General features: G+C 37.6%; 76 protein-coding genes and 1 pseudogene (1 of these 77 running past the window's edge). 40 read left to right on the forward strand and 37 right to left on the reverse strand.

Annotated features, from left to right (window positions below; translation table 11 throughout):
• From PSH54_RS14880 to PSH54_RS14960, 17 genes are all read right to left on the reverse strand, one after another.
• The coding region (locus PSH54_RS14880) for a GMC family oxidoreductase N-terminal domain-containing protein (protein ID WP_273606444.1) at window positions 1-1,436 on the reverse strand (1,436 nt) is incomplete at its 3' end.
• A gap of 18 nt (window positions 1,437-1,454) precedes the next feature.
• Window positions 1,455-2,072, reverse strand: a complete 618-nt coding sequence (locus tag PSH54_RS14885) for a 3-keto-disaccharide hydrolase (protein WP_273606445.1) — start codon at window positions 2,070-2,072, stop codon at window positions 1,455-1,457.
• Between the two features lie 213 nt (window positions 2,073-2,285).
• Window positions 2,286-5,453 (reverse strand): BNR-4 repeat-containing protein, encoded by a 3,168-nt coding sequence (locus PSH54_RS14890; RefSeq protein WP_273606446.1) that lies wholly within the window; start codon window positions 5,451-5,453, stop codon window positions 2,286-2,288.
• A gap of 341 nt (window positions 5,454-5,794) precedes the next feature.
• Window positions 5,795-7,894: a multiheme c-type cytochrome gene (locus PSH54_RS14895; protein ID WP_273606447.1), complete on the reverse strand. Its 2,100-nt coding sequence runs from the start codon at window positions 7,892-7,894 to the stop codon at window positions 5,795-5,797.
• 20 nt (window positions 7,895-7,914) lie between these two features.
• Window positions 7,915-9,675 carry a sulfatase-like hydrolase/transferase gene (locus PSH54_RS14900; RefSeq protein WP_273606448.1) on the reverse strand — a complete coding sequence of 587 codons (1,761 nt, stop codon included), beginning with the start codon at window positions 9,673-9,675 and terminating at the stop codon, window positions 7,915-7,917.
• A 44-nt stretch (window positions 9,676-9,719) separates the two neighbouring features.
• Window positions 9,720-10,898: a hypothetical protein gene (locus tag PSH54_RS14905; protein WP_273606449.1), complete on the reverse strand. Its 1,179-nt coding sequence runs from the start codon at window positions 10,896-10,898 to the stop codon at window positions 9,720-9,722.
• Between the two features lie 18 nt (window positions 10,899-10,916).
• On the reverse strand, window positions 10,917-11,846 hold the full coding sequence (locus PSH54_RS14910) for a hypothetical protein (RefSeq protein WP_273606450.1): 930 nt from the start codon (window positions 11,844-11,846) through the stop codon (window positions 10,917-10,919).
• A gap of 436 nt (window positions 11,847-12,282) precedes the next feature.
• Window positions 12,283-12,921 carry an RpiB/LacA/LacB family sugar-phosphate isomerase gene (locus PSH54_RS14915; protein WP_273606451.1) on the reverse strand — a complete coding sequence of 213 codons (639 nt, stop codon included), beginning with the start codon at window positions 12,919-12,921 and terminating at the stop codon, window positions 12,283-12,285.
• A gap of 327 nt (window positions 12,922-13,248) precedes the next feature.
• Window positions 13,249-14,739 (reverse strand): sulfatase family protein, encoded by a 1,491-nt coding sequence (locus PSH54_RS14920; protein WP_273606452.1) that lies wholly within the window; start codon window positions 14,737-14,739, stop codon window positions 13,249-13,251.
• A 102-nt stretch (window positions 14,740-14,841) separates the two neighbouring features.
• A complete protein-coding gene (locus PSH54_RS14925; protein ID WP_273606453.1) occupies window positions 14,842-16,305 on the reverse strand; it encodes a sulfatase in 1,464 nt (487 codons plus the stop codon).
• 100 nt (window positions 16,306-16,405) lie between these two features.
• Window positions 16,406-18,100: a hypothetical protein gene (locus PSH54_RS14930; RefSeq protein ID WP_273606454.1), complete on the reverse strand. Its 1,695-nt coding sequence runs from the start codon at window positions 18,098-18,100 to the stop codon at window positions 16,406-16,408.
• A gap of 133 nt (window positions 18,101-18,233) precedes the next feature.
• A complete protein-coding gene (locus PSH54_RS14935) occupies window positions 18,234-20,798 on the reverse strand; it encodes a heparinase II/III domain-containing protein (RefSeq protein WP_273606455.1) in 2,565 nt (854 codons plus the stop codon).
• A 53-nt stretch (window positions 20,799-20,851) separates the two neighbouring features.
• Window positions 20,852-22,066, reverse strand: coding sequence for a glycoside hydrolase family 88 protein (locus tag PSH54_RS14940; protein WP_273606456.1), 1,215 nt, complete (start codon window positions 22,064-22,066; stop codon window positions 20,852-20,854).
• Window positions 22,067-22,315: 249 nt separating this feature from the next.
• On the reverse strand, window positions 22,316-25,201 hold the full coding sequence (locus PSH54_RS14945; RefSeq protein ID WP_273606457.1) for an alpha-L-rhamnosidase: 2,886 nt from the start codon (window positions 25,199-25,201) through the stop codon (window positions 22,316-22,318).
• A gap of 121 nt (window positions 25,202-25,322) precedes the next feature.
• A complete protein-coding gene (locus tag PSH54_RS14950; protein ID WP_273606458.1) occupies window positions 25,323-28,145 on the reverse strand; it encodes an alpha-L-rhamnosidase in 2,823 nt (940 codons plus the stop codon).
• A 144-nt stretch (window positions 28,146-28,289) separates the two neighbouring features.
• Window positions 28,290-29,522 (reverse strand): glycoside hydrolase family 88/105 protein, encoded by a 1,233-nt coding sequence (locus PSH54_RS14955; protein ID WP_273606459.1) that lies wholly within the window; start codon window positions 29,520-29,522, stop codon window positions 28,290-28,292.
• A 317-nt stretch (window positions 29,523-29,839) separates the two neighbouring features.
• The gene (locus PSH54_RS14960) at window positions 29,840-31,246 is read right to left on the reverse strand and encodes a sulfatase-like hydrolase/transferase (RefSeq protein WP_273606460.1); all 1,407 of its coding nucleotides are present in this window, start codon (window positions 31,244-31,246) and stop codon (window positions 29,840-29,842) included.
• A gap of 582 nt (window positions 31,247-31,828) precedes the next feature.
• Here PSH54_RS14960 and PSH54_RS14965 point away from each other — a divergent pair.
• The 4 genes from PSH54_RS14965 to PSH54_RS14980 all read left to right on the forward strand — a co-directional run bounded on the left by PSH54_RS14965 (window position 31,829) and on the right by PSH54_RS14980 (window position 38,523).
• Window positions 31,829-33,619: a glycoside hydrolase family 43 protein gene (locus PSH54_RS14965; RefSeq protein WP_273606461.1), complete on the forward strand. Its 1,791-nt coding sequence runs from the start codon at window positions 31,829-31,831 to the stop codon at window positions 33,617-33,619.
• A 454-nt stretch (window positions 33,620-34,073) separates the two neighbouring features.
• Window positions 34,074-34,595, forward strand: coding sequence for an RNA polymerase sigma factor (locus PSH54_RS14970; RefSeq protein WP_273606462.1), 522 nt, complete (start codon window positions 34,074-34,076; stop codon window positions 34,593-34,595).
• A gap of 64 nt (window positions 34,596-34,659) precedes the next feature.
• Window positions 34,660-35,640 carry a FecR family protein gene (locus PSH54_RS14975; RefSeq protein WP_273606463.1) on the forward strand — a complete coding sequence of 327 codons (981 nt, stop codon included), beginning with the start codon at window positions 34,660-34,662 and terminating at the stop codon, window positions 35,638-35,640.
• The gene (locus PSH54_RS14980) at window positions 35,641-38,523 is read left to right on the forward strand and encodes a TonB-dependent receptor (RefSeq protein WP_273606464.1); all 2,883 of its coding nucleotides are present in this window, start codon (window positions 35,641-35,643) and stop codon (window positions 38,521-38,523) included.
• Here PSH54_RS14980 and PSH54_RS14985 read toward each other — a convergent pair.
• Complete coding sequence (locus PSH54_RS14985; protein ID WP_273606465.1) at window positions 38,520-40,310, reverse strand: metallophosphoesterase family protein; 1,791 nt, start codon at window positions 40,308-40,310, stop codon at window positions 38,520-38,522. The genes PSH54_RS14980 and PSH54_RS14985 overlap by 4 nt on opposite strands.
• A gap of 175 nt (window positions 40,311-40,485) precedes the next feature.
• Here PSH54_RS14985 and PSH54_RS14990 point away from each other — a divergent pair, with 175 nt between their 5' ends.
• Together PSH54_RS14990 and PSH54_RS14995 are read left to right on the forward strand one after the other, a co-directional pair.
• On the forward strand, window positions 40,486-41,547 hold the full coding sequence (locus tag PSH54_RS14990; RefSeq protein WP_273606466.1) for a Ca2+-dependent phosphoinositide-specific phospholipase C: 1,062 nt from the start codon (window positions 40,486-40,488) through the stop codon (window positions 41,545-41,547).
• Window positions 41,548-41,568: 21 nt separating this feature from the next.
• Window positions 41,569-44,292, forward strand: a complete 2,724-nt coding sequence (locus PSH54_RS14995) for a TonB-dependent receptor (protein ID WP_273606467.1) — start codon at window positions 41,569-41,571, stop codon at window positions 44,290-44,292.
• 206 nt (window positions 44,293-44,498) lie between these two features.
• Here the strand turns inward: PSH54_RS14995 and PSH54_RS15000 are convergent, their stop codons facing one another.
• The 4 genes from PSH54_RS15000 to PSH54_RS15015 form a co-directional block, all read right to left on the reverse strand.
• Window positions 44,499-45,641: a replication protein A gene (locus PSH54_RS15000; protein ID WP_273606468.1), complete on the reverse strand. Its 1,143-nt coding sequence runs from the start codon at window positions 45,639-45,641 to the stop codon at window positions 44,499-44,501.
• 4,184 nt (window positions 45,642-49,825) lie between these two features.
• Window positions 49,826-50,821, reverse strand: coding sequence for a hypothetical protein (locus PSH54_RS15005; RefSeq protein ID WP_273606469.1), 996 nt, complete (start codon window positions 50,819-50,821; stop codon window positions 49,826-49,828).
• 6 nt (window positions 50,822-50,827) lie between these two features.
• Window positions 50,828-52,024 (reverse strand): AAA family ATPase, encoded by a 1,197-nt coding sequence (locus PSH54_RS15010; RefSeq protein ID WP_273606470.1) that lies wholly within the window; start codon window positions 52,022-52,024, stop codon window positions 50,828-50,830.
• 359 nt (window positions 52,025-52,383) lie between these two features.
• Complete coding sequence (locus PSH54_RS15015; RefSeq protein WP_273606471.1) at window positions 52,384-53,448, reverse strand: replication initiation protein; 1,065 nt, start codon at window positions 53,446-53,448, stop codon at window positions 52,384-52,386.
• 926 nt (window positions 53,449-54,374) lie between these two features.
• On the opposite strand from PSH54_RS15015, the gene PSH54_RS15020 reads away from it, so the two are divergent.
• From PSH54_RS15020 to PSH54_RS15045, 6 genes are all read left to right on the forward strand, one after another.
• A complete protein-coding gene (locus tag PSH54_RS15020) occupies window positions 54,375-55,538 on the forward strand; it encodes a hypothetical protein (RefSeq protein ID WP_273606472.1) in 1,164 nt (387 codons plus the stop codon).
• A 336-nt stretch (window positions 55,539-55,874) separates the two neighbouring features.
• A complete protein-coding gene (locus tag PSH54_RS15025; RefSeq protein ID WP_273606473.1) occupies window positions 55,875-56,249 on the forward strand; it encodes a hypothetical protein in 375 nt (124 codons plus the stop codon).
• 711 nt (window positions 56,250-56,960) lie between these two features.
• On the forward strand, window positions 56,961-57,353 hold the full coding sequence (locus tag PSH54_RS15030; protein ID WP_273606474.1) for a hypothetical protein: 393 nt from the start codon (window positions 56,961-56,963) through the stop codon (window positions 57,351-57,353).
• 168 nt (window positions 57,354-57,521) lie between these two features.
• Complete coding sequence (locus tag PSH54_RS15035; RefSeq protein WP_273606475.1) at window positions 57,522-57,989, forward strand: hypothetical protein; 468 nt, start codon at window positions 57,522-57,524, stop codon at window positions 57,987-57,989.
• Between the two features lie 597 nt (window positions 57,990-58,586).
• Complete coding sequence (locus tag PSH54_RS15040) at window positions 58,587-59,528, forward strand: replication initiation protein (RefSeq protein ID WP_273606476.1); 942 nt, start codon at window positions 58,587-58,589, stop codon at window positions 59,526-59,528.
• Window positions 59,529-59,593: 65 nt separating this feature from the next.
• Window positions 59,594-59,815 (forward strand): hypothetical protein, encoded by a 222-nt coding sequence (locus tag PSH54_RS15045; protein ID WP_273606477.1) that lies wholly within the window; start codon window positions 59,594-59,596, stop codon window positions 59,813-59,815.
• A gap of 39 nt (window positions 59,816-59,854) precedes the next feature.
• On the opposite strand, the gene PSH54_RS15050 is transcribed toward PSH54_RS15045, so the two are convergent.
• Entirely contained in the window at window positions 59,855-60,733 is an 879-nt protein-coding gene (locus tag PSH54_RS15050; RefSeq protein ID WP_273606478.1) for a hypothetical protein, read from the reverse strand.
• 807 nt (window positions 60,734-61,540) lie between these two features.
• Here PSH54_RS15050 and PSH54_RS15055 point away from each other — a divergent pair.
• The 6 genes and pseudogenes from PSH54_RS15055 (at window position 61,541) to fbaA (ending at window position 70,810) form a co-directional block, all read left to right on the forward strand.
• Complete coding sequence (locus PSH54_RS15055) at window positions 61,541-61,750, forward strand: hypothetical protein (RefSeq protein WP_273606479.1); 210 nt, start codon at window positions 61,541-61,543, stop codon at window positions 61,748-61,750.
• Between the two features lie 439 nt (window positions 61,751-62,189).
• A pseudogene (locus tag PSH54_RS15060) lies at window positions 62,190-63,410 on the forward strand (type I restriction enzyme endonuclease domain-containing protein); the annotation flags it as partial.
• Between the two features lie 777 nt (window positions 63,411-64,187).
• On the forward strand, window positions 64,188-66,380 hold the full coding sequence (locus PSH54_RS15065) for a bifunctional rhamnulose-1-phosphate aldolase/short-chain dehydrogenase (RefSeq protein ID WP_273606480.1): 2,193 nt from the start codon (window positions 64,188-64,190) through the stop codon (window positions 66,378-66,380).
• An 81-nt stretch (window positions 66,381-66,461) separates the two neighbouring features.
• On the forward strand, window positions 66,462-67,754 hold the full coding sequence (gene rhaI, locus PSH54_RS15070; protein WP_273606481.1) for an L-rhamnose catabolism isomerase: 1,293 nt from the start codon (window positions 66,462-66,464) through the stop codon (window positions 67,752-67,754).
• A 143-nt stretch (window positions 67,755-67,897) separates the two neighbouring features.
• Window positions 67,898-69,616, forward strand: a complete 1,719-nt coding sequence (locus PSH54_RS15075) for a nucleoside transporter (protein WP_273606482.1) — start codon at window positions 67,898-67,900, stop codon at window positions 69,614-69,616.
• A gap of 117 nt (window positions 69,617-69,733) precedes the next feature.
• The gene (fbaA, locus tag PSH54_RS15080; RefSeq protein WP_273606483.1) at window positions 69,734-70,810 is read left to right on the forward strand and encodes a class II fructose-bisphosphate aldolase; all 1,077 of its coding nucleotides are present in this window, start codon (window positions 69,734-69,736) and stop codon (window positions 70,808-70,810) included.
• An 88-nt stretch (window positions 70,811-70,898) separates the two neighbouring features.
• On the opposite strand, the gene PSH54_RS15085 is transcribed toward fbaA, so the two are convergent.
• Both PSH54_RS15085 and PSH54_RS15090 read right to left on the reverse strand, forming a co-directional pair.
• Complete coding sequence (locus PSH54_RS15085) at window positions 70,899-72,266, reverse strand: TrkH family potassium uptake protein (RefSeq protein ID WP_273606484.1); 1,368 nt, start codon at window positions 72,264-72,266, stop codon at window positions 70,899-70,901.
• Window positions 72,263-72,922, reverse strand: coding sequence for a potassium channel family protein (locus tag PSH54_RS15090; RefSeq protein WP_273606485.1), 660 nt, complete (start codon window positions 72,920-72,922; stop codon window positions 72,263-72,265). Before PSH54_RS15090 ends, PSH54_RS15085 begins: the two co-directional genes overlap by 4 nt.
• A gap of 211 nt (window positions 72,923-73,133) precedes the next feature.
• Here PSH54_RS15090 and PSH54_RS15095 point away from each other — a divergent pair, with 211 nt between their 5' ends.
• The 5 genes from PSH54_RS15095 to PSH54_RS15115 all read left to right on the forward strand — a co-directional run bounded on the left by PSH54_RS15095 (window position 73,134) and on the right by PSH54_RS15115 (window position 79,099).
• Window positions 73,134-74,405: a DUF4118 domain-containing protein gene (locus PSH54_RS15095; protein ID WP_273606486.1), complete on the forward strand. Its 1,272-nt coding sequence runs from the start codon at window positions 73,134-73,136 to the stop codon at window positions 74,403-74,405.
• Between the two features lie 2 nt (window positions 74,406-74,407).
• Window positions 74,408-75,076: a winged helix-turn-helix domain-containing protein gene (locus PSH54_RS15100; RefSeq protein WP_273606487.1), complete on the forward strand. Its 669-nt coding sequence runs from the start codon at window positions 74,408-74,410 to the stop codon at window positions 75,074-75,076.
• A 165-nt stretch (window positions 75,077-75,241) separates the two neighbouring features.
• Window positions 75,242-76,378, forward strand: a complete 1,137-nt coding sequence (gene lldD / locus PSH54_RS15105; protein WP_273606488.1) for an FMN-dependent L-lactate dehydrogenase LldD — start codon at window positions 75,242-75,244, stop codon at window positions 76,376-76,378.
• A 539-nt stretch (window positions 76,379-76,917) separates the two neighbouring features.
• Window positions 76,918-78,126: a right-handed parallel beta-helix repeat-containing protein gene (locus PSH54_RS15110; protein WP_273606489.1), complete on the forward strand. Its 1,209-nt coding sequence runs from the start codon at window positions 76,918-76,920 to the stop codon at window positions 78,124-78,126.
• A 97-nt stretch (window positions 78,127-78,223) separates the two neighbouring features.
• Entirely contained in the window at window positions 78,224-79,099 is an 876-nt protein-coding gene (locus PSH54_RS15115; RefSeq protein ID WP_273606490.1) for a hypothetical protein, read from the forward strand.
• Window positions 79,100-79,444: 345 nt separating this feature from the next.
• Here the strand turns inward: PSH54_RS15115 and PSH54_RS15120 are convergent, their stop codons facing one another.
• From PSH54_RS15120 to PSH54_RS15135, 4 genes are read right to left on the reverse strand one after another with little or no spacing between them, the layout of a single operon-like run.
• Window positions 79,445-80,359, reverse strand: a complete 915-nt coding sequence (locus PSH54_RS15120; protein ID WP_273606491.1) for a heparin lyase I family protein — start codon at window positions 80,357-80,359, stop codon at window positions 79,445-79,447.
• Window positions 80,360-80,390: 31 nt separating this feature from the next.
• Window positions 80,391-82,094: a GH39 family glycosyl hydrolase gene (locus PSH54_RS15125; protein ID WP_273606492.1), complete on the reverse strand. Its 1,704-nt coding sequence runs from the start codon at window positions 82,092-82,094 to the stop codon at window positions 80,391-80,393.
• A 9-nt stretch (window positions 82,095-82,103) separates the two neighbouring features.
• On the reverse strand, window positions 82,104-83,555 hold the full coding sequence (locus PSH54_RS15130) for a sulfatase (protein WP_273606493.1): 1,452 nt from the start codon (window positions 83,553-83,555) through the stop codon (window positions 82,104-82,106).
• Window positions 83,542-86,322 (reverse strand): alpha-L-rhamnosidase, encoded by a 2,781-nt coding sequence (locus tag PSH54_RS15135; RefSeq protein WP_273606494.1) that lies wholly within the window; start codon window positions 86,320-86,322, stop codon window positions 83,542-83,544. The genes PSH54_RS15130 and PSH54_RS15135 overlap by 14 nt, the downstream gene beginning before the upstream one ends.
• A 127-nt stretch (window positions 86,323-86,449) precedes the next feature.
• On the opposite strand from PSH54_RS15135, the gene PSH54_RS15140 reads away from it, so the two are divergent.
• Entirely contained in the window at window positions 86,450-87,904 is a 1,455-nt protein-coding gene (locus PSH54_RS15140; RefSeq protein ID WP_273606495.1) for a sulfatase-like hydrolase/transferase, read from the forward strand.
• Between the two features lie 66 nt (window positions 87,905-87,970).
• Here PSH54_RS15140 and PSH54_RS15145 read toward each other — a convergent pair whose 3' ends face one another.
• A complete protein-coding gene (locus tag PSH54_RS15145; protein WP_273606496.1) occupies window positions 87,971-88,876 on the reverse strand; it encodes a LysR family transcriptional regulator in 906 nt (301 codons plus the stop codon).
• 341 nt (window positions 88,877-89,217) lie between these two features.
• On the opposite strand from PSH54_RS15145, the gene PSH54_RS15150 reads away from it, so the two are divergent.
• The gene (locus PSH54_RS15150; RefSeq protein ID WP_273606497.1) at window positions 89,218-90,180 is read left to right on the forward strand and encodes a class 1 fructose-bisphosphatase; all 963 of its coding nucleotides are present in this window, start codon (window positions 89,218-89,220) and stop codon (window positions 90,178-90,180) included.
• Window positions 90,181-90,383: 203 nt separating this feature from the next.
• Window positions 90,384-91,055: a hypothetical protein gene (locus tag PSH54_RS15155; protein ID WP_273606498.1), complete on the forward strand. Its 672-nt coding sequence runs from the start codon at window positions 90,384-90,386 to the stop codon at window positions 91,053-91,055.
• Between the two features lie 45 nt (window positions 91,056-91,100).
• Here the strand turns inward: PSH54_RS15155 and PSH54_RS15160 are convergent, their stop codons facing one another.
• The gene (locus tag PSH54_RS15160) at window positions 91,101-91,934 is read right to left on the reverse strand and encodes a DeoR/GlpR family DNA-binding transcription regulator (protein WP_443197777.1); all 834 of its coding nucleotides are present in this window, start codon (window positions 91,932-91,934) and stop codon (window positions 91,101-91,103) included.
• Between the two features lie 338 nt (window positions 91,935-92,272).
• On the opposite strand from PSH54_RS15160, the gene PSH54_RS15165 reads away from it, so the two are divergent.
• The 9 genes from PSH54_RS15165 (at window position 92,273) to PSH54_RS15205 (ending at window position 100,681) form a co-directional block, all read left to right on the forward strand.
• Window positions 92,273-93,184 (forward strand): sugar kinase, encoded by a 912-nt coding sequence (locus tag PSH54_RS15165; protein ID WP_273606499.1) that lies wholly within the window; start codon window positions 92,273-92,275, stop codon window positions 93,182-93,184.
• Entirely contained in the window at window positions 93,181-94,167 is a 987-nt protein-coding gene (locus tag PSH54_RS15170) for a TRAP transporter substrate-binding protein (protein ID WP_273606500.1), read from the forward strand. Before PSH54_RS15165 ends, PSH54_RS15170 begins: the two co-directional genes overlap by 4 nt.
• Window positions 94,164-94,667 carry a TRAP transporter small permease gene (locus PSH54_RS15175; RefSeq protein WP_273606501.1) on the forward strand — a complete coding sequence of 168 codons (504 nt, stop codon included), beginning with the start codon at window positions 94,164-94,166 and terminating at the stop codon, window positions 94,665-94,667. The genes PSH54_RS15170 and PSH54_RS15175 overlap by 4 nt, the downstream gene beginning before the upstream one ends.
• A complete protein-coding gene (locus PSH54_RS15180) occupies window positions 94,664-95,956 on the forward strand; it encodes a TRAP transporter large permease (RefSeq protein ID WP_273606502.1) in 1,293 nt (430 codons plus the stop codon). Before PSH54_RS15175 ends, PSH54_RS15180 begins: the two co-directional genes overlap by 4 nt.
• 39 nt (window positions 95,957-95,995) lie before the next feature.
• Window positions 95,996-96,769 (forward strand): glucose 1-dehydrogenase, encoded by a 774-nt coding sequence (locus tag PSH54_RS15185; protein WP_273606503.1) that lies wholly within the window; start codon window positions 95,996-95,998, stop codon window positions 96,767-96,769.
• A 53-nt stretch (window positions 96,770-96,822) separates the two neighbouring features.
• On the forward strand, window positions 96,823-97,653 hold the full coding sequence (gene kduI, locus PSH54_RS15190) for a 5-dehydro-4-deoxy-D-glucuronate isomerase (RefSeq protein ID WP_273606504.1): 831 nt from the start codon (window positions 96,823-96,825) through the stop codon (window positions 97,651-97,653).
• 209 nt (window positions 97,654-97,862) lie between these two features.
• Window positions 97,863-99,029, forward strand: coding sequence for an NAD(P) transhydrogenase subunit alpha (locus PSH54_RS15195; RefSeq protein ID WP_273606505.1), 1,167 nt, complete (start codon window positions 97,863-97,865; stop codon window positions 99,027-99,029).
• Complete coding sequence (locus PSH54_RS15200; RefSeq protein WP_273606506.1) at window positions 99,026-99,301, forward strand: NAD(P) transhydrogenase subunit alpha; 276 nt, start codon at window positions 99,026-99,028, stop codon at window positions 99,299-99,301. The genes PSH54_RS15195 and PSH54_RS15200 overlap by 4 nt, the downstream gene beginning before the upstream one ends.
• Before the next feature lie 9 nt (window positions 99,302-99,310).
• Window positions 99,311-100,681, forward strand: coding sequence for an NAD(P)(+) transhydrogenase (Re/Si-specific) subunit beta (locus PSH54_RS15205; protein ID WP_273606507.1), 1,371 nt, complete (start codon window positions 99,311-99,313; stop codon window positions 100,679-100,681).
• 98 nt (window positions 100,682-100,779) lie between these two features.
• Here the strand turns inward: PSH54_RS15205 and PSH54_RS15210 are convergent, their stop codons facing one another.
• Window positions 100,780-101,559, reverse strand: a complete 780-nt coding sequence (locus PSH54_RS15210) for a DeoR/GlpR family DNA-binding transcription regulator (protein WP_273606508.1) — start codon at window positions 101,557-101,559, stop codon at window positions 100,780-100,782.
• A gap of 376 nt (window positions 101,560-101,935) precedes the next feature.
• On the opposite strand from PSH54_RS15210, the gene PSH54_RS15215 reads away from it, so the two are divergent.
• From PSH54_RS15215 to PSH54_RS15230, 4 genes are all read left to right on the forward strand, one after another.
• The gene (locus PSH54_RS15215; RefSeq protein ID WP_273606509.1) at window positions 101,936-103,348 is read left to right on the forward strand and encodes an FGGY-family carbohydrate kinase; all 1,413 of its coding nucleotides are present in this window, start codon (window positions 101,936-101,938) and stop codon (window positions 103,346-103,348) included.
• 574 nt (window positions 103,349-103,922) lie between these two features.
• The gene (locus PSH54_RS15220) at window positions 103,923-104,951 is read left to right on the forward strand and encodes a tyrosine-type recombinase/integrase (RefSeq protein WP_273606510.1); all 1,029 of its coding nucleotides are present in this window, start codon (window positions 103,923-103,925) and stop codon (window positions 104,949-104,951) included.
• A 77-nt stretch (window positions 104,952-105,028) separates the two neighbouring features.
• Entirely contained in the window at window positions 105,029-106,372 is a 1,344-nt protein-coding gene (locus tag PSH54_RS15225) for an ATP-binding protein (RefSeq protein WP_273606511.1), read from the forward strand.
• Window positions 106,373-106,556: 184 nt separating this feature from the next.
• Window positions 106,557-107,426, forward strand: coding sequence for a DNA replication terminus site-binding protein (locus PSH54_RS15230; RefSeq protein WP_273606512.1), 870 nt, complete (start codon window positions 106,557-106,559; stop codon window positions 107,424-107,426).
• Between the two features lie 105 nt (window positions 107,427-107,531).
• Here the strand turns inward: PSH54_RS15230 and PSH54_RS15235 are convergent, their stop codons facing one another.
• The 5 genes from PSH54_RS15235 to PSH54_RS15255 form a co-directional block, all read right to left on the reverse strand.
• Window positions 107,532-108,944, reverse strand: coding sequence for a BNR-4 repeat-containing protein (locus tag PSH54_RS15235; protein WP_273606513.1), 1,413 nt, complete (start codon window positions 108,942-108,944; stop codon window positions 107,532-107,534).
• 178 nt (window positions 108,945-109,122) lie between these two features.
• On the reverse strand, window positions 109,123-110,514 hold the full coding sequence (locus PSH54_RS15240; protein WP_273606514.1) for a BNR repeat-containing protein: 1,392 nt from the start codon (window positions 110,512-110,514) through the stop codon (window positions 109,123-109,125).
• Window positions 110,515-110,675: 161 nt separating this feature from the next.
• Window positions 110,676-112,148: a sulfatase gene (locus PSH54_RS15245; RefSeq protein WP_273606515.1), complete on the reverse strand. Its 1,473-nt coding sequence runs from the start codon at window positions 112,146-112,148 to the stop codon at window positions 110,676-110,678.
• Between the two features lie 99 nt (window positions 112,149-112,247).
• Window positions 112,248-113,657 carry a sugar porter family MFS transporter gene (locus PSH54_RS15250; protein WP_273606529.1) on the reverse strand — a complete coding sequence of 470 codons (1,410 nt, stop codon included), beginning with the start codon at window positions 113,655-113,657 and terminating at the stop codon, window positions 112,248-112,250.
• 49 nt (window positions 113,658-113,706) lie between these two features.
• Entirely contained in the window at window positions 113,707-114,738 is a 1,032-nt protein-coding gene (locus tag PSH54_RS15255; protein WP_273606516.1) for a LacI family DNA-binding transcriptional regulator, read from the reverse strand.
• 301 nt (window positions 114,739-115,039) lie between these two features.
• Between PSH54_RS15255 and xylB the strand changes: the two genes are divergently transcribed.
• A protein-coding gene (gene xylB / locus PSH54_RS15260) for a xylulokinase (protein WP_273606517.1) crosses the window boundary here: on the forward strand, window positions 115,040-115,343 show its start. 1,154 nt of this gene lie beyond the right edge of the window; the window shows 304 of its 1,458 coding nt (coding positions 1-304); it begins with the start codon at window positions 115,040-115,042; its stop codon lies off the right edge, out of view.

Raw genomic sequence — 115,343 nt, forward strand, 5'->3', positions numbered from 1 at the left:
CACCCCCCAGCCGTCAGTATTTCTTTTATATCTATTGCAGCTTGCTTAATCATCTTGCGTTCGTTTTCTCTTATTCGAGCATCAATATGCAATATAGGAATACCCCATTGGTCTTTTTCTGTAGGGTGCAACCGCGCATGATTTTCAAACTTTGGAAGCATCTCACCGTACATTATTGCTCTAAAGCGCCAAGGACCTGGTTGGTTACTATTCGTTTTAACCTCAGCGCCAATACCTACCTTTTTTGCAGTTGTACCAGTATTGCTGCGGTGTTGGGCTGTACCTTGAAAACCAAACCCCCTAATAAAATCGGCATCTTCTTTTTGTTCGTGTCGATAATTTGGGATATAGGTAGCAATAGGTCTGCGTCCAACTGAATATTTGTCATCAAAACCTGGTACTTTTGCATCCGCTATAACACCAGAAAAATGATCCATAATATAATGCCCAACAGCACCACTCGAATTTGCAATACCATTTGGGAACGTTTTAGACTTAGAATTCAGAAGGATTTGCACAGAACCTAATGCTGAGGCGCATAAGAAAATAACCTTTGAGCGATATTGACGTTTTCCTTTAGTATGGGCATCAATAACTGTAACACCCGTCGCTTTACCTGACTTATCATCGTAATCAACTGTTTCTACTATTGCATCTGTTAATACTGTTAAGTTTCCAGTTTTTTTGGCTGCAGGTAAAGTGGCTGAAAGTGAGCTGAAATATCCACCAAATGTACAGCCTCTATTACAGTATGAGCGAGCCTGACACTTTCCGCGGCCTAGTTCGGTTTGCTCTTTAGTAGGCTCTGTAATATTAGCCGAACGTCCTATAATTAAATGTCTGTCTGAATAAGCTTTCTTTAAGTTCTCAGCTATAAACTTTTCAGCACAACTCATCTCCCACGGCTTTTGAAATACGCCATCGGGTAGCGTATCTAAACCATCCTTATTCGCAGATACACCAATAAAAGACTCTACATAATCATACCAGGGCGCCAAATCATCGTAGCCTATAGGCCAAGGGATACCATTTCCATCTTTTGCATTAGCTTGAAAATCTCTTACTCCCCATCGAAGGGATTGCCTTCCCCACGTTAACGATCTGCCACCTAATTGATAACCTCTTATCCATTTAAATGGGCTTTCTTTTGGATAAGAAATAGGGTGCTCTTTGTCATCAATAAAAAACTGTTTAGTGGCATTTTTGAAATAACCTTTGCGCTCAACCATAGAGTACCGTCCCTCCTCACTGAGAATTTCAGGGACCTTGTTTCTGTTCTCAATTTGCCAAGGCATTTGCATATCAGTATATTCTGGGCCTTGATGCTGAATATTACGTCCACGCTCTATTACAAGGGTTTTGAATCCTTTTTCGCAGAATTCTTTTGCAGCCCAACCACCTGTAATACCTGAGCCAACTACAATTACATCATACATAGAGGGTGCTCCATTTTTTTATTTTAGTTCTTGGATGAATATATTTTTAAATCTAACTACATTATCTCTGAGGCCAGACCTTTTATATGATTTACTGCCGTGATGCTGAAAACCTATTACACCTTCATCGTCTTTAATGTCTTCTACATGGGTAGTTAGTACATCATTGAGAAAGATTTTTATCGACGAGCCGTCACAAACAATTCGCAACGAATTCCATTCGCCCGGTTTATAAACCTCAGCTTGCAGCTCTGACCAAGAGGGTAAGTGACTTTTTATAAAGTCATTATCTTTGTGTGATCTTTTAGGGTGTTCGGGATACAGCCATTTTCGTCGGCCTTGATCAAATAGACCCCCGCTCCAACGACGTGGGCTCGGATCTATTTCAGCTTGATAGCCAACAACGCGTTTACCGCCTTCATCTTGCTCAATTTGGCCTCTAAAAATAATGCCCGAATTACTATACTCATCAACATTCGGCATTTTTATATCGGCAGTCAAAATAAAATTGCTGTAACGCTGCTTTGTAGTTAGAAACCAATTGCTAGATGAAATTAAATGCAACTCACCATCTATGAAGCGTGCTTGCCCAAACGAGTAAACATTATCAAAACGGCTAAGCTGAGGGTCTAGCAAATTAACTCTTTGCGTTGTTGTACATGCTGTAACCGAAAAAACAAAAAATATAGCTAAATATGATTTAATACCAGTCAACCTATTCTCCTTACTAACACTTTGTCGCGATATACTTAAAAGCAGATATAAATAACCTACATTAAAAATACTCTTTGGAAAATCACTCTGCACTAAAGTCCTATCGTGTAGTGAAAAGCGATATTTAACGTGATGTTAGTTTTCAAACAGTACATTAAATTCAGTAATGTCAGGCCAGTTACCAATTGCTTTTAACTTAATAAATCGCCCTTTTATGTAAAAAGAAGTTGTACTAGGCTCGTTGGTCTTGTTCCTACCCTTATGCTTTGCTGCTTTTTTATATCGACCATCAATCGTTTCTGATACATAAATTTGATACTTGATTACTTCGTCGTTCGCAGTCCAAAGCTGGGTCCCTGTAATAGATTTTAACTCTCCTAAATCAATAACTATTGATTGAGTTCCATTTTTGTCGGCACGCCAACTTGAGCTATCAGAAAGGTCACCGTCTAATACATTAGAAGCAGGGTGTTGCTCCATCTCAGACGATACAAAAACGAGAGCGGGATTTACTAGTAAGCGCTTTTCTGCGCTTGAAGACTTTCCGTTACTGTCAGTCGTTACCGCTTTAAGTGTGTACTCCCCCGCAGCTAAACCAATTAGCTCAGTTGAATACTCTTCGTTACCCCAAGTAAAAGGAGGCTGCCAAATATCACGGACTAACGTGCCGTTTAGATAAAGCTCTACCCGCTCTATATCAATGCTACTTAAAGCAGACTCACTATGAACCGATACACTTAGAGACTCATACCCTACTGGCACTTCTATCTCGGGTTCTAAAAAGTAAACATTTGGAGCCGGTATTTCTTCTACGATAAGTGTAATACTCGCTTGCCCTTCTAAACCTTGGGTGTCTCGTGCAATTGCAGTGATAGTATGGCTTCCTACCCCTAAAGGTGACGGATTTGGCTCGTGCCTTTCTAACCAACCCATTGCACCTAGTTCATAAGGTGCATATGAATGGCCAAAATTCCAGACAGGCTTGGTGTCGGTACGCACAAACTCACCATTAACATATAAAGTTACAGATTGAATATCGCGATCGTCAGGTGATACAGCATCTATTGTCACACCTAACTTTTCGTATCCTTCAAAAACAGTAATGGTTTCATTAGGGAAAGAAACCACTGGCGGTTTAGGCTCACCTTCAACGTTAAGAGTCATTGTCGCAGTGCTGTAAGCACCTTCACTATCCAAGGCAACTGCTTTGAAAGTGTATATACCTGCACCGAGTGGTGACGGATTTTCGGTATGGGATTCTAACCACCCCATAGCACCTGTTTCGTGCGGTTTAAACTTATGACCAAAGTTAAAAGGAGCTTTGTTATCTGTACGTATTAAATTATCGTTAATATATAAAGTGACAGATTCAATTGTTCTATCAGCAACAGGACTTGATGCTTGCAACGTAAATGTCAGCTGCTCAAAGCCCTCTTTTACAGTTAGCTCGTTATCAGGAAAACTAATGGCAGGAGAGTTAGATTGAACTATTAATTGCATTGTTGATGAGCCAGTATCACCCTCGCTATCAGTCGCAACTGCTTTAAAGGTATGATTTCCAGCCGTTAGCCCTAATAACTCTAGTGGCTTGTTTTTGTGTCCCCATACAAAAGGGTCTGCGTTATCTGAGCGAATAAGCGTATCGTTAACAAATAAATCAACTTTGCTGATTGTTCGTTCAGCTATTGGGCTTACTGCAGCCACCTTAAATGATAATTCACTATAACCCTCTTCTACAGTAATGCTTGCCTTCGGAAACGTTACGCTAGGAGAACTAGCTTCACCTCCTATGTCTAAATCTATTACCTGTAAATACAGTGGTAATGCACTCCCCGACCCACGTTCCATTAGGTAGTAGTAAACTTTGCCATCTTTGATGTAAATAGTGCCGTGATCAAATACCGGCCCATCAGTTGCTTCGTATACGCGCGTAAAGTTATTTGTGCCACCTTGCGCTTTTTCAACGTAAGGTCGTCCATTATTTAAACCAATAATATAGACGCTGTCACCAGCCGTATAAATCTCACTTGCGCCAACAAAATTTGTTGACGTAATAAACTCTGTTGCGCCAGCTGGCTTATAGGAGTGTAAATAAACTTCTTGATAATCAGGACGGTTTCTATCGGTTGAACGTACCTTACTTATAAAGTGCACATCTCCCTTTTTAGTCACTGTCCAGTCAAAGCTACCTACAATATAAACAGAGTTAGCTTCTTGATGATCTATGTAGTCACCCGGTTCTAATACTTTTATTTCATCTGAATTTACCAGTGGCCATGTCATTGGCTCACCTTGATGGTTTTTCCATTCACCTATACCATCTGGGTGGTCTGAATAGGCGTAAAAAACACCATTTTGATATTTATATCTATCATTATTATCGTTGCTTCGCTGCTGATAGCCTACTCGAAGTTTGCCATTAACATACTTCATATTGCCATAGAGGCCCCAGTTATAAGCATTACCGTAACTTTTTTGGTTATTGTGATTAAATTTAGTGAAGCTTGACCACTTTTTTGTTTGAGCGTCATAGCGATTAAATACATAGGCACCGTTATTGTTGCCACCCAAGCGCATATAAAGCAGCAATGTACCATCTGTATTTGTAAAAAACTTGGGATAAGTTAAACGCGCAAAATTTGCTTTATCTGCTAAATTGCCTGTCATTGTTAAATGCTTATAGTCATCAGCCCCTTGACTGACACTACTGGTATCTTTAACAAACTTATTAAGAGTAAACTGCTCATCGGGTAAGTCAGCAACCCCTGTTTCGCTAAAAGAATAACGGAAAAAGTCATCTTTGAATTTACCGCCATGATTGTTATCGTCGTAGGCGTGCATATCGTACACCATATGAATAGTGCCATCGATAGGACTCACTGCTAAACCAATTGTATTATGAGATTCCCCAACTAAAGGGTCTCCTCTGAAACCGGTATGGCGATGTGGAAATTCTATAGTTGCCAGGGTTCCCGTTAATGTATTGTAGCGGCTCAACATAACATTGCGCTCTTGCTTGCCGCCTTTATACCAAGTCATAAATACATAATGTTTATATACTTTAACAGCATCACCATGTGCCGAGATGTTTCGACCAAAAAAGAAGTCGTATTCGGCACCTGTGTCTGGGTTAGATACATTACTAAAATCTAGGTCTTGCCCATCAAAATGTAGACCCGAGTCTGAAATCTTAACTTGTTGCTTTAATTCAACCTCTGCGTGCCCTGAGGCAATATAAAATGCAGAAGCAAACAAAAGCAGAGATGAAAGCGTGCGTTTCGCTTTTATTGTGTGATTTTTCATAGTTATCTCTGTGTATTATTGTTGTCATAATGAATCGTGTGAATTCAAGTGTGTAAACTACTTTTTAACTCTGAGATTTCGCGTGTAAAACGACCTTTATTGTTTTATTTATGTTAACAAAACTACATTAAAAACCAAACTCAATCAATAGAAATCACTTTCAATCAAAATGAAAAAGGGAAACCTCACTCTAATATAAGATTGTCTAAATGAAGGGAAGCGGTTGAGGTGTAGTAGAATTCACTAGGGGAATGTTTATATTACAAGCAAATAAAGCCTTATTAAAATTCAATAGCGCTTGCTCAGCAGCATTTATTTTATAAGGCTAGCAACAAGGCGAGTTACCTTAATTTACTTTCAAAACTATGTGCAAGCTCCATAAGTTGGCGGGGGTTATTGTAATTTTTTAGATTAGACTTCAACTCATCGAGGGCCTTCGCAGTAAAACCGGCATTGTCTAATGCTAAGTAGTATAAATATGCATACTCTTCGTTACTGCCTTCAAGTTCCATTGCTTTTTTAAAGTAATTTACAGCTTCAACTTTTTTACTACTTCTTATTTGTGCCATTCCATTTGCATAATTTAACGCCGCAGAATTTGGAAGCGCAGCCAACCCTTGATTAAGCACATCCTGCATCTTTTCTTTATTGCCTTGGCGAAAATAAATATCAGATAAATTTACATAGTTAGGGTCAAAGTATGGGTCTACATCAATACCTTGCTTTAAATAACGAATAGCCGATGTAACATCTCGCTTATTTAATGCGAGCATACTTTGATTAATATGACCTTCTCCACGCCAAGAGTTAACTTTATTGGACTGTGCAAGCTCAACAATAGCCTCACTGAGCTCGCCCGACGGATTATTTTGATAACTCAGATTTTGTGCGGCGGCAACCCTAACCGCCTTAAATTTATCTGTTAATAACTTACTGTAACTTTTAAATCGTTCACTTTCAGGGAGCATATAGCCTATTTTAGCAATCGCTAATCGTATAAGTGGCAGTGGCGAGTTTACCCACCTAGATATAATTGCATCATCTAATGCTGAACCAGTGCTCGCCAAATAAGTAATTGCACTTGCTCTATCAATTTCACTCAATGAAGTATCATTAATCAAACCAAAGTGAATTTTTAATGGCACACTATTGGCCGATCGAAGTGCTAACATAGCATGTTCTTTGTTAGACAAAGGAGGTGCTTTACCATGCCAACTTTCAAGCGCGGTGTTAGCCCATTCATCTGTTTTGTCATCATGGCACTGAGTACACGCATTAGGCGTATCGTAAATAATAGAAATATCAGGGCGAGGGACTTTAAAGCTATGATCTCTCCTGTCATCTACCCCCATGTAACGATTAGTTGGCATATGACAATTAACACATTGACTGCCTTGTGATGCTTGCTTATGCCGATGATGCTTTGGCACATCATATTCACTACTTTTATGGCATTGAAGGCAAAGAGCATTTGTTTGCGATTTTATTTTCATCGTGTGTTTATCGTGACAATCAAGACAATTTACACCCGCGTCATACATTTTACTTTGCTTAAATGAACCAAATACATATACCTCTTCTTTAATTTGGCCATCAGCATGATACAAATTTGGCTCTAAAAAAGAGGGACTGAATTGATCTAAAAAGTGTTTATCACTACTAAAACCATCAGTTAACGGGCTTCGCAATGAATGACAGGCATAACAGGTTTCCATAAAGCTGTTATCACGCTTTTCACCATGCCAAGTAGCAATGTTGTTATTATCCGTTATTTTCCAACCAGACATATTGGTCGGTTTCACCTTATTTGTTTTTGGCAACGGGTTAGTTTTGTGATCTTTTGATAGATCAGCATGACAAGAAGCACATCCCACATTTATATTTGAAAAGTGCGTATCAAACACATTTTTTTCTACATCATAATTACGCTTTAGATTATCAGAATGGCAATCTGCACACATCCCATTCCAATTTTGTAAAGGTTGTAACCAATGCAGACGATCATTTGGTTTTACATCTTCATTTTCATAATTTGCATACCAGCGCTGCCCGCCTTCTTTAGCCGCTCGACTATCCCATGCGAAAGGAAAAACTTGGTATTTCCCTTTTTCCACTTCAATGAGGTATTGCTGCAGTGGTTTATAACCAAAAACATAATTTACTTTATAAGTGACCTTTGTTTTACTTTCAGTTAAATCAATTAAAAATTCATCATCTTTGGTGTAAAAAAACGCTTTTTGAGAAAAGTGTTCAACTGTTACGTTGTTAAAATCACCTAGTACTTTGTCTGTTGTTGCTTTGGCCATTGCATTGGCATGATGAGACTGCTGCCAATCAGACACCTCATTACTATGACAAGAAACACACTCATCGTTAGCAATCGAAAAAAAGCTACACGTCAAAAGTGTTACAACAAATATAATTTTGAAAATTTTTATCATTTATTTTCTACTTCAAAACACTAATAATGTGAGTTAATAATTGAGTCATAGTCGTAAATAGCACTCTCGCTTTCGCTAAAACCTATTCTATGAGCAACGGCTTTCACAGAGGTTGCTCGCTCTAATTTAAAAGGTCCTTTGTATAATTGCCACAGCTCAGGTGTATTGGTGTTGTTTAATTGATAAGAAATCACCGCACCAGGCGTTGGACTACTTATGTGCATTATGCCATCACTAATTTTAAATTGTGGCTTTGCGGTTGCTGGCTGTAACTCACTTCCTGCCCAGAGTTTTTGAATAAGTTGGGCTTCAGGAAGGCTTGGATCATCGTTTATTTCATTTAACCAACGGTCCATTTCATCACTAAGCTCAGCAACCACTTCTTTATAGCTAGGATCGGTAATAATATTATTTAACTCATGGGGGTCATTGTTTAAGTCAAATAACTCTTCAGGGTCTTTTTTATCTCTAAACCATAAAGACTGCTCTGCTGTTAATTTATTTTCACCTTTCAAGCGCAGTAACTCTTGCATGGTTGGAATTTTTTCACGATACGCCACAGGTAAATAATACCCCTGCTCTGGTCTATAGTTTCGTATGTATTTAAATCGCTTATTTCTTACGGCTCTAATAACATCAGTAAAACCGTCAAACCTATCTGCAGCTGCATGAATATATTTACGCTCTTCAGTTTGCTGCGCCCCTAAAAAGTCTCGTCCTTGCATATGAGCTGGTATATCAATACCAGCCAAGCTTAATAATGTTGGTGCAAAATCAACAAAGCTAACAAGTTGATCCTCTTTCTCGCCTGCATTTTCAGCGTTAGGATATCTGATAATAAACGGTACCTGCAGGCCACTGTCGTACACCAAACGCTTTTGGCGTGGTAAAGGGCCACCGTGATCTGAATAAAACATAATAATAGTATTATCGTATAAGCCATCGTCTTTTAATTGTTGTAATACCGCTGCAATCTGTTTATCAGTTTCAGCGAGATTATTGTACATTTTCCAAAGATCGCGCCTAACTAATGGCGTATCAGGTAAATATGGCGGAATTGGGAAATCAAGATCTTTAGGCACATGAACAAGTGTATTGGCCTCAGATGATTTTTCAGCATGATGTTGCGGTAGTTTTGCGATTTTCTTTCTATTGTCAGAAAAGTAATGCCGAGATTCTATTTTTCTAAACCCATAAGGTTCAAATAACCCAGATTCGTGTGTGGTGGTAAAGTTAACAACGGCATAAAAGGGCTGCCCAGGTTTTCTATTGCGCCAATGAGCGAAAGGCCCACTTTCATCCCATGCCGCTTTGGGTGCTTTAAATTGGTAATCAGTTTTTAAGTTATTTGTTGTGTAATAGCCTTCCTCACGAAGGTATTGACTAAGCATTTTCGCACTTTTAGGTGGTACAGCCTCATATTTTGGCAAACCTGTTTGCTCTGTATTAGAGGTTGTCCGCATATTATTTGCGCCAAATGAAGAGGGGTACATCCCTATCGCTATAGCAGCTCTGCTTGGGGAACACACACCTGATGTTGAATATACATTTGTATAAGTAACCCCTTCATTTGCTAGTTGAGTAATAGAGGGTGTTTTTATTGTGTTATCACCATAGGGCTCAATAATAGGGCTCATATCCTCAACTACTAACCATAAAATATTGGGTTTGTTAGACACATTATGTTTTACAATCCCGCCTGCCACTGCATGTGAACCACAAACGTAACATAACAATATCCACATCCAAACTTGCTTGTAACTAAAGCTCATACAACTCATTTGCCACCTCTTTGCATTTTTTATAAGGTCAGAATATCTATTGATTAATCATTTCTGCTAAACACCAGCGCTCGCCATCGTCCTCTGGCAAATGCGGTACCTCCGTTTTCAGGAATTTTGCCATTTGTAACGGCTTTAGATGAAATCCGTATAATGTCGCCTTTCGTTAATTCAACGTCCTGCATATTGAAGTATATTTCTTGGTAATCAGTGGTTATTTCTGGATTCCTAAATCGGCCAATTTCTTTATTATTTATTGAAACAATATAAATCGACTCGCCGTCAATTTCTGCCAATGTAACCAGCCTCAGAGTATAATTGCCCGCCTCTTTGGCCTGCACAGTATATTCTGCGTGCGCAAATTTATTTCTGTAGGCAGTTATCACTGCATTTATGGCAAGAGCGCTCTCGGCTTTATGTAGGTAGTATGGAATTTCGCCAGTATTCTCAATCTTAAAATCGTCTACGGCGTATAAAATCCGCGTGTAATCAGTTATTTCTAATAGTTGTGTTTTCTCTTGTAATGGCTTCGGGTTACTTAGGGTTTCTGCTTTATCTTTGCCTGCAGGTATGTAGTCCTTGTCCTTAGTTAAAAGTAACTTATCAAGTTCAAAGCCATCTTCACGCATGGATACCATAATGGTATGAACACCTTTATGGGGTATATCAACAAAAATAGTATTAGGTGTGCCACAGTGGTTGGTGTTTACCCGTTGCGCAGAAGACCATGTCCAGGCATGTTTACCCTCGCATAATTGCAAACGCTTCGCTGATTCTGGCCATTGTCCATTTATACCTAAATGCACCCCATTATCCTCACTGCCGGTACTATATGCCCTTGCCCAAGCGTAATATCTTCCGGGTGTTTCAAAATAAACAGGATAACTTAGCACTGCCATTGTGCCGGCATCATTAGTGAAGTTCTCATTTCTAACTAGCGCTTCGTGATGATTACTGCGGGTATCTGGAAGTATTTCAATATAGGAACCGTTGCTCGCGTCATGATAATGAGCTTGATCTGCATCAACGAAATTATGAGCTGGCGTATTTTTTGAAAACACCAGCCATCGTCTTTTATCATCCAAGTGTTGCGTTAAAAAGTTTTCTGCTTCTATCACCACAAAATCCGAATTTTCGTGATAAACCTGACCCGCACTAGTATGGGTAGTTGAAGCTATAAAGCTTGCTATAACAATCGGTAAATAACAAAGCACTAGTTTCATGTTTAAGGCCTCAACTTTTTAGCTTCTAACTTCATTTAACAGTAATACGTCTTTTATTTCTTTTGGCGTTGCGTGTTTATTACCGCCATTGTCAGCACCTGTTATCCACCAATAAATCATTCCTGCATCGGAGCAATCAAATTTATTAGCCTGAAAAGGAACAACACCGTCCTTCTCAGCATAAGCCATCATTTCCCAAATAAATGCTATGTCACTATCCGTATGGTTTTTGGCCCAATCCCAATTATCTATAGGCCCTTGAAGGCCAACGTTTTGGTCTCCTATTTGATGCTCTTTGACACCAAAGTCTAAAATTTGCTGCCAAGTAAAATAGTCACCACTGTTATCATTTGCAGGGTGGTGAGAAACAACATGAACATGTTGCACCTTGCTTTTCTCTGCGGCTTCCAGTGCATAACCAATCAGGTCTGGCTCCCCCGCTTCAATTATCCAAAGCGGATTATCAGCAGACGATGCGTTAACGGCATCCACTAAATCTTGAGTTGCCCCTGCTTGATCAACCCTACAATTATAGAAACTGCGTAAATTATTAAATGGCCCAAAGAGCTCAATACCTTTGCGACTTAGCTCATCTAGTTTATTTTGTCGGCGCATTTCATTTTCGGCATCTATTTGGTATCGAGCTTTGTTTCTAAAAGGATCTAAATCGCAGGAATGAGATAAATGAACGAGGCGACTAGATAAACCGGTATTTTGTAAAAGCGCCAGCATTACAGGTGTAGCGCCAATATCATCAGGGTCAGGAGAGTTACCATCTATGACTATGGCCAACCGGCCTTTAGGGGGGCTTAGTGCGGCAAAATTTTCCTTTACTGCTTCTTTTGAAAAACCTTCATTCGCTTTACCCTCCGATAGTGTTGTGCTTTCACTACAACCTACACTTAAAAATGTACTTAATATCATGAACGGTAATAAAAATTTTCTCATTGTTTTTTCTCTATCTTGATAAAAATCAACCCATTGAAATGGCTACTTTCTATTGAGGAACTTTTAACACCCATATCCCTTTACAAACCATCAAGATCAGAAATAGCTTCAATGATTGAAGTTGAATAGATATGAGTGTAAATGAAATTTAAAAAATAAACAAACTATCAATTTCTATGTAAATTTTCATACTTGTTTATCAAAAGAGCATTACTGTTGTGCCAAAAAATTCAGGCGTCAATGGAATGGCTTGCTTCTAAAGATATCTTTATGTTTTGAATGCGAGTAGATAATAATTGGGAGTTAGTAAGCAATTTAATAAGTAAACTAATCGCCTACGAAGCTTCAGCAGCTGAAGCTGATAATAATGTTATCAATAAAAAAGCCCTCAAGCTGAGGTTAACTCAAGGGCTATTATGTAAATGTTTGTCGTTTACTAAGCTAATAAAGACTTAACATAATCAATAATGTCTTGCTCTTGACCATGCTCAAATAAACATGATTGAAAACGCTCGCCCGATACAGCGGTTTTAACTAGTTCTTGATCAAGATTTTTCAATGATTCAACGTAACTACGATTAACTAAAGCTGACTTCACTTGCGTTAGAATTGAGGCATTTTGGACCTGCGGCTCTCTGCGCTCAACAGGGTAACCAGCACCGCGCTCACCAGTAAGTGCTTTTTCAAAAATATAACGTGCGTTTAATTCAGCGCCCCAACCAAAACCCTTCGCAAAAGGAAGCGCTAATGCGTTACCGTTGTTTACTTGGTTAAACAAAAAGGCATCTGAAGGGTCAATACAGTAGCCACAAAACACACCGTCGTGAGCGTTCAACGACATCATTGCACCTTGGCCTGTGCCACAGCCCGCGAATACAAAGTCAACAGCTTTAGCGTTAAGTAAAATGCCCGCCATAATACCTAAATGAACATATGTTAGGTGATGATCGCTTTCGCTATTCATACCCACGTTAAACACAATGTGCTCTAACGGTAAGGCAACACTTTCGAGTTCGTTTAAAATAATTGGATTTTTAGCCGCTTGGCTATTTTCAAACATTAATGCTATTTTCATGACTGATCTTACACCTTTTTGAGTGAATTTGACACCAGTGTATCATTTGTTTAAGTAAAAATTAACACGTAAAAGCATAATGAAAGCAGTTACTAACTTTGCTTCACCTTGTATTCTAATTTTAAGTTTCAGTAACCCTATTCGAGGGTTAAGAATTGTTTATCTAAGTGTTGAGAAACACAAACAGCAGGTTATCAGGCGCAATTTACCGTTTGGTGCCCATATACCCTAGCTTATATCTTTGCTATTACATATTAACCAATAATCTGAGCCAACCAACAAAGAGGATATAAAAGCACTATATCAACTTGCCCCCTTCGGTTGTTTTTATTTATTATTTTCCCAATGCTCGATTACATAGTAATCCTCTGGCTTTAATATATTTTGATGCTCTTTACTCACACTGCTTCTCAGTGGCGGTCTATTTTGATCTAACTTAAATAATGGTGCACTTATGATAGGCAGGTTTCCAAGTCGCTCATCCAAGATATCACCCTGCTCTGCCATCCAGCTGAATAATTGTGTTTTTAGCCGTTGTTTTACGTTTTGTAATTGAGGGTCATGAATTAAGTTTATTTGCTCAAATGGATCGTTGTCTAAATCATATAACTCTTCAAAAGGTTCATCTTTATGCTTCATAGCACCTTGGCGAATAAACACATTAATATTAGGGTTATCGGTTAAGTTTTTATCCAAAACTTCAAGTGCGTTAAAATTACGAATGTACTTATAGCGTTTATCACGGATCATACGAGATGGAAAAATATGCGCGTTGATAATATTTTGATTAGTTCGTATGCCGTATACATACTGATGAATTGGAGCATCATTACCTTCAAGAATAGGTAAGAAACTTTTCCCATCCATACTTGAGTCTTGCTTGCCACCAGCAATATCCATAAAGGTAGGCAATACATCTGTATAGTGGATCAATTGCCCTGAAGTAGACCCAGGTTTAATAACCCGCGGCCATCGTGCTACAAATGGTATATTTAAACCGATGTCTTTAACTGTAAATTTACCAGATACCCCATGATCTGCGCTGTATATAAATAAGGTGTTGTCTGTTAAGTATTTATCAACCATTTTTAAGACGTGTTCGATTTGCGTATTATCCTCAGCAATACTGCGATAATAGCCTGCTCTTTTCTTAATATAGGCTTTATCTGATTTAAGGTGACTATCAAATGGGTGAAACTTAATATCCTCTACTTGAGGCTGCTTTACATCAAAGTACTTGCCATGCGGATACTTAGAGGTAATAAACATAACAAATGGTTTTGTAGCAGATTTAAAGTAGCGTTCAATATTTTCAAGTGGAATATAGTCTCGCGGAACACCTTCTTTTGGTACTGGTTCCCACTCCTGATCCCAATCATACACACTGGCTGGCTTTACGTGGCTTTTACCCGCTAATACAACTTGGTAACCTAACTCTCTCATTTGCTTAGTAACAGAGGAAATATCTGGCTTAGTTGGAGTATGGTTTGCAAATGCACCATTTTCTAAAGGGTATTTACCAGTAAAAAGTTGCGTTCTACTTGGCGCGCATATGGCTTGTGCTGTAAATGCTCGATTAAACAGCATCCCCTCTTGTGCCAACTTATCAATGGCTGGTGTATGAACTTTCTCGTTACCATATACACCGTAATCTGTAATGTCTTGGTCATCAGCCAAGTAAAAAATGATATTTGGCTTACTGTTGTTCTCGATATTAGTGCTTTGAGCAACTGTAGTGTTCGCATGTGCCTTGGTTGTATTTATTAGCATTAATGCTATTAAACTAACCAAACGTATTACTGTTGATGATTGTTTCATGTTCAACTCTAATTATTTTATGGTATAGAAGTAACAATATGATCTAATTCTTAATTTTACCGCTGCCTAGGTGATTCACTAGACAACGGTAGTATCAAGCCATTAGTTAGTTTTGCAATTACGTAGCGTTATACAAGCTGTTAACTGCTCTCTTAACGCAGCAGCTTGTTTTTGATAACGCGGGTCATTAACAACGTTATTTATTTCGTAAGGATCTTCTGAGTGATCGTATAGCATTTCCTCAACCTTGTTATCTTCTGTGATGTAAGAAGAGAAAATATAATTATCTGTGATGATAGAGTCCCCTGTTTTAAAGCGGCTATATACTTGTTTTTTATGTACACGATCTGGCTGTTTTAGGACATCAACGAAGCTTTCCCCATCAATTTTTATTGATGGATTGATATTAGCTATTTCTGTGATAGTAGGGAAAATATCAATGAGCTCAACCAATGCATTGGTTTTTTGATTTTTCACTGCATGTGGAGAAGAAACAATCATAGGTATACGTAATGAAGTGTCTAGCAAAGTGTGCTTAGTCCAAAAATTATGCTCGCCAAGCTGAAAACCATGATCACTGAGCAACATGATTGTTGTGTTATCGCGTAAACCAAGATCATCTATTTTATCAACAATTTCACCCACTAATGCATCAATGTAACTGACTGAAGCATAATAGCCTTGAATAGAAGAAAGGTGGAATGCATCACTATTATACTCGTAATCTTTAAAGTGATAGGTGTGAATCTCACCTGAGCCACGTAAAGAACTAGGCGCTAAATGAGGACGCTCGCGAAAGAAAAAGGGAGTGAATTTTTCTTTTGGGTGCAAATCGTAATACTTTTTCGGTGCGTAAAAAGGTAAATGTGGTCTTATAAAACCCACACTCATAAAAAATGGTTGCTGTTCTGCTGACAACCGCGTTAGAGCTTGTAACGCTTTTTGCTTAACTTTGCCATCTGGGTATGCTTCATCAGGTACATCAGCGGTTTCATACCAAGGACCATTTTTTAGCCATTCAACGTGAGCATTTTCTTTGATATAGTTTTTCGAATCTGGGTTTAACATTGTTGCATGAGGCATACCAGATACCTGTATTTCCTCACTCCAGCTCACTGTTGCTAAATCTTTAGCATTATGAAAAATCTTACCCAAACCAATTGTATGGTAGCCAGACTCTCTTAAAACTTGCGGCAGTGACTTTGCGTTAGGCGCATCTTTTTCTGCCATCGCCTTATAGTCAATAAAACGGTTTTTTGTGGGTCTTAAGCCAGTCAACATACTTGCTCGAGATGCTCCACACACTGGTACATTGCTATATGCATAGTCAAACGTAACTCCCTCTTTTGCTAGTGCATCAATATTAGGGGTATACGCTTTTTCATCTCCATATGCTCCAAGCACCGGTCTAAGGTCGTCGATAACTATCATCACAATATTTTGTTTTTCTGTAGTTTTGATTGTTTTGACTTTCTCAGTTGCTCCGCTTTTATAACTTATACACAACGAGCTTATAAGCAGTATAAAGGTGCAAACTAGCTGGCTGTTTTTAATAATAATTTTCATTGTAATTCTCCTGCATTATTTTTATCAACAACACTGTCGTCTTATACAAGCAAAGGGAATGAATACATCTCATACACCCTCTGCAAATAAAGAGTATTAATTAACGTGGACGGAACTGACCATCACGCCATAGATACAAACGCTGTGCACTGCCTTTTTTAACGTTGAGTAAAACAGCCACTCCTTGACCATTGCTGGCTTTTACAGTTTCCATTTCAATTCTTGATTTAGCTAGATTTAAGTAAGTTTGGTCAATGCGCCAACGTTGAGCATCATCACTTTTTGCAATAGCAAAAGCCGCTTCACCTTGTCGGTCTTTATAAATGACAGCCGCTGTATAGCGATTAGAGTCCTTAGTTAATATTTCTAGCTTTCCTATGTTTGATATCACATTGTTTTCACTGTCAACTAAAGTTCTGTTAGCAGTGCCAGGCATGGGTTTACTATGCTCCCATTTACCATCTTTAAAGACTGTCATTCGCCATTCTCTGTAGTCTTTAGTTCGCGCTTGGTACGCAACAGCTGGGGTATTATTTTCTAAAATAATAGGTGTTGTGCTAAATGGCGTTTCTTCTCGTTGTGTGGAGTCAAAAGCCAGCATTTGTTGGTTAGCTTTTGCTAGCGTAATAGGTAAATCCAAATTTTCGTTTTGAGCGTTATAAAACGTATCTGTTGTTGTATCGAGCTTCATATAATATGAGTTAATGCGCCCATAATCAGATTTATCGTGAATTTCAAGAAAGTTACATTCATGCCACAGTGAGCTAATGGCAATTTCTGTATCAGATACTTTTTTTGGGGTGATGTAAAACGTATCAACATTTATTGGATTTTGCTTTTGCGGCGTTGGCACTGTAATGATGACCGGCTTTTCAAATGTTTGAGCGCCACTTGGCATTTTGTAATAAACCCAAGGTGATTTATGCGTACCCACCCGGGTGAATAAGTAAATGTCGCCATTGGCCATTTTTTCACTGGCGGTGTACGACGCAAATGGTGTAATGTCGTTTACATATACAAATTTACTAATGTCATTTGGCTTTTCTGACATTATATGCAGCATTCTACCGCCGGCGTGTGGGGTGTCGATTGAAAGCGGATTTAATCCGTCTTCTCTTTCTCCGCCGTGGCCACCATAAATAATATGAAAGTGACCTTTACTGTCTTGCTCAATGATTGGCCTACCATGACTATCAATTTTCCTGTCACCTTTTGAAAGGGTACTTTCTGCCGCTTTATGAGGCCCGTCCCATTTATGAGTTTTAAGATCATAACTGGCTATATAAGGGTCGGTTAAATGCCCTTGATACGTAATAAATACTTTATCACCAATTACATCGTGCCAGCCTGTATGGGGGTTTCCTTGAAGGTTGTCTGTAAAATAACCTTTTGGTAGTTTTGGTAACGATGCCGGTAGAGCCTTTTTAGGGCCTAGGTTTTCATGTGGTAGGTTGTAAATTTGGTGAAACGATTTACCTTGCGTGTATTTGTCATAAATAGTTTGGTACTCAGGGTAAGCACCATATAGGTATTGATCAATTCTCCAACGCCAATATTCACGGCTTTGCGGATCATTGGGTTCGACTTGATTTTGTAAAGTTGAAAATACGTTATCTGTTGCTGAATACTTCTGTATGAGTTTAGTTCTTTCACTTATAAACGATTGTTCGTTAGTCGCTACCATATTTGAAGAGCAACCTACAGTTAAAATGCCTGCGGTAAGAGCTAAATTTAAAACAAGTACTTTTTTAAACCGAGTTAGTGTTAAGGCTTTATGAGTTAATAAAAATTGCATAGTGTGTCTCGGTGGGTTATGTGTAAATTGCAGTGTATTAATTACGTAAAATATAGCGCTGATGAGTATGGCTCATTTGGGTTATTGACAATAAACCACACACATCATACTTGAACGGTCAAATGTCGCGTTTTTACATTTTTATGTAACCTGACTTTTTATAATAGGTAGTAAGCGAGTCCTGTTTAAACTTTAACTGATTACCATTGCCTATATACATATCTACCAATTTGTTTTGCTCATCGGTTGTAATAACGGCAAATTGACCTTCAAAGTAAATACCTAACTCTTTGTCTTCGTATTTATCGTCATTATTTTCTTGCACAATGATGTATTGCGTTAGTGACTTGCCATCGACTGTTGCGTTGACTTTTACGCCTTTAAATACGCCTTTTGCGTAAAGTCTTTCTACAGCAGTAACCGCGAAGTCTTCACCTTCGGTTACTGATTCATACGCTACTATAAATGGATTACTCCATGTTTCGCCTTGGTGGCGCATTACAAACGTAGGTAATGGCTTTTTGTTGTATGGCGCGGACGCACCATAAGCTTTTGGCGCTTTTACGGTGGTTAACTCAACATCAAGTCCAGCAGGGATAAGTGCTCGCATTGCGATTGATTTATCGCCCAGTTTAGATGCCGTAAATGTTGCCTCATACTGCTGTGATGAATTTGACGCTGTTTTTACTTGTTCAAAATAATGCCAGCCTGGGTGTTGGTAATCTTTATGTTTAACCCACGGTGTTTTAGCTGCAGCTTGATAGCGCTGCGCATCTGCTTTTAATTTTACTTTTTTTGAGCCTGAGGTTATATCCACTTTGTCGCCAATGTTGTGGTATACGTAATCGTGAAACTCTTGTTCATGGCTACTTTTAGCTCTGAATATGTCTAGGTAGTAGCCCTTAGTATCAGAGAGTTTTATCAATGCTAATGTACGCAGATGATTAGCAGGTGCTACTTTATTAAATTCATCATAAAAAGAGGATGTGTTAAACGAGTGTTTATCAGACACGCCCTTTTCACCGGCAGCAGGTTCCATTGCGATAGACTGCACGCGATTAATACCTAAGTTGATCCAATCACCGCTAGAAGCCGATGCGCCATTACTAATTACAGAGTTATGTGCTGAAAACAATCGATAATAGTTTTCATGAATTGGTGTTCTGTAAGTACCTTTACCGCCATCAATGCCAAGTACATGACCTTGACCATATAGCTCCATGTCCATACCAGAAGCATGGCCATGAATATAGGACCCACCTGCCACAAATGCCATTAAACTGTTTTTAACTGGGTTTTGTTTACTCACATTACGTTGAATATTCATTCCTGCATATTCTAAACGCTTCGTTCTTGGACGCGGTGGCGCTACATCTACTTCTTGGCTGCTTTGTATTTCTTTTACAGACCACAACAGTTGTAAAGGCGTGTAATATGGACTTGCGCCATAAGAGCGATTATGAAGGTGCCCTCGGTCATATACGCCTGCATTTATGCTCGAGGCTAAATAATTGCTAAAGTCATTTATTTGCTTTTCATTATTATTTAACTTTGCTAATAATAATGACATTTCTAAAGCCGAATATTCAGGCTTATAGGTACGATGGCCATCACCGATATAAGGATATTCGTTATTTGGGTACTGTAAATCGTAATATGAGGTAAATGCCGCAGGAATATTTGTATACTTTTTACCAAGCTTAAGTGTTGGATCGTAACGGTCGAGCAACGTCATTAGGTAAACCGAAAAAGCGGCTACATGTTTAGAGTACTGGAAAGACTCTGGCCAAATATCACCTTCGTTTTCAAACTTTTTTGCAACCGTTTTTAGCGATGCCTGATGCTTAGTATCTAGGTGTGTGTAATAAGGAAGGTTTTTAGCAATTTCTTCTGGGTCGTCTAATGCTAAAATATTGTGTACAAGGCTTGAAGACTCTAATACTGGCCAATTTGAATCAAGTAAGCCTTTATTTAGCGCTAACCAAATATAAGTTTTAAAAATCTGTTGCGCTTGGTCAAAATCAAAGGCGACTAAGCTGCTTGATTGTAAGTCGTATACCTTGCCGCCAGATTTTAGATAGGGATAAACTAAGTCATAAATAATGGGTAATTGAGCACCAATTACCCGTGCTTCATACAAGTGATCGCCCGGAAACATCCAACTTGAATTCATGGCGCCTTCTTTATGCACCTTCATTTGTATTAGTGCATTTGAATAGGTATTAAGTATGTCGGCACCGCAGGCTGCGTATTTATCTTCTTGAGTTAAATAGTACATTACACCGCAATCAACGCCGTCCTGCAGTGCTTTAACAACGCTTTCGAGTTGCTCTTTACTACCGCCGCCTTTAACACGAAAATGCGGTAGTGTCGGTGCTTGTGACTTATCTTTATTCCAAATTAGTGGGAGATCTGCAAGCGGTTTTAACCGTTGTTCTTTGTTAATTGCAGCGATTGGTTCAACACGCTGTTGAAGCTCTTCAAATAATGATTTTGCCCAAGGCTCTGTTTGTATTTTATTTAAAATTTCTGGACGTTCAGATTTTTTAACCCAAATCGAAGGGCGCTCTACCTCTGTTGCTGAAGCTTTAAATCCGCTGAGTGTTATTATAAAACCAAGACAAATAGCGACTACGCTGGAGCGCAAGAAATTGTGTAGTGGTATTTCCCGTCTTTTTTTACTGGTGATTACAGACATTGTCGGGTGTTCCTAAATTATTGTGTGTTGATTGTTACAAGCGGTATTCATAGTTAAATTTGTTTTTTACAGCGATTAAGCGCTTCTAAATAATAATAATCGCCATAATTAAGCGCCGAATTTAGCTCTTTACCTGCAGGATAGTTGCCCGTTGCATGTTTGAGTAAAAAGTGACCATTCTCGCCCTTTTCAGCAAGGTATTCTGGTGAGCTTAAGGTTTTTAACATCGTCATAGCGGCCTTGCGGTAACGTGCTGCATCTTCTTTTTCCACATAATCCGCGAGCTCTAATAGAGCGCTTGCAAGTAAAGATGCAGCTGATGAATCTTTATAATCTTCAATCTCTGGATCATCTGGCGCGTTATAGTCGAAATAAGGTATAAGATCTTCTGGCATATTTTTATGAGTTAGGATGTAGTTAACAATATTGCGTGCATGTTTTAAAAACTTTTCATCTTTTGTGTAGCGATAAACCATTGTATAGCCATAAGCTCCCCATGCTTGACCTCGTGCCCAAGATGAGTCATCAGTAATGCCTTGAAAGGTTTGTTTTGTTAGTGGTAGCCCAGTATCTCGACTGTAATTAACTAGGTGATATGAGCTAAAATCATCCCTAAAGTGATGCTTCATCGTAACAGTGGCGTGACTTACAGCAGCGTCATAATAGGTTTCATCTCCGGTGGCAAGGGAAGCATTGAATAACAACTCAAGATTCATCATGTTATCGATAATGACTGGAAACTCCCATACACCCCAACTCCATGAGAATGTGGCACCTATTTTTGGATTGTAACGCTCCATTAATGTTTGAGCCGTGCTAACTAAAATAGGGGTATAGCTTTCATTACCTGTTAGTCTTACACCATTACCAAAGCTGTTATTTATAATAAAACCCACATCATGAGTTTTACGATTAAAACGCATGTCTTCTAATGCATTTGTCCACTTTACGGCGGTGTTTAGCCAGCTTTGATCTTGATTGTGCTCATACATATACCAAAAGCTGCCAGCAACAAAGCCACTCGTCCAACCCATCGGAGTAATAAAGTTAACCTTACCATCACTAAACGAAGTCGGTATTTTATTTGGGTTTGTATACGCTTTTCTGAAGTCGTCCAATTGCAACTGGGCTTTATCCAGGGTAGCACTACAAAATCTAGTATTTTCATTTGAAAGAGTTTCTTGCTTATTATTTGTTTCAACCGCATCACATGCCGGTAAGGTAATTAAAACAGCAACAGCCAAAGCACTTTTAGTTATTTTTCTCATTAAACCCTCTCTTAAAAGTCAGCTAAGACATAATGATGAAAAGACACGTCTTATAACAACGCCTGCACACCAGTTAATTATCGACTAAACACAGCACTTGCAATGACTGATATTGACTCATTTTGATTAATAATGTCAAATATTAAATGGCTTAGGTATATTTTACTTACATTTAGAAGAAGCAAGTTGGTCTTATTTTTAGGAATTAGTGAAGTAATAGGAGCTCGAACTCAAAAATATTTAGCACCATTAATTAAAGTTGCCTCTAATTTCATAGTTACCAGGTAGTAATAAGTCAGTACTTTGCACCTCAACGGAATCATTACGGATAATACTGATTCTTTTTATGTTAGGCAGTATTAATGACGCCTCGGTGTTTTTTGGCACAGTTAGTGACATACTAAGTTGCTGATTTTTTATCGACCAGCCAACTGCAATTTCACCTTGAGGAGTTGGGTGACTACCACTAACCTCTGACAGTTTAGTAGTAAACTGGGGTTGTACTTTAAAATGCTTGAAACCCGGTTGTGTTTGCTCAATCCCTAACATACCTCGATAGAACCAACTGGCAATAGCACCGTAAGCATAGTGGTTTAGAGAGTTCATCTTCTCACCGTTAAATCCCGTCTGTAATGAGTAAGAATCCCAGCGCTCCCACGTAGTAGTTGCACCATGTTTAATAGAGTAAAACCATGATGGGTAGCTTTCTTTAAATAAAATTTCATACATCAGGTCACTATGACCGAATTTTTGTAATACAGGAGCCAGCAAAGGTGTACCCAAAAACCCAGTTCGTAAATGACGATCACTTTTTTCAATTAAGGTAACTAACTGATTAACTGCTTTATTTTGTTCTTTATCTTCAAATAGGTCAAAGGCTAAAGGCAACAAATAACTGGTTTGCGTCATTTTAGGTGAGATTGTTTTTAATGGTCCTGTTTTTTCACTGCCATTTTTGTATATCGGCGGTTTTGTTATACTGGTGCGAAGTAATAAGTTGTCGTCAAAAAAGTAATCACGGAATTTACTTTTTATATTATTGAACAAAGTGTCATATTGATCTGCTTCGTTGTCATACCCTAAAATACGAGCGGTTTTAGCTACAAAATTTGCTGAGTGAGCATAATAGGCCGTTGCAATTAAATCCTTGTGCGTATCGCCACCATTCTTACCGTCAGCAGTGAAAGGTTGTAGCCAATCTCCATGACTACTCATAGTAGAAATATGCTGATAGCTATTAAATGTATGATAGCTCAGCCAACGTTTCATCATAATGTAGTTTTCTGCGAGAATCTTTTTGTCCCCAGTAAATTGATAAAGCTCCCAAGGCACAATCGTTGCGGCATCTCCCCATGCAGAACCGGTTAAGCTGGTTAAAAAATTACGAAAAGGTACAAAGTTTGGCACCATACCATCAATACTTTGCTCTTCACGAACGCTTTCAAGCCATGCTGCCCAAAACCCATAAACGTCTGCTTTATACATAGAAGTTTGAACAAATACTTGAGCATCCCCCGTCCAACCTAAACGCTCATCACGTTGTGGGCAATCAGTTGGTATATCTAAGAAGTTGCCACGTAGGCCCCAAGATACGTTATCTGAAAGCTGATTTAGGTTGGTGTTAGCGCTAGTGAAATTATCGTACACTTCAAAATCAGAATGTAATACTTTGCCTTTAATCCAATCAAGAGATGGGGGTTTAGTTTGGTCGTAACCAGATAGCTCGACAAATTGGTAACCATGAAAGGTAAATGTTGGCTGATAACGTATCACCCCTGTTTTACTAGGCGTATAGAGATCTGTTGCTTTCGCTGAGCGTAAATTAGTAACAGAGAATTCACCCTTATCAATTGCTTCTGCAAAACGTAATTTGACTTGCTGGTTTTTAATAACAGGAATGTTGACTTCTGGCACTCCCACCATATTTTGTCCCATGTCAAAAACGGTCACTCCATTTTTTTGGCTAACAATTTTTATTGCAGGAATGGTTAAAGTTTCACGAACAGCGGTGTGTCTCTTTGGCTTTAATAACACTTGCTCTTCAAGTGGTTCAGTAACGACTGGTTTCCATTTATCTGAATTTAGGTTTTTATTAAAATTAGCGCTGTGCCAGTTCGCTAGTTCAAAATTGGCATCATAAATTTCACCATCATAATTACTAGCTTCGCGAATTGGACCTTGATTAGTTGATTGCCAATCTTTATTTGAAGTAATGATTTTTTGGGTGCCATCAGTAAATGTAATTTCTAATTGCGCCAATAAACGCATTGGTAACATATGTTGTTGCTTTGTTGGATGAAAAATTCTTCCGCTGTACCAGCCTTCAGCAACGATCGCAGCTAATGCATTTTCTCCTTTATTTAAGTGTGATGTAACGTCGTAGGTCAGTGTTTCTATGCGTTTATGATATGGTGTCCATCCTGGCGTCATTACATCATTACTCACGGCTTTTCCATTTATAAAAGATTTAAATATGCCTTTTGAAGTGATGTATAGCCGTGCTTGCGAAATATCTTTATTTAAATTAAAACCTGTCCGCAAATATTGTGGGCGGATATACTTATTATTTGGAACAGGAAAACGGCCACCTTTCACTGAGCGATTAAAGACACTATCAATATCGAATTCATTGGTATCAGGATGACCAATCCATTGTGCTTTCCAATCATCGTTTTCTATTAAACCTAATTCCAGGTGGTTGACCTCACTCCACTTAGAAAATTCATCATTCTCATCCCATATTTTTACACGCCAAAAGACTGTTTGGCGTGACTGCAATTTTGCCCCTTTTAAATCAATCCAAGCGTTAGCCGAAGACACCACTTTTTTACTATCCCAAATAATTTTATCGGTATAAAACGTTGGTGCACTTGCAACTTGTACTCGGTAGGCTGATTGTAACTGAGCACTACCTTCTTTGGGTAACTTCCAACTAAACCGAGGGCGTTGTTCGTAATATCCCAATGGATTTACAAAGCCCTCGCCTACTTTTAATTGAACTGGAGCCGCAAGCTGCCCAGATAAATTTGCCAAACTTTGCTCATTATCTGCTGAGCAAGCATTTAATATAACTACCGCCATAAGAATGCAAAAATTGCTAATAAAAACACTCTTGACACATTTTATTTTATTCAAATTCACGTCCCTCTGAACCTAGTATAATTAAATGGACTTTGCCAAATAGTCTTATATCTATAACCGGGTCTTATTAATAACCAACATAAATTAACTTTTTAATCTCAACCTAAAACAGTAGCTACAAGCTTTTAATTTCAAAGGAGTAGGTACCTGCTCTGTAGAGCTTTTTGGGTTCATTTGGAATAGTTACATAACCGCTACTGTTATTAGGTATCTCTATATTCCATTTAACAATGCCATTTTTTTGTATCCAGCTACTTTTAATTGTTCCATAACCAGTTTGGTAACTAACATCTACCCACTCTAGGTCTTTAGGAAATACTGGGCGAAGTTCAAATACTTGATAACCGGGTTCGTCATCTAAAGGTCGGATCCCTCCAAGCCCCTCAAAAAACCAGCCATCATATCCACTATGAAAAGGATGATTTAATGAACGCCCAGGCGCATTACGACGTTGTGGATCTAAATCTGGGTCTAACACCCCTTTTCGCTCCCATAGGGTGGTCGCATTTAACTTTTCAAACTGATATGAATAACCAGGGTAACCATCTGCAGTAAAAATATTATAGGCCGTATCACCATAGCCATAATCACTTAAAGCTAAGTACAAATAGGTTTGGCCTAGTGCTCCTACAGAGCCATGACCATTCCAGTCTTCGACAACATCCTTATTAAGTGCATCAGCTATTGATTGACGTAAGTGCACTGGCGCAATACCAAAGCGCAAAGCCATAGCATCTGCTGTTTGGCTACCATAGTGTTTAGTTTCAGGGTTATAGAACTCTTTGTTAAATTGCGCGCTTATTGATTTAAATAAACCGGTGTAGTGTTTTGCTTTTTCAGGCTCATTCACTAGCTCTGCAATTTTACTCATTAAGTCTGAACCGTGAGCAAGTAATGCTGAACTAGTTATAATTGGAGAAGTATGTTGAGGATTACAGCGCTTTCTACCCATGCCAGGCTCTAATACGGGATCACACCAATCTCCATAGCCTATGCGCAATAAACCTTTGTCTATTTTACTTTCAGCTAACTCCATGTACTCAACCAAGCTAGTAAACTGCCCTTCTAAAACTTGTAAATCTCCGTGATGACGATAATGCTCCCATGCAATGATGATTTCAGCCACGGCCCAATCAAACTTATCGCCATGAGTACGTTTACCAGGAACAACGGCAGGCGCTTGAAACGTTGCTGTTTTAAAATCACCTAGGTACTTTTTCCAAAAATTATCCATATTGTAATTATAGTTGCCAGTGATCAGTGCAGCGTGAGCATCTCCGGTCCAACCTGCACGTTCACGAATAGGGCAATCCATTGGTACGGCCATTAAGTTGCTTTCGTAGCTCCATAAAGCCATATCATGAATACGGTTAAGAAGCTCATTGGAGCTATTAAAAGTGCCTGCTATTTTTACATCACTTCTTACTAAGTGAGCAGTGATTGCGTCGATACTCGGTGCTTGATCAAGGCCTGTTATTTCTAAATATCTAAAACCATGCCAAGTAAATTCAGGTGTCCATGTTGATTCATTGTTATCAGCAGCGATATAACCATCTACCTGTTTTAATAAAGGTGCTCCGCCACCAGTTTTTTGGCTTATGTTGCCATCAATATCAGCCCATTCAGCATATCTAAAATACACTGCCTGCCCTTTACGTAACCCTAACTTATCTAGGTCAAATGTTGGCACACCCGTAAAGTTCTGCCCGAAATCGAGCACCCATACGTTTGGTTTAGGCTGAAATATTTTTTCCACTGACATTTTTTTAATAGGACGTATAGGCGGTAAAAGTTGCGGTTCAAGCTTTTCGGTAGGCCATTGTTTAAGTACGTGTACTGGCTTCCAGCCTGAGAGGTTTGCAGTATTTACATTCCAATCCTTAACGGCTTTATTCGCATCATATAACTCCCCTGAAAAAACCCCTTCTTTTATTACTGCTGAAGGATGACTTACCCAGTTTTCATTTGATGTTACTAACTGTGTGGAGCCATCATTATAGGTTAGCTCTAGCTGGGCAATAAATTTAGGTTGGCCATATGACAGTGTTTTTGAGGGGCGACTTTTTGAAGCGTCAGGATTTTTCCAGCGGCTAAAAGCAATACTTTCATCATACCAGCCACTGCCTAAGTGAACAGCAATCGTGTTATAACCCGGTAATAGGAAATTAGATACTTCATCGGTATTGTATAGAATACGCTTATCAAAATCTGTTTGCCCTGGGTCCATAATACGATCCGAAACTCTCTGACCATTAAGGTAAACCTCATAATAGCCAGCGGCGGTGCTGTGAAGCTTGGCTTTAACTACTTTTTTACTGCCTTGGGCTTTAAAAGTATGACGAAATAAACTCGCTGTTGGCTGTGCCTTAACTTGCTCAATAACCAACTCTTGCGTTTTCTTTTTGTGCTTGGTTAAGGTTGATGAATCTTCTGGGTGTAGGCCTGTGGCATAAAGTGCCCATTGATTAACATGCTCAGTAACAGAAGTGATAGCTTGTTGTTTTACTTGCAGCCACTTAGCTTCCCAATCAATTTCATTAAGCAGCCCCGTTTCCCACGTGCTGGGGTTACTCCAAGGACTCGCGCTTTCTATGCCAGGTTGCCACACTCTTACGCGCCAATGAGCTGTTTCGTTAGCCTTTAGTTTAACGCCCTTATAGGGAATATTTAGCGATTGTTTAGCTTGAACTTTCCCACTATCCCAAAGTAAAGAGCTTGGATCAAACAGGCTGTTTCTGCTTACCTGAACTTGATAGTGGGATTGGCTTTTAACATTTGCATGCCATGATAACTTCGGCTGACTATTATGCACATTTAGCGGCTGATCTTTTCCTTCAACTAATAAATGACTTGGTTGAGGAATGAGGCTTTCTTGGTTGTGCTGATTATTACACGCTGATAATAGTATTACAAAACAAGCTGCTATTAATTTTTTCATTGCTGAGTACTCCCAATAGAGTTCTCCTCACCTTAACCAGGACTTGCGGATAAAAAAATTCCTATTAATAAAAAGTATTAATAGGAATAAAAACTTAACCCTCAATGGAGGTAAAGAGAAGGTAAATAAATTTTACAAAAAGACTTAGTCTTCCCATTTGACCATTTCTGATGCAGCTAACAGCACAGCACCTACGCCATATAATTGTGAATCAGTCTTTTTAACCGGATCAGGAGACTTTCCAACATGTTGTACCCAATTTACACGGCCGCTTGGCTCTACTGCCTGTTCAATAGCAAGCCATCCTTTTTTCACTATTTCTTTTGACTTGTCATCAGTCAAAATACCGTTATTAATACCCCACGCCAAACCAAAGGTGATAAACCCTGTTGCACTAACCTCAGGCGTTTTAACAATATCTGGGTCCATAAGCGATGCTGGCCAATAACCGTTTTCACGCTGTAACTTCATTAGACCTGCTGCATTCTTTTTATATAACTCTATATAGCGATCTCTTGAAGGATGACCTTCAGGTAAATCATCAATAATTAATGGAATTGCAGCAAAAACCCAGCCATTTCCACGCCCCCAAAATACTGGATTACCATTTTTATTTTTCATATCGAAATAGCGACTGTCTCTAAAAAACAGGCCATACTCATCAGAAAATAAGTAATCTGCACTTGCCCAAAATTCTTTATCTGCATATTCAAAATACTTTGGATCGCCAGTCACGTTGCTTAACTTTAACCATGTTCTCGGTGCCATGTATAACGCATCAGCCCAACACCAGCGATCTTGGCAGTTACCTTCAAAATGAGCGCCATTTTGAGTTTTACTCGTCTTATCTAACATCTCTAAACCCACCTTTGGTGGGTTAGCTAAAATTTTGTCAAACAATTCTTGAGTTGGCTTATAAGCTTCTTTGTTGCCTGTTTGCTCTGTTAGCCATAAGTAAGTTTGGCCAATAGTGTGGTCATCAGCATGATAAGGGCGATCTAGTAGTAACTCATAGTTTTGCTCTTTTGCCATCTCTTGAATAAAGTGTAGGTAGTCTTTGTTATCTGTTGTTTCAGCCCAACGAGTTAAACCAATATAAAACGACGCTTGGATCCAAAACTTAGGATTTTCTGATTTAGCACGATGAGATTCTGGGATATATGACAAATCATCGAGATGAGATAATTGCCACTCAGCAGTGCTGTTAGCCAAGCTAATCACTGAATTAGCTTTAATGCTTTTGTCGACGTTTATAACTGACTGAACACCTGAGTTTAATTTATCTACCGTTTTTGCCGTCGTATTTGATTCTGAGCACCCAGTAAGTAAAAGACTTACAGCAAAAGGTACCAATGCTAGTTTAAATTTTTTGTTCATCAAAAAAATCCTAATTATTGTGTGTATTCTGAAGACCGTTAAACTTTTAGTTCACTTATATAAGCAATATAAGTGAATTTGAGACAGATAATTTATTAACTATCAGCTGCCGTATTATCCTTTTAAATAATATTTAATAAAAATTTTACTAATTTGAAATACAATAAATCAGCATGATAACAATTGCAATAATATGATTAAAAAAGATTGGATATGAGCATTGTTAGAGAAAAAATGTCGAAAGTACTGAGGATGCTATATAGATTATTAATTTTAATAGATAAGTGATGGCATACCCATCACTTATCTTAGGTTTGTTAGTCTTTATATTTCTCAAATAAGTCAAAAAACTCTTTTGCGAGTGACTGTTTATGTGATGCAAGGTTATCAGTTTCACCTGGATCTTTAGTGATATTGTAAAGCTCAACAGGTGACTCAATGCCATATCTGACCGCTTTAAAGTCGCCTTTACGAGCGGCTTGAAAGGTATCACCTATAACACCAGAGTTTGGATCACCTACTTGCTTAGCAAATTCCCAGTACAATACTCTTTCAGCCTGTTGCTCTGGTGAGTCATTCAATAAACCTTTTATTGAAACACCATTAGTTTTAACTCGAGGAATAAGGTTTAAGTTCACGCCTGTTATGTCAGCTAACGTTGGCAACACATCAGCAAACAACCAAGGCGTTTCGTCAACACGTGGCTTTTTAATTTTATCAGGCCATTGGATCAACATAGGAACATGTATTCCACCATCATAAAGGTCACGTTTTTGTCCTTTATAAGGTGTTGACGCTTTAAGGTATTGAGGATCTGCTCCACCCTCATCATGGGGACCGTTATCAGATGTAAATACTATAATTGTATTATCTAAAATACCTTTTTGTTCTAATGTTTTTGTAATTTGACCAACATAATCGTCAAGCGCGCTAACCATACCTGCTAATGTAGCGTTAGGATTTTTTACTGGCTCAGGGTAGTAAGCAGCGTATTTATCACTAGGCGTGCCTGATGACATACCTGAGTAAGACTTTTCGTCAAAAGAATATTGTTTACTGTATTTTTCAGGCACCGCTAGTTCCGCGTGCGGAGAAGAAAAGGCCAGCATTACAAAAAATGGATTTTCGCGGTCTTGCTCAATATACTCGATGGCTTCATTGGCAAATAACTCTTGTGCGTATGCTCCTTTTTTACCGCCTTCGTTTTCAGTTATGCGTATTTTTTTTCCATCACGCCATAATATTTGAGGGTACTGTCTATGTCCTTCCAAAATTGAATACATACCGTACCAAGTGTCAAACCCCATTGCCAACGGGTCTGTCACACCCATTTGAGAACCAATCGAGTACTTTCCAAACAATGCAGTGTCATAGCCTGCGTACTTTAGAACATGAGCAATGGTTATATCACTTTCAACTAACTGTACCGTATTAGAATTGTTAGTCATATAACGACCATCACGGCCCGTAAAAAGCGAAACTCGAGAAGGTGAACATACTGTATTACCAGCATAAGCTTGGTTAAATCTTATCCCTTTATTAGCAATGTCATCTAAGTTTGGTGTTTTTATTGGTGTATTACCATAAGCACCTACTTGGTTAAAACCAAGGTCATCAGTCAATATAAATATGACATTAGGCTTTTCTGATGCAATAGCTGGTTTAGTTAAACTTAAGAGTAGAAAACCAATTGCTCCGGCTAATTTGTGTGTGTTTTTTATCATTTATCCTCTTCCTACGTTGCAAAGAATGAATGTAAATAAAGAAGTTGTCCTATTCTTCGTTTTACATTTAAATGTGAGAGTTTTACCGCTGCATTAATTTAACTGCAGCAGTGTAATAATCATTTAATCACCAAAAGCCACCCGGTTACTAAAACGTGCTAGGTAAGTGAGAATATATACCTGTTAAAATCTATAAAGATTGGCTTAAGATTAATATTGAGCGATTTTGACGATTTTTACATAAAAGATACATTACTGACAAGTAATATTAACCGCCCCTTGCATCATGACTATATAAGCTGTGAATAATAGTTTAAATAATCTCTATTTTACTAATAAAAAACAGTGCGTTGTAAGAATTTCGCTCATTCATTAATTAAAATAAAACATTACAAGTCATTCTTTTTATTATACTAACTAATTGATAAAATTAATAAAAATATCACTTTAATATCGTGTACTTTTCATTTTATTCTAAAAGCGTACAGATTCAGAGCTGCTAAAAAGCGAACTGGTTGACTTAAAACAAAATCAAACATAGTCTTATACAGTCAACATCAATCAACATCAATAAGAATATTTATGAAACTAATTTTACACACAGTTAAGCTCACTACATTAAGCCTCTCTTTGACAACAGTTTTAACGGGCTGTAACGCTAAGGTAACGACTGATCAAGTAGCAGTATCTAAAAAAATAACAGCCCCTGCCCAGATAGGAAGCTTTGGCGATCAGGGCGATGGTACATATATAAACCCTATTTTAAACGCTGATTATCCCGACTCTGATATAGAACAAGTGGGTGATACTTATTACATGATTACTTCTAAACAACATATGTCTCCAGGTATGCCAATTTTAAAGTCTAAGGATATGGTGAACTGGACCAACGTTGGTCACGCATTCCCAAAACTATCTTGGGCTCCAGAGTATAACTGGGACCGTATGAATGGTTATTCATTTGGTACTTGGGCGGGTGATATCGCATACCACGAAGGGAAATGGTATGTGTATCAAATAGATTACCAGCACGGATTAATGGTCACAACTGCAGACAACATCGAGGGCCCGTGGAGTGAGCCAGTTATGATGTTACCTAAAGCTGATGTGCTTGATGACCCAGCTGTTTTTTGGGATCAAGAAACTAAAAAAGCGTATGTAATCATTAATACGGGTGCAAAACAAAAGTCCCCTAATAATAAAATTGAAGGTAATGAAAATCGTATTTACGAAATGAGTTGGGATGGGACAAAAATACTAGATGAAGGAAAACTTGTTTATACAGGCATGGGCGCAGAAGCAGCCAAAATTTACAAAATAGATGGTACTTGGTACATCTTCATGGCCCAATGGACTATGGGTGATAAATCAACAAAACCTGGTGTGAAAAACCCTAAAAATGATAGAAAACAGCTAGTACTTCGCTCCAAAGAAAGTATTTATGGGCCTTATGAAGTTAAAACAGTTTTAGAGAAAGGGTCTGAATTTAATAATCGAAGTGCTAGTCAAGGTGGTCTAATGAAAGCACCTGATGGTTCTTGGTGGTACATGCATCAACTTATCCAAAATGACGATATACCCTTTCAAGGTCGGCCTCAAGTACTTGAACCAGTTACATGGATTGACGGCTGGCCAATTATAGGAGTTGATGAAGATAATGATGGAATTGGCGAGCCTGTTAAACGCTATAAAAAACCTATAAATGGTTATCCAATCACAGCGCCAAAAAGCGATGATGACTTTTCATCATCAAAATTAGGCCCGCAATGGGAGTGGAACCATAACCCTAGAGATAGTCACTGGTCGTTGACTGAACGCCCGGGATGGTTACGCCTAAAAGCGAGCAAGGTGCTACCAAATAAAGAAGGACATGGTCCCAAAATTAATGAGTGGACCAACAACGATGGTTCAGATGGTGATTTTTGGAGAGCCAGCAATACCTTGAGTCAGAGAATGATGGGGGTTACCACCGGTACGGCAGTTGCAAAATTTGATGTATCGGGTATGAAACCCAACCAACTAGCAGGCTTTGTACGTTATGGGGGAGTGTTTAATCTTCTAGGGGTTGAAATGGATGAAAAGGGTAAAAAGCATTTATTTTATATGAATGGTATGAGCGAAAAGACTCTTGGCCCAGAGTTAAATGGTGACAAGCTATTTGTAAGAACTTCAAATGCTCGAAATCAAGCGACCTACGAATATAGCTTTGATGGGAAAAGCTTTAAAGCATTTGGCCCTACATTCACCATCGCTTTTGGTAAATGGACAGGTGATCGTTTAGGGTTTTTCTCGTGGAATGAAAAAGAAGATGCTGGCTACATCGATATTGACTGGTTCACATACGATTATGATGGGCCTAAAGCGGCACGTTAATTAGCTACATTTGTTAAAATTATAAAATTTATTTATACCTGCCTATTATAAACTTATTTTTCTGTATTAATTATAATAGGCAGTGTGTTAACCGATGCATACGCTTTACCCTACTTTAAATATATAGCTGTCAGGGCAATTGAAAGATGTATCACTAAGTTAACCAAAGCACCTGAAATATAAAAAAATCCCCTCTATATTTTGAGAAAATTCCACAATGTGGAACACACTTTACTTAAAGTTATAGTTATTCTTATTCTTCATTAATATAAACTGAAATTTAGTAAAGCTACGCTGACAAGCTCTTTTCAATAGCTGTATTGAACCGTTAGTTTTCCCTTTTTTTAAACCTCCCAACCTACTCTAATAGACCTAATAGCTCCATTAGGCCGTTGTAATACTTAAGTCATATAGTTCATTTAATATCTCTGTAAACGGAATAAACGACAGAGTAATGAAAACTTTTAAAAGCCCTTTAGACTTGCAGCCTTCCTCTGAAGAAAGTGAAGTTAAAAATATTATTCGTCATATACGGAAATATATAACCCGTCGAACTTCTAATGCAGATAATGTAGATGATCTAGTACAGGAAGCTTTAATAAGGACGATAAACAGGAATAAATCCACTAAAATTGATAACTTTCCAGCCTATATCAATCAGGTAGCAAAATCTGTCATTTACCATGATTGGCAAAAAAATAAGAATCAATTCAATAATGATGATGAAATGGAGCTTATAGCACCAGAAAGTAACGACCCCGAGTCTAAAATAATCACAGAACAAAAACTAGAACTTGTTAAACAAGCACTTGATGAACTTCCCCCATTGCGGAGAAAAGTTTTTGAACTTAGGCGTTTAGAAGGTTTAAGCCGAGAAAAAATTGGCTTAAAACTAGGTATAAGCCAAGAGTCTGTAAAAAAGCATATCACTCGAGCTATGACACAAATAACATTGCATATAGAAAAACATCGATAGAGATGTCCCCTTTTTTGTTTTATTACACTCTATATTATTAATACATGCTGGTAAGAATTTTTGAATGAATGAACAAACACTAGAGCAAGCCGCTGACTGGGTAGATCGGGTAAACGATTTAAACGAAGATGAATCAGCAGAACTTTCCCTGTGGCTAAAGCAGCCGGAAAATAAAGCTGCATTTGATAGAGTTGCTAAAATATTTGGCGACCCTTCAATTGATAAAGCTCTACATAATTTGCATACCTACCATAATGATACGTCTATTACTCCATTAAAGAAAAATGCTAACAAGCAAAAGAGTTTTCATAAAATAGCCATTGCAGCTAGCTTTAGTGCAATTGCCTTTATGGCGTACTGGTTTTCTTTGCCACAACAAGAAGCATCAATTACACCGACAATCGCTTCTAATGATAAGTTTGAGCCAGTTAAAGCTATTAACGCGCCCATAGGTAAGCGTGTTTCAAAGTTACTAACGGACGGTACCTATCTGCACTTAAATGCAGGGAGTGAGCTAACAGCGAAACTACAGCCCAATGTAAGAAAAGTAGTACTAAACAAAGGGCAAGTTTTTTTTGATGTAGCAAAAGACAAAAAACGCCCATTTGTTATCGACTCTGGAGAAGCTAACATTACCGTGTTAGGGACCTCATTTGATGTACAGCATAATGAAAATAAAGTAGTAGTGACTGTTTATGAAGGGAAGGTAAAAGTTAATGCAAAAGACACAGTAACATTAATTCCTCCTCAAAAGGCAGTCGTGGTGGATGGTCGTATTACTGTTACTACTGACAAATCATTAGAGCAACTTCCCCTTTGGAGAACCGGCTGGATTGAAGCAGAAAAAGAAACTTTAGACAGCATAGTTGAACAACTACAACGATATAGTAACGATAAAATTAAACTAGATAGTAAGCTTAGCAATACGATTATTAGTGGTCGATTCAATCTGGAAACACCAAAACAGAGCTTGATGTTAATAGCTGATGCTTATAATTTAAAACTTGAAGTAAAACAAAATATATTGCTCATTTCGAGAATTTAAGTGTTCGATTTATTTAAATTCATTGATATGAGCAAGCTATATTGTTTAAGGCATAAAATTTTATACCTTACGCATACTTTAATTTGTTTAAGCATATTAATTCCTAGCACTATTCAAGCAGCACAAACAAAAAGTAAATTTGTTCAGATGCCAGCGAGTTCACTTAGCGACAGTTTACGCCAGATTGCAATTGCATATCAGGTTTCCTATAGCAGCGACCCTACACTACTCAATAATAAAGAAAGCCCAACCATTAGTGGTTATTACACCTTATCTCAAGCCCTTAAATTACTTTTAGATGATACTACTTTGTCTTTTAAAATAAAAAATAATGGATTTGTAATTTATAAAAGCCCAAGCCAAAACAATATTAAGCTAATAGAAGAGATTACAGTTAAAGGTATTCGTTATTCTCAAGCCCGCTCGCGTAATTTAAAGCACAGCACAAAGGCAATTAGTGAGGCTATTTCAGCACAAGACATCACAGATATTCCAAATACAAATTTAGCAGAGGCGCTACAATATATACCCGGGGTAGCTATAACTCGCGAGGCCGGTGAAGGCCGACAAGTATCTATTCGTGGCAGTTACCCTGATTTTAGCCTGGTTACCCTTAATGATATGCCAGTATTGGCAAATAATGATTCACCTATGGATAGTAGAGTGCAAAAGCAGCGCGATCGCTCTTTTGATTTTAACATTTTACCAGCTGAGTTATTTAAACAAATACAAGTATTCAAAAGTTATTCTTCTGACCAGATCGCCGGCGGAATATCAGGTACGATGGCCTTAAAAACAATAAGTCCACTAGATAAGAAAGGGTTTAACTTTGTTATTAGCCCCGAAATTGGCTATAACGATTATGTTGGCTCAGGGTCCAAACGTTACTCTACCCTTTTGTCAAATACGTGGGGGAACTGGGGGGCACTTGCAAGTGTAGCCTATACGAGCAGAGAATCATTAGAACAAGGTGCTAATACATTTAGATGGCGTAATATAGCCATCAATAATGCTGACTTATCCTCATTAAGTAAATTACAATCAAAAAATTTAGCACAAGGGAATTACATTATTCCCCGAGGAAACAGATATTCTGTTTGGCAGGGAACTCAGCAACGCTTTGGTACAAACTTGTCTTTAGAATATAAAAACCCGACAACCTATATAGATGTAGATGTACTCTCTGGCTTTTTAAAAGGAAATCGATCAGAGTCTCATTTATATCCCCGAGGTGACCAATCTACACCCGTTATAAAAGAGCAAACAGCAATAACAAGTATCAAAACAAATAAAGACAATGAGTTAGTATATGCTCATTATGTTGACGCAAGAGTAGCAACAGAAAGTAGAGTTCAAAAAATAAATACGTCCTACCACCAAGGTCAGTTCTCAATTGAAAAAAAGCTCAATAAACGGTGGGATGTGCATGCCATATTAGGTATACAACAATCAGAATACGAAATACCGTATAGTAATAAAATTTATACTAAAGGGGTTAGTGATGTAACGATTGATTATACACAAGACCCATTTTACGCCGACATTTACTATAGCCAAAACTTACAAGACATTAGTATGTGGGATTTATATCACGGAGATTTAGAATACTATCAATCAGATAATAAATATCTATTTGCAAAGATAGACATACAGCATCGTTTTAATGACACTTTCTCTATGAAATTTGGTGGTGACTGGATCTCATTTACAAATAAAATGAGTAACCTTCAAAAAAATGATATTTTTTTTAATGAAATAAGTAACTCTCCACAAAAATTAATTGAATTACCCGAAACACTCATCACACCCCAAAATAAACATAAAAACCAGCGCTGGTTGAGCATAAATACCAATGATGCACTTGCACTTTATAAAATAGTGCCATTTAACATAAAACAAAATGGCGCCTCTTATATAAGGAAGTATGAGCATATAAAAGAAAACAGCCAAGGTGTGTATACATTATTAACACTTGAGAGGGATAAATGGGAGGTAGATTTTGGATTACGTTACCAGATTGATTCTATAACAACTTCTACTCAGGACTTATCAACCTTAAGCTATGATTTATGGCTACCTAGCCTAAATAGTACACTATTCATTGATGAGCATTGGCGCTTTCGTTTTGGGGCTTCTAAAAATTATTCTAAACCGTTATTAAGCTCTCTAAATTTTGCCGACTCTGACAATAACCTAGATAATATTGAATATATTTTTAACCCAAATCTCAAACCTTACATATCCTATAATACCGATCTATCTCTCGAAGGTGACCTTAGTGGTCATAGTTCATTTGATTTATCTTTGTATTATAGAAATTTAAACGATTACATTGTTACAGTGCAAGCTCCATTACCCCACCCCGGCAAAGCTGACAACGACAAAATAGCTGTTTGGCAAAGTAATTCAGAAACAGCTTATCAATGGGGCATCGAATTAAATTTAAATTACTTAATACCCAACTCTTACTGGGGTATTAACCTACAAAGTACGTATAACGAAGGCAAAGTAACTTATTATAACTCCAATGATGGCTTAGCATTATTTAAAAAAAACTTGCCGTTTTTATCTAAAATTACAGCATCGAGTATGATTTTTTACGATCGTCCCAACCTGAACTTTAAACTAGGTGCTATTTTCAGAGGTAGATATTTGGTACGCGCTGGAGGATTAATAAATGATGAAAATGAAACCGGCTTTATGCCAACAACGTATTGGGATGCCAGCTTAAACTACAACTTTACTAAAAACTGGAAGTTAAAATTAAGTGCTTTTAACCTTAGTAATGAACAAGAACGCCAGTATAGTGACTCATCGCTGAGAGCTTATAACTCTACAACAAGTGGCCGTACTTTTTACCTGGGCCTGAGTTATCAATATTAAAAAACCTTACCTGTTTTTAAATCAACGCTAAAACTTTCTCCCTGGGTATTTTCACTAAACTTTGCCATTACTTTTGTAAGTGAAGCTAAATATTCCTGTATCTGCGTTTGAGTTTTGCAATTTGATTGTTCTAAAAAAGTGCTTAACTGTTGGTAAAAAATGCGTTTATTATCGGATATATCAGCTGTTACACCACCATTTCTTAATAAATAGAAGTCTTTCAGCCAAGATTTTGTTGATATCGATTTCAATTGAACTAACATTTCAGGGCTAGCACTATCAATGCATTGCATTGCCGTAAACCAGTTCTCTAAATAAAGGTTTTTATCCAGCCACGATACTAATTCGTAAGGCCAATCCCGCTTTAAAAATCGTTGTTCAATCAACCCAATAAGGTGGCGCTGAGTAAACTCTGCATAACTTTTAGAATTTAAGATAGTGCGATCAAAATTATCTTGTTTACTATCGTTTCTGTATAGCCACTCTCTATCATAAAAACTAAACAGCCTATTAAAATCTGCCACATCGTTAAGTGTATAGGTATTTATATGGGCTGTTTGCTTTTGTAGATTTAATTCAGCGACTTTATAAGCTGCCTTATAGGCGGCAATGCTTGGAACTTGAACATTAACTAATTGAGAGTTCTTATTATTAGTAATTAATGCAGTGTCGTTTAAGTGCATATGACCTGCAAAATGAAGTGTTAGGCCTGTCTGTGCAAGTGTACTTGCGGTTTGCGCAGTAGGCACTCGTGGTAATGAAAAGTCTCCGTTATTAAATACCTTATGTAATTCCTTATTAGCATTATCGTAAAAATCCCCCATCGGAAAATGGCTAAATGCGACAAGTGTTTTATCCTGCTCTTTAGCCCTTTTAACCACAGATTTTATCCACTGAATTAGTAAAGGCTTAGCTTTTATCAAAGCATTGTAGCCAGCTCCTGATGAACCTTTAAACGTGATAGGTGTATTTTGCCATTGAGGTGCATAAACATTGGCATCAATTGCTAAGAGCCAAACCCCTTGTTTGGGCTCAACCAAGTAGCTGGCATCAGGCATCATAATACAGCGAGTTGTATTATTCGGGTCACACCATGAGAACTCTCTATTCTTATACGGTGTTTCATATAGAAAGTCAGATTCGTGTTTACTAAAGCCAAAGTCATTAAGTGTACTTAGAATTTCTGAGTAACCCCAATGCTTAACTCCATCATCGCAAAGGGAGTGATTATGTGCACATTTTGTATGCCCGTGGCTATAAAGGCCAAATTCATTACCGTCAGAAGTTAAAAAGTCCGCTTTTCCCGCAGGAGACGAAAATGGTTTAACGGGGTCATGATTTCCAGGAATTGCAAAAAATCTCATACCGTATTTTTTTTGGTACCGGCTTAATATTTTAGCCAGAGCGCGAACGTTAATTGGCTGGCCATCATCAGTAAAGTCACCTGGTAATGCTATTAGCTTAATATTTTTTTGAGCTAGTTCATCTAATACATGAATAAAAGCAAAGTAGTTCTCATTAAATAAGCGAGTCGAATGAAGTTGAGCATACATACTTCGGATTAAAAGTGGTTGTTGGGTTTTAGTATCTATAGGCAATGTAGTATTCACGGCCTTTGTTGTGGTTGCAAAGATATCATGCAGATGAATATCTGCTAGAAAAGCCACTTTTACAGTATTTGGCTGTTCCTCACCTTTCATATCAAAATATTCAATACCTGCAGCATTCAATGAATTAAAAGCGCTAAATATTACAAATAACCACGCTAACCTTTGCCCCACCGCCATTACATACCTTAGTAAATGCTTTCGTTATTGATATAGAGTTCAGCTTTGAGAAATAGGGGACAAAATTTTTAAAAGCACAACTTTAATTATGAAGCTTTTATTAAATCAAAATTTTTGTGTCCCCTAATTTAGAAAGGAGCGCTCTTAGGTAGCAAACTCACAATTGAGATGCTCTATGCGATTTATTATTTTTATTACTGCTATAACGTGGCTAACAGGTGCCTTAGCAACCCCTTTGAATCAATTCCAAGTTATTGGCTCACATAATAGTTATAAAAAAGTACTTAATCTTGGAGTAAAAAAAGAGCTAAGCAAACTTAATCCCAAGCTTGCTGCACAAATTGATTATGGCCATATCAATATTGTTGATCAGCTCAATAGTGGTATCAGGCATTTAGAAATAGATGTATTAAAAGATCCAAATGGTGGTTTATACCTTAAGCCGTGGGCTGAGCGTTTCTCAAGTGGAGCATTGTTTAGTGAACAAGAAATAGAGCAGCTATCAACTCCTGGTTTTAAAGTCATGCATATACCTGGTGTTGACGTACAAAGTCATTGCATATTATTTAGTGATTGTTTAAGCAATCTCAAAAAGTGGTCACAGGCAAACCCACAACACTACCCTGTCGTTATCATGATTAATGTAAAAGAAACTGGTACTTTAATAGACCCTCAGCCCACCACATTAAAATTTAAAGCCAGTGATTACCATTCTCTTGATGCCGTAATAAAGCAAACCTTATCAGATTCATTATTTACACCCGATAATTTACGTAAAAGCACCCTATCGTTAAATGAAACCGTAACCCAGTTTGGCTGGCCAAATGTAGATCAGCTTAGGCAAAAATTTATCTTTTTATTTGATGGGAAGAAATCACAAACCTCCTTGTATAAAAAAAACCGTCCTTCGCTGAGAGGAGCCAGTATGTTTGCACATTATGAAGCAAACCAACCAGAAGCTGCTTTCATGATAGTGAATAACCCCATAAAGCATTTCGAAAAAATTCAAAAATTAATAGCTTCAGGCTACATGGTACGCACGCGCGCAGATGCAGTGTTGGATGCCAAAAGCTCAAACAAAATAAAACAATTTAATGCTGCAAAGAATAGCGGCGCACAAATCATTTCAACAGATTTCATACCCGGCTCGCCACAACAGGTGCGCTTTAACTATGTAGTGCAATTTGACCACGGTCACGTAGTACGTAAAACCCCTTTTAACCTAAATCACTTTTAATTTTAAAACCAAGGAAACAACATGTTATTTAAATCATCCCCTACCCTCCTAGCAACTGCAATTATTAGCTCTTTAAGCGTTTGCAATTATGTTTATGCTGATCAAAAAGCTGATACAGAAATAGAAGAAATTGTAGTGCAGGGTTACCGTAATAGCCTATTAAAAGCGAAAGACCTAAAGCGAAACGCTATTGGTGCTCAAGACTCTATTGTTGCAGAGGATATAGCGGATTTTCCTGATTTAAATTTAGCTGACTCACTTCAACGTGTGCCGGGTATTGCTATTACACGTGAAGGTGGTGAAGGCCGACAAATATCATTACGAGGTTTAGGGGCAAACTTTACTCAAGTGCAACTCAATGGCATGGAAGCCTTAGGCACTTCTTCGTCAGCTATGGATAGTCGAGGGTCGGTGAGTCGTTCTCGTGCCTTTGATTTTAATATATTTGCATCTGAGTTATTTCAACGTGTAGATGTGAAAAAATCTTTTTCTGCAGAAATGGATGAAGGTGGTATAGGCGGTACTGTTGGTCTTCATACAGCTAAACCATTTGATTTTGATGGCTTCAATACAGCCATAACAGGGCAGTTAGGCGATAACTCACAAACCGACGATGTTAGCCCACGTATTGCAGCACTAATTTCAAATACTTGGAATGATGAATTTGGCGCATTATTCTCAGTAGCATATAGCAAACGTAACGTAAATGAGCAGGGCTATAATACATATCGCTGGCGCAAAAAGAACGCATCAGGCTCGGATATTTCTGAATTAAGTACAGACCTACAAGATAAAATCAACAATTCAGAAATCAGTTTCTCACGAGGAAGTCGCTATTCATTGTTTGAAAATGAGCAGGAGCGTTTAGGTACAACCCTCGCTTTGCAGTATCGCCCTTCTAATAACCTTGAGTTTGGTTTTGATGCTTTGTACGGCGAGCTAAACAATGAGCGTGATGAGTTTCATTTACAAAGTCGTGGCTCTAGCTCGACTGCGCTTGGCTGCACAGGACCGGCCTATATAATTGAGCCTACTTGTTCAAAGCTCACCTCGTTGGAAATAAGCGAAAATAATGACGCTATTTACTCAGTATATGAAGATGCCGCGATTCATTCGGAAAGTAGAAAGCAGTATGCTGATACTGAAATAAGCCAATATGTACTAAATAGCGATTGGCAAATTACTGAAGATTTAAATATGACTGCGTTAGTAGGACGCTCTGAATCTAAGTTTAATACCGGTAGCGCAAAGGTATATTTAGAAACATTCGGTGATGAAACTATTGACTACCGTGGTGATGCTTATTATGGAGAAAATACGTATGGGTTTGATCCTACTGACAGCAGTTTATTCCGTTACCACGAAATTGATTTATCAGAAGAGGAAATAACCAACACTTTTGATTCAATCAAACTAGATTTTAATTACACACTTAACAATGCTTCAAATATAAAGTTTGGTGTATCTAATAAAAAGTTTGAAAGTGAAAACGGTGAGACTAAATCTGATAATATCAACAGAAGCGACTGGGAGAACGGCTTACTCGACGACGCTGTAAACTCAAGCCTAACCTTTACTAATTCAGCGCACAATAAACAGCAATGGGTAAGTGTTAATGTGCTCGATACCTTAGCTGATTTAAATGTAGAGCCTAACTTAGAAGCCCCTGACTTTACCGATAATGTTCAAGAAAAAACCTTTGCCGCATATTTACAATACGAAGCTGAGTGGGAGTTAGGTGCTGGCTACTTAATGGGTAATATTGGTGTACGCCATTATGATACACAGACCAATGCAACAGGTTTAATAAATGGTGAAGCAGTTGGTGTAGAAAATACTTATTCGGGTTTGTTACCTGCAATCAATCTAGTGTGGGATAGTAATAACAGTTTAGTGCTACGTGCAAGTTATGGCGAAAATCTCACCCGCCCTTCCCTCGCTGCACTAGTTCCAACAGGTGTTGTACAAAATGATGCAACATCAACTAACGGTTTAAGCATTAGCTCTGGGAATCCTAACCTTAAACCTTATGAATCAGTTAACTTTGATTTTTCAGTAGAGTATTACTTTGAAAACATCGGCTATGCTGCCGTTAGCTACTTTCATAAATCTATCGATAACTTCATTATTACCGAAACCTATGATATCCCATACAGTGAAACAGGCTACCCACTTAGCTTTCTAGGTGATGTAGATGAAGCAGGTAATCCTCAAAATGCGGGTACCATATTCACCGTTATTCAACCACAAAACTTAGATGAAAGTGATATTAGTGGCTGGGAACTAGCTTTTCAACGTGACCTAGACTTTTTACCCGCCCCACTTGATAACTTAGGTGTTATTGCTAATTATACATTTGCTGATGGTGAAGCGCTTTACCGTAATGTGGGTAACTCAGGTGTTGATCAATATAAATCGTTCCCAGGTCTTTCAGAACATTCTGGTAACTTTACAATATATTACGACTCAGAATCATGGGGTGCACGCGTTGCAGCTGCATACAGAAGTGACTATATTGCAGCGGTACAAGCAGGTAACGGAGATGAAGACGAAAATGGTTTTCATGCCAGCACCTACATAGACGCATCTGCTTTTTATCAGGTAAGTGATAAGCTAAAAGTTACAATTGAAGCAAGTAACTTAACCAACGAACGTGAAGAGCAATATTCAGACTCAAATGACCGTCTATACAATACAACAATTAACGGCCGTACTGTATATTTAGGCGCGAGTTACCGCTTTTAAGATATTTTAAATCGGATAATCTATTATAGAGCCATACTGCAGTGTGGCTCTATATGACTCACTACCATATGTAATACCCTTCTTAATGTCACTAAATTAATACTACTGAGAGATTTACAGTTATTAACAGGTATAAAGCCCTACTTAGTTCTTACATAACCGCCATAGTTTACTGAGAGTGAGTATCACGATAAAAAAGCTTACTTTTAAGATTCAGTAAAATTTGCTTGGAGCTCTTGCTCATCTAGTACCTTGGCTTTTTCTGTTATTTTTTTATTGTGCTTATTCAAGGATAAGATTTCAGCACAGAATGAATCTGAGGGGCAAAGCTCATATTTATAGTCAACAATATTACCTTCATCATCCTTTATATTATCGATTTCATAGCTATCTAAAATATCAGCCTCAATAAGGTCCTTCATCGTATTAGCCATATCTCGGCGAATAGCTGTAAGTCGTGATTTTTTTATATCTTCACTGTCGATAGAGCCAAACTTTATCATGGTTTTTTTTAGTAAAAAGTGATGCGTTTTGCCTACACTTGCATAGCGAAACATATGATATAGCCTCAAAGTTAGCCATCTAGATAAAGTTCTTTTAAACGATTGAGCACGATTAAAATAAAACCCTCTATAACCTATAGACTCTATCTGCTGCGACATAAACTCATTTAATACAGCAAGACACTTAACCGTTGATTTTCCTTGCTGACCACTAAAATGAATAGAGCTTAAATAATTCATTTTAGACTCACTATAATGCTGCTCTCCCGCTTGATTGGTCACTTGGTATTTAAAATTGAGTTCACTGCCCTTGAGGATTTGAAGTGCTTGCTTTATTTCTGCAAATGATAGGGTTTGATTAACAGACTTCAGTTCGTTAGCTATTTCTTTAATAGAAAAATATACCGCATATCTGTCGCCCATTTTTCCGGAAATTTTTGCTATTTTACCTTGGCTAGCTAAACGAATAAGTGCCCTTTCTACTTTTTCTTCTCTATCTGAGGGCCAAGCAAAATAATCTTCGTCTTTACCCACAATCAGCGCAGGGGCTATTTCAAGTTTGCCTTCATACGTAACCCCTTCTAACTTATCAGATATACTTCGTGATACAACAACGCGATTAGGCGCTTCACTAATTTTTACCAGTTTACGCTGATTACGTATAAAACGAGACCACAAGTCATACGCATTAAAAGTGTTTGAAATAGAGTTTTCAAAGCCCGACAACGTACTTTGATTATCAATGAAAAGTGACAATTGCTCGACTTGGTTTGCATTTTGAATTGTCTTAATTTCGTTTTTAATAGTATCAGGAAGATTACTCAACGAAATGTACTTTGTGGCCATTAAGCAAAACCCTGCTTATTATTATATTTATCCCCTAGGTTCTCATAACCCATAGATTACGGCAACTATGAAACATAGAGGAAAATTGATCTGAGTGTAATAAAAATCTAAATACAATTTAACAAAATGAGTTTATGAGTTATCAATATAGATTTTTATATTTTTAAGCTGCTTTTTATTATCTAGTTTCCGAGGTCTACTTGTTAATTTCAATAAGCATCTATAGCACTAACATAGAGGAAAACTGATCTATACTGCATAATAGAAACTTGAAGCTTCATCTGTTACTGATTTTTCATAATAAACAACGATGTATCTAATTTAAGACATCTACTTCATAGTAATTAAAGAACATAGAGGAAATTTGAACCTCTTTACTCAAGCACATCCCTATACCAAGCGCTCAGAACTAACTTGCTTAACCCTCCCTCCTTCGCAATCAGTTTTTAAACATAGAGGAATATTGTTCTGTAACTCTTTTAAAAAATAATATTAGGAAACTTAAGCTAATAAAATAATATCCATAATGCCCTACGACTACTTCTATGGGCGCCTCAAACATAGAGGAAAAGCGATCTGGATTAATTATCATCGAACAGCCAGCATAGAGGAAAAGTGATCTAAGCTGATTTTGTAACCCATAAATTTATCATCTAACTTAACCGTTTAAATATAAATCGATGATTTTTGCTAAATAGACTGTAACTTATGCATAGAGGAAAATTGATCTGTGATTATTTGGTTTATAACAAATTACATAGAGGTAAAGTGATCTGAGGCTAATTTGTTTAGGCAAAATAGTTTCACACCATAATGCTGTATTGACTATCTACGGTAATGAAACATTTATAAATAGTCGATGAAAGCCTACCTTCGAAATAAATTTATATGGTTATGGAAAAGCTCAATAAAATACATTGATACTGGGTAAATTAAAAAATTCTTGTGGATAAGCGTTGTTTTACTTAGTTAAATAATGATCTATGCATAATGGAGATCAGATCTACACCATGTTTTTAGGTCAAAATAAGTTGTCATATGGGGATAACATCGAATGAAAACATAATGGAAATCGGATCCAAAACATAAACTCGAGGATAAGTTTGTTTATAACTTGTGGGTAACCATATAGTTTTAAAGAATACATAGAGGAAACCGGATCTAAAACATAGTGTAAACATGATCCAAACATAGAGGTTTATTGATCTGCAAATTCAAGCAAACTTATTAATATTCAATAACTTATCAATATAACGTACCCTTTAACCTTATACCTATTACTTAACCATATTAACCTTATTACTATCCTTAAGAGCAAGCAAATTACAATCAAGCACTATTTTAAAACAACTCTATTAATAATTAACAAATTAACAAATTAACAAACGTATATAGTGATAGACTTTATCTAAAGAAAGCACTCTGCAAAAAAATTAGCTGTAAGTATATTCGTAAAATAAAAAATATCTCGATAACGCCCTAACCCACTAACTTTCATTAGCTCATATTAATAAAATTTTTTAAGGTAATGTAATTTTCTATCTGAATCAGATAAATTATTTAACTTATTTTTCTAAAAAACTTATTCATACTAGTCATCTATAATACATATATCATATGTAAAACCATCTAGTTGCAGATTAATAAATACAAAGTATCTCTCTTAAAATAAGATACTACTACAAGCACTCCTAAACGCTTAGAACGTATTAAAGGCACTAATGCACGGGTAGAGTAGTATAATGTCTAAAGGAAGCTCTTAAGCCCAAATAGAAGCGCTCGATTGTTGATGAATAAATAGTTAAATAAACAAACTCTTTCAGTTGCTTAAAGACTATTTATTATTTATTTAGGCTGTTTTAGAAGCTCAACGACGAAGTATTAAAAGTACTAAAATAAATACTTTCCACATTGTGGAAAGTAACTCCACCAAATTTTATGTGTTATGCATATATTAATAAATTTGTTTACTTGATTTAGACTTCCTATAGTTTGCAAAACTTCAAATAGTTCATCTTCTCGATTTTTATTAAAGTTATTTTATGTGCAAAGATAAACAACTACTAATTTACATTATGTGCTGTTCGTCATGGATATCCAATTATTAGAACAATCTAAATGTGCTTAAAGATCCGAAGGAAAATGAAAATTGCTGATATTAAAAGCTTAGTTAAATAAGATTAAAAGAAGTAATAAATATTTTAAATATGGTCACATCACTTTAGCTGAAAGTGCTGTAAAATACGGCTTTACTTATAATTGCCAGAAAAATTATCCAGAAGCGTAATGTTTCAGTTATTATAAAATAACCGGAATATCATAGTTAAGATTGCATTAAGAGCATATCAATTCAACCAATAAGCATTAAATTTAACAGTGGTCGGATCTCATTAGTTGAAAGCAATTGTCAATAACGTGTTGCTGACTAACTTTGAATGGGCAAAGTCTTAATAAATCGAGACTTTTGTAGTACATACACTATTTAGGCATCCTTTAACTTCATCGCAACAGCGTTTCCTAATTTACCTGTTTATAAAACATATTTAGCTAAATATCTAATGCTTCTCGTATATGCTGAACGCGAGTGAAACAAGGCTCTACATTTTAAGGCATCATATTTGTATCTACCTAATATAAACCTACGTGTGCTGTAAATTAGTATAAAAATCCCCCCCTCCTGTTTAAAAATATTAATACGTATTTAAGATTCTTCGAAAGAAAAGCTACCTAGCAGAATGTGTATACTCTTAGTGTCTTTAGCAAGTTATAGAACACTTATTGTGACCGATATAGAAGGTATGGTTATCAAATGATTTTGTTTATTATCCGTAGCCAATAAACACATATCCTAAACCCCTTTTAAATACTTTTATTAGATGTGAATGACTATAACAACACCGAATAGCAAGTTAGTGAAAGTAAATTTTTTTGGTGTCAGCCCTTGTCAACTTTACAAATTAGGACTTTCCAGCTTTCACTAGACTGTTTTTAACTCAAAATAGTACGCTTCTTAAAACTTAACACGTGATGCACTACCTGTGTGTATAGCGCTTTTTTAGATTATAAAAAATTTCTCTAAAATTAAATATCTTAGTTTTCGCATATTCTCGTATCGAGTATATCTTAGGCTTAACTATTCACTTTTTAAGCTCGTTAAAAACTTTAAGCAACCGCATTATTATGCCAATTCCCTACTCGGCTAAACGGTAGTACAAGTTTATACCTCTTCATTAATGCAAGTTAACTAGGGTTACCACATTAACTACCATGATCATCCACCAAGACCTCAACTTTAAATTAGTGTTGATATACAGTCATTAAGACTACATTTATAAAAAAGGTTATCCATATTTTTATTTAATTACTAACTTAAAATCAGACAGAGAATAAGCTAATCACTGTTACCGCATTTGAGAGGGGCTTAGATAATGCCGCTTAGCTCTGATTGGTTTGGCGCTGACGGGTTAAATTGACGCGCTCATAAGTTATCTGCATTCCGTGATGCTTTACCGCCTTTAATATGGCAAAGCTAATAACCGATTTGTGCTTTAAGCTTATGTTGTCGGATAATCTTAGAAACATTATTTGCGTTGTATTGCTTTCCAGCTTCATGCAAGTCTGCATGTATTCAATGGTTACCATACGTGCCGGCACTGGCTACATAAAATTCTTTAATGAGTTTCAACAAGCGTTTATCTCCAAGTCTCTTTGCTTAAAGGCTTTTTAGCCAAGCATAAAAACCACTACAATGCAGCTCAAAAAAACGGCACATCGTGGTAATGCAAAACTAATCGTTGGGGGAGATAGTTTTTCATCGGATGATAGAAAGGGTTTAGCTTTATCTGATAATTGGCTTCGCCATCAATATAAGTTTTAGTTTAAATACTAATTCATCCAGCGACTTCTTTAATTTGGTACTTACACTCGGTAATTTGTTAACAGCTTAAATCTATATGCATCTAGCATATGTGGGAAGTCATATCAGGTTTGAAAACTAGTGCAAATTAAATATATGAGTCTACAACTATAAACCAGGAGTATTTGAACTATCGAAAATTATGAGTAGGAAGGTTGTGATAACTATACGCTTAAAAAATTATAGATAATAAATAGTTTGTTTGTAATAAAAATGCCTTTTCCACAATGTGGAAAAAGCATTTTAAATAAAGTTTATGTTGGTAAAACTAAGAATTAAAACTCGTTAAAAGCATTTCTAATATATCGGGACTCACTTTGGACTCGTCTATTGAAATATTTACACCATTTTTTGTCGTCGTAAATTTTACACCACTTACGTTGCTTTTAATAAGCTCTTTGAACTTACCGTCATAAGCAGTTTTATCTTGAGCTTTATCATTTTTAATTTTATTTAAAATATCACGTTGTAACTTTTTAGATTCCTTTTCTAAAAATTCGTCTATTTCTAATAATTCTTCTTTAGACTCTTTACCAGTAAGCTGTGATGTTTTGATCGATTTAAAATGTGAAGCTAAATTATCGAGATAATTATCTTTATTATGTTTAACTAATTCTCGTAGAAATGGAGTAGATATATATTTTAGAGCAGGGAACAGCTTTATAATATCGTTAGGTATATTTGAAAAGCTTAACGCGTAGTAGACGTTGCTTTTTTTCATCCCCAAAATTTCACAAAGTTTTGTCCCTGTTAGCTCCATACCATTTCTTTTTTCCAGTTTATCCTTTAACTCACTAATGGAGCGTGCTTTATCCATATAGCTAGGCTCTGAGTATTCATCCATTACTAAGGCGAAATGAGCACGTTCTTCTTCCGTTAAATTTTTGGCAACAACTAAGGTTAATTTTGTATCTGGTAAAAGAGAAACAGTGTAAGCACGACGAAGGCCACCTAGGATTTCATACTTACCATCAACAAGTTCAGCTCTAACGGCTTCAGTATTACCACCTGTAGATTTTATTGAATGATAAATATCGAGCACAGATGCTAAAGACAAGTCTTTAAAAGATCGCTTATTATAAATCGACTTTGTACATTTATTTAAAACATCCTGGCTTTCAATTTCAACACGTTCCCATTCAATGTCTCGTTCAGAAATAGGTGAACGTTCAACTATATTATTTCCACTATTTTTTGTAATAAGCTCATCTAGATTAGTAGTTGTAATTTTACGTCCGATCACGGCTCGTTTTTTGGTATTCATAGTGGTCTAGCCTTTGTTTTTTCTATTAAACGTAATTGTGTCAAATACTGAACGTGTGAATTCTTCGGCCTTTAGACGCGCTTTTTTTAACGCATCTCTATCACCAGGATAAAATTTTGGATTAGTTGAAAAAACAGTCCCAAAACTCTCACCACAACGTTCAAATGCTGTTGATAACGGTAAAGACGTATCTAGCATGTCTGCACCACAGACCTCCCGAAGTAGGCTTTGGGCATCAGCATGATCAGATTTCCTCGCAATCTTAGCCATATATCCGAATATTGAACTAAGTTTAATTTCGCTGCCTGCCGTTTCGGTCATATCGAAAAGTTCAGGAAGTCTTTGCATAAATTTTAGAGTCGAATGAAAATCAACTTGAGCAGGGGGGACTGGTATTAAAAATGTATCAGCTGCAACAAAAGAGTTTAATAGAAATGCATCCAAATGGGGCCCTGAATCAATAAAGATAAAATCATAATCATGTTTTAGCTTATCAATTATATTTTCTTGCAGAACATCATATATATTTTGTCCAGGTAAATGCTCATTTGCTAACTTCTCGAATTGAGAGGCTATAAATGCATCTTCAATAGAGGCAGGTATAATATCTACGCCAGATACGTTCGATGGTTTAACAAACTCTTCCAATAACTCTTCACGGCTTACATTCTGAAGCATTGCTTGGGCAACAGTTTCATCTACAACGCCAATAGAAAGGTCGTGTTTCATAAACATTGTTGCACTGGCCTGTGGATCTAGGTCGAGCACTAATATTCTCAAATCATGGTGAAGTAGGGCAGGGGTGCATCTTAAGCCGTGAGCGAGAGTTACGCTGGAGACCGTTTTTGCAACGCCTCCTTTAAGGTTTGTAAGAAAAACTGTATGGGCTTCTTTAAATTTATCACGGTATTTTGGAACCCCTCTGTGTTCATAAATAGCGGTAATATCTTTATGGCCCATACTATAAACATTATTTAAACCGGCTTGTTTTTTTTGGAACTGATATCCTTTTTGCTCCATCTCAGCTACAGCCTTATCAACTTTTGCCTTAGCTAATTCTGGTAAATTTGCGACTGCAGACTTTGAGTATGTAGGTTCATACTTTTCAGCATTAAATTCTATCTGAGAATTAGTAATTTTCTCTGACAATGCCTCCAGGGTTAGTTTTGCCCTAGTGGCTATTTTTAGTATTCTGTCATCCATCAGCTTACCTTGAAATATGCAGCATTTTATAAAGTTAACATATAATGCTGCATATTAATTAATTTGTAAACATTAAATGGAATATTTTGTTTCTTATCTAATTGCTATGTATTTCAACGTTATGCACTTATACACAGACACTATAAATTTTATTATTTCTATTAAAGAATATAGAGACTATTAATATATAGACTACTTATCACATTGAAAAATAATGGTTTTTAAGTTGTTTTAGATCAGTTTATTGGTGTTTAAGATCACTTTAATGGTGTTGATGATCATATTGATGGTATTAGTGATCACAAAAACGGTGTTACTGATCACATTATTGGTGTTGTGATTACAGGTTTATGGTGTTCTTAGTAGTCGATATCCTTCGTCAACTCTATTAAAGAATTAACTTCATCCCTTAGCTGTTTCTCTTTTTCATTTACTGTATTTTTATTTAGAGCCATGCTTCTATTTAGAGCTTTTTCAACTTTATCCGCCTCATCATCCTGGCCAAGATAGCGATAAGCAAACATTAGCTGTGTTAGTTCTGCAGGTGATAATTTTTCTTTTTGAATTAATTGCTTAGAAATTAGTTCTTTCACTGTATTTAGCGCATCATGAGTATTTAATTCTTCAGTAGTACCTTTATTTAGCCATCTAATAAGAAATTTTATTTCAGAAATTTTCTTACCTTGTGTTTTTAATTCGTATCCAATGTCATTATTTTCGCTTTCTAGAAATAAAAATTCTTTACGAGCAATAGGGTGTCCACGTAAGATTTCTATACTATCCCTAACGCAGCGTTTCATGAATACACCGTTGTTTTTAAAAGAGCTTTTATTTTTTTTCAGCCGCCCACTTTCATCGAGTAAACCAAATAGCCCTTTAAGCTCGTCAATTGCAATGTAATGCATTTCATAACCGTCTTTTTTAAATCTGCTTAAAATTTCGTACAATCTTTTTGCGTATTCTTGTTTTATATCTAAATATGTTCTCGTTGTTATTAATGCAAACCCTTGTTTATATTCAATATATTCGCTTTCAAGCATATCGTTAGGCACCATTGTTAACACGCCTCGTTTATACTTAATATTTTTAAATAGAGGTTTGTAATCAAATTCAAAGTCGCCGGAGGTCCCCTCTACTTTTATACCTATTTTGTAACTTGCCAGTCGTTCAGCAGCAGGAGATAAAATACTGCCAACGTGCTTAGAGCTGATATTCAGCCATTCTGATAGCTGGCTTGCTGTATATGTATACTGTGGTGTGCTTTTTTCCCAGTCGGAATCTTTCATCTGCGCCATCATCAGTGCAAATAAATCCGCTTCTCTTTGCGACAAGTCTTTGCGGCTGAATACAAGTTTATGCCCTTGTTTTATATGTTTAGGTAAATTTGAACGAGAAATTGGGTTTGGGTTTAGTTTTTTTTCCATTTGCACACCAGAAAACTGTAATCAATAAGCTTAAAATACACAATACTGGTCAACAACACCAGTTTTGTGTATTCGAAACGATTGTTTTACATAAAATTGGTGTTTTTTACCAGTTACATGTAATCAATAAAATTAATTTTTTATTAAAAGTAACTAAATTTCAATGTTTTGTCTTTTTTTTGGTTTTTATAAATAACAAAATAATGGTGTTGAAATACCACTATTATGTTATCTAACATTATAAAACACCATTTATCTGTATCTAACATGAGTCTTTTGATGAAAAATACCATAATTGTGTTATCTCAATTAGTTTATTAAGTCTTTAAACTAAGTCTTACTTGAATATAGAGTGTAAAATAACGGTGTTTTTAGTGTAATTACCATAATTATGTAAAGTTAATAACTAAAATTACATATTTATGGTGTGTATATAAGGAAGTATTCGGTAGTGAATACATAATTCTGGTGTATTTAACCAGAATTATGTATTGATAACCCTGTTTCCACAATGTGGAACGCATTTCCATATCTACTATTTATATGGGGGCGGCTTAGAGCGATAACCGGACATTGAGATTTGCTAAATATCGTCGTTAATTGATTAGTTAAACTGCTCTCTGCGCATATATTCATTAAAATGAGCGCTGCGCGCATATTGTTCTGTTTAACTTTTCTTTAAAGTTTTAGAAAACTTATTAATAGCAATGCCTTAGGTTATTTGTTAAAACTATATAATGTAGAAAAATGAGCGTAGCGTTGGCAGAGATATACGCGATAAGCGCACCATTAAATTATTATAAGTAAGGAGCTTGTAGTTGTACGCGTACCCTAACAAGCTAAGTCAGCGGGAATTTTACTTGCTGAAAAACGCTCATGAAATCCCCGGCTTGGGGCGTTGGCTTTTCACTTAACAGGAGGTTTACTTGTCCGATAATACTGGTGGAGTTTTGTCCTACTGGAACTTGAAAGAGTTTAGTCCAAAATTAAAGCCTAAATCTATCTCAGAATTTCCTTTATATACTGATTCTCATATCACGGGAGAACTAAATGATGAAATTGGGCCTTATAAATTTCTTAATATGATTTTAGGCATCAATGGACCTGGAAAGATCTGTGATGCAATCACTCTTAGGGTCTTTTGGTATGTAGACGATCAAAGCTCTTATGGGTTAAAAACTGACACTTCAAAATATCATGGAGGCTGGGTAACTGATGAAATTGCAGCCTTAGTTTCATTGAAACTTGGAATTAGAGTTAAAGCCGGTAAAGCCACAAGAACTTATGATTCACATTCTGATGGATATTTTGGCACACCAAGGTCAACAAGAGAAAAGCCTCCTGAAGTAAAAATTGGTTCTAGGGGACCTGTACTACCAAGTGTAGTAAAGACAGTAAACATTACGGATCTTAATGAAATATATTCTTTAAGGAGCTTGGATGAGGAGCAATATGTTTCTCTAGTTCGAGCTTCTCGTATGTACCAAGAAGCGCTATGGGTGGCTGAAAGTGAGCCTGAATTAGCTTGGTTAATGTTAGTGTCTTCTCTTGAGACTGCTGCTTGTCAGTGGTCTTCGGATGAAGATACGAACGTTGATAGGTTAAGAGCATCAAAGCCAGAGCTAGCAGAGATGTTGTTTGAAGTCGGTGGTGAAATCTTAGTGGAGAAAGTTGCTAATGAAATCGCACATACACTTGGTGCAACCAGTAAGTTTATTAAATTTTGTTTAAACTACTTTCCAGCCCCTCCAGAAAATAGGCCTGATGAATGGGCAAGGGTTAAATGGAGTAAAACAGGTTTTAGAGGGATCCTGAGTAAAATATATGATTATCGCTCTGCTGCACTACATGGCGGAACACCATTCCCTGCACCATTATGCGGCCCTCCTGATTGTGTATCTAAGGAATCTGGCGTCGCCGAAAAAGGTGTTTTAGCACTAGCAGCTCATACATTAGGCGGAAGCTGGAAATCAGAAGATCTACCTATTTCAATGGATTCGTTTCAGATTTTTGTTAACGGTGTACTAAATAACTGGTGGCGTAGTCTAATAGAAAAAAAGCTAACAAATCAAGTAAGCAGGGCACCTTAACCTGCGCTCGTTTTTGAGGCGTTCCGAATGGCTGAGTTTAGCACTTAGCTGAACTTCAGCAAAGAGCGAAAACCAGTCATTCCGATTGGTAAATATAAGAGTTAGTTGATTGGTTAAACTACTCTTTGCACATATATTCATGAAAATTAGAGACGTGCGTATATTGTTCTATTTAACTTTTCTTTAAAGTTTTAGAAAACTTAGTGATAGTAATACCTTAGCTTATTTGTTAAAACATATATTGTGTAGAAAAATGAGCGTAGCGTAGGCAGAAATATACGCGATGAGCGCACTATTAAATTGTTAGCTTTCCAAGAGTATAACTGAGAGGTAAAAGTGGACGAGTTGGATTGGTCGCGGTTAATCCCAATGGGCGTATCGGCATTAGCTGCATGTGTGTCGGTTTTTTATGCAAGTAAAGCTAGGAAATCACAGATCAAGCAGTTGGAAAACAGGTTTGAGATTGAGCAATTAAATGAACTCATTGAGGAGTTAAAAATTGCCAACACAATCGAAACCTACCCACACGATTATGATGATGACACCTTTGTAAATGGGCAAAATTTAGATGATGTCCCATCAAAAATCGCTAAATTAATGCAAAACTCATTAATCTCGAAAGCCTTGGTCAAGACTGAGTGGGAGTTACCAATAACTAATTTACAAAGAAAAATTGATCAGTTGTGTTCAGTTAGAAGAAAACTTCTTTGAAGTCTTTCAGTCGTAAAGCTAACAAACTGCTTAAGAGAGATTATCACCGTCCGCAATTGGCACACAAGAGCCGTTCGCTAGTAAAACTTGAAAGGCAGCAATCCGCGCTAATAATTACCCATCGGTAAAAGCTCTTAGTGTGTTTTAGAAGTAGACGCGCTGTCGTTGTAGTCACTCTTGAAACCATCAGCCTATATACTCTTACTCTCTACTTAGTAAGTTAGTTCGATGATTTTTTGCAGAATAACTAACCTAATTTCTCACTTCAAAGCACTTACTTTAATAGACGCTTTAAACAATTTCTCTTTGCGTGCTAAATTTACCTAATAAAAAACATAATTATTTTTAGAGCGTAATTACGATAATAAATTTCAATACGGGCGCTATATTTATTAATAATTCAATATCCTATCAATGTTCTGGGAATTCTAAGTTTGAATCAGTGGCACTGTTCAAGTAAAGGCTAGAAAGACCATAAATTTAGTCTTCTTTATCGTGTGTCAGTATAATTTTTATAACAATTAGCGTCAGTACTATCGCTGGCATTATCCAAATGTAATCAGTCATATTGGTCTGTCTCAAGGTTAGGAGCTCTTTTTTAACCTTAATGATTTTTATTATTTTTGCAAATTTAGCTAAAAAAACGCAATTCTTCATTTTTACCCACCGCTGGTCCTAGTTAATGTCAGGACAAATTAACGAGGACAAATCATGAAAAATACTAAATCTCAATTCATTCGCCAATACGTTCGAGCCAGTAAAACTCCGTGGGATGACTGTACAACCGTTCTGCTATTAGCAGATATCGTTGATAAAAAAACGATGGATCTTAGTTTTACAAACTATGTCTATTTGCATCGTGACAGTGTAGGTCAAACTTTGGGGATCAGTATTTCTAAGCAGCTTTTAGAAGCTAACCCAGAATTTACTTCACGTTATTTAGAGGGTATTGAAATGGTTGGATTTTTACTAATATACTTGGAACAAATAGCTGAATTTTGTGAATTGTTTCATGAAGAGTTCCAGAGTTTGTTCATGCTAACGCCCAGTTCTTTTTTTAGAGTTGCCGAAAGCGAATGGCTTGCAGAACTGAACAACGTGTAACACTCTAGCGAGCCTATTGGCTCGCTTTTTTATGTATTTGCAAAACATTTGCAAAAAACATAAGTAATTACCTACCCCTAAATCTACTTATTAGTATCTCCCTATCAGAGAAGCACGGATTGGTTAATACCTAACTAATAGAAACTACTTAATTAAAAGGATTTTGAAATGACTTTTAGATATATGTCTACGCTAGATACGATTACGCTTTTAGATGACCTAAAAAAAATCATCAGTGATAATGACCATAAAATCAATAAACTCATGTTGAACAATGAAAACCCTAACTTCAAGGGCTTTTGGTCAATTGTAGAGCCTCATGTTTTTGCCAATAAACAGTTAAATTACCGTGGTGTAAAAGTACTTATGTATAAACTAATGGTTTGTATAATAAAAGACATTGAGCAGCAGGTTCAAGCATATCCAGATTATGATGATGAGTTTTGTGAAGAATTTAAAAATGTGTATGGCGATGATCCTGAGGAACATTTCGATTCTATGATAACTGATGAAATAGAAGAAAATTTTCCCGATTCATATAAAGAAGACATAGAAAATGAATTTCCTGCTGAGTTTGAAGCCGACTATACACATCGATATATTCAAAATTTTTTGGATAATCGTAGTGATGAATAATACAGGCCTAATTTGCTGTTTTACAAAAACAGATAGCGGCCTAATCATAACCCCTAAAATATACCAATAGCCATTATTTGCAGGCTACCAGACCACTAATTTGGTTTGTTAATCTCTAAATGAGAAAACTCTCAGGGGAAAACGTTACGCAAATATATCGTTTTGTTGTAGGTTCACAAAAGCGTGGAGCTACTAACTATGTAAGGTAAGGCAAAAGGTTAAATTAATTCCAGAGCGAAGAAGCTATGCTTTCTTCGCTTTGATGTATGTATATAAAATTATTCTAAATAATAGCCCACATTGTATAAATGCTTTAAAAAATAAATTAATAAAAACAACGAAGTTGGGGTTATTTTTTTACTTTTTTAATTTTTATCTTTTAGCTACCTTTAACTTATTGAATGTTAACTATAAAAGTACATTTTATGTGGGCATTATAGGCGCTGTGGGGGGGCGTTTTAGACCGTTACAGTGGGCAACTTAGATATTAGAGGTGGGCATTTCTAAATAGTGAATATTTATAACTTCCCGCCTTTTTTTGTTTAACCACAAATACTTTATCATTCTAACATCGAAAACACATTACAGTTGTCTATTATGACTTATTCAGCAGTTGTACAGAGTAATCTCCTTGTAGAGTCTAGCTATAAGCTAAAAATTAACGAACTAAGGTTAGTTTTATTTTGCCTAACAAAAGTCTATTCAAAGGAGGCACACGCAGGAGCTATTATTGTGTACCCGGAAGAGTTTTCTTCACACTTCGATTTACAAGAATTAAATGTTCATAATTATTTAAAAAGTGCAATAAATACCTTAAAAAACAAACAAGTGCTAATCAAAGGTAAGAGCGGTAGTAAGTCGATTAATTGGCTAGTCGAAGGAGAGTATATTAATTCGCGTAATACTAGTGCTCATATACGATTAGAGTTTTCTCCTGAGATGACAGAGCTTATCTCTGGATTGGATGGTAATTTTACCAAACTCAAATTTGAAAATATAAAAGGGTTGAACACTTTATATTCATTCCGCTTGTACCAACTGTTAAAACAAAAAGAAAAGTTTTTAAATCATAAGCGTGATGGGCGTGTGGTCGTAGAGCTGAAACTTGAGTGGATGAAAGGTATTGCCGATTTGCAAAACTCCTATCAAGATTGGCGAGAGTTTAAACGTAGGGTCATAGTTCCTGCTTTAAAAAAAATTAATTACAACACAGATATAGATGTTGTTTTTAAACCCAAAAAGATTGGTAAATGTGTAGTAGCTGTCGAGTTTTCATATACATGTAAAAAGAGAGATGAAGCATTCAAATTACCATGTAGACCACGAATAAAAAAACGCCCTCGAGTAGCAAAAGGTTCTCATGGCGAGGGGGTTTGGGCTCGAAATAATCTTTCTATGCTTGGGGAGTACGAACTAGTAATGCAAAACGCCCAGGGAAATTTCAAATTACCAAAAAAAGATATTGAGAGGTGCTTTCAATACGCTAAAATCATAGGAGATTCTGATGCTAAAAAATATTACTCATCACAGTTAACCTAAATTAATATTAAATTTTCTTTTAGCGTACCTAGTTACTTGTACAAGACAAACTATAGGAAACTTGTATGAGAAATAAAATAAATACACTAGGTAACATTGCAAATGAGCTCGCAGCATTAACTCGATTATATGCGCATTTTTTTGTTGTATTAGCGTGGCTACACTTCAAGGAAATGGTTTATACACCATTAATTGAATCATTAGAGATTAAGGGGTATACGCTACTTGTTATAGCTCTCTATGTTGTTAGTTTAGTTTTAGGATATCCTAAAGTTAAAAGCAACTAAAATCTAAAGCACCCCAGGGTGCTTTTTTATTTTCACTGGCTATTTATAAAACATTTCATTAATTTCTTCACATAATTTAGTACGGAAAATAATAGACGAGCGAAGTAATTCAGCATCACTTTCACTGAGAAGTGGTGCTCGCGTTTTTTTATCAAAACGCTGTGGCATCTCCTCAAATAACTGTTCGTGGAGTCGTTTAATGTCATCAAAAATTTTGACCGACTGAGAGAATAAAAAAATCTTACTGTAATCGCGTTTTTTTAACGAGGCCAAATATTTTAGCAAAATGACCTGCCGTGCCGTTTTATTTTTAAAAGAGTGCTCCACCTCAATAGCGGCTATTGAGCCATCAGGAAGTTGCACAGCGCCATCCACAGTTCTTGCAGCGGATAGGCTGTTAATTCGTTGAAATTCAGGCTCGGTAATGAATCCACTCCACATTGGCGCATATGTTTCATCACTGTGATAATTGTGTATACCGCGCAGCATAACAAATGCGTTAATTAGATTATGCATTATATTATTTTGATTGAATTGCAAAGCGGGGTTTCTATTCGCTCTAAAATGTATGTCGATGCCCATTAATTCCTCTGCGAATTTGGCAGCAGTGTAGGTAGGCACATAAACGCGACCGTCTGGGCTTCGGTGTGTTTTTACCACCCGCAATAGTCCATCTTTTTCTAGCCGGTTTAAATGCTCTAATGCTAGGCGATGATTAATGCCATATAGCCAACTCACAATGCTTGGTGTAACAATAGAAAACCGAATTGCAATAAGCACCGAGACCTTGGTTCTGTTAACCCCTTTTTGGTGGTTATTTGCGCCTGGATAATACCGCATATCAATATCAAAATAGCGAGGGTAGTGAGTATGAAATGGGTTGTTCTTTTCTAAATTTTTTGATGGTTGCTGAGTCAATTCAAAAATCCTTTTGATGAGTTAATTGTTAAAACTAACTAGCATCGCAACATAATAATTATCATCATTTTATAATTATATTGCCGTTTTTCATTCCGAGATGCTTTAACTGCATGCACGGAATCATTGTCGCGATAATTATCGCAACAAAAACCGCCTTCAGCGGATGGCCTCGTCGCTTCGCTACTCAACCATAGGGCCTAAAACGCACGCCAGCTCTGGTGTTGCTCCGCAACGAGCTGGCTCAACGCGCTATCGCGCTAGCGTTGTAGACCCAGCGCGAATGTACCGTGCTCCGCCCTGTACCAACCGCCATACTGCCGCTGCAGACAATGCGATGGGTGCCCCATTATCCGCATTTTTCTTCGCTTTTATTTTCTACGAAAATAGATGGTTCGATATCAATTTGTGCCAAATTTTAATCGAATTTCGCTGATGCGAAACACTATCGCGGTTGGTACAGACCAGCCTGTACATTCGCGCAACTCCATGTGTCCTAAGCTTCGCTTATGCCACATTACGCGCTTGTTGGCCTCATTCTAAGGCGTTTTTTTTGCAGTTTTTCGTGCCGAAAAATGCGTTTTAAGAGCGTCTTTCAGACAAAAAACGTCTTCAAATTAAACTTATTAATAAACTTTTTAGATAAAGAGGAAAGGGTTTTTACTTAAAAAATTAAGTGAAAATAGAAGAAGAGGGCATGCCTTGTTCAAACCGTTTGTTGCTGAGCTGCGCAGTCAAACAAGTTTGTTTTTTATCATGAAATCATTAAATTTGAAAGCAGAAATTAATGATTAATAAGGTTAAAAAATGAAAAATAATGACGCTAATGATATTGCTATTAATCCCTCAACAGGATTACCTATCACAAATGCGAGCGCTAATATCGTAGATGTTGGCGGCAATGTGGTGGGCCAATCTAATCGAGTAATGACCGTTTATGAAATTGAAGAATCGATAGCGGACTCTATAGGAGATGATTGTTTTGATGCATTTGAACCGTTCGATGATGGTTTTTAATGCCCAAAATTTTGAAAGCTATTAGTCGATATCGAATAGAAATCATCTATTCGACCATTGTTTTTGGTGGCTCAGCGGTACTTTCTTTCCTGTACCAATCAACTCAAAATTTTGCCTGGTTTATTACGCTGACCTTATTCTGTACCAAGATGGCTATTGGCATAATCAACTATGAGCAATATCGCCAAAGTAATAAGCATAGTATGAAAGCTATGCTGCTATATTTGTTATTTAAATTTGTATAACCCTCGTTTATTTGTCCTAAACGCAAAGCGCCCTGATTTTTTAGGGTGCTTTTTTGTGCTGTCATTTTTTAACGTTAAACCTATATCACGGTATCTTAAAATCTGTTGCAGTAAATGCAGTGCTTGTGGTGTTTAGCAAATTTAAGAAAAACCTTGCTGAGAGACCCGAATTTATATAATCAATAGGAGAGTGCATAGTGGTAGACATGTGGCTAACCGGTTTTGATGTGCCATTTTTAGATACCATGTACATAGATAAGCCACTGCAAAAGCACAGCTTAATACAAACTATTTCGCGGGTTAACCGCCAGTTTGAAGGCAAAGATAAAGGCCTAGTGGTTGACTACATTGGTATTAAATCTGAAATGAATAAAGCGTTAGCGCAGTATTCAAAAACAGACGAAACTAATTTTGAAGACATTACCGCCTCGGTTATTGAGGTAAAAAACCATTTAGCGTTACTTGCCCAGTTATTTCATAAATTTGACAGCAGCCCTTACTTTACCGGCGAAGCCGTTGCCCAACTAAACTGCTTAAACCACGCCGCTGAGTTTGCACTTATTACCGAAAAACGCCAAAAGCGGTTTATGGATTTAGTTAAGCGTTTAAAAGCCGCATACGATGTATGTTGTGGTAGTGAAAAAATAAACGAAAGTGAGCGTAACCACATTCACTTTTACCTTGCCATTCGCTCTATTATTTACAAGCTAACCAAAGGCGAAGCGCCCGATACCGCTCAAATGAACGCTAAGGTACGTGAAATGATAAGCGAAGCCCTGCAAAGTGACGGCGTAGAAGAAGTATTTAAACTCGGCAATGAAGACGGCGGCGAAATTGATATTTTTAATGATGATTACATCGCCAAAATAGAAAAAATAAAACTCCCCAATACCAAAATAAAAATACTGCAACAAATGCTAGCCAAAGCCATAGGTGAGCTTAAAAAAGTAAACCAAACCCAAGGTATCGACTTTACTAAACGCTTTGAATCGCTTGTACAGCGCTACAACGAGCGAAAAGAAGATGACGTACTGGTAAGTAGCGTATTAGATGACTTTTCAGAAAGCATGGTTGATATGATTTACAGCGTACGCGACGAAATGAACGCAGGCGACGAGCTGGGCATTGATATTGAAGAAAAAGGCTTTTACGACGCCCTAAAAATGTTAGCGGTTAAGTACGACTTTGACTACCCCGAAGATAAGCTCATTGAGCTGGCCCAAGCGGTAAAAGTTATCGTAGACGACAAAGTTAAATTTGTTGATTGGAATAACCGCGACGATATTAAATCATCGCTCAAAGTCGAGCTGATTTTAATACTCGCTAAATTTAAATACCCACCCATCAGCCGCGATGAAGTGTATAAAGAAATATTTGAGCAAGCGCAAAATGTAAAGGCGAATAAAGAGGCTTGAATTTATATCAAAATCAAAATCAAAGTTATCAATAGCTTACTTTTCAGTGTCCCACATTAAAATCTGGCTTAATTTTTGACTTGCTTTAGCCGGTTGGTTAAGAGCCTATTAGCCTAATGAAATGATTAAACTTTTGCATGCTGGTTAAGTAAAACAGCTCAGCCTTGATCATGATTTAGGAAATGATAATAAGGCTATGACGTTTTACTCTAGATTGAGCGGGCAGTGTTTATTGATGGCTTTTACCACCAACAATAGCCGTTTACTCAGCGAATAGCTCGGCACGAACTAAAATTGAAGGCGCAATTACACAAATTAATTTACTGGCTTGGCATTAACACTTGGTGACGCCAAAAGTGAGCCAAGTTTTATCGTAGTCTTTATTAAGCCAAAGTCGTCTGATATTTTTTAAATTCCTACTTTTGTAAGAAATCAATCCATACCACCGAATAAAAGCTCTTTATAGGTTTTGTTAGTAAAGACAAAACTGTATAGCTACCAATAAATGCTACTCTAATATTTGTAAAGGGCGACTCTTTTTAAGTAGTAAACTTAAAATTATTAATATTTTTAGCCGCTTACAATAATAAATCTCACTTTATTCCACCATAAAAACAAAGATTACTCTAAAAAAAAAGGAAGAGCCTGACTCTTATTGATAATTTGGTGACTGAAAATGATTTAAAATGCTTGACTGTGTTTGTTGGGGCTGTAGTATTACGTGCAATGTATTTAAAAGTTATTAAAAACTAATTAACAGCTGGAGTTAAACAGAAGATGCCAAGCAAAAGTAATGAATATAAACATGTAAATTATAGCTGGGACGATGCTGTAGTAGAAAATTTATCCCCAGTAGAAAGCCTTATCTATCGCTCGAATATTCTTGGTGCTGACCAAAGAATTACCAATACTGGCGGTGGTAATACTTCTGCGAAAGCAATGGAAGTTGATCCTCTTACTGGTGAAAGTGTTGAAGTATTGTGGGTTAAAGGTTCTGGTGGTGACTTAAGAACATCAAAACCTGAGAATTTTTCCTCGTTGTACATGAGTAAATTAATTGCTCTTCAAGACATTTACCATAGTGCTGATGAGGTAGGTGTTAAAACACAGATTGAAGATGACATGGTTGATATGTATCGCCATGCAACATTTAACTTAAATCCTCGTGCGACCTCAATCGATACTCCTTTACACGCATTTATTCCATATAAGCATGTCGATCACATGCACCCGAACTCAGTAATTGCAGTGGCTGCAAGTAAAAACAGTAAAGAATTAACACAGAAAATCTTTGGTGATGAGCTAGTTTGGACTGAATGGCAGCGCCCTGGGTTTGACCTTGGTTTGAAGCTACAGACTATTTGTAAAGACTACCCTGATGCGAAAGGTGCTATCTTAGCTGGACATGGTGTTATTAACTGGGCTAATGATAACAAAGAGTGTTACGACCTAAGCCTAGATATCATCGAAAAAGCGGCTCGCTATATTGAAGAACATGATAAAGGTGAAATGACTTTTGGTGGTCAAAAGTACGCTAAGTTAGATAATGCTAAACGTGAAGAAGTCCTAGGTGCAGTATTACCTTATTTACGTGGCTTAGTCTCTGGCGAGAAAAAGATGATTGGTACAGTCCAGTCTGATGATACTGTATTACGCTTTGTAAATAGTGCTGATGCACCGAGGTTGGCTGATTTAGGTACGTCTTGCCCTGATCACTTTTTACGAACTAAGATTAAACCTCTTTATGTAGATTGGAACCCTGAAACAGATAGTATTGAGCAATTGAAAACATTATTGTCTGCAGGTGTTGAACAGTACAAGTCAGATTACAGTGATTATTACGAACAATGTAAGCGTCACAACTCACCAGCTCAAAGAGCCTCGTCTCCATCAGTATGTTTAATACCGGGTGTTGGTATGGTTGCATGGGGTAAAAATAAATCAGAATCAAGAGTAACAGCTGAATTTTATAACTGTGCCATTGAAGTTATGCGTGGTGCTGAAGCAATTGATGAATACGCAGCTTTACCTCAGCAAGAAGCATTTGATATCGAGTACTGGTTGCTTGAAGAAGCTAAGCTTCAACGCATGCCAAAAGAAGCGCCATTAGCGCGTGATGTAGTGGTTGTGATTGGTGCTGGCGATGGAATTGGTAAAGAAACAGCATTTAGAGTGGCAAAAGAAGGTGCTCATGTTGTATGTGCGGACTTGCGTGTTGAGGCTGCACAAGAGACCGCAGATGAATTGACTGCTATTTATGGCCAAGGTATTGGTGTAGCCGGTACGGGTATTTCAAGCTGTGGTCCAGCTATTGCTCAGGGTGTTGATATTACTGACCGCGAAAGCGTTAAGAAAATGTTCAAAGAGGTTACGTTGGCTTATGGCGGCATCGATAAAGTAATTGTAACAGCAGGCGTGTTCTTAGCGCCTGGCCAGCCGGGCATGACGAATGACCAACAATTTGATGTTAGCTTTGCTGTTAATGTTAAAGGTGGTTATATCGTAGGTACTGAGGCTAATGAAATTTGGAAAGCACAAGGTTTTAAAGGCGCTCTTGTTCTTACTACAAGTGTAAATGCTGCGGTATCGAAGAAAGGCTCATTAGCCTATGACACATCAAAAGCGGCGGCTAATCACCTTGTTCGTGAGCTAGCAGTTGAATTATCTCCACTCGTTAACGTAAATGGTTTAGCGCCTGCAACGGTTGTTAAGGGTAGCACCATGTTCCCACGTGACCGTGTAATAGCATCTTTAACTAAATATAATGTTGAATTTACAGAGCAAGATTCTGATGATGAACTTCGGGATAAGCTCGCTAATTTCTATGCTCAAAGAACGCTCACTAAACAACCTATCACGCCAGAAGATCAAGCAGAAGCTGCTTACTTAATGGTTTCAGGTCAGTTGAGTAAAACAACTGGTCAGATTATTAGTGTTGATGGTGGTCTTCACGAAGCTTTCTTACGCTAGGGCTGCACTTTTTAGAGCGCTTTGTAAAAGCGCTCATTTATAGACTGATAAAATACACAATATAAGTATTAGGAATAAATTATGACACAACGTATTGATAAATCTCTGATAGCTGATGAAAATGCTCAGTTATTAAGCGACTTAAATGAAGACTACCAAGCATTAGGCAATAAACTTGCGCGTATTGATATCAATATCGAAGACATTACAGAGAAAGCTCAGGCTTTTCAAATTGCAGTTCCATCTTGGGGTACTGGTACGGGCGGAACACGTTTTGCTCGTTTTCCAGGTGAAGGCGAGCCACGTAATATCTGGGAAAAATTAGAAGACAGCGCGGTTATTAATGATTTATCTCAGTGTACAGAGCGTGTTTCACCTCACTTCCCCTGGGACAAAGTGGATGATTTTACAGAGTTAAAACAATTTTCAGATGAGTTAAATCTAAGCTGGGATTCTATCAACTCAAATACATTCCAAGATCAGCCAGGCCAAGAGCATAGCTTTAAGTACGGCTCTTTAAGTAATACCAGCGCTGAATCACGCGATCTTGCCATTGCACACAACCTTGATTGTATTGAATGGGGTAAAGTTCTCGGCTCTAAAACATTAACGGTTTGGGTTGGTGATGGTTCTAATCACCCAGGCCAACAACACTTCCAAAGTGCTTTTGAGCGTTATTTAGAGAGCATGAAAACAATATATGCAGGTCTTCCAAGCGATTGGGAACTACATATCGAGCATAAAATGTTCGAACCTGCATTTTACTCTACCATCATTCAAGATTGGGGCAGTAATATCCTTGCAGCTATGGAGCTTGGCCCTCAAGCTAAGTCATTAGTTGATTTAGGACACCATGCACCAAACGTGAATATTGAAATGATTGTATCTCGCTTAATTCAATTTAAAAAATTGGGTGGTTTCCATTTCAATGACAGTAAATATGGTGATGATGATCTTGATAGCGGTAGCTTACACCCTTATCAGCAGTTCTTAATTTTTAATGAGCTAGTTGATGCGCAATACCGAAATCAGGAAGGCTTTAACCCTAACTACATGTTAGACCAATCACATAACGTGACAGATCCGATTGAAAGCTTAATGAACTCTGCTGCAAGTGTTCAGCGCTCTTTTGTATCAGCTTTGTTAGTTGACCGCGAAAAGTTATCGCAATACCAGCAAGATAATGATGCATTGATGGCAAGTAACACACTTAAAAATGCATTTAATACTGATGTTAGCCCTATCTTAGCGATGGCTCGCTTACGTAAAGGTGGTGCAATCGACCCAATAGCAACTTATCGTAAAGCTAATTATCGTTCTGCGGTTGCATCTAAACGCCCATCAAGCGGCGGAAACGGTTCAGGTATTGTATAAAACGATACTTTTAATCGTAAAAATAAACATGCAGAGGTATTGAACCGCCTTTGCATGTTTTTTAGCTTGAAAACACACACAAAAATAAAGAACGTCGATTAATTTGTCATAAAAAAAACAAAAATTGGCGCAGTGGAGGCAACATGTCGACAGCAGAAGAATTTGAAACGCAACCCGTTTCTCCCAATAAATTACAATCAGCAAATACGTTTGCTGGCAGCTATGCAGGAGAGCATGTTGCAGGAACAGAATTTGTAATAGGTGCGTTATTTGTATCATGGGGGGTAGGGGCCAGCGATATACTATTAGGTTTGCTACTAGGTAATCTATTAGCCGTTTTAACTTGGGGCTTGGTAACGGCGCCAATAGCTACAGATACGCGATTAACTCTTTATGCCTACCTTGAAAAAATAGCAGGGCCGGGCACTATAAAACTCTACAGTGTAATAAATGGCATATTATTTTGTGTGCTTGCTGGCGCAATGATAACAGTATCAGCATCAGCTGTTCGTGTTCTTTTTGATATCCCCCCTCAAGTAGATTGGTACCCAACAGATTTAAGATTTGTGCTTGTAGCACTTGGTGTAGGCGCTGTGGTTGTTTTTATGGCCGTGAAAGGGTTTGAAAAATTAGCTGCGTTTGCTGAAATCTGTGCTCCTTGGATGATTCTAATGTTTATTGTAGGTGCCTTAGTACTATTGCCAACAATTGTATCAGCTACCAATGGTATTAATTCAATTAGTAGCTTTACCGACTTTTTAAATATTGCTAGTCAATCAATTTGGGTTGATACAGATAGTGGGATAGGCTTTTGGCATGTAGCTGCTTTTGCTTGGGTTGCTAACTTAGCAATGCACGGTGGAATGGGAGATATGACGCTATTACGTTTTGCCCGTTATTCTCGCTATGGCTATTTCTCGGCATTAGGTATGTTTATCGGTCACTATTTAGCGTGGATTTGTGCTGGTATTATGGGCGCAGGCGCAGCTATTTTACTTAATACAACTATTGTGGCACTAGATCCAGGTTCAGTTGCCTTTCAAGCGCTAGGTACCTGCGGGATTATTGCTGTTATTATTGCCGGTTGGACAACATCAAATCCAACAATATACCGTGCCGGTTTAGCATTTAGTTCATTAAATAAAAAATGGGGCCGTACCAAGGTAACGGTGGTTGTTGGTATTGTTACTACAATCATTGCGTGTTTTCCGTTTGTATTTTCTCAATTGTTAGGCTTTGTTGGGATCATGGGTTTAATGATGGCTCCTGTAGGTGCGGTTATTGTAGCTGAGCACTGGCTTTTCCCACGTATTGGTTTCACTCGTTATTGGTCAAAATACAAAGGTAATACTACAAATTACGCTGCCATTATCACGTGGTTAAGCTCTCTAGCGGTGAGTTACTTACTTGAAACATCTGGCACCTTGCACCTTTTCTTCATATTAATTCCAATTTGGATTTTTGCGACTTTGTTGTATTGCGGATTAGCTTATGCAATGGGAGCAAAGAACACATATTCTGAGCAAGCCCTTGCAGAAAGTGCAGAGGTTGAACGTAAGTCAATTGAAGCTGATTATCTGAAAAAGTTAGAAAGTAAAAAGGAAACACTGCAAAAAGAATCTTTATCAGTGATGACTCGCGGTGCTTTTATTGTGTCGTACTTGGCTCTATTCGTATGTGCGTGCCTAGGTATATTTTCTTTTATTAATCAAGATATTGAGCTTGTGAGAATATGGTTAATTGTGCCGACACTGATTTACTTTGTGACTGCTACATTTGCCTATTTACAAAAAAGTAAGGTGGCTCATGATGAGCCTTCAGCAGATACTTTAGAGCAAGAGCTGGCTGCTTCAAAATATTAAACTAGCCACTTTTTGGCATGAAAATCTAATAAGCTACTCAGATAAAATTGATAATATTCTGTGTAGCTTTTTTAATACTTAAAATTAATTGTTTATAGTTATCTAATAGGAGTTTTAATGACTGATTTACGTGACCTAGTACCACCTGGCGTTGTTAATGCAAGCCAGATGAAGGTGTTATTCGATTATGCGAGAGAGAATAACTTTGCTTACCCTGCGGTCAATGTTGTTAGCACTAACTCAATTAATGCCGCACTTGAATCAGCAAAAGAATGCAATTCTCCTATTATTATTCAGCTTTCATACAGTGGTTCTGCCTTCTTCGTCGGTAAAGGAGTTGGACTATCTGGACATGAACCATCTATTGCTGGAGCAATCGCTGCCGCGCATTATGTACATGGTGTCGCTAAGTTTTATGGGATTCCTGTCATTTTACACACGGATCATGCTGCTAAAAAGCTACTTCCGTGGATTGATGGTTTATTAGACGAAGGCGAGTCGTATTATAATGCCACAGGAAAGCCATTATTTAGCTCGCATATGCTCGATTTATCAGAAGAGAGCCTAGAAGAGAACACCGCAACGTGTAAAGAATACTTAGCACGAATGATTAAGCTCGATATGGGTATTGAAATAGAGCTTGGTTGCACTGGTGGTGAAGAAGATGGCGTTGATAACTCTGGCATTGATAGCTCGCTACTATATACACAGCCTGAAGATGTTGCCTATGCTTATGAACATCTAATTGAAGTGAGTGATGCCTTCACGATTGCTGCGTCGTTTGGTAATGTGCACGGGGTATATAAGCCAGGAAATGTTAAGCTAACACCTCTTATTCTTAAAAACTCCCAGGCATATGTTCAAGATAAGTATGAACTTGCACATAATAGCTTAAACTTTGTTTTTCATGGTGGCTCTGGGTCTTCAGCAGCAGAAATCAAAGAAGCCATCGGTTACGGCGTCATAAAAATGAATATAGATACCGATACTCAATGGGCTTGCTGGCAAGGTGTACATAAGTACTATGAAAACAACAGTGACTTTTTGCAAACTCAGATTGGCTCGCCGAATGATCCTGATTCACCAAATAAAAAATATTATGACCCTCGAGTATGGCTGCGCCAGATAGAGCTATCTATGGCCAAAAGGCTTTGCCTAACTTTTAAAGAACTCAATTGTATCAGTAGATACTGATCACAAAAAAGAGCTTGAGTATCATCGGTGATATTCAAGCTACCTTCAAATTCTAGGCAATAATCGCCTCATATTAGTAAATATAGTATCAACCTATCTGGACAGTCGTTTTTGCAAATTTAAGATGTTGTAGTTTAGGTTTAGTAAAGCAGTATGCAAAAGTAAGAGGCCCCACTCTTCCTATCAACATAAGTAAAATAATAACCAGTTGGCTTGGTGTACTTAAACTACTTGTGAAGTCGCGAGATAAACCTACTGTACTAAGCGCTGAAATTGTTTCAAAAGTGATGTCTAAAAGCGAAGCTTGCTCTATTTTACTGATCACCATGATGCTTAAAAAAGCGGTGAACAAGTATAGTACTAACACGCTAAGTGCTTTTATAACAAGCTTATCACTCAGTTGCCTGTTGAATACTGTGACTTGTGGTTTTTGGCGTAAGTAACTATACATGGCCAGTAATAAAATAATAAATGTGCCTATTTTTATACCACTTGCTGTACTTACTGAGCCACCACCTATGATCATTAACAGCAACATAAGTAAAGTAGAATCAGCGGTTAGCTCGCTAATAGTCAAGGTATTAAACCCTGCTGTACGTGGTGTCACAGCCTGAAACCATGCTGCTAATATCTGCTCATCAAAAGTTAAAGAGGCAAGCGTAGCAGGGTTTGAATATTCAAATAAAAAAATAAGTAAAAATGCACAGCTATTTATAATTGCCGTTGCTATGAGTACCAGCCGTGTGTTGGTGGATAATTTAGACCAACGACGCTGCTGATAAATATCGATTAAAACAGTAAAGCCTATCCCTCCTATAATAAATAAACCGCTAATTATAAAGTTTGTTGCTGCATCTCCTTTATAAGCCATTAAACTATCACTATTAAGTGCAAACCCCGCATTATTAAATGCAGAAATAGTATAAAAAAGGCTTTGGTACGCAGCCTCCGTTACACTATATTTATCTGTCCAATTGATGAACAGCAATAAAAATGCAATAGCTTCAATGATTAGCGAATATAATACAACACACTTTGCTATGTGTATTACGCCATTTAAATCGCTGGTATCAAATGCCTGGCTTGCAAGTAAGCGCTGTTTTAATCCTAAGTTTTTTCCTATTGTTAAGAAAGAAATAACAGCAAGAGTCATAAAACCAATTCCGCCAATTTGAATAAGTACCATAACAACACTTTGGCCAAAGGTAGTCAGCACTGTTCCTGTATCAACCACTACTAAGCCTGTTACTGTAACCGCTGAAGAGGCAGTAAAAAAAGCCTGCATAAAACTAAGTGACTGAACACTTGCAATGGGTAACAACAATAGGCTAGTGCCTAAAGCAATCAGTACAATAAACCCACATGTTAAGATTAAAGGAGGGTTAATTGGTTTTTTAAAGCGATTTAAACGGTGATTAAATTGTTTGGGGAGTACATTAGCTTGCCAGTTAATCATAGCGCTTTGAACCGTTTAGTGAGCTTTGTTAGATAATGCTTAGATCCTAATAGTACAAGACTGTCGCCATGACGTAATTCGGTATCTAAATTAAGTTCGGTATTAAAACTGTCATCCCGGCGCAATGTGAGGGGTTTTATATCTGTATTACGTTCTTTTAAAAGCCAGCCGATTGTGCGGCCAGATAAATGTAAATCGATGGCAAGCTCAACAATAAAAGTAGATTGTGTGAGCGCAAAGTATTGATTAACCATCGGATAGTTAAGTGCATTTGCTACTCTCAGACCCATTTCCTCTTCTGGGTGAATTATACGAGATACACCAAGTCGGCTTAAAATTTGATGGTGGCTTTTAGAGCACGCTTTTACCCATATTTGTTTAACCCCCAGGTTCTTTAAATGCAGGACACATAAAATACTTGCCTCAATATTTTCGCCAATTGCTACCAATACAGCCTGAGAACTTGTTAAGTCTAGCCGAGCAAGCTGTCTCTCATCACTGGCGTCTAAAATAACGGTATAATTTAATTGATTAGCATACATATTAATAGTGTTTTCGCTTATATCGGCAGCACATACATGATGCCCCTGATTTTCAAGTTCAAGCGAAGCTGTAACACCAAAACTACCTAGCCCTATAACTGTAAATTGTGCCATGCTGACTCCTTAAAAAAGTGCTTCACGACAAAGACTAAGACTTTTAAAAAAATAAACACGCTAACAGACGTAAACTTTACAAAGATTTAATACAAGGTTTAAAAATCTTTATAAAAACTTTATACAGAGCCTTTTAAAAAGAAGTAACCTATAAACATAAAGGTTTTGAGAGTGCACAATGAATATTGATACGTGTTTTAAGGGTTTTTTAGTGACTACAGTCACACCTATTTTGATTGTAGTAGCTATTTTCCCTATACGAGATTGGTTAACCACCACCGATATTGTTATGTTGCAATTACTTTGGGTTGCATGGGTAGCAGTGCGTAAAAATGCGGCTTTGGCGGCGATAACGACGTTGGTGAGTGTAGCATGTACTGACTGGTTTTTTGTTATGCCTTATTTTACGTTTCATATAGAAAAAATTGAGTACTTAGTCACCTTTATTGTCATGCTGATTGTAGGGTTAATGATTAGTCAATTAGCTGGGGAGCTAAGTAAAAATGTTAGAGATACTCAATTACATGCTAATAACACCCGGTGTTTATACGAGTTAGCAAAAACGCTTAATGGCTTAGATGATATAGCACAGCAACGTAAGGTATTTACAATAGCAATAGAGGGGCATTTAGGTATTTTACTAAAGTGGGATAGTAAAGAAGAGAATGCTAAAAATAGTGAAGAGTATTTTACTGTTAAACATAATACCAAGTGGGGAGGATTTTATACTGATACGAGTCTAACAGCAGAAAAGCGAGCATTCATAGACACCGCACTGTCATTATTACTTCAGGTTCACGAAAATTCAATACTAAGAAGTGAATCCGCTGCTATGCAAGTAAAAGCCGAGTTGGAGGGAGCTAAAAACGCGTTGCTTCGTAGCTTATCGCATGATTTAAGAACACCTCTGGCGACTATTATGGGTGCATCGAGTATGTTAGCCGATGAAAATATCGAATTAAAGCAGGACATCATTACTGAGCAAGCGAAAAATATTTATGAACAAAGCGAAATCCTAAATCAGCACTTTAATAAAGTAATGGAGTTAAGCCGAGTAAATAAAATCGGTGAACAGTTAGTATGGCAATCGATTAATGTTCACACCTTAGTTACAGAGGCTAAGGGTCGTAGGCAACAGCAATTGAGCAACTTTAATTTAGAGCTAGCGTTTGATAAGGCTACGGAATGTTTAGGTGATATAACGCTGCTTGAAATAGCGCTCGCAAATATATTCGAAAACGCTGCGCGTTATGGAAATGGTGTAGCCACAGTGCAATTTACTACAAAGGAAACCGATAATGTAATGCATTATCAAATATCAGTTAGTAACCAAATAGTGAATAAACGCGCTACTGCAGATGAAGGTGTTGGGCTCGGCAGCGTAATTTGTGATGTAGTTGCAAAGTTTCATCAAGGTGAGTTTATGTTAAGAGTGGATGATCAAACGAAAATAGCTACAGCAACCCTCAGTTGGGGGAGGTAAGCATGGCTAATGTTTTGATTCTTGAAGATTCACCACCCCTACAGAGTTTTTTAAAAACACTTTTAAAAGCCAGTGGGTATAACGTATTTATCCGAGCCAAAGGGCTCGATGGGTTTGCTTTAATGAGTGAGCAAAACTTTGATTTAGTTCTGCTAGATTTAGGACTACTCGATATGGATGGCCAAGCTTGGTTAATTGAGGCACGTCAATGGTGTCAAATCCCAATATTAGTTCTTTCTGCTCGTGATGGTGAAGTTGAAAAAGTAACCGCTCTGGATAATGGGGCTAATGACTATATTACAAAGCCTTTTAGTGCGAATGAGTTGTTAGCTAGAATGCGAGTACTATTAAGGGCTAATACGCAACCTAGTATGGTATTGCAATGCGGACAAATAACTATTGATCCTCATAAGCATATAGTGATGCGTAACAACGACGAAGTAAAACTGACTAACAAAGAATATAAAATTTTACTTTTGTTGTTTCAAAACAAGGATAAAGTTTTAACACATAACGCTATTTTAAGTGATGTTTGGGGTGAGCAATATATTGAACGCCCTGAATATGTTCGTGTCCACATAGCACAGCTTAGGCAAAAGCTAGAGGTTAACCCTGCTAACCCAGTACATATTCTAACTGAACCTGCAGTAGGGTATAGATTAGTAGAGTAAAATTTTTAAATATAAAGCGTATGAAATAACACCGTGGTTGAATAAAAGTTAAGTTATTAGCCGCATTTAAGAAACAGTCTTTTTTATTATTGCTAATATACAGTCAATATTAAGTGGCGTATATTTATCCAATACACAATAACTATATGTTCTATTGGAAGTAAAATGATTATTTCAGCCTCTACAGATTACCGCAAAGCTGCTAAAGCTAAACTCCCTCCTTTTCTATTTCATTATATTGATGGAGGCTCATACAAAGAACATACACTAAATAGAAATGTACAAGATTTATCTGATGTAGCCTTAAGGCAGCGTGTTTTAAAAGATATGTCTGACTTAGATTTAAGTGCGGAGCTATTTGGGGAGAAGTTAGACCTACCTTTAATTTTGGCGCCTGTAGGCTTAACAGGCATGTATGCACGGCGTGGGGAAGTACAAGCTGCTAAGGCTGCTGAAAATAAAGGGATCCCTTTTACAATGTCTACCGTGTCAGTGTGTCCAATAGAAGAAGTTACTCCTAACATTGACCGCGCAATGTGGTTTCAGTTGTATGTTTTGAAAGACCGAGGCTTTATGAAAAATGCGCTACAAAGAGCAAAGGCTTCTGGCGTAAAAACCCTTGTATTTACAGTAGATATGCCTGTCCCAGGTGCGCGATACCGAGATATGCACTCTGGCATGAGTGGCCCATTCGCAGCATCGAAACGAATATTACAAGCTATGACACATCCTCGCTGGGCTATGGATGTGGGTTTAATGGGTAAACCTCACGATCTTGGAAATATTTCTGCATATCGTAACGAAAAAACGTCTTTAGTCGATTATATAGGCTGGCTTGGTAACAACTTTGACCCATCGATTAGCTGGAAAGATCTTGAGTGGATAAGAGATTTTTGGGATGGTCCAATGATCATTAAGGGTATTTTAGATGAAGAAGACGCGAGAGATGCCGTCCGATTCGGTGCTGATGGTATTGTAGTCTCTAATCATGGTGGTAGGCAATTAGATGGAGTTATGTCGTCAGTAAGAGCATTACCTAAGATTGCTGATGCGGTCAAAGGAGACATTAAAATTCTCGTAGACTCAGGTATCAGAAATGGACTCGATGTAGTCAGAATGTTGGCCCTAGGGGCTGACTCCGCCATGCTAGGTCGCTCTTATATATACGCCTTGGCAACGAATGGTCAAAAAGGCGTTGAGCATTTGCTAGACCTTTATGAAAAAGAGATGAAAGTAGCCATGACATTGACAGGCGCAAAATCAATAAATGATTTGGGTCCGCAATCTTTGGTTTCATATTAATAGTTGTTCTGAACTTTAAGAAAACCTATTTATTAGGGTTTTTATTAGTCATATGGAAAACTAAACGCGTTCATTACACCATATTTTTTATTAAATATGGTTCACGCTATTCTAGCGACTTCTTTTGCGCTGAATAATCCAATGAATGCGTTCAAACATAGAACTCTCTAATCAAATAAGAATACTATTTAGTAGACCAAGCATGAATAAGACATATTATTTTTTGTAATTGAAGCTCAGAAAATTAATAAATTTTCACCTTATTTGAAAGGTCTAAAAATGAACACACTATTCATTGTATTAAAGCTTATTGCAATGTGTTTTTCATGACGTTCCTATTAGGAATGGCTCATAAATCACTGCTAATACATTTATATACCTATATTTTTCACTAAAAAGCCACCATTTATATTGCATCCATTTCGGGAACAATTTTCCTTGTTAAATATTTCCTAACTTGCTAATGTTCATTATTGCTCCAATTTAATCATAATGCTTAATTTGAGATCAAATTCAATCAAGTTATACAAGGTATAAAAATGAAAAAAACAAAACTCTTTGGACTTTTTAGTATTGCTCTAGCGCTGTCAGCTACATCGGGTTTAGCTCAAGCTGTGCAAAATAGTTGCAGTAAAAAGCCATTTAATCCCGCCAGCGGAAATTATTCACAACTTGTTGAGGCGCTGCAAAGAGCCACTAATACCGGTGTTCCTGTTACAATCACTGGTGATTTTACTATATCTAAACCTATTACGATCGTTGTCAGAAAAGATTTAACGGTAAATGCATCAGGAGCTACCTTCACTTCGGCTACAGGGCTTGATGGTGACATGTTTAGTATTGATGCAGTGAAAAGTGCTTCTGATCAATGCCGTTATTCTAATAAGCGAAATGCAAATGTAAGTTGGAAAGGAGGGTATTTTGAATTTTCAAAATCTGATAACTCAGCCGTTGTACCAATTCAAAGCCTTGTACCACCTTCTAGACAAGGAGTTCAGAAAACAGGTGATGCATTATCTATAAGAGGAGCATGGACAAATGGGCCGCAGCGAATAGATAACGCACTTGTTGATGGTGTGCTCATGCGCGGAACGTTAGGCTCTGATAAGGTTTTTTCGGATGCTGGGGGTGACAGTGGTGTATTTATTAGTTCTGTAAAACGTGGTGAAGTTAGAAACAGTGAGTTTTATGGTATTCGCGATGCGGGTATTTATGTTTCTGCTAATGGTCAAAATGCGAATATGCGAAGTGAGTACCACTTAATAAATAATGTTATTAAGCGTGCATTTGACGGTATATCATCTAAACGTGGCGCTGATGGCATTGTGATGCGCGGTAACGAGATTGTAGACACTGCAGTTGGGCTTAGCATCAAGCAAAACTTACCTGGGCGTGTAGCGTCAAATATCACAATTGAAAATAACGAAATCAATCGCTCTGTAAGAGCGATATTATTAGAAAATACGCGTAACTCAAAAGTAAACAACAACGCCATTGTAAATTTAGGTGGTAAGGTTGCTGGTTCAGAGAGTGCATTAGGCGGAGGCGGTAAATATAGAGGTGTAACTTTTGAGAACCTCGATGGTACTTTAAACCAAATGAAGAATAATAATTTCAGTGCTGATGGTTCAACTTCGCAAAGACGTAATAAAACAGTGATTGCATTGTCCAAGCATGGTAACGCACCTATTAGTATCACAGGGAATACTTATAATAGTTATATTGATATTCGTTCTGTAAACGAATAATGGTTTCCTATTGGTGTTAATAATAACATTACGTAAAGTTACACTTTTAATCGGTGTAACTTTATTTGTATTACTCTGCGTGCAGCAAGTACTACAATTGAATCATGAAGCATCAAATGCTTTCGATCGCCTTAATTCCGATGTCTCAAAGGACAACCTTGCAAAAAAGACGTTATTTTTTGAAAAAGCAGACATTAATTCGTCCTCTCTTTTATCTAAACTAGAACCTAGAAGTAACCTAGTTGTTAAAGATATACACAGCTGGGTAGAAATGTTAAGTGAACCTCGGCCAGATGATGATATTATTTCATCGTCGGAGGCCACAATGATTGAAGTGGCACAATTAGCAGTATCTCACCCTAATATCTATTATCAGTTACTTAATACATTAGTTGATTTGCCGCATGGTGAGCATCGTATTTATTTGCAAAGAATTTTAGCGCTAGGTACTACAGAACAGATTAAAGCAGTAATTGATGAATTGCTATACCACCATATTGACGAAAATCGCATTTTTGCGATTCAATTATTATTTTCATTAGATGATAAAGCTGCGCAAGCGCAACTATTAAATACAGTATTTAATTTATATTTAAGTGAAATTGAACAGATCCAACTATTAAGATTTTTAGCCGATGCTGATCACGCTAAATTAGCAAACTTACACCAAGCCTCAATTGAAGCTCTATACCAGTATTCGCAAAACCCCAATATAAGGAATACAGCATTAGAGGTTCTGCTGAACAATACCAGTTACGCTGATTTATCGGCGTATGAATTATTAGTCAAGTCTGACTGTGAAAGTGAAAGCCATATTCTAAGTATTATCAGGAGCTTAGCTATATCGGAACCATCTAAACTAGGTGATATAGAGACATTATTAAATCACTTATATTATATGGAAGATGATATGACACAGAGTATTGAAAATAAGGCAATAATTACCGATATTCTCACCTTACTGAATACTTAATAAATTCAATAGCACAATATCAAGGCTTTCGATTGTACTATTAAATATAATTATCATTTGGTTTTTATAGGTAGACTTATTTGAACATATTACTATGAGCAAGTGAGCCCTTCCATTGATATATAGCGCTAAAAGCATAGGCCCACCAATTGAAGTCCAGCCATCGGCGTTATGAATGCCAAACTCTATGTCTTTTTATCTGCTTGTGCGGCAGCATGTATAAGGTTTTCATAAAATTTTTCAGTACCAAAGCGAATCGGACGCTCTGAATAATAATTTTTATATTTAAGTATTTACTTATAAAGCCTAGACGGAGTAAGGCTTTAGCTAAGCATTACCTATCTATCATGGTGCGACATTTGAATAGGAAATATCAGTTCCCTCGCCTTGCCTAACGTCATCTAAATACATGATCACGTCTTGGTTACGATTGACATACTCTCCCCATAAATACCAACCAAAAGAGGGATAAACGCCTTGCTTGTCGTTGTAACCTAACTGTATGTTTTGAATATCTGCGGCTTGCTTACCGTCGATCCATAAGGTAATACCGCCTTTTTCTTGAAAAGGATTGGTGTTAACTTTTAAAACAAAATCGACCCAGCGATCTTGATATTCAGCAAGGTTAGCGGGGATCATTAAGGTATCATTGCCTTCCCCTTGGGTGCTGGTACTGATTTGTTTACTATCCCATGAATAACCTAAACTAAAGCCCTGCTTTTTAAGGTTAAGAGAAACTGGGGGGATGCGGTTTGGTTCACTTAGGCCATCTCGTGCGCCGTGTATTTGAAAAAATAGTGCACCTTGATTTTGTGTAAACTGCGTATGTTCACTAGGAAAGTAAGCACTAAACCCATACCATACGGTTGAGATATTACTTTGCGCTTTTTTACCATGAAACATGGCTTTACGATCCGTGTTGTCTAGCTTTTTCGGATCGCCGTTCCATTGTGATGGGTTATTTGCTTTCCATAGTAATTTTGCACTGTAGTTGCCCGAGCGTGCTTTTGATTCATCAATAGTGAAAGAGTGGGGGCCCTGTAGCTGAGCAAATAAAAAATTCATCGGCAGGGATGGATCTAACCCAGGTTGGTGGGTGCTTATTGGTAAAGTTGTATTCTCAGCATTCCAGCCGCCTTGCTCAAACGATTCGTGAATAATAGGTTTACTTAATGTATCGCTGTTATTTGTGTCGTATTGACTGCAGCCAAATAAAGAGGTTAACAGCAGCAATGCAAGTGGTGTTTTTAACGTTGTCATTTTTTGTCATTCCGAAAGTTTAAATAATCTGTTACCAGCGAATCTGATAACTTTGTACAGCAAAAGAGGGCAGAGTCTTTTGTATCTGTACTTGCGAATGCGCTGGGTTACTGTCTGCGATAGTTTTTGCTTGTTGCCATTCGCCCCAATTGAGTTTGTTGATTTTTCCATATTTAGATAGACTTTCTTTATAAACTTTGAGCCCGGTTTCGTTTAATGCATTTGTAGCCGATGCAGTTGGATGAGCGTCGTTTTTACGCCAGCCCCCTTGGCTTTGTGGGATCATGGCTTTCGGGTGATCTGCAAAAAACAGTTGTTCGAAATTGCTTGTATTGTCAATTTGTGCAACCCGATACTTAAACAGTGTACCGGCAGGTTTATCAACACGTAATGAAAGCTGTATTGGCTCGGGTTTTTGATATTCCATATTGTCTTTATTAAAGCTAAATATAAGAATATCAATGTCTTGGCTGTTTGGTTTTTGAGAAAATATACCATCGATATTATTTCCTCTTTTAGTTAGAGTTTCACTACGTGTATTTCGGTAAAAACGATTGCCGACCATGTCATTGAGGGCTAGTTGTGTCATGGCTTCAGGACTGTACGAGCCATCTCTGGCATTTCCCCATTGGTAAACGTCTTCGATGTTTTTTTCTAGCATCATTTTTGACAGCATGGCAAAAAATGCCGAATTATGTGATGTTGCTACACTGACGAAACCTGCTCGTTTCATTTTTACGATAAATTTATACTCATGGATTTCAAAGCGGGCATCAGCGTTATAATCAGGGTGCTCTAAAATGGGGGCTATTTGCTTTTGGTAAACTTCATCCATATTCATTTCATAAGGATGAGTGATATGCGGATAATAAGAAATGGCTAAGAAGTCATAGGGCACATTATTTTGTTTTGCCCAACTAACAAAGTGTGGAGCATAAGCATCTTCAGTGTTGCCTGTGTAATCAATGTACTTACTTTTGTGGGTGGCTTCTCTAAAGTGAGTACCTACTAAGGCATTTGGAAGTACTGATTTTATTGCTAAAACTGTATTCTGATAGTGTTCAAAAAACTCTTGTTGTGTAGCAGCCCAATGCTGTGGACGAGTATCTATTTCTGAACCCACTCTAAATCGCCAACTTAATACCTGCTTTTCACCATATGTATCGACTAAATGGGTGATAAAGGCTCGAATGTACTTATGCCATGCTTTAGCGTCTTTTGGTGGTAAACCGTTGCCATATACGCCGATTCGGTCTTTGGCTAAATAATTTATACCATCAGGCTCATTGACAAAAGTATAGCCACGTTGGAATGCCCAAGGTGGGTTATCCAACACTATCTGGAATATATCCCAATCATTTTCAAGCCAACTATCAATGCGATCAGTTGCTGCTTTGAAATTATAAACGTATTTTTCACCGTCCCAAATATATGTATCACCAGTAAGATCTTGGTTGTACCATCCACCTAGCATGCGCACTGTGTTAACTTTGGCTTTTCGGCCAAAGGTAGCTGGCTTAGATTTAGGATTACCGCGCTCGGTCCTTACAGCAATATCAAAAAAATCATAAATCTTACCTAGCTTTTCTTTATTCGAGGTGAAGTCAGCAGTCAGTATCAGCTCAATTTCATTTTGCTGTGAGGTTGTATTATTTTTTTGTGATGAACTGCCTTGCGATTGGCAGCCAGCAATACATATACAGATTGTAATTAGTGTGTTTTGAAGTAGTTTCATTATTATTTCTTAATTGTTCTTTATGTGACGTTTTTCATAAAACGATGGAGCGTCTTGTGGAAATTTTTCATGCAGAAGCGCTTTGAGTCGTTCTTTAATTTCTGCGTATTGTTTTTCACCAGCTACATTGGCGGTTGCGACATCGTTGGTAGTATGATTGTAGAGCTCAGTACTTTTAATTATTTGCGTTTTAGCATCTCGCCATTCTGTATAGCGCCAGAGGCCATCCGTCACTGTTACTCCCATAATTTTTCCACGATTAAATAGGCTATAAGCCGCTTTCTTGAATGGCATATCAGGGTTATCTGCTAAGGCTAATAAGCTTTTACCATCTATGTTAGGTGTGGGGAGTCTGGCTGCTTGAGCTACAGAAGGGAAAATATCAACGTTTTCGACAAGTGCGTTTGATGTTACACCTGCTTGTCGGTTTTCATGTTTTAACTCACGGCTGATAATAAGAGGAACCTTTGTATCTAATTCCATATTGGTGTGTTTATTCCACGCACCGTACTCACCTAATTTATATCCGTGATCGCTCATAAACACGATCATTGTATTGTCACGTAATCCCATTTCATCAACTGCTCTCATGACACGGCCAACTTGCGCATCCATGTAGCTTACCGACGCGTAGTAAGCATGAATAAGCGTTTTAGTCAGCTCATCATCAACATCCCCTTTTTTTGGAATACCACCATACATACGAAGCTCCCCCCATTTTGTGAGAGCTAGCCTATACATGTCGTCTGGTTTATCCCTACTAGGAACGGTGAATTGCTCTCGTTTATAGAGATCCCAATATTTTTTTGGGGCATTAAAAGGAAGGTGTGGCTTACTAAAGCCTACAAACATTAGAAAATTATCATCTTTAAGTTGCTTTAAAGTATTGATTGCATCTGTTGCAACTTTGCCATCTTTATAAAAGTTGTCATCCACATCACCCGCTTCATAAGCGAAACGGGTTTTTGCGTTTTCAGCATTGGCGTAAAAGTTATCAAGCTTTTTAATATGCGTTGACCAGTTTTCTTGGTCGTCCGTTATACTATGATAAACCTTGCCGATGCTGACAGTCTTATAGCCGTTTTCTTTAAAAAGCTGTGGCATAGAAACAACATCAGGTTGATTTGGGCGCAAGCGGCCATTCCTGCGAATTGTATAAAGTCCAGTCGTTTCAGGGCGTAACCCTGTCATAATACTCACTCGAGAAGGCCCGCAAATTGCTTGCTGCGCATAAGCGCTGGTAAATTTTACCCCTTCAGCTGCTAGCTTATCTATGCTGGGACTTTTAACATGTTTATGGCCGTAAACACCCAGATCACTTCGTAAATCGTCGACTAAAAAAACCAACACATTAACGGGCTCTTTAGTTTTTGTAGCGCTTAAATCTGTCTTTACTTTGCTTGAGCTACAGGCCGTCAGCACCAGCATTGATAATGCAGCTATATAATTAAATTTTGCCATGAATTAGGTACTCACCAGGGGTTAATTTTTTCTGACCTGTAACTGGTTTACCGTGTTGTAAAATCGTTACGTTAGTTAAATGATCCAAGTCTAATATTGCTGCGGAGTTCTTTGGTACTGTGAGATAAATGGATGCTGTATCCCCCTTTAGTGACCAATCAAGCTCAATAACACCATTGGTTGTTTGTACTGTTCCACCGACTTTATTTAAATGATAAGAAAACTGTGGTGATACTTTAAATTCCTTGAACCCAGCTTGTATAGGCGTTATGCCTAATATACCTTCATAAAACCATCTTGAAATAGTGCCGTATGCATAGTGGTTTAATGAGTTCATTCCTTGTGGGTTGAAGCCATCTTCCAGTGAATAAGAGTTCCAGCGTTCCCATGTTGTTGTTGCGCCATTGTTGATAGAGTAAAACCACGAAGGGTAGCTTTCTTTAAATAGCAACTGGTAGACTAAATCGCTGCGACCTGCTTCTTGCAGCGCCGATGCTAGTAATGGTGTGCCCAAGAAACCAGTGCGAAGATGGTTGTCTGCTTCTTCAATAAGTTCAATGAGAAGGTGCTGTGCTTTTTTAGTCTCAGCTGGCTCAAGTAAATTGAATTCTAATGCGAGTAAGTAAGCTGTTTGTGTGGGCTTGCCTTTTTTGGGTATTAAGTTTTTATCAAAAAAAGTACTTCTAAAAGCTGTTTTAATTTGTTGATGTAATTTAGTTAGTTGCTCTATATCGGCATGCTGGTTAAGTACTTTAGCTGTGTTAAGTGTTAACTCTACAGAACGAGCATAGAACGCCGTACCAATTAAACTAAAATCTGTATCACCTCGGTTTGCTTTTTTTCCTTTAGCCACCGGGTAAGGTTGCAACCAATCACCAAATGTTTGCATATTTGAAATGTGATTATTGCTTTGACTCTCGTGATAATTTAGCCAGTTCTTCATCATGGCGTAGTTATCAGATAAAACCGACTCATCTCCCGTCATTATGTACAATTCCCAAGGGATAATTGTGGCTGCATCCCCCCAACCAGAAGAGGTCCACTTAATCCAGTCAACATAAGGAATATATAAAGGAATTTTTCCATTATCTGTTTGTTCTTCACGCATGCTCTCTAACCAAGCTGACCAAAAGCCATATGAGTCAGCCATATACATTGAAGGTGTAACAAATGCATTGGCATCGCCAGTCCATCCAAGTCGTTCATCTCGCTGAGGGCAGTCTAGGGGAACATCATAAAAGTTACTCTTAAGGCCCCAGTTAATATTACTAAACAGTTGATTTAGCTTAGTATGAGAAGAGTGAAAGTTATCGTACAGCTTGATATCAGAATGTTGAACCAATGCTTTAACCCAATCTTTAGAGGGGGTTTTTGATGAATCAAATCCTGATAGTTTGATGTATCGGTAACCATGAAATGTAAAAGTAGGTTTATATTTAATACTTTCTGATTTTGATGGTATGAAATAATTGGTTGATATTGCACTACGATAGTTATCAGTATAAAACTCGCCAATATGTAGTGCCTCAGCAAATTCTATTTTGATTTTTTGGTTTGCAACCGCCGGAACTATTATTTCTGGCACCCCAACCATATTCTGGCCAAAATCAAACACCACACTCTCTTTTGAAATATTTATTATTTTAATAGGTGAAAGTTCATTAATGACTCTTATTGGCGCGTGCCTTTTAGGGCTGAGCTTAATTGCAGGATCAATTTTTTGTGTATAAGCGCTTTGCCATGTAGCACTGTTAAAGTTATTCTTATTCCAATTAGGTTGTTCTAGTGCTTGTGAATAATGCTCCCCGTCATAATTGCTGGCAAAGCGAATAGGACCATTTTGTGTTACTTTCCAAGAGTGATCTGTCGCTACGACTTGAGAAGAACCATCTGTAAAGTCTATTTCAAGCTGAGCAAGTAGAAGCGGGGAGTGGACATGATCGGTATCTTTTAAGTCGGCAATCCGCGCCGAGAACCAGCCGCCTGCTAATATTGATGCAAGAGTGTTCTCACCTTTTGTAAGTTTGTCGGTTAGATCGTATGTGAGTGTTTCAATCCTTTTACTATACGGGGTCCAGCCTGGGGTCATTACATCGACTTTAGACACTTCTTTTCCGTTAATGTAAGGCTTAAAAACGCCCTTAGAAGTGATATATAGGCGAGCTTTTTCTATGTCTTTGTTGATATTAAATGATTTTCTAAAATACTGAGGGGTCGCGATAGTACTTTTTGACGGCTGACTAGATTGTTTTGTATCGGGGTGCCCTATCCATTTTGCCTGCCAGTCTTTATTTGTTAATAGCCCAAGCTCTATACTTTGGGGGGCACTCCATTGGGATTGCCTGCCCTTTTCATCCCAAACTTTAACACGCCAATATACGTTTTGTCTTGAAGATAGGGGCTGCCCTTGGTACTGAACCCAACTAGTCTCAGGTGAGTTTACCTTTTTACTATCCCATAAATCTGGCTTCTCAGACAGGAAGTTTATAGTTGTGCTTACCTGGATTTGATAAGCTGATTGGAAATTAGAATGAGTGTTTTTTGCTATGTTCCATGAAAATCGGGGTTTACTTTCATAGTAACCGATAGGCGACTTAAAACCTTCACCTACTTTTAATTCAATGGGGGGGGCTATTGAACCAAAGTTTTGCTGTGAATTAGCTGTTTCTCTTTCACTGCTGCACGCTGCGTTGAAGAAAATAACTAATGTGAGAATTAATGGCTTAACAAGTACCCCAAATAAACAGTGCTGTCTTGATTTTTTCATTTTATATGTGTGTATGTTAATAAATTATTTTTTTACAGTAACATTAAAACTGTCATTTTCAAGCTAAATAAGTCATTATTATGATTGGTTTTGATTTTTTGTTCTATGTAGTGATGTAATTTATTGGATGGATAAAATGAAAATATATTTGAACACACTGTTTTTAATAACTTTAATTACCATAGGGTTTAACTCTCATGGGACTGAAAGAGAGGATGTTAAAAAAACGACTAATGAACGTCCTAATATTCTTTTTATTCTTGCTGATGATCATCGCTGGGATTTGCTAGGCAAAAATCACCCTATTATAAAAACACCTAACTTAGATGTGTTAGCAAGTCAAGGGGTGAGCTTTTCTAATTCATTTGTCACTACACCTATTTGTGCGTCAAGCCGTGTTAGTATATTGACTGGGCTAACAGAGCGAACTCACGACTTCACTTTTAGCCGACCTGCAACCGGTGTTATTGAATCTGACAATATTTACCCAAAAAAGTTAAAAGATAGTGGTTATACGTCAGGATTTGTTGGTAAATATGAAATTAAGCTTTCTGGTGATGATTCAGATAGGTTTGACTATTTTGAGCCGTTGCTACATTCAAAAACAAACACTTATAAAGGTAGCGAAATCCCTCAAACTCATTATATTACGCAAAGAGCTAAAGATTTTATTGCCAATATGCATGATTCTTCTGAGCCTTGGGTGCTCAATGTTAACTTTTGGAACCCTCACGCACTTGATAGTGACAAAGAGAATCAATATCACTACCCAGCAAAATTCGAAAATTTATATAGTGATATTACGATCCCTCCTGCAAAGTTATCTGATGATGAGACATTCGCAGCGTTGCCAGAGTTTTTAAGGAAGTCTATTGGGCGGGTGCGTTGGGAATACAGGTATGCAAATGACGCAATGTACCAAAAAATGATTAAACGCCATTATCGTGCAATCAGCGCGGTTGATGAGGGGGTTGGCCAAATTATCACTCAGCTTGAAAAGCTTGGGATGTTGCAAAATACAATTATAATCTATACAGGGGATAACGGATACAGCTTAAATGAACGTCAATTAGCAGGTAAGTGGTTTGGTTGGGAAGAAGACCTTCGAGTGCCTTTGATTATTCGTGATCCGCGTAATAGTGAACATAAAGGAGTTAGTGTTGATGAAACAGTTCTTAATATTGATATTGCCCCTACTATTTTAGATTATGCAGGTGTAGCAATACCACAAACGTATCAAGGTAATAGTTTAGTTGGTCTGGTTGAAGACGGAAAAATGCCTTCATGGAGGGATGAATTTTTCTTTGAGCATATGTATCAGCCCAAGAGGGTATCGATACCTCCTATGGTTGGTGTGCGAACAGACAATTGGAAGTTTGTCGATTTTTACAAAAATAACTATTTACAACTTTATAATTTAATTGAAGATCCCCAAGAAAAATTTAATTTAGCTACACTTCCTGAGTATAAATCTAAAGTTAAATATTTTCGTAAGCGTACAGGTGAATATATTAAAATGTATGAAGATCAAAGAACCATAGAGGTTAAAGAAAGAACTCACTTTTTAAATAGTACAGAGTAAACATAGATCATCAGCGGCTTCTTTTACCTAAGAGGCCGCTAGATTTTTTTAATACAAATAAGTGTTTTAACTGAAAATATGCTTTAGGGAAAGGTAGGCTTGTTTTATATCCTCGATCAGTAATGTAATCTTCTCTGGTTTATGGCGTGTGTAAGGATATACGGCAAAAACGCCTAACGAGCGAGTTTCATAGCTTTTCATCACTTGCACAAGGTGACCACTTTGTAATTCTTCGTAAACACTGCATTTGGGCACATAAATTAGTCCAATGTTGTTCAGTGCCGCTTTTTTTAAAGTGAGTGCATTATTAGAAGACATACTGCCATTTACAACGATTGATTTTTGATTTCCATTTTGACGGAAACGCCATTCATTGCTGCCATTTGCTTGAAGGTCGTAGCATAAGCAATTTTGATTTTCTAGATTACTTATATTATCGATAGGCTCTGCATTCGCTAAATACTTTGGAGATGCACAAACAACCCAATTTGACTCTAACAAAGGCACTGCTATTAATGATGAGTCTGTTAAAACTGCAGTTCTTATTGCTAAATCAACGCCTTCATCAACTAGGTCGACGAGTTTGTTTTCTAAGCGTAATTCTATAGTGACTTTAGGGTACTTTTTACAAAACTTTGCAACTAAATCGGCCAGTAATAGCTCTCCGGATATAGTCGGTACTGACATCACAATATGCCCCGAAACTTCTAAAGAAAGCTCATTTACTGCATTAAATGCATCATTCGCTTGCTGATTAATTCCTTTTGCATGTTCAAAAAGTAGTTTACCTGCATCTGTTAAGCTCAGCTTCCTTGTTGTTCTGTAGAGTAACTGAGTATTTAGTTTACTTTCCAAAGCAGATACTTTTTTGCTAACAGCTGTTTTTGATAGCCCCATTTTTAATGCGGCTTGACTAAATGAGTTTTCCTCAACAACTATAGCAAAAATAGCTAATTCTGAAGCCCCTACCATAAACCCTCTTTATTATGACTTAAATGGAAACAGTTTATAACTTTATTGTGAATATACACATAAAAGGATGGGTAGTATATTGTCATCTTTAATTATCAACAGCTAGTTACATAAAATAGGAAGTAATAAAGCTATTTATGCTTTTGATTTTTATTGTCAGTAACTGGGCAATATTTAAGATATGAAATATAGGGCTACTTAAGCTGTCTATGCCAAAGGAGCACCGATTTATGGTGAGTGCGCTAAAGCTATTCATTACTATGTTGCTATGAAAAGTATTTAAAATTGACAACTAAATTTTTCATAGCTGCTTTAAGTTTAGTAAAAAAAAGGGTGAAAAATTGGAAAGGTTAATACCAGTTCTAAAAAAAGACAACGTTAACATTGAACTAATCATGTTAATTAGAACAATTCTTGCAGCTTCTAAAGAAATCTCCTTCAGAGTGAGTCAAGGTGCGCTTGCTGGTGTACTTGGCTCAACCTTAGATGAAAATATTCAGGGGGAAGTCCAAAAAAAATTGGACGTTATCGCAAACCAGCTACTCAAAGATATGCTGCTAAATGACGACTCTGTTCGTGCCATAGCCTCAGAAGAAGAAGACTTTGTCGTTTCAGCTACACCAAAGGCACCTTATATCGTTGCATTCGACCCTTTAGACGGCTCGTCTAATGTTGATATTAATGGGCAAATAGGCACTATTTTTACAATATACAAAGCAAGAGATGATGTACCTGATGATAGCGAGCTACAATTTACTCAAACAGGTGAAGAGCAGGTGTGTGCCGGATATGTCCTCTATGGTGCTTCAACTTTACTTGTTATGACGACAGGAGGTCCAACACGTTGCTACACACTAGACTCTACTCATGGAGGCTACTTGTTAACAGAAAACAACTTCTCTATTCCGGGAGAAACTAAAGAATTCGCAGTGAATATTGCTAACTATCGCTACTGGCCAGAAAAGGTTCAGTGTTATTTTGATGAGGTCTTATATCAAAGTGATGCATTTACAGGTTCTTCCATGAGATGGAATGCGGCTATGGTAGGTGATGTTCACCGCATAATTAGCCGTGGTGGATTATTCTTGTACCCACAAGATACTAGAAGCGGGAATAGTAATGGCAAAATTAGGCTGCTATATGAAGCTAACCCACTTGCTTTACTTGTAGAAAAAAGTGGGGGCTTAGCAACAAGCTTAGGTCAGTCAATTTTAACTATTGAGCCGACTTCCCTTCATCAACGTGTTCCAGTAGCTATGGGTTCTAAAGAGCAGGTTGAATATTATAATAAGTCTACTATTTAACGTTTAATACAAAAATTGCTCGTCAACTCACCTCCAAGCCTTAACTATATGTTTACAGCTTGTAGATTTTTTGTTGGGTTATTCAGGTTAAATGGAAACCGTTAATATATAGTAAGTGATTGTGGTTTGGTTTGTTTATAAAGTCTGAAGAGGCCGAAAGTAATGCTGTTTTATAAATTGTATTTAAACTGGAGTATATAGAGTTGCGTACTCACATATTTGATATTGACGGTACTTTAACTAAAAGTGGTAATGATTTATGGTTCTTAGTTATGCAAGAACTATGTGAACCAACTGCTTTCAAAGCAATGGTTTTAGCCTGGGAGGCAAAGAGTAAAACGTATGAAAACTCCCATACTCTACTTGTAGGTGCACTTGGTTTACTCCGGGATGTCGAAAATGCACAAGAGAAGATTTTCAATACAGCTAAAAGGCTAACCCTAGACCTGATAGATAAGGATTTCGTTCCAAAGCTAGCCATTATTGCACTCAGGCAAAGCATTCACATTTGCGATTTGGTTGTATTAAGCACAGCTAACTATATTGAAGCTGCAAGGGGTTTTACATCAGCCTTAGTGGAGCGAAATGTAATTAGTCAGTTTGAATATAATAGACTTGTTATATTAGGAACCAATACTGATTGGAAAAAATTTTCCGCAGAGTGTTTTAATATGGGGGATGTGAAAATTCATACTTTTTATAGGTATTTACAACAAAATAACTATCCGCTCAAGGTTCCTGACAAAGTGTTTATTGATGACCCGCAGTTTAATGATGCGTCATTAGCGAATGAATCTTTAGAAGTCGTAGTCGTAGATAACCCTAAGAATAGAGATTACATAAGAAATACAGGGTTTGAGCGAGTATACTGGTAATAAGTATAGAAGAAGCCCGAGACAGAAGGGCTTCTTGTTTCGAGATTACGGTGTGGCACAGGGTACAATAATTACCTCTATACCCTGACTTTCAAAGTCTTTGATTAGTTTTTTATCTGCATTCGAATCAGTAATTAGAATGTCGACTTCAGATAGTGGACAAAAAATAAAATTACTATGCTGGCCCAGCTTTGTACTGTCAGCTAAAATAACCAATTTCTCAGTTTGCTTTTTTAATTTTTGTTCTGATCTAATGAGCAAGGGGTCTGACTCCATAACTCCAAATTCCCCTATCCCTGGCGTGCCCATAAACATCATAGTAGCCCGATAGTTTTCTGTGGTATCACTTTCATATGAGCTGAGAATAATGCCTTGTTCTCTATAAATTTCGCCACCAGGTAACGAAACTTGATTGTCACTATTCTCAGTTATGTAGTTAGCTAAAACAAAAGAATTGGTCAGTATATTTAATTGTAAATTACAAAGGTATTCACCCATCATGTAGGTAGAGCTACCACCGTTAATAATAATCGACTCGCCACTTTTGCATAACTCTACAGCCCGCTGTGCAATTAACTTTTTAATATTTGCCTGTTTAGTTTTATCTATATTGAACGAAGAACTTGAGATATTTTTTTTCTTTTTTTCTCCCGATATAGATTCAGCACCCCCTCTAATTTTATTTATAAGCCCACGCTTAGACATTTTAGTGATATCACGTCGGATTGTTGCTTCTGAAGCATTTAGTATTTTAGTGAGGCTTCTTACACTTGCAAATTGGCGCTGCTCTAAAATATCTATGATTAGTTGCTGCCTATGTTTTTCAAGCATCGGCAGGGGCTGTTCACTACTCGTAGTACTTGCAGAAGATCTGTTCATATTAGTTCGAAATTCACCTTAAAAAAATTAGTGAAGTTACTATACCACACCTGACCATAAAAGACATATTTTGACATTATTTGACATTTTAATGTGGGTGACAACTTTTTTCGTGTTGAGAGTCAGGTGAACCGGCGTTTTTGTTGATAAAATACTTAATATAATATTCACGAGTTTGACAAAAATATCACCTTCGGTCATTATCGCTCAATATAATCATTTACAATCACATAACCTGCAGTTAGAATCATTCAGCTAAATACTTCTTGAAAAATAAGAATACTAAAGCAGTGAATTATCGATAGTGGCTTATGTAGATTTAATCTAAGGATGTAATTGTGAAAGTAGCTGTACTAGGTGAATGCATGATTGAATTGAGTCAGCAAAGTGATGACCAATATAAACTGGGCTTCGGCGGAGATACTTTAAACACTGCTATTTATTTATGTCGATGCAATGGGGAAGCCGATTACTTTTCTGTATTAGGTGATGATCCCTATAGCCAAAATATGCTTGACGCTTGGCGTAGTGAAGGTGTGGGTATTAACCATGTAAGAATTAAAAACAGTAAATTGCCAGGCCTATATATTATTAATAATGATGAAAATGGTGAGCGCTACTTTAACTATTGGAGGCAAAACTCTCCTGCTCGCACAATGCTTTCTGATTACCCTGTCATATTAGATGAAATCAAGTCTTATGAAATGATATTCCTAAGCGGAATAACTCTTTCTCTTTATCCTCAAGATGATTTAGTTGCACTATTTAATTGCCTATCGCAATACCGAAAGGAAGGCGGGATAGTAATATTTGATAATAATTACCGAATAAATAATTGGTTGAGTACTAATGATGCAAAAGAGGTTTTCACGAAGATGATGTCGTTAACCGATATTGCATTACTGAGCTTTGATGATGAAATAGCTTTATATGGAACCCATTCAATAGAAGATTGTATTACTCGTTGGGTGGATTCAGGCACTTCTGAAGTTGTTGTTAAGAATAGCCACCGCGGTTGTCATTTTTATAAAGATAAAACATGTACATTTTATCCATTAGAAACAGTACTAACTCCAGTAGATACAACCGCTGCAGGAGATTCATTCAATGGGGCATATATAGCTGCTAAATTACAAGGTCAAAACGGCGAAGCTTGTATTAAGGCTGGGCAGCAATGTGCTAGTACGGTCATCATGCATAAAGGAGCCATCATAAATCGCGATATATGTTTATTAGGTGGTGTCTTATGAAATTTTTTAAAATTACTTCTACTATTTTTATTCTTTTTCTTTTATCTGCATGTAGTAACAAGGATGATACTCAAACTTCAATCCGCTTAGCTCATCATTTAGATACTAAACACCCGGTTCATAAGTCGCTTGTGTATATGAATGATGTTCTTCAAGAATTATCAGGGGGCACAATGCGTCTGATTATCTATCCGTCAGCTCAAGTAGGGACTGAGCGTGAGGTTCTTGAGCTCCTTCAAATTGGTAGCATGGGAATGACGAAAGTTTCTGCGAGCTCGCTTGAAGCTTTTGTACCACAAATGAAAGTTTTTAGCCTTCCCTATTTATTTAATGACCATGAACATTATTGGAAAACTTTAGATAGTGAACTTGGCCAAGATTTACTTGATGCGGGTACTCCCTTTTTGATTAAGGGCTTAGGATACTTTGATGCCGGTAGTCGTAGTTTTTACTCTACAAAGCGAAGAGTTGAGAAGCCTGAAGATCTTCAGGGGCTAAAAATAAGAGTTATGAATAGTAATACAGCTGTAAGTATGGTTAATACTATGGGCGGTGCGGCAACGACTGTTAGTTGGGGTGAGTTATATACAGCACTTCAACAAGGAATAGTCGGTGGTGCAGAGAACAATCCCCCCAGCTTTTATTTTTCTAAGCATTATGAAGTTAGTAAGTATTATTTACTAGATGAACACACATCTATCCCTGATGTAATCGTTATTGGTACAAAAGTGTGGAACAAACTTAAACCACAAGAGCAACAATGGTTAAGCGAAGCAATGAGGGAGGCCACGGAGTATCAGAAAGTTCTTTGGGCAGAGTCCACACAGATGTCTTTACAAAAAGTTAAAGAAGCGGGTGTTGAAGTCATTACTGCAGACAAAATACCGTTTCAAGACAGCGTAAGCCCTATTTATGAATCATTAGAAGGTACGATACTAGAACCTCTCATTAAAAATATAAAAACTATGGGAGAGGCACAGTGAAACAGTTTGAGCACGTCTTACACACAATTGACCGTTTTTTACGGATTTTATTAGCTTTAATGATGGCGCTATTAGTCATTGATGTAACTTGGCAAGTTTTAACACGGTTTGTACTACCTCAGCCAAGCTCATTTACTGAAGAAGTAGCTCGCTTCTTACTTATTTGGATAAGTTTACTCGGAGGGGCATATGCTTACCGAGAACAGAGCCACTTAGGCTTTGATCTCATAGTACGGAACCTGTCGGCAGCGAAAGCTAAAGTTGTTTTTCAACTGTGTTGTTTATTAGTGGCTATATTTGCGATCACTGTATTGATAATCGGTGGGCTTAATCTAGTACACATCACATGGACTTTGGGCCAGCATTCGGCGGTTTTAAACTTACCGATGGCCGGTGTATATACCGTATTACCTCTAAGTGGATTACTTTTTTTACTCTATAGCACTTATTTCTTTTTCAATGCCCCAAGTGATTCAGTAGAGCAGGAGGAAATCATATGACCAGTTTAATTTTGTTTGGTGTTTTTGCTCTTTTACTATTAATTAATTTACCGATAGCATTGGCTATTATATTTGCCACATTAGTAACCATGTTAGCGACAATTGATACACTACCTGCGCTTACTACAATCGCCCAAAGGCTTACAGCAGGTATAGATAGTTTCGCATTGCTCGCGATTCCTTACTTCATTTTATCTGGCTATATCATGGGGCAAGGTGGTATTGCACTTAGGTTGATTGAATTTGCAAAAGTGTTAGTAGGGCGACTTCCAGGTGGCTTAGCATTTGTAAATGTTATTTCATGTGCGCTTTTTGGTTCTATATCCGGCTCTGCAGTGGCAGCGACTTCAGCTATTGGTGGCTTTATGATCCCAGCAATGACAAAAGAGGGGTATGACAAACCATTTAGCACGGCTGTGACGGTTACCGCTGCCACAACAGGAATGTTGATCCCGCCAAGTAATATTTTGATCATTTACTCACTTGCTAGTGGTGGAGTTTCGATTGCTGCGTTGTTCATTGCAGGATATTTACCGGGCCTTTTAGTAACATTGTTACTCATCGCGGGCGCTGCAATATATGTTAAACGTAAAAATATTCAGCCGTTGTCTAAAGAGTCAATCGGACCGTTTTGGCCTTCATTGTTTGGTGCTATTCCAAGCCTATTTTTGATTGTTTTGATCATCGGAGGAATCATTGGAGGCTTCTTCACACCAACGGAAGCTGGTGCAATTGCTGTACTTTATTCATTGGTTGTGTCTTTAGTTTTTTATAAAGAGCTAAGCTACAAAGACCTTTATCCAATTTTACTTAAAGCGGTTAATACAACCGCTATTGTCATGTTGTTAATCGGTGCGTCATCTGCAATGTCTTGGTTAATGTCTTATGAGTTGATCCCGCAGACAATTAGCCAAACACTTCTAGCATTATCAGAGAATCCATTAGTTATTCTATTAATAATTAATATTACGTTGTTATTGATAGGCACCTTTATGGACATGACGCCTGCGGTATTGATATTTACGCCAATATTTTTACCTGTGGCTGAAAGCTTAGGTATTTCTCCTTTGCACTTCGGCATAATGATGATCTTAAATTTATCAATAGGACTGTGTACACCGCCAGTAGGTAGTGTTCTATTTGTTGGCTGCAGTATTGGTAAGGTATCAATCAGTCAGATTGTAAAACCCATATTGCCATTATACGTATCGATGGTAGTGGCACTTGTTTTAGTCACAATATTTCCTTCGATTAGTGAATTTTTACCTCAACTTTTAGATTTAATCTAAGAAGGCTATTTATTTAAACCGTTTAATAGGAATTTAGTAATGAACACATATTTACAGCAACAGTTTGGTTTAGAAAATAAAGTTGCAGTTGTTACCGGAGCTAGCCGTGGTTTAGGTCAAGCAATGGCAATTGCCTTGGGTGAAGCTGGCGCAACAGTTGTAGCCATTGGCTCAAAGGCTGAAAATGTTGAAAGTACTATCTCTTTATTAAAAGAGAAAGGTGTGAGCTGTTTGGCGCTTGGTTGTGATCAAGGTGATGGCGAGCAAATCAAGCAAGCCGTTGCAGATACAATAAGTGAGTTCGGGCGTATAGATATTTTAGTAAATAATGCGGGTACGATTAAACGTGCACCAGCGCATGAGTTTTCAGATGATGATTGGAATGAAGTGATCAATACAAATTTAAATGGTGTGTTTAAATTTTGTCGTGAAGCGGGTAAACACATGCTAAAACAAGGCTCTGGTAAAATCATCAATATCGCATCATTACTGAGCTTCTCAGGTGGAATTACTGTGCCAGCTTATGCAGCGAGTAAAGGTGGTGTAGCCCAGTTAACAAAAGCTTTAGCAAACGAATGGGCATCGAGCAATATTCAGGTAAATGCGATCGCGCCCGGCTACTTCGAAACAGATAACACTTATAACTTGCGTCAAGACAAAGAGCGTCATGAGAGTATTACGGCTCGTATTCCAAGTGGTATCTGGGGTAAACCGGAAGATCTAGCAGGTGCGACAGTCTTTTTATCAAGTAATGCAGCAAATTATGTCAATGGCCATGTCATGTTAGTTGATGGCGGTTGGATGGCTCGCTAAGCCATCACTATTTAAATTTTAAATGTATAAACAAGTTATACAAAGGGGCAATTATGGACTTTATGTTCTCAGCGGATATTAGAAGCTACAAAACAATGCGTAACGATGAGTTACGTGATGCGTTTGTGACCGCACCATTATTTGAAGCCGGTAAGCTTAATTTAACGTATACCGATGTTGACCGTGCTGTGATTGGGGGCATTACACCCGTAGGTGAGCCGATAGTCTTGCCCACGCATAAAGAGCTGGCCGCAGACTATTTTTGTCAACGTCGTGAAGCGGGTGTGATAAATATTGGCGGTGAAGGGCTTATTACCGTTGATGGTACAGAGTACCCGATGAATAACCGCGATAGTCTCTATATTGCTAAAGAAAGCCAAGAAGTGGTGTTTTCATCGAAAGACGAAGCTCACCCAGCAAAGTTTTATTTAGCGTCGTATCCTGCTCACCGTGTTACTAAGACCGTGCACGTCCCAAAAAGTAAGGCGAAGTTTATTGAGCTTGGCTCTCAAGAGACCTCGAATGAGCGCACGATTTTCCAATCAATTCGCCCAGGTATTGTGGATAGTTGTCAGTTAGTGATGGGTATCACAGAGCTTAAAAAGGGCAGTGTGTGGAATACCAAGCCACCACACACTCACTTTAGACGTACCGAAGTATATATGTACTTTGACCTACCAAAAGATGAAAAAGTATTTCATTTAATGGGTGAGCCAGCGGAAGTGCGCACACTACCAATAGAAAGTGAAGTAGCGATAGCGTCACCGAGCTGGTCAATCCACAGCGGTGTAGGTACTTCTAACTATACGTTCATTTGGGCGATGGGTGGTGAAAACCAAGAGTTCGATGATATGGACCACATTGAGGTGAGTGCATTACGTTAATTAGATGATGCATATTAACTAAGCGTTCGCCTGCCACGTGCCGGCGACCGCCGGTACGTTACATCCCTAAACAATTGTGATGAAGCTATCCTTAGCCTTGTTTGTTTGGGGGTCACCCTACACTGCCCACCGAGTGGGTATTTATCTTCTATCCGACAATATGTGTTGGAGGAATTGTTGCACCTTAAATTTAGGAATGAGGAAAATTTATGGCCAAAATAGTGTGTTTAAAAGAGGCCGCTAGCCGAGAGCGGCGGTGTGGGTTATTGCCCGCGAATGTCAAAGCGTATGTATTGTTAGGGGCTGAAGTGGTTGTTGAGTCAGGTCTTGGCGACGGTATTTTCATCACGGATGAAGACTACGTTAATGCAGGCGCCACAGTGCTTAAAGACCGTGTTGAAATTTTAGCACAAGCGGATGTGATCCTCTCGGTAGATAAGCTACCAGCCGAGGATGTTGTGCACGCTAAAAATAAGACCGTGATTAGCTTTTTAGATCCATTCAATAGCCACGACTATGTGGACCTATTGTGCCAAAACCAGGTCACCAGTTTTAGTATGGAAATGATACCTCGAAGCACGCGTTGCCAAAAAATGGACGCACTGAGCTCACAAGCCAGCTTAGCGGGATATGTGATGGTGACAAAAGCCATAGCGGAATTACCAAGTATTTTACCGATGATGATGACAGCGGCGGGCACCATTAAGCCAGCGAAAGTGTTTATCATTGGCGCCGGTGTGGCGGGATTACAAGCGATAGCAACGGCAAAACGCTTAGGTGCGGCAGTGACCGCCTTTGATACGCGTACGGTGGTTGCAGAGCAGGTGCGTTCATTAGGCGCCAAGTTTTTAGACATTGATTTAGGTGATACGGGGCAAACCGCGCAAGGATATGCACAAGCACTGACTCCAGAGCAAATAGCGAAACAGCAGGCGGCGCAAGCCCAGTGTATAGCACAATCTGACATTGTTATCACGACGGCGCAACTGTTTGGCCGTAAACCGCCACTATTAATCAATCATGACACCATTGGGCAAATGAAAGCGGGCTCAGTGATTGTAGATATGGCTGCGGAAAGTGGCGGCAATGTGGCTGGCTCAGTGGCGGGTGACACCACTGTGATTGACGGAGTTAAAGTCATTGGGACGGGGAACTGGTCAAATGAAGTCGCCCTTAATGCATCACAAATGTACGCCAATAACCTATTTAACTTAGTTAGTGAGTTTTGGCAAAAAGACAACAACCACTTTGTGATTGACCTTGAAGACGAAATTCAAAAGAGTGCGGTCATTACGTATCAAGGCGATATAACTAATCAAACAATCAGTAAGCTACGATCGAAACAAGAAATTCAACCTGTGGAGCAAGCATCATGACTGGTATTTATCTTTTATTTATATTAATGCTCGCCATCTTTGTGGGCTTTGAGCTTATTCGTAAAGTCCCTGCGACATTACATACTCCGCTTATGTCAGGTGCGAATGCAATATCGGGTATCACGGTGATTGGTGCATTGAGTTTGGCCGGTGGTGAGTCGCACGCACTTGCCACATGGTTAGGTGCCGCTGCGGTCATGTTAGCGACGGTCAATGTGGTGGGTGGTTATCTTGTAACTGACCGCATGCTTGCGATGTTTAAGAAGCGTTAGGAGAGAAAGATGACTGATTATTTAGTATTTATAAACGGCGTGTATGTGCTGTGTGCTTTGCTTTTTATTTTTGGCTTAAAACTATTAAGCCATCCATCTACAGCGCGAAAAGGCAACCTTTTGTCAGGGCTTGCGATGTTAATAGCCGTCGTGGTGACTTTATTAGACAAGCAGATTATCTCGTTTGATTTCATTTTAGGGGCGATAGTGCTTGGCTCAGTAGTGGGGCTTTTCGCTGCAAAGAAAGTTGAAATGACGTCCATGCCAGAGCTTGTGTCATTGTTTAATGGTGTGGGAGGTTTAGCTAGTTTAGCGGTGGCGTATGCAGCCATTTTGAATGATGATTCAGCAAGTGTATTTGTGCTGATAGTAAGCTTTTTAGCCTTGCTGATTGGTGCGGTGACCTTTTCAGGGAGTGTTGTTGCGTGGGCAAAGTTAAGTGAGCGCATAGTGGGTCGTCCAATAGTCTTTAAAGGTCAGGCTATTGCGAACGTGGTGCTTATTCTTGCGATTGCAGCGTCAGGGTATTTACTTGTGTCACAATCGGAGATAACAACTTGGCATTATGTGGCGATTGGGTTGGCACTGTTAATGGGTGTGATGTTAGTACTGCCAATTGGTGGTGCGGATATGCCGGTGGTCATTTCTTTACTAAATAGCTATTCAGGATTAGCAGCGTGTGCAGCGGGCTTCGCACTGGAGAATAACTTACTTATTGTGGCCGGCGCGTTAGTAGGCGCAAGTGGTATTATTTTAACAAATATCATGTGTAAGGCGATGAACCGCTCATTGATGAATGTCTTGACGTCGGGCTTTCAAAAAGTGCACACGAATGAGATGAAAATCGAAGGTGAAATAAAACCACTTAGTCCAGATGATGCCTTTTATGTGTTAGAAGCAGCGCAATCCGTACTGGTCATTCCAGGTTACGGTATGGCGGTGGCGCAAGCTCAACATACGATGAAAGAGCTGCAAGCGTTATTGGAAAACAATGGTGCAGAAGTGGCGTATGCGATTCACCCAGTTGCAGGACGGATGCCGGGGCATATGAATGTTCTATTAGCGGAGGCGGATGTGTCATATGAGCAATTGTTTGAGATGGACGAAATTAATCCAAGGATTGAGGGATTTGATGTTGCGATAGTCATTGGCGCTAATGATGTGGTCAATCCGGCAGCACGCGAGATGGTTGGCAGTCCTATTTATGGTATGCCGGTGATTAACGCAGATTTAGCAAAAAACGTGTTTGTACTAAAGCGTGGTATGGCCACAGGGTTCGCTGGAGTTGATAATCCGTTATTCTTTAAACAAAATTGTCGTATGATCTTTGGTGATGCAAAAGAGACATTAAATACTCTAGTGCGACAGTTTGCAGATTAGTTACAATTTTAGCTACAGCGTGCTTATGTTAAGTGCGCTATAGCTATATAAAAAATATTTTGAAAGTTACTGAATATTAATAGAACTCTGTCTTTGTTTTAGTTATCTAAAGAATCGACAACAATTACTTCTATATCTTTACTTTCAAAATAACGAATCATTTCTTTGTCAGCCTTTGAGTCCGTAATAAGTACATCGACTTCTTCGAGTGAACAGAAAACGAAGTTGCTTCGTTTACCTAATTTGCTACTATCAGCCAGTATGATGAGTTTATCGGTTTGCTTTTTAAGCTTTTGCTCTGAAAGTATCAGTAATGGATCTGATTCCATTACTCCAAAAGCTCCAATACCAGGTGTGCCCATAAACATTTTAGAGCTACGGTAATGTTCAGTATTATCTTTTTCATATGAGCTTAATATAATCCCTTGCTCACGATAAATCTCTCCTCCCGGCAGTGAAACTAAATTATCACTGTTTTCTGAAAGGTAATTAGCTAAAACGAATGAGTTTGTCAGTATGTTGAGGTTTTTATCAGCCAGATATTCGCCCATCATATAGGTTGAGCTGCCCCCGTTAATGATAATAGAGTCATTATCTTCGCATAATTCAACAGCTTTTTTCGCAATAAGTTTTTTTGTATCTGTTCGTTTTGTTTTGTCTATCTCAAACGTTGAGCTTTGGATATTTTTTCTCTTATTTGAGTTTGACTCCGCCCCGCCTCTGATTTTAACAATTTCTCCGCGATTAGACATTTTTGTTAAATCTCGGCGAATGGTTGCTTCAGATGAAGATAATTTATCAGTTAAAACCTTTACACTAACAAAACTTTCGCGATCTACTATTTCTTTAATCAGCTGCTGTCTATGTTTTTCTAACATTTATAACTATTCCATTTACCAAAAAGGGCTATATGTATTTCATAATACATATACAGTACCAAAAGTTTATCACTATATAAGTTAAAAAGGAAAAAATAGGTTTTACGAATAGTTACACGTCTAAATTTCCCATTTAGTAAATGAATTATGTTATTCAGTGGAGCAGCTAATTTAAAATACACTCCCCCACAAAAAACACACTCCACTCAAATTCAATCCAAACTAATCATTTGCAATCACGCCTTATGTGTGTAAACTAAGATGCATATAATATCTTGTCTTAGTTATGCTGCGGCGTTTTCGACTAAATTTAGTCGACAAAAGCATTGGCAAAGATGAGTTCTGTTTCTAATTACATTAATAATAAGTAATAAAAATGACTGAAATGACGCTGTATTCTTTGGTGATAGATATAGGTAAAACACATGTAAAGCTGCATGTGTTAGATAATAAATATAATTCTGTATTTTCCAAACAAATGAAAAATACAGTAATAAAGGAAGGATATTTCCCTAGTATTAATACAAGCGAGATTTGGGGCTGGCTGATTGCAGGTATTAAAGAGATCACACCAAAATACAGAATCAATGCGATTAATATAACAACACATGGAGCGACTGCGGCGTTGATTGATCGTAACTCGATAGGTACCGATGGTCTTGTGCTCCCTATTCTGGATTATGAATACGCAGATGTTTATGAGCAAAGCCCTGAATATGAAAGTATTCGGCCACCGTTCAATGATACTTTTTCACCGTCATTACCGGCTGGATTGAATTTAGGTCGTCAATTATATTGGCTTAAAACAAAATTCCCAAATGAGTTTGCAAAGGTCACGGATATACTCATGTATCCTCAATATTGGGTATGGCGCTTTACCGGACAAAGAGTAAATGAAATAACTTCCTTGGGTTGCCATACAGATCTATGGTCAATTAAGAGTAATACCTACTCCTCTTTGGTTGAATATTTAGGGTGCGAGAAATTACTCCCTGATATCAAACCCGCTTGGTTTAATTGCGGCAAAGTATCATCTTCACTTATAGCTGAGCTTGGGCTTGACCCACAATGCCACTTTTTTAACGGTATTCATGATAGCAATGCGAGTTTTTTAAGATATAAACTGACCCAAAATAAAGCACCTTTCACCGTAATATCGACTGGAACTTGGACTATTTTGATGTCATCTCAGGTCCCACTCAGTAACCTTGATGCTGATAAAGATATGCTCGCTAATATTGATGCTATGCAGCAGCCGATTGCTTGTGCTCGCTTCATGGGCGGCAGAGAATTTGAAGCTATTTGTGAGCAAGCTGGCTCCTGGCTTGGCGAGCAATTTAATGTTGACGACATTCAAAATGTTATTGATCAACAAGTGTTTGCATTGCCTGACTTCAGTAATGGAAGTGGCCCATTTGGAGGTGCTATGTGTGGTTTTACTACCAATACAGATAAAGTAAGTGGTATTGCATTAGCAACGATATACAGTGCTTTAATGATAGATTACCAACTGGATATGTTGGGCGCCAAAGGCGACATTTTTATCGAAGGAGCTTTTTTGAAAAACCCTATATTATGCGCGGTTTTAAATCAGTTAAGAGAGAATAATAAAGTGATTCTATCAAAGGACTCTACAGGGACAGTACAAGGTGCTGGTTATTTATCTGATTGGGGCAATGTTCAGTGTGAAATTGAATGTGAACCTTCGTCAATTACTGAGCTTAGTAACCTCTCAGGGTATAAAAAACAGTGGCGAGAATATGCTGAATCTAGATCAACTGTATTATAGGGATCAGCTTTTAATCTACTGAGGCCCATTTATTATTATTTTTAGGTGTAATTTAGGCACGCGAAAGCACTTAATGGTTTTAAATGTGCCTAAACCTCAAAATGTAAGCAATTATTGAGATAGGTTAGTAAAAATCTGCTTTGCATTTAAGATGTTTTAGAGGCCTGTACTCTACTTTTACAAGTTGAGTTTAATGTGGTTCAGTGTTTTTATAATATTTTTGACCCAGATAGGAAGGTTGCTACCAGTAGTTTAAAAAGGTAGTAAATATCAGAATAAAATAATATTAAGTTTAGCCATTATGAATAAGATTTTTGAGCACACTAACTGCTTTCATGTAACCTCAACCTCTTTGCAATTCCAAGTAAATTAGAAATAGCAAAGATCGCTTTTCTTCTTATATTTTATTTAATCTCCCTGTCCTATTTTGCTAATTTAAAGGCATCTCTTTAATTAAAATATTAGGATAGTAGCTAGAAAAAAACATTTTACCAGCAATTTAACATAATATATTAGTTTGTGTAAATGGACATTTACACAAGTAATGTTTAAGTGTATAAATATGTAGGTTAATATGTTGAAGGAAGTTGGGGGCATTATGAAAAGTAGGCTAAAAAAAATTATGAACCATGATGTTAAGCAATTGCCAACAACAAAACAGAATTTAATACATACTGTACGTGTTGATAATAAATGTCCGATATTTAACTACATACATTCATTAAATGCTGATACCTCAAAACAAACAGCAATACGTTGCTTACAAGCAATAGCAAAACACAATAACTATTCATCTTTTTACGATATTAATTGGCGCGAAATAACATCTGTAGATATAAATAGTTTAATTAATACATTAAAAGATAAAGACCTCTCACCAAAATCCATTTCACTTTACGTCTCTATAGCCAAAAGCGTATGCGAACACGCATATTTACTTGGCCAAATATCTCGCCTTCAGCTCGATGGGGTTTTAAAAGTTAAAGGTTCCACCGGTTCACGTATAAAAAAACATAAAGTAATTGATCGAAATGAATTTCAAGCTTTACTTCTACGCATTGAAACTAGCAACCCATTTAATAAAGTAAAACTAATAAGAGATAAAGCCATCTTTCACTTATTGATAGGTACTGGGCTCAGAAGAAATGAACTGGCAAATATTCAACTCTCCTCCTTAAATATCGAAATAAGTAAGCGACGTACTATTTTTATTAGCTCTCAATATATTAAGGTCGTTGGTAAAGGTAATAAAGAAAGATATATAGCGCTTCACCCTGTAACTAAAGCGGCTTTAGAAGACTGGATAAGTATAAGAGGCATACTGAGCGGCCCGATTTTCATAAAAGTATCCAAGAACGGTAGTTTTTCTATAAGAGAAAATAACTTTTTAACAGGAAATGCAATTTATGAGTTATGCAGAAAGTACAACACAGTTTCCCCTCATTCGTTAAGACGATCTTACGCGACCTGGCTTGATGATAAAGGAGTCAAAATTAGTCGTATTAGTAAGCTTTTAGGCCATGCGAAAGAAGTTACAACAGCTTTGTATATTGTTAATGATGAAGAGAAAGCTTATGAGGATGTTTTAAATAGCTTGTTTTAATGTTGATATATACTTATTATGACTACCGTAATAATAATTACTGTAATTTAAATGACAGTGTATTTGTGAGCTAATGTATGCAAAAATTTTATAATAGAGAAGTCCAGCTTAATAAGTTGCGAACGATCTCTGAGGAAATCGGACAATCTAAAGGTCGGTTAAGTGTCGTTGTTGGTCGTAGGCGTGTTGGAAAAACACGTTTACTTCATGAGGCTTTTCAAGGTATTGCGCAGAAACACCTTTATTTATTTGTAAGTCGAAAATCTGAAAGTGCATTAGTCAGCGAATTTTCAACTATATTGCAAAATGAATTGAACACAAAGTTCTTTAAGCCAGAGTCTTTGAAAGATATATATGAATACTTACTCGATTACTCCACACATACACCTATTACTGTCGTTATTGATGAGTTTCAGGATATTGAACGAGTAAATAGTAGCCTATTTTCAGACTTACAAAACCTCTGGGACGGATACAAAAATAAATCGATGATGCATTTGATTTGTTGCGGGTCTATGTACAATTTAATGACAAGGATCTTTAAGGATGAAAAGCAGCCATTACTTAACCGCGATGATTACTTTTTTAAAGTTAACCCTTTGGCGCCGAATTATATAAAAGCAATTATGAAGGATAACGATAAATATACTCCAAACGATATGCTTATTTGGTGGTGTTTATCTGGCGGTATACCTAAATACCTTGAGTGGCTAACTAATGCGGGTAGTTCACCTTTTGACACACTAATTTCAAATGGTTCGCCCTTAATAAAAGAGGGGATGCATCGACTTGTGGAAGATTTTGGCTCTGAGCACCGTGCATATTTTGATATTTTAGGGGCTATAGCCAGTGGCTACAATAGCCGGCCCCGGATAGAGAGTTATTTAGATACTAGTGTCGGCGTACACTTAGATAAGTTAGAAAAAGATTTTGATATCATTACTAAGCTCAGGCCGATTACTGCAAAAGAAAACTCTAGAGACATTCGCTATAAGATTGCAGATGAATTTTTAAGCTTTTGGTTTCGTTTTATATATAGTAACCGAAGTGCGGTTGAAATAGAGAACTACGACTTCATAAGACGCATAGTATATAGGGACTTTGATACGTATTCGGGTACCCAGTTAGAGGAATTATTTAAAGCTATTATTATAGAATCAAAGCAATTTAACAATATTGGTAGTTATTGGAATAGTAAAGGTGAAGATGAAATTGATATTGTTGCTATTAACGATTTAGATAAAGAAATTTTAATCGCTGAAGTTAAGCGCCAATACAAAAAGTATAGTGAGTCTAAACTAATACTGAAATCTAAGAGTCTACTGCAGAACTTAAACAAAAAGGGCTATAGAGTTTCATATAGAGGGTTTTCATTAGACAATTTAGATGATATTCAGAATGAGTTTAAAAAGGGAGCATGATCTCGCCCCTAACAATTAAATACCTGACTAATTTTAGCAAAGGTAACTAAAACAATTACTATACCATCATACTAAAATCTACTTTTAAGCTTCTTTCATTAAACGGTTACTATTTAAATTATCGGCTATACACCAGGGTAAAAGTCTGACATATTATTAATATTTAGTATGATGGTATAGTTTTATGTCTTTATATACGGAAATAGCTTATACGTATAATCAGCTAGTACAATTTACAGATTTACTAAACCAATCTTTATTGGAAACAGAAGTAATCCATGCGCAGTGCTATAAGTTACCTGCTGTAGCGGGTGATATGTCAGACTCAAGTGGGTGGGAATTCATCGAGCCAGAGTCTTTTACCGGCTTCACAGCTCTAAGTATGGCTACGGGTGCATTCTCTAGATTTACGCCAGATTACCAATACTCTGCGAAATACCCATTTCGTTTACCAGGAGTTATTCAATTAAACCCAGTGCATCGAGAGCGTATTTCAGAGCTAGTCTATCAATGCAATCACCTAAAATTAAAAATTAAAACTTTAATTAACTCAAGCACACTAAATCAAACAAAAAAACGTGAGTTAATACAGAGCGTATGCCCAAACGCAATTACACTTCAGATTTATCGCTTAATTAAAACTACTAGTTCACCTGTAAAGCGGGTTGGATTTACATGGTGTAATAAAAACAGCATGCGCAGAATAAGAAAAAGTGAGTTTCTAGACTATCTACAAAGAAGTAAGAATAATCCACCGTCAGGACAAACTAAGGCACAATGGGCTCCGTGGGTGGATAAAGAAATTGCTTTGATCAACAAAAAGGCTGGAGAATATGTGCGGATAAAACGTCCATTACCCATTGTGCCTAAGTTAAATATTTCCTTTATTGACGACACAAAAACAATTATGTTTTACGGGCATTTACCCGTTATCATTTTCACAGAGCAGCCAATAAAAATAAGGCCGCTTAAATGTTACATAAATGAAAGAAATAAAAAACAACTTTATGATTACCTAATTAAACGGCTATATGTTGTGAACTCACCCTCCTAGGAGGGTATTTTTAACCCAATTTGGTAGCTCCAAACTACCATCAACACAATGACTGGCACTTGCATTAGTTAATGTAAATACCATTCATCGTGTAACTGGCTTGTGTTAATTGCCAATTTCTGACTTTAAGCGGGTAATAGGGCCACTGTCGCCAACTAAATATACCTTTCTATTGGCTTTTCCTTTTTGTTTTTCTGCGACAATCATTCTAGCATCAGGGTGTCCATTCTTAATAATTGAGGTAATTGCCCAATTTGAATTACTGCGTCTGATAAGTTCATCACCTTTACTAAAAGTTTTGCCTGCATCACTGCTATTCCAATATGAAATTACAGCTTCTTTTCCCTCTTTAGATTCTAAAATAAAGCTTACATCTTTAGGGCTTTTAACTATAAAATCGCCACGGGTGTCATAATTTTTAGAGACAGACTTTAAATCAACGGCATCATTTGCAAGCCAATTATGACCATCCCAACGAATATGTGTTGTTTGCTTTGGCCCACCCGTTTTCATCCCAATGTCTTTACCAATATTAGTTGCTAAATGAGGGTGCCCATTAGAGTCTAAATGAACAGTACCATTAAAGGTCCATTTATCACCGGTATTCAAAGCAAGGGTCTTTTCATCTGCTACTTCACGAGTGATTGGAAGTGGAAGCTGCTCACCTTTTATGTTATGCCATTCGTCATTTTTAGTATCAAATGTCATGTAGTATGCATTATGTCGCTCAGTTGTGTGACCTCGCCCATTAATTCCAGCTTTCCCATCCCAGCAAACATGGTAATCGTAGCCAATTATAATTTCATCATTTATCCCTTTTTCTACCCATGCATACCAGCTATCCACAGCTTTAATATCATCTCGCCTTTTATGTTTTAAAAATGAAACTGGTTTTTCAAATGTACGCCCGTGGTCGGTAGATTTTTGATATACCCAATCACTTCGGTGCGCTCCATGCCTATAAAACAAATAAATATCACCATTATCCATTTTTACTGCTTGGTTATAAGTGCCGAACACAGGTATGGTATCTAGCTCTTCCCAGCTACTAATATCGTAAGGCTTTTTTGTAACTGCATGAATATTTCTACCGTAATGAATATTACCCAATGGGTTTTTACCATGTTTTGGCATGCCTCCATGACCACCAAAAAATACATGAATATAACCTAAATCGTCCATAAGAATAGTTGGTTTACCGTGATTATCTATTTTACTTTTTGATGGGTCTTTGCCCATGTCACTTATGCCAGCTTTGTATGGCCCTTTCCATTCTTTGGTCTCATGATTATAAGAAGCGACATAGGGATCTTCTAAGGGCCCTTGATACGAAACATACGTTACTCCGTCATGGTAAATACCTGCAGGGTGCTGAACGATGGCTAAAGGATTACCGATTGCATCATTGGCAAAGTAATCTACGTACTCATCATTACTAGATTTATTATGGCTACATCCAGCAAGAAGAAGTGCTATACATATAGAAATAACACTAAGTGGTTTTATTATTTTTTTCATTGTTGTCACCTGTGGTCTACTGATTATGAGTCAGAATCATTTAATGAACTGCTAATCTGATGAATATTGATTTAATATGACTTAAATTGCAAGTTAATAAGGTGGGTAGAGCTAAAATAGGTCAGCCATCATATAAGCCTATAATGGCTGAAGCGAAAAGCTACAAATAAAGAATTAGTCAGTTGCTATCGTTAATTCCACTCAGAATTAGTACACTCGGTTGAGATATATTGCCATGAGCACTGTCTCTATTACCAGGCTGTGTAAGCCAAGATAAGTAAAATTTTTTATCAAAAGCTGATGAGTCTCCTTTACCCTCAGCAACATGTTTTTCTAATTTAATTAATCCATTATCTTGTAATAAGTGGGGATTAGCAGCTTCAGTTGCAGCATTAATAATGGGAGGGTAAATGTCTGCTTCTTCAACTTTGATCCTTTTTAGGCTATCACTATCTAATATAAAACGCATAACATCATCATTTCGCCTTACTAATACCCCAATTTTATTATCCGCTAGCAATTCTGGAGCATACAGCCTAACCTTAAAGCGGCCTAATGATCCATGACCCCCAAATTCCCATCTAAACCCTTTCCAATCACTAATCTTTACCGCTTTCCAATCGGCTCCATCTTTACGTGCAACATACATTTGAGTGTCACCATTTTCATCGTACTTATGATATGAAATGATAGGTCGCTTCTTTTGATCAAAGCCAATTTTAACATTTCCATTAATCATCCCACCGAAGGGTGGGACAGGGTCAACAACCTCAGCATTTTTAGCAGTAATCGGTAACGAAATACCTTCACCGTTTGAATTTTGCCAATTAATTAGGTCTTCGCTTTTTGCATATGACAGGCTGTGATTAGTTGCTGCATTAGGCGTATTTCGCCATACCCAAATAAGGTGAAAAAAACCGTCGGGCCCAAGAGTTGGTCCTTCAAAATAACCGCTCATTTTACCTTCTCCATCTAAGAAAGTATTGGCGTATAACCTGCTCCATGACTTCGATTGAACATTATAAATGTTGTAAACTTCGCTACCATTTCCACTACCACCATCTCGATACTTTACGATAAGTTGATCTTGTTTGTTGCGAAGAAATACAGGGTAAGTCATTCTTTTTTCAAGTGACTTTTCAGCCATAACAGAGACACGCTTTAATGAACGTATATTCAATGGCTCTGACATACGAAAGTACTCGAGTGGATCAGCATGCATATTACCCATTACATGCAGGTAACCTTCAGAATCAAGTTCCATAGTGACATAGTTATGACTGTCCCACCCTAACCAACTATCAACTTTATAGTACCTCCATTTACCGCCTAACTGCCTATGTGCCACCGTCATTTGACGATTTGCATCATAATAAGCAACAAACTGTTGTTTGCCTCGAGTTAGTAAGTAAGGTTTAATTCTGTGCCCAGACCATACACGATCAACCGCTATTGAAGTAACTGTTCGATCTTGTTGACGTGATTGCGATGCAAAACTGATTAGAGCAGATAAAAAAACTAAGCAGCAAAGAAACATATATCTAGTTTTAAGGTTACGCTTTGAGTGCATAATAAATTTCTCTAAAATTGAAATAGATTTACTAAATTTGATATCTATTTATTTAAGCTAAAAAATAAAATATGGTGACAAACTCAGATATCACCTAAATATAAGTTTCTGCGATTTTGAGTTTACTATCCTATTATCTGAAATGACTTTTAGCCCGTTTACTACTCTCTGATTTGCGATAGCTTCTCAGCAATTAACCGCTGGTTAATGACCGCATCATATTCATGGTTAAGTTTTGTCGGAATATCGGCACCTATTCGCTGTTGCCATGTTTGCAGCTTTATTTTCAATTCCGCTACTTTGCCTGGTTTTTCGCTGGCAAGGTTATTCTTTTCAGCTAAGTCATTGGCTAAGTTATATAACTCAAAATCATTATTCTCAAAGTATTGGATCAGTTTCCAGTTACCACTTCTAATCGCGCTCCCCGGACGCGTTCTAAATAGTGGATCTTGCCCTTGGTCGGTTAGCGCATTATGAGCCTGTAAGTAAATAGGGAAATGCCAGAACAAATCACGCTCGGCAATTCTTTTTTTACCTAATAAGTGTTTCGTTAAATCAACACCATCTAATACTTGGTTAGGCTGTTTTGATTTAGTGATATTAACTAAAGTCGGATAAAGATCTGCATTAATTACTGGGGTATGATCAAGGCCTGGTTTAACTTTTTCTGGCCAACGAATAATTAATGGTACGCGTAAACCGCCGTCATAATAAGAGCCTTTACCGCCTCGAAGTGGCGTAGGGAAAGACGTCATGCGGTAACCACCATTATCAGAGGTAAAAATAACAACGGTATTATCGGCTAAACCTTCAGACGATAACATTTCCAGGATTCGGCCAACATTATCATCCATGTGTTCAACCATTGCAGCATAGGTTGCTTCTCGCTTACTTCTTATGCCTTTTTTATGATACTTATCCACTTTATCAATAACAGCTTGATAAGGAGTATGCACGGTATAATAAGGCACATAAGCAAAAAACGGTTGGTCTTTGCTTGATTTAACCCAGTCAATCACCTCGTTGGTTAAGCGATCGGTTAAATACTCACCTTCTGGGCCATCTTCAATGTTCGGTAATTTGTATGGGCTGAAGTAATGAAATGTCATACCTTGGTGACTACCGGCAACATTTACATCAAAACCTTGCTTATCAGGATCTGCGCCTAAATGCCATTTCCCAAAAGAACCAGTGCTATATCCTGCAGTTTTCAATGATTCCGCTATAGTAATTACATCTGTACTAAGCCCACGTTTATTCTTAATCGGGATTAACTTTCGCGCCTTCTCATTCCCTCTGGCTGAAGGAGACACCGTATAAACGCCATGACGTGGACCATATTGACCAGACATTAAAACAGCGCGACTTGGTGCACAATTAGCAGCACCCGCATAAGCTTGATCAAAACGTAAACCTTGTTTTGAAAGCTCATCAATATTAGGTGTCTCAAACAAGTCGGTTGTTTGGTTGTAACCTACGTCAGACCAACCTAAATCATCAACTACAATCATTAAAATATTTGGTTTTTTCGGCGTAGATGCCTGTGATAAATCAACAGCAGAGGCATTAGCTTTTCCACCACAGGCACTCAATAGCATTACGCATAAAGACATGGATATAGTATATAATTTCATGTTTTTCCTAGATTATAATTTGCCAACTATAAATTTTTTTTCGGGTAAAGGGTGGGGGTTTTACTTCATTCGCCCCACACAGTTGCATCAAATACAGATTTAGCCTTGCATATCCTCTAACTCTTTACCTTTTGTTTCATGTAAGAACATAAATACAAATACTACAGAAATGAGCGCACAAATCGCATAAAAACCATACGCTCCAGCAAGGCCAACACTAGTTAGCATAATAGGGAATGACCATGTTATTAAAAAATTAGCAATCCACTGTGCAAAACCTGCAACAGCAAGACCTGAACCTCGAATTTGATTAGGGAACATCTCGCCAAGCATTACCCACATAACAGGCCCCCAAGACAAGTTAAAGAAAAATACATAAGCATTTGCAGCCACTAAAGCCACAATTCCTTGTTCGCCTAACTCTAAACTACCCGAAGCCACTGTTTGAGCTTTAACAAAGGCATAAACCATCGTGAACAATGTCACAGTCATACCCACAGAGCCCACTAATAAAAATGGTTTTCTACCAATTTTGTCAATAAAGTACATTGTAATAAATACAGCGATAATACTTACAAGCCCACTAATAATATTAATTAGCAATGCATCAGATTCATTAAAGCCCGCAGCTTGCCAAAGCACGGCACCGTAATAAAAGACGACGTTTATACCAACTAATTGTTGAAATGTAGCCAGCCCGATACCGACCCAAACGATAGGGCGTAATTTATTTTTAGACTTATCAATTAAGTCTGATAGTTTGGGTTGGTGTTTATCGGTAGCTAATGATGCTTCTATTTCATTTCTTTTGATTAGAGCCGTTTCTTGGCCATATAAGTTCGATAGCACACGGACCGCTGACTCTTTTTTCCCAACCATCATTAAATAACGTGGGCTTTCCGGAATAAACAACAAAGCTATAAGAAATAAGCTGGCAGGAAGTAGTTCAACCCAAAACATCCAACGCCACGTTTCATAACCAAGCCAAAATAATTTAGTTGATCCTCCGGCAGTATCCGCTAAAAAGTAGTTACTTACAAAAGCACAAAACAAACCAAAAATAATAGCAACCTGCTGTAATGTGGAGAGTGTCCCTCGATATCTAGCTGGAGCAATCTCACTTATATAGGCAGGAGTCATCACAGAAGCAGCACCAACTGCTAGGCCTCCTAATACTCTATAGATGACAAACTCAATAGAAGCATCTGCAATACCTGAGCCCCAGGCACTGATAATAAAAAATACAGCTGCAAAAAGTAAAATGCGACGACGGCCGAATTTATCTGCCAACCGTCCTGCTGTAAACGCACCGATAGCACAACCTATAAGCATACTCGATACGTTAAAACCTGTGCCTACGCTGCTTGATCCAAACGCTGCTTGTAAACCATCGACGGTGCCATTTATCACACCACTGTCAAAACCAAACAAAAACCCGCCAATCGTTGCAGCAAAGCAAACCATGACAATTAAAAGTACATTCTCTTTATTGTTCATAAGTATCCATATTGTGTGTTGTTGTTCTTATACAAATTTTGAATAAAAGCTGGCTGCAACTTTATTTGATAGAGCTCGACTCTCTCTCTATCAATTCAAAATCTAAAATATGTCTTAATTCCAAACTTTTTAAATTGCTCTTATTGTCATATTGGCCAGAAGCAAGTAACGAAACTGACAATTCGGCCATTTCATTTATCGGCTGTTTAACGGTTGAAATATGCGGCCATACCGATCGAGCAAGCTGAGTATCATCAAAGCCAACCACTGAGAGAGCGCCTGGAATATTAATACCTTGTTGTTGTGCAATTGATATAACGGCTGCAGCCATATCATCATTTGCTGCGAATATCGCTGTAGGCTTATCATCTAATGCAAGTAACTTAACTGCAGCTTCCATTCCCGATTGGTAAGTAAAGCTTCCTTGCTCTATGTATTCTGGAGGGGTAATAATTTTATTAGAACGCAACGCATCTAAATATCCCTGATAGCGCAAACGACTTACACCCTGATTATTATTACCAATAATATGAGCAATTTTTTTATGACCCTGATTTATTAGCCTCTCTGTAACATCAAATGCAGCTTGATAATCGTCCATACAAATATAGGGAGAACTATTTAATTTAGTATCTGGCGTTATTCTCACAAATGGTACATTTGCTTTGGTAAGAACTTCTAGCACATCTTCGTTGTCACACATCGGTGGTAATAGAATCATCCCATCAACCTGCGTAACGTCTATTAGCTGTTTAACTGACTCTATCGTTTTATTAATATCTAAGTGGGCTTCATCTACAACCAGGTGATAACCCAAAGCACGACACTTTTTTAGTGCAGCTAAGAGAAACTGGCTGATATATGAGTCACTAGGATTATCGTATAACAAGCCAATAAAAAAAGATTTACTGCTCGCTAAACGTCTTGCAGACACATTAGGGTGGTAATTTAGCTTCTCAACAACCGCCATTACCTTTTCGCGAGTTTTATTGCTCACTTTTTTATCTTGGTTGAGTACTCGTGAAACCGTCATCATGGACACACCAGCTTGCTCAGCTACATCTTGAATTCTTGTTCTTCTAGGCTCAGCCATGTTTTTAATTACCTATTAATAATCTTTTTATTGATATATAGCGCTTGCCTATCGATAGCTTTCAGGACGCACGCTTAAAACGGCTGTTTCCATACCGATTGTTGGACATCTTATTATTATTTTCCACACATGGAAGTGTTAGCGGTAACAATAAAGCACAAAAAACAAAGCGGCGCAACAACGCATCCTAATGAAAAGTTCAATAAAGACTCTATTAATGGCTAATTAAACACAACTATTGACTTAACATCAAGCGATCGCTTATGTTAGCGCTAACACAAATAGATGGTAAATTTTGATTATGTTCCTTGGTATCGATTTAGGCACTTCAGGTGTAAAAGTAATTATTTTAGACGAGCAAGACCAATTGCTTGCTCAAGCAAGTGGATCTTTAAGCGTTTCACGACCAGCCCCTCTTTTTTCAGAGCAAAACCCTGAAGATTGGTGGCTTGCTACCTGTAGTGCAATCGAGGAGCTTAAAAATACTCATCCTGCATTACTAAAATCGGTAAAAGCTGTAGGCCTTTCTGGGCAAATGCATGGCGCAACGCTGCTTGATAAAAACAATAATATTATTCGCCCAGCCATTTTATGGAACGACGGGC

Origin of the sequence: Pseudoalteromonas sp. Angola-30 (assembly GCF_028599215.1) — a bacterium.
Lineage (GTDB): Bacteria > Pseudomonadota > Gammaproteobacteria > Enterobacterales > Alteromonadaceae > Pseudoalteromonas > Pseudoalteromonas atlantica.

Excerpts from the sequence above, each read along its gene's own strand:
- PSH54_RS14890 (WP_273606446.1), bottom strand. The coding sequence starts at position 5,453 with ATGAAAAATCACACAATAAAAGCGAAACGCACGCTTTCATCTCTGCTT.
- PSH54_RS14895 (WP_273606447.1), bottom strand. The coding sequence starts at position 7,894 with ATGATAAAAATTTTCAAAATTATATTTGTTGTAACACTTTTGACGTGT.
- PSH54_RS14900 (WP_273606448.1), bottom strand. The coding sequence starts at position 9,675 with ATGAGTTGTATGAGCTTTAGTTACAAGCAAGTTTGGATGTGGATATTG.
- PSH54_RS14905 (WP_273606449.1), bottom strand. The coding sequence starts at position 10,898 with ATGAAACTAGTGCTTTGTTATTTACCGATTGTTATAGCAAGCTTTATA.
- PSH54_RS14910 (WP_273606450.1), bottom strand. The coding sequence starts at position 11,846 with ATGAGAAAATTTTTATTACCGTTCATGATATTAAGTACATTTTTAAGT.
- PSH54_RS14915 (WP_273606451.1), bottom strand. The coding sequence starts at position 12,921 with ATGAAAATAGCATTAATGTTTGAAAATAGCCAAGCGGCTAAAAATCCA.
- PSH54_RS14920 (WP_273606452.1), bottom strand. The coding sequence starts at position 14,739 with ATGAAACAATCATCAACAGTAATACGTTTGGTTAGTTTAATAGCATTA.
- PSH54_RS14925 (WP_273606453.1), bottom strand. The coding sequence starts at position 16,305 with ATGAAAATTATTATTAAAAACAGCCAGCTAGTTTGCACCTTTATACTG.
- PSH54_RS14930 (WP_273606454.1), bottom strand. The coding sequence starts at position 18,100 with ATGCAATTTTTATTAACTCATAAAGCCTTAACACTAACTCGGTTTAAA.
- PSH54_RS14935 (WP_273606455.1), bottom strand. The coding sequence starts at position 20,798 with ATGTCTGTAATCACCAGTAAAAAAAGACGGGAAATACCACTACACAAT.
- PSH54_RS14940 (WP_273606456.1), bottom strand. The coding sequence starts at position 22,066 with ATGAGAAAAATAACTAAAAGTGCTTTGGCTGTTGCTGTTTTAATTACC.
- PSH54_RS14950 (WP_273606458.1), bottom strand. The coding sequence starts at position 28,145 with ATGAAAAAATTAATAGCAGCTTGTTTTGTAATACTATTATCAGCGTGT.
- PSH54_RS14955 (WP_273606459.1), bottom strand. The coding sequence starts at position 29,522 with ATGAACAAAAAATTTAAACTAGCATTGGTACCTTTTGCTGTAAGTCTT.
- PSH54_RS14960 (WP_273606460.1), bottom strand. The coding sequence starts at position 31,246 with ATGATAAAAAACACACACAAATTAGCCGGAGCAATTGGTTTTCTACTC.
- PSH54_RS14965 (WP_273606461.1), top strand. The coding sequence starts at position 31,829 with ATGAAACTAATTTTACACACAGTTAAGCTCACTACATTAAGCCTCTCT.
- PSH54_RS14970 (WP_273606462.1), top strand. The coding sequence starts at position 34,074 with ATGAAAACTTTTAAAAGCCCTTTAGACTTGCAGCCTTCCTCTGAAGAA.
- PSH54_RS14975 (WP_273606463.1), top strand. The coding sequence starts at position 34,660 with ATGAATGAACAAACACTAGAGCAAGCCGCTGACTGGGTAGATCGGGTA.
- PSH54_RS14985 (WP_273606465.1), bottom strand. The coding sequence starts at position 40,310 with ATGGCGGTGGGGCAAAGGTTAGCGTGGTTATTTGTAATATTTAGCGCT.
- PSH54_RS14990 (WP_273606466.1), top strand. The coding sequence starts at position 40,486 with ATGCGATTTATTATTTTTATTACTGCTATAACGTGGCTAACAGGTGCC.
- PSH54_RS14995 (WP_273606467.1), top strand. The coding sequence starts at position 41,569 with ATGTTATTTAAATCATCCCCTACCCTCCTAGCAACTGCAATTATTAGC.
- PSH54_RS15000 (WP_273606468.1), bottom strand. The coding sequence starts at position 45,641 with ATGGCCACAAAGTACATTTCGTTGAGTAATCTTCCTGATACTATTAAA.
- PSH54_RS15005 (WP_273606469.1), bottom strand. The coding sequence starts at position 50,821 with ATGAATACCAAAAAACGAGCCGTGATCGGACGTAAAATTACAACTACT.
- PSH54_RS15010 (WP_273606470.1), bottom strand. The coding sequence starts at position 52,024 with ATGGATGACAGAATACTAAAAATAGCCACTAGGGCAAAACTAACCCTG.
- PSH54_RS15015 (WP_273606471.1), bottom strand. The coding sequence starts at position 53,448 with ATGGAAAAAAAACTAAACCCAAACCCAATTTCTCGTTCAAATTTACCT.
- PSH54_RS15030 (WP_273606474.1), top strand. The coding sequence starts at position 56,961 with ATGAAAAATACTAAATCTCAATTCATTCGCCAATACGTTCGAGCCAGT.
- PSH54_RS15035 (WP_273606475.1), top strand. The coding sequence starts at position 57,522 with ATGACTTTTAGATATATGTCTACGCTAGATACGATTACGCTTTTAGAT.
- PSH54_RS15040 (WP_273606476.1), top strand. The coding sequence starts at position 58,587 with ATGACTTATTCAGCAGTTGTACAGAGTAATCTCCTTGTAGAGTCTAGC.
- PSH54_RS15045 (WP_273606477.1), top strand. The coding sequence starts at position 59,594 with ATGAGAAATAAAATAAATACACTAGGTAACATTGCAAATGAGCTCGCA.
- PSH54_RS15055 (WP_273606479.1), top strand. The coding sequence starts at position 61,541 with ATGAAAAATAATGACGCTAATGATATTGCTATTAATCCCTCAACAGGA.
- PSH54_RS15065 (WP_273606480.1), top strand. The coding sequence starts at position 64,188 with ATGCCAAGCAAAAGTAATGAATATAAACATGTAAATTATAGCTGGGAC.
- rhaI (WP_273606481.1), top strand. The coding sequence starts at position 66,462 with ATGACACAACGTATTGATAAATCTCTGATAGCTGATGAAAATGCTCAG.
- PSH54_RS15075 (WP_273606482.1), top strand. The coding sequence starts at position 67,898 with ATGTCGACAGCAGAAGAATTTGAAACGCAACCCGTTTCTCCCAATAAA.
- fbaA (WP_273606483.1), top strand. The coding sequence starts at position 69,734 with ATGACTGATTTACGTGACCTAGTACCACCTGGCGTTGTTAATGCAAGC.
- PSH54_RS15085 (WP_273606484.1), bottom strand. The coding sequence starts at position 72,266 with ATGATTAACTGGCAAGCTAATGTACTCCCCAAACAATTTAATCACCGT.
- PSH54_RS15090 (WP_273606485.1), bottom strand. The coding sequence starts at position 72,922 with ATGGCACAATTTACAGTTATAGGGCTAGGTAGTTTTGGTGTTACAGCT.
- PSH54_RS15100 (WP_273606487.1), top strand. The coding sequence starts at position 74,408 with ATGGCTAATGTTTTGATTCTTGAAGATTCACCACCCCTACAGAGTTTT.
- lldD (WP_273606488.1), top strand. The coding sequence starts at position 75,242 with ATGATTATTTCAGCCTCTACAGATTACCGCAAAGCTGCTAAAGCTAAA.
- PSH54_RS15110 (WP_273606489.1), top strand. The coding sequence starts at position 76,918 with ATGAAAAAAACAAAACTCTTTGGACTTTTTAGTATTGCTCTAGCGCTG.
- PSH54_RS15120 (WP_273606491.1), bottom strand. The coding sequence starts at position 80,359 with ATGACAACGTTAAAAACACCACTTGCATTGCTGCTGTTAACCTCTTTA.
- PSH54_RS15125 (WP_273606492.1), bottom strand. The coding sequence starts at position 82,094 with ATGAAACTACTTCAAAACACACTAATTACAATCTGTATATGTATTGCT.
- PSH54_RS15130 (WP_273606493.1), bottom strand. The coding sequence starts at position 83,555 with ATGGCAAAATTTAATTATATAGCTGCATTATCAATGCTGGTGCTGACG.
- PSH54_RS15135 (WP_273606494.1), bottom strand. The coding sequence starts at position 86,322 with ATGAAAAAATCAAGACAGCACTGTTTATTTGGGGTACTTGTTAAGCCA.
- PSH54_RS15140 (WP_273606495.1), top strand. The coding sequence starts at position 86,450 with ATGGATAAAATGAAAATATATTTGAACACACTGTTTTTAATAACTTTA.
- PSH54_RS15145 (WP_273606496.1), bottom strand. The coding sequence starts at position 88,876 with ATGGTAGGGGCTTCAGAATTAGCTATTTTTGCTATAGTTGTTGAGGAA.
- PSH54_RS15160 (WP_443197777.1), bottom strand. The coding sequence starts at position 91,934 with ATGAACAGATCTTCTGCAAGTACTACGAGTAGTGAACAGCCCCTGCCG.
- PSH54_RS15170 (WP_273606500.1), top strand. The coding sequence starts at position 93,181 with ATGAAATTTTTTAAAATTACTTCTACTATTTTTATTCTTTTTCTTTTA.
- PSH54_RS15180 (WP_273606502.1), top strand. The coding sequence starts at position 94,664 with ATGACCAGTTTAATTTTGTTTGGTGTTTTTGCTCTTTTACTATTAATT.
- PSH54_RS15185 (WP_273606503.1), top strand. The coding sequence starts at position 95,996 with ATGAACACATATTTACAGCAACAGTTTGGTTTAGAAAATAAAGTTGCA.
- kduI (WP_273606504.1), top strand. The coding sequence starts at position 96,823 with ATGGACTTTATGTTCTCAGCGGATATTAGAAGCTACAAAACAATGCGT.
- PSH54_RS15195 (WP_273606505.1), top strand. The coding sequence starts at position 97,863 with ATGGCCAAAATAGTGTGTTTAAAAGAGGCCGCTAGCCGAGAGCGGCGG.
- PSH54_RS15200 (WP_273606506.1), top strand. The coding sequence starts at position 99,026 with ATGACTGGTATTTATCTTTTATTTATATTAATGCTCGCCATCTTTGTG.
- PSH54_RS15205 (WP_273606507.1), top strand. The coding sequence starts at position 99,311 with ATGACTGATTATTTAGTATTTATAAACGGCGTGTATGTGCTGTGTGCT.
- PSH54_RS15210 (WP_273606508.1), bottom strand. The coding sequence starts at position 101,559 with ATGTTAGAAAAACATAGACAGCAGCTGATTAAAGAAATAGTAGATCGC.
- PSH54_RS15215 (WP_273606509.1), top strand. The coding sequence starts at position 101,936 with ATGACTGAAATGACGCTGTATTCTTTGGTGATAGATATAGGTAAAACA.
- PSH54_RS15220 (WP_273606510.1), top strand. The coding sequence starts at position 103,923 with ATGTTGAAGGAAGTTGGGGGCATTATGAAAAGTAGGCTAAAAAAAATT.
- PSH54_RS15225 (WP_273606511.1), top strand. The coding sequence starts at position 105,029 with ATGCAAAAATTTTATAATAGAGAAGTCCAGCTTAATAAGTTGCGAACG.
- PSH54_RS15230 (WP_273606512.1), top strand. The coding sequence starts at position 106,557 with ATGTCTTTATATACGGAAATAGCTTATACGTATAATCAGCTAGTACAA.
- PSH54_RS15235 (WP_273606513.1), bottom strand. The coding sequence starts at position 108,944 with ATGAAAAAAATAATAAAACCACTTAGTGTTATTTCTATATGTATAGCA.
- PSH54_RS15240 (WP_273606514.1), bottom strand. The coding sequence starts at position 110,514 with ATGCACTCAAAGCGTAACCTTAAAACTAGATATATGTTTCTTTGCTGC.
- PSH54_RS15245 (WP_273606515.1), bottom strand. The coding sequence starts at position 112,148 with ATGAAATTATATACTATATCCATGTCTTTATGCGTAATGCTATTGAGT.
- PSH54_RS15255 (WP_273606516.1), bottom strand. The coding sequence starts at position 114,738 with ATGGCTGAGCCTAGAAGAACAAGAATTCAAGATGTAGCTGAGCAAGCT.